103 protein-coding genes, 2 tRNA genes, 2 pseudogenes and 1 riboswitch (2 of these 108 running past the window's edge) are annotated in these 112,514 nt (G+C 66.5%); of the genes and pseudogenes, 47 read left to right on the plus strand and 60 right to left on the minus strand.

Features of this window, described 5'->3' with window-relative positions; translation table 11 throughout:
• The 4 genes from pnp to AC1GI4_RS09635 form a co-directional block, all read right to left on the minus strand.
• Positions 1-1,002, minus strand: partial view of a polyribonucleotide nucleotidyltransferase gene (gene pnp / locus AC1GI4_RS09620; protein WP_294268247.1) — the 5' end (the start) only. Its footprint begins 1,338 nt before the window's first position; only the first 1,002 of its 2,340 coding nucleotides appear in the window; it begins with the start codon at positions 1,000-1,002; its stop codon lies off the left edge, out of view.
• 245 nt (positions 1,003-1,247) lie between these two features.
• Complete coding sequence (gene rpsO / locus AC1GI4_RS09625) at positions 1,248-1,517, minus strand: 30S ribosomal protein S15 (RefSeq protein WP_007406197.1); 270 nt, start codon at positions 1,515-1,517, stop codon at positions 1,248-1,250.
• 12 nt (positions 1,518-1,529) lie between these two features.
• Positions 1,530-2,540, minus strand: coding sequence for a tRNA pseudouridine(55) synthase TruB (gene truB / locus AC1GI4_RS09630; RefSeq protein WP_479629358.1), 1,011 nt, complete (start codon positions 2,538-2,540; stop codon positions 1,530-1,532).
• Between the two features lie 10 nt (positions 2,541-2,550).
• Entirely contained in the window at positions 2,551-3,162 is a 612-nt protein-coding gene (locus AC1GI4_RS09635) for a thymidine kinase (RefSeq protein WP_479629359.1), read from the minus strand.
• Between the two features lie 87 nt (positions 3,163-3,249).
• Here AC1GI4_RS09635 and AC1GI4_RS09640 point away from each other — a divergent pair, with 87 nt between their 5' ends.
• The gene (locus tag AC1GI4_RS09640; RefSeq protein ID WP_294268253.1) at positions 3,250-3,798 is read left to right on the plus strand and encodes a YceI family protein; all 549 of its coding nucleotides are present in this window, start codon (positions 3,250-3,252) and stop codon (positions 3,796-3,798) included.
• A 581-nt stretch (positions 3,799-4,379) separates the two neighbouring features.
• Here AC1GI4_RS09640 and rbfA read toward each other — a convergent pair.
• The 6 genes from rbfA to rimP form a co-directional block, all read right to left on the minus strand.
• Positions 4,380-4,787 carry a 30S ribosome-binding factor RbfA gene (rbfA, locus tag AC1GI4_RS09645; protein WP_433909548.1) on the minus strand — a complete coding sequence of 136 codons (408 nt, stop codon included), beginning with the start codon at positions 4,785-4,787 and terminating at the stop codon, positions 4,380-4,382.
• Positions 4,788-4,903: 116 nt separating this feature from the next.
• Positions 4,904-7,774, minus strand: coding sequence for a translation initiation factor IF-2 (infB, locus tag AC1GI4_RS09650; RefSeq protein ID WP_479629360.1), 2,871 nt, complete (start codon positions 7,772-7,774; stop codon positions 4,904-4,906).
• Complete coding sequence (locus AC1GI4_RS09655) at positions 7,771-8,574, minus strand: DUF448 domain-containing protein (RefSeq protein ID WP_479629361.1); 804 nt, start codon at positions 8,572-8,574, stop codon at positions 7,771-7,773. Before AC1GI4_RS09655 ends, infB begins: the two co-directional genes overlap by 4 nt.
• Positions 8,555-8,791, minus strand: a complete 237-nt coding sequence (locus tag AC1GI4_RS09660) for a tautomerase family protein (RefSeq protein ID WP_433909545.1) — start codon at positions 8,789-8,791, stop codon at positions 8,555-8,557. The genes AC1GI4_RS09655 and AC1GI4_RS09660 overlap by 20 nt, the downstream gene beginning before the upstream one ends.
• Entirely contained in the window at positions 8,791-10,407 is a 1,617-nt protein-coding gene (gene nusA, locus AC1GI4_RS09665; RefSeq protein WP_479629362.1) for a transcription termination factor NusA, read from the minus strand. The genes AC1GI4_RS09660 and nusA overlap by 1 nt, the downstream gene beginning before the upstream one ends.
• A complete protein-coding gene (gene rimP, locus AC1GI4_RS09670; protein ID WP_479629363.1) occupies positions 10,407-10,985 on the minus strand; it encodes a ribosome maturation protein RimP in 579 nt (192 codons plus the stop codon). Before rimP ends, nusA begins: the two co-directional genes overlap by 1 nt.
• Positions 10,986-11,160: 175 nt before the next feature.
• Between rimP and AC1GI4_RS09675 the strand changes: the two genes are divergently transcribed.
• Both AC1GI4_RS09675 and AC1GI4_RS09680 read left to right on the plus strand, forming a co-directional pair.
• Positions 11,161-12,363, plus strand: coding sequence for a PQQ-dependent sugar dehydrogenase (locus AC1GI4_RS09675; RefSeq protein WP_479629364.1), 1,203 nt, complete (start codon positions 11,161-11,163; stop codon positions 12,361-12,363).
• Between the two features lie 162 nt (positions 12,364-12,525).
• The gene (locus AC1GI4_RS09680) at positions 12,526-13,770 is read left to right on the plus strand and encodes an ROK family transcriptional regulator (protein ID WP_433909541.1); all 1,245 of its coding nucleotides are present in this window, start codon (positions 12,526-12,528) and stop codon (positions 13,768-13,770) included.
• Positions 13,771-13,975: 205 nt separating this feature from the next.
• Here AC1GI4_RS09680 and AC1GI4_RS09685 read toward each other — a convergent pair whose 3' ends face one another.
• Together AC1GI4_RS09685 and AC1GI4_RS09690 are read right to left on the minus strand one after the other, a co-directional pair.
• The gene (locus tag AC1GI4_RS09685; RefSeq protein WP_433909540.1) at positions 13,976-15,397 is read right to left on the minus strand and encodes a sugar porter family MFS transporter; all 1,422 of its coding nucleotides are present in this window, start codon (positions 15,395-15,397) and stop codon (positions 13,976-13,978) included.
• A 354-nt stretch (positions 15,398-15,751) separates the two neighbouring features.
• Positions 15,752-16,819, minus strand: coding sequence for a LacI family DNA-binding transcriptional regulator (locus AC1GI4_RS09690; protein ID WP_294274745.1), 1,068 nt, complete (start codon positions 16,817-16,819; stop codon positions 15,752-15,754).
• Positions 16,820-16,920: 101 nt separating this feature from the next.
• Positions 16,921-17,032, plus strand: a riboswitch (SAM-I-IV-variant riboswitch).
• Positions 17,033-17,079: 47 nt separating this feature from the next.
• Between AC1GI4_RS09690 and AC1GI4_RS09695 the strand changes: the two genes are divergently transcribed.
• Positions 17,080-18,135 carry a threonine aldolase family protein gene (locus AC1GI4_RS09695; RefSeq protein WP_479629365.1) on the plus strand — a complete coding sequence of 352 codons (1,056 nt, stop codon included), beginning with the start codon at positions 17,080-17,082 and terminating at the stop codon, positions 18,133-18,135.
• Positions 18,136-18,265: 130 nt separating this feature from the next.
• Here the strand turns inward: AC1GI4_RS09695 and AC1GI4_RS09700 are convergent, their stop codons facing one another.
• The 3 genes from AC1GI4_RS09700 to AC1GI4_RS09710 all read right to left on the minus strand — a co-directional run bounded on the left by AC1GI4_RS09700 (position 18,266) and on the right by AC1GI4_RS09710 (position 20,417).
• Positions 18,266-18,607, minus strand: coding sequence for a hypothetical protein (locus AC1GI4_RS09700; protein WP_433909539.1), 342 nt, complete (start codon positions 18,605-18,607; stop codon positions 18,266-18,268).
• Between the two features lie 44 nt (positions 18,608-18,651).
• Positions 18,652-19,182 carry an OmpA family protein gene (locus AC1GI4_RS09705; protein WP_433909538.1) on the minus strand — a complete coding sequence of 177 codons (531 nt, stop codon included), beginning with the start codon at positions 19,180-19,182 and terminating at the stop codon, positions 18,652-18,654.
• A gap of 152 nt (positions 19,183-19,334) precedes the next feature.
• Positions 19,335-20,417, minus strand: coding sequence for an AI-2E family transporter (locus AC1GI4_RS09710; RefSeq protein WP_479629366.1), 1,083 nt, complete (start codon positions 20,415-20,417; stop codon positions 19,335-19,337).
• Between the two features lie 270 nt (positions 20,418-20,687).
• Here AC1GI4_RS09710 and AC1GI4_RS09715 point away from each other — a divergent pair, with 270 nt between their 5' ends.
• Positions 20,688-21,614 carry an IS110 family transposase gene (locus tag AC1GI4_RS09715; RefSeq protein ID WP_479628293.1) on the plus strand — a complete coding sequence of 309 codons (927 nt, stop codon included), beginning with the start codon at positions 20,688-20,690 and terminating at the stop codon, positions 21,612-21,614.
• Between the two features lie 323 nt (positions 21,615-21,937).
• Here AC1GI4_RS09715 and gltB read toward each other — a convergent pair whose 3' ends face one another.
• The 5 genes from gltB to AC1GI4_RS09740 form a co-directional block, all read right to left on the minus strand.
• Positions 21,938-26,452: a glutamate synthase large subunit gene (gene gltB / locus AC1GI4_RS09720; protein WP_479629367.1), complete on the minus strand. Its 4,515-nt coding sequence runs from the start codon at positions 26,450-26,452 to the stop codon at positions 21,938-21,940.
• Complete coding sequence (locus AC1GI4_RS09725) at positions 26,452-27,039, minus strand: DUF2059 domain-containing protein (RefSeq protein WP_479629368.1); 588 nt, start codon at positions 27,037-27,039, stop codon at positions 26,452-26,454. The genes gltB and AC1GI4_RS09725 overlap by 1 nt, the downstream gene beginning before the upstream one ends.
• Positions 27,036-28,487, minus strand: coding sequence for an NAD(P)-dependent oxidoreductase (locus AC1GI4_RS09730; protein ID WP_479629369.1), 1,452 nt, complete (start codon positions 28,485-28,487; stop codon positions 27,036-27,038). Before AC1GI4_RS09730 ends, AC1GI4_RS09725 begins: the two co-directional genes overlap by 4 nt.
• Before the next feature lie 153 nt (positions 28,488-28,640).
• On the minus strand, positions 28,641-29,450 hold the full coding sequence (locus AC1GI4_RS09735; protein ID WP_433909533.1) for an undecaprenyl-diphosphate phosphatase: 810 nt from the start codon (positions 29,448-29,450) through the stop codon (positions 28,641-28,643).
• A gap of 176 nt (positions 29,451-29,626) precedes the next feature.
• The gene (locus AC1GI4_RS09740; protein WP_294274768.1) at positions 29,627-30,559 is read right to left on the minus strand and encodes a complex I NDUFA9 subunit family protein; all 933 of its coding nucleotides are present in this window, start codon (positions 30,557-30,559) and stop codon (positions 29,627-29,629) included.
• Between the two features lie 104 nt (positions 30,560-30,663).
• On the opposite strand from AC1GI4_RS09740, the gene AC1GI4_RS09745 reads away from it, so the two are divergent.
• A tRNA-Leu gene (locus tag AC1GI4_RS09745) sits at positions 30,664-30,750 on the plus strand.
• Positions 30,751-31,269: 519 nt separating this feature from the next.
• On the opposite strand, the pseudogene AC1GI4_RS09750 reads toward AC1GI4_RS09745, so the two are convergent.
• From AC1GI4_RS09750 to tnpA, 4 genes and pseudogenes are all read right to left on the minus strand, one after another.
• Positions 31,270-32,328 (minus strand): annotated as a pseudogene (locus AC1GI4_RS09750) (recombinase family protein); the annotation flags it as partial.
• A 221-nt stretch (positions 32,329-32,549) separates the two neighbouring features.
• A complete protein-coding gene (gene tnpC / locus AC1GI4_RS09755) occupies positions 32,550-34,103 on the minus strand; it encodes an IS66 family transposase (RefSeq protein ID WP_479629370.1) in 1,554 nt (517 codons plus the stop codon).
• A 61-nt stretch (positions 34,104-34,164) separates the two neighbouring features.
• Entirely contained in the window at positions 34,165-34,512 is a 348-nt protein-coding gene (gene tnpB / locus AC1GI4_RS09760; protein ID WP_479628850.1) for an IS66 family insertion sequence element accessory protein TnpB, read from the minus strand.
• Positions 34,509-34,883, minus strand: a complete 375-nt coding sequence (gene tnpA / locus AC1GI4_RS09765; RefSeq protein WP_479629371.1) for an IS66-like element accessory protein TnpA — start codon at positions 34,881-34,883, stop codon at positions 34,509-34,511. The genes tnpB and tnpA overlap by 4 nt, the downstream gene beginning before the upstream one ends.
• A gap of 121 nt (positions 34,884-35,004) precedes the next feature.
• Between tnpA and AC1GI4_RS09770 the strand changes: the two are divergent.
• The 7 genes and pseudogenes from AC1GI4_RS09770 to AC1GI4_RS09800 form a co-directional block, all read left to right on the plus strand.
• Positions 35,005-35,538 (plus strand): annotated as a pseudogene (locus AC1GI4_RS09770) (integrase core domain-containing protein); the annotation flags it as partial.
• 102 nt (positions 35,539-35,640) lie between these two features.
• A complete protein-coding gene (locus AC1GI4_RS09775) occupies positions 35,641-36,273 on the plus strand; it encodes a tyrosine-type recombinase/integrase (protein ID WP_058734658.1) in 633 nt (210 codons plus the stop codon).
• A 436-nt stretch (positions 36,274-36,709) separates the two neighbouring features.
• Positions 36,710-37,561 (plus strand): CDP-alcohol phosphatidyltransferase family protein, encoded by an 852-nt coding sequence (locus AC1GI4_RS09780; protein ID WP_058734657.1) that lies wholly within the window; start codon positions 36,710-36,712, stop codon positions 37,559-37,561.
• Positions 37,561-38,658, plus strand: coding sequence for an inositol-3-phosphate synthase (locus AC1GI4_RS09785; RefSeq protein WP_058734656.1), 1,098 nt, complete (start codon positions 37,561-37,563; stop codon positions 38,656-38,658). The genes AC1GI4_RS09780 and AC1GI4_RS09785 overlap by 1 nt, the downstream gene beginning before the upstream one ends.
• On the plus strand, positions 38,655-39,377 hold the full coding sequence (locus tag AC1GI4_RS09790) for a phosphocholine cytidylyltransferase family protein (RefSeq protein WP_479629372.1): 723 nt from the start codon (positions 38,655-38,657) through the stop codon (positions 39,375-39,377). The genes AC1GI4_RS09785 and AC1GI4_RS09790 overlap by 4 nt, the downstream gene beginning before the upstream one ends.
• A 526-nt stretch (positions 39,378-39,903) precedes the next feature.
• Positions 39,904-40,731, plus strand: coding sequence for an IS5 family transposase (locus AC1GI4_RS09795; protein ID WP_479628501.1), 828 nt, complete (start codon positions 39,904-39,906; stop codon positions 40,729-40,731).
• 447 nt (positions 40,732-41,178) lie between these two features.
• Positions 41,179-43,002, plus strand: coding sequence for a M14 family metallopeptidase (locus AC1GI4_RS09800; RefSeq protein ID WP_479629373.1), 1,824 nt, complete (start codon positions 41,179-41,181; stop codon positions 43,000-43,002).
• A gap of 139 nt (positions 43,003-43,141) precedes the next feature.
• Here AC1GI4_RS09800 and AC1GI4_RS09805 read toward each other — a convergent pair whose 3' ends face one another.
• From AC1GI4_RS09805 to AC1GI4_RS09820, 4 genes are all read right to left on the minus strand, one after another.
• Positions 43,142-46,186 (minus strand): TonB-dependent receptor domain-containing protein, encoded by a 3,045-nt coding sequence (locus AC1GI4_RS09805; RefSeq protein WP_479629374.1) that lies wholly within the window; start codon positions 46,184-46,186, stop codon positions 43,142-43,144.
• A 434-nt stretch (positions 46,187-46,620) separates the two neighbouring features.
• Positions 46,621-49,572: a glycoside hydrolase family 31 protein gene (locus AC1GI4_RS09810; protein WP_479629375.1), complete on the minus strand. Its 2,952-nt coding sequence runs from the start codon at positions 49,570-49,572 to the stop codon at positions 46,621-46,623.
• 240 nt (positions 49,573-49,812) lie between these two features.
• A complete protein-coding gene (locus AC1GI4_RS09815) occupies positions 49,813-49,989 on the minus strand; it encodes a hypothetical protein (RefSeq protein WP_479629376.1) in 177 nt (58 codons plus the stop codon).
• Between the two features lie 100 nt (positions 49,990-50,089).
• A tRNA-Gln gene (locus tag AC1GI4_RS09820) sits at positions 50,090-50,163 on the minus strand.
• Between the two features lie 170 nt (positions 50,164-50,333).
• Between AC1GI4_RS09820 and AC1GI4_RS09825 the strand changes: the two genes are divergently transcribed.
• From AC1GI4_RS09825 to AC1GI4_RS09835, 3 genes are all read left to right on the plus strand, one after another.
• A complete protein-coding gene (locus AC1GI4_RS09825) occupies positions 50,334-51,377 on the plus strand; it encodes a Ppx/GppA phosphatase family protein (protein ID WP_433909501.1) in 1,044 nt (347 codons plus the stop codon).
• Positions 51,374-52,069: an RlmE family RNA methyltransferase gene (locus AC1GI4_RS09830; protein ID WP_479629377.1), complete on the plus strand. Its 696-nt coding sequence runs from the start codon at positions 51,374-51,376 to the stop codon at positions 52,067-52,069. The genes AC1GI4_RS09825 and AC1GI4_RS09830 overlap by 4 nt, the downstream gene beginning before the upstream one ends.
• Before the next feature lie 504 nt (positions 52,070-52,573).
• Positions 52,574-52,771 carry a hypothetical protein gene (locus AC1GI4_RS09835; protein WP_153002916.1) on the plus strand — a complete coding sequence of 66 codons (198 nt, stop codon included), beginning with the start codon at positions 52,574-52,576 and terminating at the stop codon, positions 52,769-52,771.
• Between the two features lie 212 nt (positions 52,772-52,983).
• On the opposite strand, the gene AC1GI4_RS09840 is transcribed toward AC1GI4_RS09835, so the two are convergent.
• Positions 52,984-53,346 carry a response regulator gene (locus AC1GI4_RS09840; RefSeq protein ID WP_433909500.1) on the minus strand — a complete coding sequence of 121 codons (363 nt, stop codon included), beginning with the start codon at positions 53,344-53,346 and terminating at the stop codon, positions 52,984-52,986.
• Between the two features lie 64 nt (positions 53,347-53,410).
• On the opposite strand from AC1GI4_RS09840, the gene AC1GI4_RS09845 reads away from it, so the two are divergent.
• The 4 genes from AC1GI4_RS09845 (at position 53,411) to AC1GI4_RS09860 (ending at position 56,119) form a co-directional block, all read left to right on the plus strand.
• Positions 53,411-53,653: a DUF3572 family protein gene (locus AC1GI4_RS09845; protein ID WP_433909499.1), complete on the plus strand. Its 243-nt coding sequence runs from the start codon at positions 53,411-53,413 to the stop codon at positions 53,651-53,653.
• Entirely contained in the window at positions 53,650-54,276 is a 627-nt protein-coding gene (locus AC1GI4_RS09850; RefSeq protein ID WP_479629378.1) for an HAD family hydrolase, read from the plus strand. Before AC1GI4_RS09845 ends, AC1GI4_RS09850 begins: the two co-directional genes overlap by 4 nt.
• Before the next feature lie 33 nt (positions 54,277-54,309).
• A complete protein-coding gene (locus tag AC1GI4_RS09855; protein ID WP_479629379.1) occupies positions 54,310-54,774 on the plus strand; it encodes a RidA family protein in 465 nt (154 codons plus the stop codon).
• Positions 54,775-54,988: 214 nt separating this feature from the next.
• Positions 54,989-56,119: a GNAT family N-acetyltransferase gene (locus tag AC1GI4_RS09860; protein WP_479629380.1), complete on the plus strand. Its 1,131-nt coding sequence runs from the start codon at positions 54,989-54,991 to the stop codon at positions 56,117-56,119.
• A gap of 74 nt (positions 56,120-56,193) precedes the next feature.
• On the opposite strand, the gene AC1GI4_RS09865 is transcribed toward AC1GI4_RS09860, so the two are convergent.
• Together AC1GI4_RS09865 and AC1GI4_RS09870 are read right to left on the minus strand one after the other, a co-directional pair.
• Positions 56,194-57,858: a hypothetical protein gene (locus tag AC1GI4_RS09865; protein ID WP_479629381.1), complete on the minus strand. Its 1,665-nt coding sequence runs from the start codon at positions 57,856-57,858 to the stop codon at positions 56,194-56,196.
• Positions 57,859-58,140: 282 nt separating this feature from the next.
• The gene (locus AC1GI4_RS09870; RefSeq protein WP_058734783.1) at positions 58,141-59,361 is read right to left on the minus strand and encodes an argininosuccinate synthase; all 1,221 of its coding nucleotides are present in this window, start codon (positions 59,359-59,361) and stop codon (positions 58,141-58,143) included.
• A gap of 161 nt (positions 59,362-59,522) precedes the next feature.
• Between AC1GI4_RS09870 and AC1GI4_RS09875 the strand changes: the two genes are divergently transcribed.
• Positions 59,523-59,915 carry an EF-hand domain-containing protein gene (locus tag AC1GI4_RS09875; protein ID WP_479629382.1) on the plus strand — a complete coding sequence of 131 codons (393 nt, stop codon included), beginning with the start codon at positions 59,523-59,525 and terminating at the stop codon, positions 59,913-59,915.
• A gap of 458 nt (positions 59,916-60,373) precedes the next feature.
• Here the strand turns inward: AC1GI4_RS09875 and AC1GI4_RS09880 are convergent, their stop codons facing one another.
• The 4 genes from AC1GI4_RS09880 to AC1GI4_RS09895 form a co-directional block, all read right to left on the minus strand.
• The gene (locus AC1GI4_RS09880; protein ID WP_479629383.1) at positions 60,374-61,741 is read right to left on the minus strand and encodes an ammonium transporter; all 1,368 of its coding nucleotides are present in this window, start codon (positions 61,739-61,741) and stop codon (positions 60,374-60,376) included.
• Positions 61,742-61,757: 16 nt separating this feature from the next.
• Entirely contained in the window at positions 61,758-62,096 is a 339-nt protein-coding gene (locus AC1GI4_RS09885; RefSeq protein ID WP_294269641.1) for a P-II family nitrogen regulator, read from the minus strand.
• 301 nt (positions 62,097-62,397) lie between these two features.
• Positions 62,398-63,828 (minus strand): metalloprotease TldD, encoded by a 1,431-nt coding sequence (tldD, locus tag AC1GI4_RS09890; RefSeq protein ID WP_479629384.1) that lies wholly within the window; start codon positions 63,826-63,828, stop codon positions 62,398-62,400.
• Between the two features lie 183 nt (positions 63,829-64,011).
• Positions 64,012-64,245 (minus strand): zinc-finger domain-containing protein, encoded by a 234-nt coding sequence (locus AC1GI4_RS09895; protein WP_294269648.1) that lies wholly within the window; start codon positions 64,243-64,245, stop codon positions 64,012-64,014.
• 88 nt (positions 64,246-64,333) lie between these two features.
• Here AC1GI4_RS09895 and AC1GI4_RS09900 point away from each other — a divergent pair, with 88 nt between their 5' ends.
• Positions 64,334-65,260 carry an ABC transporter ATP-binding protein gene (locus tag AC1GI4_RS09900; protein WP_433909492.1) on the plus strand — a complete coding sequence of 309 codons (927 nt, stop codon included), beginning with the start codon at positions 64,334-64,336 and terminating at the stop codon, positions 65,258-65,260.
• A gap of 134 nt (positions 65,261-65,394) precedes the next feature.
• Here AC1GI4_RS09900 and msrA read toward each other — a convergent pair whose 3' ends face one another.
• The 4 genes from msrA to pabB all read right to left on the minus strand — a co-directional run bounded on the left by msrA (position 65,395) and on the right by pabB (position 69,677).
• Positions 65,395-66,036 carry a peptide-methionine (S)-S-oxide reductase MsrA gene (gene msrA / locus AC1GI4_RS09905; RefSeq protein WP_479630386.1) on the minus strand — a complete coding sequence of 214 codons (642 nt, stop codon included), beginning with the start codon at positions 66,034-66,036 and terminating at the stop codon, positions 65,395-65,397.
• Between the two features lie 244 nt (positions 66,037-66,280).
• Complete coding sequence (locus AC1GI4_RS09910; protein WP_167345433.1) at positions 66,281-66,418, minus strand: hypothetical protein; 138 nt, start codon at positions 66,416-66,418, stop codon at positions 66,281-66,283.
• A 244-nt stretch (positions 66,419-66,662) separates the two neighbouring features.
• On the minus strand, positions 66,663-67,862 hold the full coding sequence (locus tag AC1GI4_RS09915; RefSeq protein WP_433909491.1) for a pyridoxal phosphate-dependent aminotransferase: 1,200 nt from the start codon (positions 67,860-67,862) through the stop codon (positions 66,663-66,665).
• Between the two features lie 54 nt (positions 67,863-67,916).
• A complete protein-coding gene (gene pabB / locus AC1GI4_RS09920; protein WP_479629385.1) occupies positions 67,917-69,677 on the minus strand; it encodes an aminodeoxychorismate synthase component I in 1,761 nt (586 codons plus the stop codon).
• A gap of 82 nt (positions 69,678-69,759) precedes the next feature.
• Here pabB and AC1GI4_RS09925 point away from each other — a divergent pair, with 82 nt between their 5' ends.
• Positions 69,760-70,434: an MBL fold metallo-hydrolase gene (locus AC1GI4_RS09925; protein WP_479629386.1), complete on the plus strand. Its 675-nt coding sequence runs from the start codon at positions 69,760-69,762 to the stop codon at positions 70,432-70,434.
• Positions 70,435-70,538: 104 nt separating this feature from the next.
• On the opposite strand, the gene AC1GI4_RS09930 is transcribed toward AC1GI4_RS09925, so the two are convergent.
• Together AC1GI4_RS09930 and AC1GI4_RS09935 are read right to left on the minus strand one after the other, a co-directional pair.
• Positions 70,539-72,167: a M28 family metallopeptidase gene (locus tag AC1GI4_RS09930; RefSeq protein WP_479629387.1), complete on the minus strand. Its 1,629-nt coding sequence runs from the start codon at positions 72,165-72,167 to the stop codon at positions 70,539-70,541.
• Positions 72,167-72,601: an MAPEG family protein gene (locus AC1GI4_RS09935; RefSeq protein WP_294272343.1), complete on the minus strand. Its 435-nt coding sequence runs from the start codon at positions 72,599-72,601 to the stop codon at positions 72,167-72,169. Before AC1GI4_RS09935 ends, AC1GI4_RS09930 begins: the two co-directional genes overlap by 1 nt.
• Before the next feature lie 204 nt (positions 72,602-72,805).
• Between AC1GI4_RS09935 and rpmF the strand changes: the two genes are divergently transcribed.
• The 5 genes from rpmF to AC1GI4_RS09960 all read left to right on the plus strand — a co-directional run bounded on the left by rpmF (position 72,806) and on the right by AC1GI4_RS09960 (position 75,773).
• Positions 72,806-72,985: a 50S ribosomal protein L32 gene (gene rpmF / locus AC1GI4_RS09940; RefSeq protein ID WP_042488281.1), complete on the plus strand. Its 180-nt coding sequence runs from the start codon at positions 72,806-72,808 to the stop codon at positions 72,983-72,985.
• Positions 72,986-73,025: 40 nt separating this feature from the next.
• Positions 73,026-74,054, plus strand: a complete 1,029-nt coding sequence (plsX, locus tag AC1GI4_RS09945; protein ID WP_042488279.1) for a phosphate acyltransferase PlsX — start codon at positions 73,026-73,028, stop codon at positions 74,052-74,054.
• On the plus strand, positions 74,051-75,019 hold the full coding sequence (locus tag AC1GI4_RS09950; protein WP_479629388.1) for a beta-ketoacyl-ACP synthase III: 969 nt from the start codon (positions 74,051-74,053) through the stop codon (positions 75,017-75,019). The genes plsX and AC1GI4_RS09950 overlap by 4 nt, the downstream gene beginning before the upstream one ends.
• 105 nt (positions 75,020-75,124) lie before the next feature.
• Positions 75,125-75,424 carry an integration host factor subunit alpha gene (locus AC1GI4_RS09955; RefSeq protein WP_433909485.1) on the plus strand — a complete coding sequence of 100 codons (300 nt, stop codon included), beginning with the start codon at positions 75,125-75,127 and terminating at the stop codon, positions 75,422-75,424.
• Positions 75,408-75,773, plus strand: a complete 366-nt coding sequence (locus AC1GI4_RS09960; protein WP_479629389.1) for a MerR family transcriptional regulator — start codon at positions 75,408-75,410, stop codon at positions 75,771-75,773. The genes AC1GI4_RS09955 and AC1GI4_RS09960 overlap by 17 nt, the downstream gene beginning before the upstream one ends.
• 119 nt (positions 75,774-75,892) lie before the next feature.
• On the opposite strand, the gene AC1GI4_RS09965 is transcribed toward AC1GI4_RS09960, so the two are convergent.
• From AC1GI4_RS09965 to pheS, 5 genes are all read right to left on the minus strand, one after another.
• The gene (locus AC1GI4_RS09965; protein WP_479629390.1) at positions 75,893-76,426 is read right to left on the minus strand and encodes a hypothetical protein; all 534 of its coding nucleotides are present in this window, start codon (positions 76,424-76,426) and stop codon (positions 75,893-75,895) included.
• A 38-nt stretch (positions 76,427-76,464) separates the two neighbouring features.
• Complete coding sequence (locus AC1GI4_RS09970) at positions 76,465-77,991, minus strand: peptide chain release factor 3 (RefSeq protein WP_479629391.1); 1,527 nt, start codon at positions 77,989-77,991, stop codon at positions 76,465-76,467.
• A gap of 215 nt (positions 77,992-78,206) precedes the next feature.
• Positions 78,207-79,088: an aldose 1-epimerase family protein gene (locus AC1GI4_RS09975; RefSeq protein ID WP_479629392.1), complete on the minus strand. Its 882-nt coding sequence runs from the start codon at positions 79,086-79,088 to the stop codon at positions 78,207-78,209.
• The gene (gene pheT, locus AC1GI4_RS09980) at positions 79,081-81,444 is read right to left on the minus strand and encodes a phenylalanine--tRNA ligase subunit beta (protein WP_479629393.1); all 2,364 of its coding nucleotides are present in this window, start codon (positions 81,442-81,444) and stop codon (positions 79,081-79,083) included. The genes AC1GI4_RS09975 and pheT overlap by 8 nt, the downstream gene beginning before the upstream one ends.
• A complete protein-coding gene (gene pheS / locus AC1GI4_RS09985; RefSeq protein ID WP_479630387.1) occupies positions 81,441-82,517 on the minus strand; it encodes a phenylalanine--tRNA ligase subunit alpha in 1,077 nt (358 codons plus the stop codon). The genes pheT and pheS overlap by 4 nt, the downstream gene beginning before the upstream one ends.
• A gap of 256 nt (positions 82,518-82,773) precedes the next feature.
• Between pheS and AC1GI4_RS09990 the strand changes: the two genes are divergently transcribed.
• On the plus strand, positions 82,774-83,916 hold the full coding sequence (locus AC1GI4_RS09990) for a GGDEF domain-containing protein (RefSeq protein ID WP_479629394.1): 1,143 nt from the start codon (positions 82,774-82,776) through the stop codon (positions 83,914-83,916).
• A gap of 76 nt (positions 83,917-83,992) precedes the next feature.
• On the opposite strand, the gene AC1GI4_RS09995 is transcribed toward AC1GI4_RS09990, so the two are convergent.
• Positions 83,993-85,204: an LL-diaminopimelate aminotransferase gene (locus AC1GI4_RS09995; RefSeq protein ID WP_058716564.1), complete on the minus strand. Its 1,212-nt coding sequence runs from the start codon at positions 85,202-85,204 to the stop codon at positions 83,993-83,995.
• A gap of 120 nt (positions 85,205-85,324) precedes the next feature.
• Here AC1GI4_RS09995 and AC1GI4_RS10000 point away from each other — a divergent pair, with 120 nt between their 5' ends.
• The 9 genes from AC1GI4_RS10000 to AC1GI4_RS10040 all read left to right on the plus strand — a co-directional run bounded on the left by AC1GI4_RS10000 (position 85,325) and on the right by AC1GI4_RS10040 (position 92,701).
• Positions 85,325-87,040 carry a PHA/PHB synthase family protein gene (locus tag AC1GI4_RS10000; RefSeq protein WP_479629395.1) on the plus strand — a complete coding sequence of 572 codons (1,716 nt, stop codon included), beginning with the start codon at positions 85,325-85,327 and terminating at the stop codon, positions 87,038-87,040.
• A gap of 85 nt (positions 87,041-87,125) precedes the next feature.
• Positions 87,126-87,983, plus strand: a complete 858-nt coding sequence (locus AC1GI4_RS10005; protein ID WP_479629396.1) for a phasin family protein — start codon at positions 87,126-87,128, stop codon at positions 87,981-87,983.
• Between the two features lie 274 nt (positions 87,984-88,257).
• Positions 88,258-88,605: a hypothetical protein gene (locus AC1GI4_RS10010; RefSeq protein ID WP_294269850.1), complete on the plus strand. Its 348-nt coding sequence runs from the start codon at positions 88,258-88,260 to the stop codon at positions 88,603-88,605.
• Positions 88,606-88,619: 14 nt separating this feature from the next.
• On the plus strand, positions 88,620-89,561 hold the full coding sequence (gene ribD / locus AC1GI4_RS10015) for a bifunctional diaminohydroxyphosphoribosylaminopyrimidine deaminase/5-amino-6-(5-phosphoribosylamino)uracil reductase RibD (protein WP_479630388.1): 942 nt from the start codon (positions 88,620-88,622) through the stop codon (positions 89,559-89,561).
• 1 nt (position 89,562) lies between these two features.
• Positions 89,563-90,177: a riboflavin synthase gene (locus AC1GI4_RS10020; protein WP_479629397.1), complete on the plus strand. Its 615-nt coding sequence runs from the start codon at positions 89,563-89,565 to the stop codon at positions 90,175-90,177.
• Positions 90,167-91,318 carry a 3,4-dihydroxy-2-butanone-4-phosphate synthase gene (ribB, locus tag AC1GI4_RS10025; protein WP_479629398.1) on the plus strand — a complete coding sequence of 384 codons (1,152 nt, stop codon included), beginning with the start codon at positions 90,167-90,169 and terminating at the stop codon, positions 91,316-91,318. The genes AC1GI4_RS10020 and ribB overlap by 11 nt, the downstream gene beginning before the upstream one ends.
• Entirely contained in the window at positions 91,318-91,737 is a 420-nt protein-coding gene (ribH, locus tag AC1GI4_RS10030; protein WP_479629399.1) for a 6,7-dimethyl-8-ribityllumazine synthase, read from the plus strand. The genes ribB and ribH overlap by 1 nt, the downstream gene beginning before the upstream one ends.
• Entirely contained in the window at positions 91,734-92,282 is a 549-nt protein-coding gene (locus tag AC1GI4_RS10035; protein ID WP_479629400.1) for a GNAT family N-acetyltransferase, read from the plus strand. The genes ribH and AC1GI4_RS10035 overlap by 4 nt, the downstream gene beginning before the upstream one ends.
• A gap of 5 nt (positions 92,283-92,287) precedes the next feature.
• Positions 92,288-92,701 (plus strand): hypothetical protein, encoded by a 414-nt coding sequence (locus AC1GI4_RS10040; protein ID WP_479629401.1) that lies wholly within the window; start codon positions 92,288-92,290, stop codon positions 92,699-92,701.
• A gap of 217 nt (positions 92,702-92,918) precedes the next feature.
• Here AC1GI4_RS10040 and AC1GI4_RS10045 read toward each other — a convergent pair whose 3' ends face one another.
• Both AC1GI4_RS10045 and AC1GI4_RS10050 read right to left on the minus strand, forming a co-directional pair.
• Complete coding sequence (locus AC1GI4_RS10045) at positions 92,919-93,398, minus strand: GNAT family N-acetyltransferase (protein ID WP_294269866.1); 480 nt, start codon at positions 93,396-93,398, stop codon at positions 92,919-92,921.
• The gene (locus AC1GI4_RS10050) at positions 93,395-94,291 is read right to left on the minus strand and encodes a DMT family transporter (protein ID WP_479629402.1); all 897 of its coding nucleotides are present in this window, start codon (positions 94,289-94,291) and stop codon (positions 93,395-93,397) included. Before AC1GI4_RS10050 ends, AC1GI4_RS10045 begins: the two co-directional genes overlap by 4 nt.
• Before the next feature lie 226 nt (positions 94,292-94,517).
• Here AC1GI4_RS10050 and AC1GI4_RS10055 point away from each other — a divergent pair, with 226 nt between their 5' ends.
• Positions 94,518-95,288 carry a transporter gene (locus AC1GI4_RS10055; protein ID WP_479629403.1) on the plus strand — a complete coding sequence of 257 codons (771 nt, stop codon included), beginning with the start codon at positions 94,518-94,520 and terminating at the stop codon, positions 95,286-95,288.
• Positions 95,289-95,429: 141 nt separating this feature from the next.
• Here AC1GI4_RS10055 and AC1GI4_RS10060 read toward each other — a convergent pair whose 3' ends face one another.
• A complete protein-coding gene (locus AC1GI4_RS10060; protein ID WP_479629404.1) occupies positions 95,430-95,843 on the minus strand; it encodes an NUDIX hydrolase in 414 nt (137 codons plus the stop codon).
• Complete coding sequence (gene ispG, locus AC1GI4_RS10065; RefSeq protein WP_058732960.1) at positions 95,840-96,967, minus strand: flavodoxin-dependent (E)-4-hydroxy-3-methylbut-2-enyl-diphosphate synthase; 1,128 nt, start codon at positions 96,965-96,967, stop codon at positions 95,840-95,842. The genes AC1GI4_RS10060 and ispG overlap by 4 nt, the downstream gene beginning before the upstream one ends.
• 61 nt (positions 96,968-97,028) lie before the next feature.
• Here ispG and AC1GI4_RS10070 point away from each other — a divergent pair, with 61 nt between their 5' ends.
• From AC1GI4_RS10070 to AC1GI4_RS10080, 3 genes are read left to right on the plus strand one after another with little or no spacing between them, the layout of a single operon-like run.
• The gene (locus tag AC1GI4_RS10070) at positions 97,029-98,222 is read left to right on the plus strand and encodes an acyltransferase family protein (protein ID WP_294269876.1); all 1,194 of its coding nucleotides are present in this window, start codon (positions 97,029-97,031) and stop codon (positions 98,220-98,222) included.
• 43 nt (positions 98,223-98,265) lie between these two features.
• Positions 98,266-99,192, plus strand: a complete 927-nt coding sequence (locus AC1GI4_RS10075; protein WP_479629405.1) for an isoaspartyl peptidase/L-asparaginase family protein — start codon at positions 98,266-98,268, stop codon at positions 99,190-99,192.
• A gap of 10 nt (positions 99,193-99,202) precedes the next feature.
• On the plus strand, positions 99,203-100,063 hold the full coding sequence (locus AC1GI4_RS10080; protein ID WP_479629406.1) for a S1/P1 nuclease: 861 nt from the start codon (positions 99,203-99,205) through the stop codon (positions 100,061-100,063).
• Between the two features lie 381 nt (positions 100,064-100,444).
• On the opposite strand, the gene pal is transcribed toward AC1GI4_RS10080, so the two are convergent.
• From pal to AC1GI4_RS10110, 6 genes are all read right to left on the minus strand, one after another.
• Complete coding sequence (pal, locus tag AC1GI4_RS10085; RefSeq protein ID WP_479629407.1) at positions 100,445-100,969, minus strand: peptidoglycan-associated lipoprotein Pal; 525 nt, start codon at positions 100,967-100,969, stop codon at positions 100,445-100,447.
• Between the two features lie 58 nt (positions 100,970-101,027).
• The gene (tolB, locus tag AC1GI4_RS10090) at positions 101,028-102,440 is read right to left on the minus strand and encodes a Tol-Pal system beta propeller repeat protein TolB (RefSeq protein ID WP_479629408.1); all 1,413 of its coding nucleotides are present in this window, start codon (positions 102,438-102,440) and stop codon (positions 101,028-101,030) included.
• A 217-nt stretch (positions 102,441-102,657) separates the two neighbouring features.
• Positions 102,658-103,671 carry a cell envelope biogenesis protein TolA gene (locus AC1GI4_RS10095; RefSeq protein WP_479629409.1) on the minus strand — a complete coding sequence of 338 codons (1,014 nt, stop codon included), beginning with the start codon at positions 103,669-103,671 and terminating at the stop codon, positions 102,658-102,660.
• A complete protein-coding gene (tolR, locus tag AC1GI4_RS10100; RefSeq protein WP_294269894.1) occupies positions 103,671-104,141 on the minus strand; it encodes a protein TolR in 471 nt (156 codons plus the stop codon). Before tolR ends, AC1GI4_RS10095 begins: the two co-directional genes overlap by 1 nt.
• An 11-nt stretch (positions 104,142-104,152) precedes the next feature.
• A complete protein-coding gene (tolQ, locus tag AC1GI4_RS10105; protein ID WP_479629410.1) occupies positions 104,153-104,845 on the minus strand; it encodes a protein TolQ in 693 nt (230 codons plus the stop codon).
• The gene (locus AC1GI4_RS10110; RefSeq protein WP_433909460.1) at positions 104,842-105,312 is read right to left on the minus strand and encodes a YbgC/FadM family acyl-CoA thioesterase; all 471 of its coding nucleotides are present in this window, start codon (positions 105,310-105,312) and stop codon (positions 104,842-104,844) included. Before AC1GI4_RS10110 ends, tolQ begins: the two co-directional genes overlap by 4 nt.
• Before the next feature lie 98 nt (positions 105,313-105,410).
• Between AC1GI4_RS10110 and AC1GI4_RS10115 the strand changes: the two genes are divergently transcribed.
• Genes AC1GI4_RS10115 through AC1GI4_RS10125 form a run of 3 tightly spaced genes read left to right on the plus strand, consistent with a single transcriptional unit; the run spans position 105,411 to position 106,468 of the window.
• Positions 105,411-105,815 carry a hypothetical protein gene (locus tag AC1GI4_RS10115; RefSeq protein WP_433909459.1) on the plus strand — a complete coding sequence of 135 codons (405 nt, stop codon included), beginning with the start codon at positions 105,411-105,413 and terminating at the stop codon, positions 105,813-105,815.
• Between the two features lie 27 nt (positions 105,816-105,842).
• Positions 105,843-106,265 (plus strand): hypothetical protein, encoded by a 423-nt coding sequence (locus tag AC1GI4_RS10120; RefSeq protein ID WP_433909458.1) that lies wholly within the window; start codon positions 105,843-105,845, stop codon positions 106,263-106,265.
• Complete coding sequence (locus AC1GI4_RS10125; RefSeq protein ID WP_479629411.1) at positions 106,262-106,468, plus strand: helix-turn-helix transcriptional regulator; 207 nt, start codon at positions 106,262-106,264, stop codon at positions 106,466-106,468. The genes AC1GI4_RS10120 and AC1GI4_RS10125 overlap by 4 nt, the downstream gene beginning before the upstream one ends.
• 6 nt (positions 106,469-106,474) lie before the next feature.
• Here the strand turns inward: AC1GI4_RS10125 and AC1GI4_RS10130 are convergent, their stop codons facing one another.
• The 3 genes from AC1GI4_RS10130 to AC1GI4_RS10140 form a co-directional block, all read right to left on the minus strand.
• Entirely contained in the window at positions 106,475-107,272 is a 798-nt protein-coding gene (locus AC1GI4_RS10130; RefSeq protein WP_479629412.1) for a hypothetical protein, read from the minus strand.
• Between the two features lie 429 nt (positions 107,273-107,701).
• A complete protein-coding gene (locus AC1GI4_RS10135) occupies positions 107,702-108,688 on the minus strand; it encodes an NAD(P)H-dependent flavin oxidoreductase (protein WP_479630389.1) in 987 nt (328 codons plus the stop codon).
• A 347-nt stretch (positions 108,689-109,035) separates the two neighbouring features.
• Positions 109,036-110,286, minus strand: coding sequence for an aspartate kinase (locus tag AC1GI4_RS10140; protein ID WP_479629413.1), 1,251 nt, complete (start codon positions 110,284-110,286; stop codon positions 109,036-109,038).
• A gap of 54 nt (positions 110,287-110,340) precedes the next feature.
• Here AC1GI4_RS10140 and ubiG point away from each other — a divergent pair, with 54 nt between their 5' ends.
• Together ubiG and AC1GI4_RS10150 are read left to right on the plus strand one after the other, a co-directional pair.
• Positions 110,341-111,078, plus strand: coding sequence for a bifunctional 2-polyprenyl-6-hydroxyphenol methylase/3-demethylubiquinol 3-O-methyltransferase UbiG (ubiG, locus tag AC1GI4_RS10145; protein WP_479629414.1), 738 nt, complete (start codon positions 110,341-110,343; stop codon positions 111,076-111,078).
• 162 nt (positions 111,079-111,240) lie between these two features.
• Positions 111,241-112,514, plus strand: partial view of an ArnT family glycosyltransferase gene (locus AC1GI4_RS10150; protein WP_479629415.1) — the 5' portion only. 166 nt of this gene lie beyond the right edge of the window; only the first 1,274 of its 1,440 coding nucleotides appear in the window; it begins with the start codon at positions 111,241-111,243; its stop codon lies beyond the right edge, outside the window.

The raw sequence follows: 112,514 nt of genomic DNA on the forward strand, positions 1-112,514 counted from the left end.
CGGCAGGAAGTGAACCTCCGCCTCGATCGGGCGGATCTGGGTGGTCGAGCGACCGTCGATGCGGCGGCCGTCCTTCAGGATCGCGGTGCGGACGATCTCGGCTTCCAGCTTCTTGACCAGCTTGGCGGCGACCAGCTGCTCCTGCGGCGTGCGGTCGGCCATGGCGGCCTTCGCCTTGGCGCGCGCCTCGCCCAGCGCGGTCTGGCGCTGCTGCTTGTCGGTCAGCTTGTAGGCGGCCGTGATGTCCTTGCCGACCAGCTTCTTCAGCTCGGCCTTGACCGCCTTCTGGTCGTCGCCGACCTTCAGCTCCCACGGATCCTTCGCGGCCTGCTCGGCCAGGTCGATGATCGCGTCGATGATCTGCTGCGACGCCTTGTGCGCGTACATGACCGCGCCCAGCATCACTTCCTCGGACAGCTCCTTGGCTTCCGACTCGACCATCATCACCGCGTCGTGGGTGGCGGCGACAACCAGGTCCAGGTCACCGGCCAGCGCCTCGGCGTCGGTCGGGTTCAGCTGATACTCGCCATCGACATAGCCGACGCGCGCTGCGCCGATCGGGCCCATGAACGGCACGCCCGAGATGGTGAGCGCGGCCGATGCGGCGACCAGCGCCAGGATGTCGGGCTCGTTCTCGCCGTCGTACGAGAGCACCTGGCAGATGCAGTTGATCTCGTTGTAGAAACCTTCGGGGAACAGCGGGCGGATCGGACGGTCGATCAGGCGGCTGATGAGCGTCTCACGCTCGGTCGCACCGCGCTCGCGCTTGAAGAAACCGCCGGGGATACGGCCCGCCGACGAGAACTTCTCCTGATAGTGAACGGTGAGCGGGAAGAAGTCCTGCCCTTCCTTCACATTCTTCGCGGCCGTCACGGCGCACAGCACCACCGTCTCGCCCAGCGTCGCGATCACCGCGCCGTCGGCCTGACGGGCCACCTTGCCGGTTTCGAGGGTCAGCGTCTTGCCGCCCCACTCGATGGCCACTTTCTTGGTATTGAACATGGAATATCCTTCACTCCGACGGGCCTATCCCGCCGGGGCCTATGGGTTGAGCCAAGATTGGCTCTGGAGGTCGGCCGAATTGCCGCGCCTCCGATCCTGCCCGACATGATCGCCGGGTTTGATGACATTTCAGGCCTTGGGGATGCGCCATCGCGCCATCCGGTCGGCCGGGGGCTCTATACACCAGCCGATAAAAAAAGGGCACCCCGTGAGGGATGCCCTTTTTCGTGGCTCTCGCCCGTGGCTTACTTGCGCAGGCCGAGCTTGGCGATCAGCGCCAGATAGCGGTCGCCATCCTTGTGACGCAGATAGTCGAGCAGCGAGCGGCGCTTGTTGACCAGCATCAGCAGGCCGCGACGCGAATGATTGTCCTTCGCGTGGGTCTTGAAGTGCTCGGTCAGGTTCTGAATACGCTGGGTCAGAATCGCGACCTGGACTTCGGGCGAACCCGTGTCACCCTCGGCGCGGGCATGATCCTTGATGATTTCCTGGCGGCGTTCAGCGGTGATCGACATCGTGATCCTTTCTTAATCGAGGTTGAAACCGCGAACGACCCGGACCTGCTGGTCCAGCGCCTCTACCAGCGCCACCGGGATATCCCCCAGCATCGCGAAATATTGGCCATCATCCACGGCAATCCCGGCCAGCACACGCCCCTGACGGAGCGCCCCTGCCTGGTCGGGGTCGAGAGCAAGAGCCGGGATGTCGTCCAGCCCCGCCCTCAGCGGCAGGAGTATCTGTTCAAGGGTCGCCGCCTGCCCCATTTCGTTCAATTTGTCCAGCGATATCGCCGGGGCCAGGGTGAACGGCCCCGCCTTGATGCGGCGGAGCATGGTGACGTGCCCGACGGTGCCGAGCGCCAGCGCGATGTCGCGGGCGAGCGAGCGGATATACGTGCCCTTGGAGACATGCGCGGTGAGGGTGATTTCTTCCAATCCTCCCTGAGCTTGCTCGGGGAGGGGGACCGCGCCCGCAGGGCGTGGTGGAGGGGCGGCGGCGCCAGCCGCCGTCTGCGACGGCGCCCCTCCACCATCCTTCGGATGGTCCCCCTCCCCAAGCGAGCTTGGGGAGGATTGGAGGCTGTGGATCGTCACGGCTCTGCTCGCCAGCACCACCTCTTCCCCGGCGCGCGCGCGGTCATAGGCGCGCTCGCCGTCGATCTTCAGCGCGGAATAGGCGGGCGGCACCTGCTCGATCGGCCCCGTGAAGCGCGGCAGCACCGCCTCCAGCGCGGCACGGGTCGGGCGGACGTCGCTCGCCGCAATGACCTCGCCCTCGGCATCCAGCGTCGAGGTCTGCTCGCCGAACCGGATGGTGAAGTCATACACCTTGTCACTGTCGAGCATCCGCCCGGCGAGCTTGGTCGCCTCGCCCACCGCGATCGGCAGGACGCCGGTCGCCAGCGGATCGAGCGTGCCGCCGTGCCCGACCTTGATGCCCTTGCCATAGCCGCCCTGGCGCAAGCACCGCTTGACCGCGCTCACCCCTTGCGTCGAGCCCAGCCCCAGCGGCTTGTCGAGAATGATCCATCCATGCATCGGCAAGGCGTTAGTCGGGCTTTGCCATCCCCTCAAGCACCGTCCCGCCCGCGAGCGCTTCGCCGAAATGGCGGCGGCACAGCGCGACATAGCGGTCATTGCCGCCGATCTCGGTCTGCGCGCCCTCAGCGATCGCCTTGCCTTGACCATCGACGCGCAGGTTCATCGTCGCCTTGGCCCCGCAGACGCAGACCGATTTGATCTCGCTGAGCGCATCGGCCAGCGCCAGCAATCGCGCCGATCCGGGAAACAGCTGGCCCTTGAAGTCGGTGCGCAGGCCGTAAGCCAGCACCGGAATGCGATGCCGGTCGGCCAGCCGCGCCAGCTGGTCGACCTGTTCGGGCGTCAGGAACTGCGCCTCGTCGACCAGGATACATGCCAGCGGCGTGCGGCCATGCTGGTCGAGCGCACAGGCCTCCAAATCGGTCGTGGCGTGAAACGGCGTCGCGGGCTGCGACAGGCCGATGCGCGAGGCGATGGTGCCATAGGCGAAGCGGTCGTCGATCGCGGCGGTGAACAGCATCGTGTTCATCCCCCGCTCGCGATAGTTGAAATCGGCCTGCAGCAGCATGGTCGATTTCCCCGCATTCATGCTGGCATAATAGAAATAGAGCTTGGCCATGGCGGCCCCTTATCGGAAGGGGGCGACCTTTTCGAGCATGAGGTGAATGGGTTGAGAATCGCACGTCTTGCGGCCTTCGTAGTCGCGATGCTGGGGAGCATGGCCTCGGCCAGTAGCACCGGCGCGATCGGCTATAGCATCGACCCCGCCCATGCGCGTGTCGAAGCCAAGGTCGGCTTTTTCGGGCTGGGCAGCAAGACCGCGCGTTTCCCGCGCACCGAAGGCCATGTCGCGCTGTCCGACCGCGATGCCAAGGCGGTGACGCTGGACGTACGGATCGATACGCAGACACTGGAGGCGGGCGATGCGCTCACCCGGTCGCGGTTGCGGGGCGCGGACTTTTTCGATGTCGAGCATTATCCCCATGTGACCTTCCACGCGACCGGCATGACCCGCACCGGGCCGCATAGCGCGACCGTGGCGGGGACGATCTCCGCGCGGGGCATCACGCGTCCGGCGATGCTCGCCGTCGACTTCTCGCAGCCCTTTGCAGCCATGACGGGCCGCGAGCCGGTGCATATCGCCGCGACGACGCGAATCGACCGGCGGGACTTCGGGATGACGGCCTATCCGCTGATCGTCGGGCGGCAGGTGACGATCGCGATCGACGCGGATCTGGTGCCGGTTGGAGGCTAAGGCCCCCTACCCCCGTTCCGTTCGGCGTGAGCGAAGTCGAAGGCCATGGGCATCCCTTCGTTTCAGGTTCGCGCAGAGGCGCAGAGGAGGTCAGCCCCACCCCGGCGAAGGCCGGGGTCCAGTCGCGGTGGACACACGATGGCGCGAGGCATTCGCCCCCCGCCTTGGCGCAGCGCGCCATCGAGGCGAAAAGATACTGGACCCCGGCCTTCGCCGGGGTGGGCTGCCCTATTGGGTGACTGCCCTTCTTCTCTGCGCCCTCCGCGCCTCTGCGCGAACTAGACCGTGACGACGTTGCGTTGAACCAAGGAGAGCCCCTCCCCTTCAGGGGAGGGGTTGGGGTGGGGCCTTACCACGGGCTGGACGCTTGCGGAGGCGCCCCACCCCCGGCCCCTCCCCTGAAGGGGAGGGGTGAGTTCATCTCATGTCATCTTGCTCTAAAAATCTTCGCGACTTCGCGTGAACCCTATTTTACGACGGTAACGGCGTGGCCTTCGACTTCGGCGTTATACGCCGAAGTTCATCCTGAGCGGCTGGCTTGCCAGCCTGCCGAAGGGCTCAGGCTGAACGGAGGGTGGGCGTCAGCCCTCGGAAGACTCCCCCTCCTCCAGATCCTGCGACACCTTGGGCGAACGCAGCAGCGAGTCGATATGGCTGCCCTCATCAAAGCTCTCGTCCGCCAGGAACTTCAGCTTGGCGGCGTATTTCATCTTTACCCGGTGCGCGACCTCGCGCTGCAAATACGCGGTGTTGGTGCGCAGCGCCTTGATGACCACCTCCTCGTCACGCCCGAGCAGCGGCTTCACGAAAACCGTCGCGTGGCGCAGGTCGGGGGACATGCGCACTTCGGTTACGCTGACCATGTGCTTGGCCAGCGTCTCGTCATGCACGTCGCCGCGCGCCAGGATTTCGGAGAGGATGTGACGCACCTGCTCGCCGACGCGCAGCAGGCGGACGGAGGGTTCGGCGGGGTTCTTGGCTTGGACCATGTCAGTTCTTCTTCAAACGGAAATCGCGGCCGCCGGGCAGGCAGCCGCGATCGATTCCGGCGCGATCATGTCCGGCAGAGGCGGGCGGCAGGAGCGATCCCACCACCCTGCCCGCATCAGAGCGAACGCTCGCGCAGTTCGACCTCGAAGGTTTCGAGATAGTCGCCCGCCTTGATGTCGGTGAAGTTCTGCGTGAACGTCACACCACATTCCAGGCCAGCGCGAACCTCGGCGACATCGTCCTTGAACCGGCGGAGCGAGTTGATCTCGCCCTGGTAGATGATGACGTCGTTGCGCGTGATGCGCGCCTTGAGCGCCTTGCGGATGACACCCTCGGTGACCAGCAGACCGGCGGCCTTGCCGATCTTGCCCGCCGAGAAGACCTCGCGGATTTCGGCGCGGCCGACGACCGTTTCGAACGCCTCGGGACCCAGCTCACCGGCCATGCCCGCCCGGATCTCGTCGATCAGGTCGTAGATGACGTCGTAATATTTCAACGCCACCTTGTTCCGCTCGGCGATCTCACGCGCCTTGGCGTTCGCACGGACGTTGAAGCCGATGATCGGCGCGCCCGAAGCGGCCGCCAGCGTCACGTCCGACTCGGTGATGCCACCGACGCCCGAGTGCAGGATGCGCGCCTTGATGAGATCGGACTGGATCTTGGTGATCGACGCCACGATCGCCTCGACGGTGCCTTGCGTATCCGCCTTCACGACCAGCGGATATTCCTTGGCCTGGTTCGCCTTCAGCGCCGAGAACATCGACTCCAGGCTGGCCGGGGCCGAGGTCGTGCGCTTCTGAAGCACCACGCTCTGACGGTATTCGGCGACCTCGCGGGCACGCGCCTCATTCTCGACGACCTGCAACAGGTCGCCCGCCTGGGGCACGCCCGACAGGCCGAGGACCTCGACCGGCATCGCCGGACCCGCTTCCTTCACCTGACGGCCCTTGTCGTCGACCAGCGCACGGACCTTGCCGCTTTCCGCGCCGACCACGAACACGTCGCCGACCTTCAGCGTGCCGCGCGTGACCAGCACGGTCGCGACCGGACCACGGCCCTTGTCCAGCTTGGCCTCGACCACGCTGCCCTCGGCAGGGCGGTCGGGGTTGGCCGACAGTTCGAGCAGTTCGGCCTGAAGCTGGATCTTCTCGATCAGCGTATCCAGACCGATCTTCTTGAGCGCCGACACTTCGACGTCCTGGGTCTCGCCACCCATGTCCTCGACCTGCACGTCATGCTCGAGCAGGCGTTCGCGGACTCGCTGGGCATTGGCGTCGTGCTTGTCGATCTTGTTGATCGCCACGATCATCGGCTTGCCCGCCGCCTTGGTGTGGTTGATCGCCTCGATCGTCTGCGGCATCAGCCCGTCATCGGCCGCGACCACCAGCACCACGATATCCGTGACGTCGGCACCGCGCGCGCGCATCTGGGTAAAGGCCTCGTGGCCCGGCGTGTCGAGGAAGGTGATCTTCGACTTGTCCTTCAGCGTGACCTGATAGGCGCCGATATGCTGGGTGATGCCACCGGCCTCGCCACGCACCACATCGGTGCCGCGCAGCGCGTCGAGCAGCGAGGTCTTGCCGTGGTCGACATGGCCCATGATCGTCACGACCGGCGGGCGCGGCTGAAGGCTTTCGGCCGCATCCTCGGTGGTGTCGAGCGCCAGGTCGATGTCGCTGTCGGAGACGCGGACGATGTTGTGGCCGAATTCGGTCACCAGCAGCTCGGCCGTATCCTGGTCGATCGTCTGCGTCATCGTGACGGGCATGCCCATCTTGAACAGCGCCTTGACCAGATCCGCGCCCTTTTCGGCCATACGATTGGCCAGTTCCTGGACGGTGATCGCTTCCGGCACCTGCACGTCGCGGACCTGCTTGACCTGCGGCTCGCGCGGGCCGCCAAAGCCACGCTTTTCCTTCTCGCGGGCACGCTTCAGTGCGGCGAGCGAGCGGGCGCGGGCGCCGTCCTCGTTCAGGGCGCGCGTCACGGTTAGCTTGCCGCCGCGACGCTCGTCACCCTTGCGGTCACGCTGCTGCGGACGGCCCGGAGGCGCGTTGCGCGGCGTCGGCTGGCCCGAGGGCATCGAACGCGGTGCGCCACCTGACGGAGCGGAGGCGGCGTTGTTGCTGGGCGCGCTGGCGGCCGGCGCAGCGGCTGCGGCGGGCGCAGGCGCGGGCTTGGGCGCAGGCTTCGGAATCTCCGGACGCTGCACCGGCGAGAAGCGGCGCGGCGCGGGCATCGAGGGATCGCGACCCAGGACCGGCGGCGTCGGCACCACCGGCGCGGGGGCCGGAGCGGGCGCGGGCGCAGGCTTCGCCGCGACCGGCGCCGGTGCGGGCGTCGGCGCAGGAGCCGGAGTTGCGGCCGGAGCCGCAACCTTGGGCTCTTCCACCTTCGGCTCGGGCGCCGGGATCACGGGACGCTCGACCGGGCGGAACATGCGCGGTTGCACCGAAATGGTCGGCGCGGCGGGCACTTCCGCCTGGGCAGGCGTTTCGGCGACAGGCTCGGGAGCCGGTTCCGGGGCCGGAGTCGGCTCGGGAGTCGGTGCGGCGGCGGCCGCTGCGGCTTCCGCCTCGGCGCGGGCGCGTTCCTCGGCCCGGGCACGCTCGTCCTCGGCGCGCTGCTGACGCTCGGCGTCCTCGCGGCGACGAATCTCTTCCTGCATGGCGAGGCGCTGTTCCTCGGCCTCGCGCAGCAGACGGGCCTGACGCTCCTGCGCCGTCTCGTTCGACGGCACGGGGCGCGGCGGGGCGACCGGCGCCGCAGGGGCGGCCGGAGCCGGAGCCGGAGTCGGCGCGGGGGCGGCCGCCTCGGGCGCTCCACCCTGCGGGCCCAGGACGCGACGGCGCTTCGTCTCGACGATCACGGTGTTCGAGCGGCCGTGGCTGAAGCTCTGCTTCACCTTGCCGGTCTCGACCGTGCGCTTCAGCCCCAAAGGCTGGCGCATCCCGAGTTTCGGCTTGTCGTTGTCGGTCTCGCTCACTCAAAATCCTCGTGTACGGTCACGGCCGTTCGGTCACCAGTAATGTCGGACGCCGATGCGCCTTGCGAGGCCGTTTCGCAAGGCGTTGCCACAGGGTCGGGTCCGATAAAATGCAGCCAGCGGTCGAGCGCTTCGCTCACCCGCTTTGCCGCGTTACGATCTGTCAGGCCGATGTGTACCACATTTTCGCGGCCCAACGCCATTGACAATATGGGGCGTGTGGCGGGCAGTGCCAACCCCTTGAGATCGGTTCCTTCACGATCCGATCCCACGCGCCACGCCTGCGCCAGCTTGCGACAGCCGTCTTCGCCCGCATCGGACGCATGATAGAGCGCATGCAGCTGTCCCGAGCGGGCCGCCGTCGCGATCTTGTCCGATCCGGTCAGCAGCATGCCCGAGCGCGATTCGAGGCCCAGCCGGTCGAGCGCGTTACGCTCCAGCGCGGATGCGATCAGATCGGGCAGATCGTCGGGAATGCTAAACTCGCCCGTCTTGAACGCGCGGGCGAGCGCTCCCTTCAACCGACCCTTCTGAATCGCGGTTTCCAGTTCGCCGCGCGTCACGCCGATCCAGCCGCCCCGGCCCGGCGCTTTCGCGCGGACATCGGGCAGCACCCGGCCGTCGGGCGCGAGCGCCAGCCGGATCAGGTGCGGGCGCGCGTCATGCTCGCCCGACAGGATGCAGCGGCGAACCGGCCCGTCGATCGACTCGCGGGCGGCCTTTGCGGCGTTGCGAGGACTCCGGCCTTTCGCGGCCGGAGCATTGTTTACGCCACCGCGCTCATTGTCCCGGTTCCGCATGCGCGTCTCCCGGGGGGCTTGAGGCAGGCGCGTCACGGTCGGCGATCAATTGACCGCCCGCGCCGTAGTTTTCGGTGGAGACCTCCTCGATCACGATCTGGACGGCGGCCGGGTTCTTGCCCAGCCGCTCCACCAGCGAACGAGTCACGTCGGCGACGATCTCGGCCTTTTGCTGCTTGGAGGCGGTGCCCGCCAGACGGATCGAGACGAACGGCATCAGGCTTCGTCGCCCTCCGCCTGGGCGTCTTCCGCCACGGGTTCGTCCTCGTCGGTGAACCAGTGCGCACGCGCGGCCATGATGATCTCGTTGCCCTGCTCGTCGCTCAGGCCATACTCGGCCAGGATGCCGCCCTTGGGGGCCGCACGCGGGGTGTCGTCGCCACGGCGACGCGGCTCGGCGCGCTTCTTCTCGACCAGTTCGTCGGTCGCGAGGTCCGCGAGATCGTCCAGCGTCTTGATGCCCGCCTTGCCCAGCGTGACCAGCATCGCCTCGGTCAGGTACGGCATCTCGGCCAGCGCGTCCTCGACGCCCAGGCCACGACGCTCGTCGCGGGCAGCCTGCTCGCGGCGGTCCAGCGCTTCCTGCGCACGGCTCTGCAGCTCCTGCGCCAGGTCTTCGTCGAAGCCCTCGATCGCGGCCAGCTCGTCGAGCTCGACATAGGCGACCTCTTCCAGCGCACCGAAGCCCTCGGCGACCAGCAGCTGGGCCAGCGTCTCGTCCACGTCCAGCTCGTTCTGGAACATCTCGGAGTTGGCCACGAATTCCTTCTGCCGCTTCTCGGAGGCGTCGGCCTCGGTCAGGATGTCGATCGCCTTGGCGGTCAACTGGCTGGCGAGGCGCACATTCTGGCCGCGACGGCCGATGGCGAGGGACAGCTGATCGTCGGGGACGACGACCTCGATCCGGTCCTCTTCCTCGTCGATCACGACGCGGCTGACATTGGCGGGCTGGAGCGCGTTCACCACAAAAGTCGCGGTGTCGGGCGACCAGGGGATAATGTCGATCTTCTCGCCCTGCATCTCCTGCACGACGGCCTGCACGCGGCTGCCCTTCATGCCGACGCAAGCGCCGACCGGGTCGATGCTCGAGTCGTGCGAGATCACGCCGATCTTGGCGCGGCTGCCCGGATCGCGCGCGGCGGCCTTGATCTCGATGATGCCGTCATAGATTTCGGGCACTTCCTGCGCGAACAGCTTCTTCATGAAGTCGGGATGCGCGCGGGACAGGAAGATCTGCGGCCCGCGATTCTCGCGACGCACGTTCAGGATCAGCGAGCGGATGCGGTCGTTCACGCGGACGACTTCGCGCGGAATCTGCTGGTCGCGACGGATCACGCCCTCGGCGCGGCCCAGATCGACGACGATGTGGCCGAACTCGACGCGCTTGACGACGCCGGTGATGATCTCGCCCTGGCGGTCCTTGAACTCGTCATACTGACGGTCGCGCTCGGCGTCGCGGACCTTCTGGAAGATGACCTGCTTGGCCGCCTGCGCGGCGATGCGGCCAAATTCGATCGGGGGCAGCGGGTCGACGATGAAGTCACCGATCGCGGCACCCTTTTGCAGCTTCTCGGCGCCCTTCAGGTCGATCTGCTTGTAATAATCGTCGACCTGCTCGACCACCTCGACGACGCGCCAAAGACGCAGGTCGCCCGAGTTCGGATCGAGCTTCGCGCGGATGTCGTTCTCGGCACCATAGCGGGCGCGGGCGGCGCGCTGGATCGCATCCTCCATCGCCTCGATGACGATGCCCTTGTCGATCATCTTTTCCGAGGCGACCGCATTCGCGATCGCGATCAGTTCCGCCTTGTTGGCGGAAATGGCGGTAGCCATCAGTGCCGTCCTTCCGTGGTGGCGCCGTCCTGTTCGGGCGCGTCCTGATAATAAACCTCTTCCGCGCCTTCGGGAGACAGCGGCACCGTCGCGGCGATCAGCCGGTCGGTCATCACGAGCTTGGCGTCTTCGATTCCCGAGAAGGGCAGTTCGTGGCGAACCTCTTCCCCGTCGACGATGACGACATTGTCGCCCTCGACCCCGGCCAGGTCGCCCTTGAACTGCTTGCGGCCGTTCAGCTTCTCGGCGAGCGTGATCCGCGCCTCATGCCCCGCCCAGTCGGCGAAGTCCTTCAGCCGGGTCAGCGGGCGGTCGATACCGGGCGAGGACACCTCCAGCCGGTACGCATGGTCGATCGGGTCGCGGCCTTCCGCTTCCAGCGCGTCCATCACGTCCGAGATACGGCGCGACAGGTCGGCGCAGTCGTCGATGTTGAGCTGGCGCGTATCGGGACGCTCGGCCATCACCTGCAGCGTGGGGTCCGACGTGCCACCATACATCTTCACGCGCACGAGCTCGAAGCCGAGCGCCTTGGCCTCGGGTTCGATGAGTTGCGTCAGAAGGGCGATGTCCGCCATGAAAGCTCCAGATGTGCCGGATCGGTGCCGCGGAACCCGTCCCGCAGCCTCTTTCACCCGACGATGTAAGAGAATGCCGCAGTATATACACAGGAACCGCCAACGAAACAAGCATCCATGCCAAGGCGTTGTCGGCCCACAGGGCCGGTCAGGGGCCCCATCGGGAGAGTATATCATGAAACTGCCGTTGCTTGCCGCCTTGCCGGTGGCGCTGATCGCCTGCTCGGGCAATGGCCCCGGCCCCGATGAGACGGGCAACACGCCCCCGGTGACGGTGACGCCGGGCGGAACACCCGCTCCCTCGCCCTCCGCCACGGCCAGCCCGCCCGCGACGGTGGTGGACGGACAGCCCTTTGGCCGCACCGTCATCGCCGATTTCGATGCGCCCTGGGCGATGACCTTCCTGCCCGACCGGCGGATGCTCGTGACCGAGAAGGACGGCCGGATGCTGCTGGTTTCCGCCGATGGTCAGCAGCGGCAGACGATCGCGCGGATCGCGGTCGATTCGGCGGGCCAGGGCGGGTTGATGGACGTGGTCCTCGCCCCCGATTTCGCCCAGTCGGGCCGCGTCTATTTCAGCTATTCGGCCGCAGCGGACGGCGGCAAGCATGTCGTGCTGGCGCGCGGCCGGTTGCAGGAATCGAACGGCACCGCGCAGCTGACCGGGATCGAGACGCTGTGGGCCGCCAGTCCCGCCGTCACCGGCGACGGCCATTATTCGGGCCGCATCGCCTTTTCGCCGGACGGCCAATATCTGTTCTTCACGGCGGGCGACCGCCAGAAGTTCACGCCCGCTCAGGACCCCAAGGCGACACTCGGCAAGGTGCTGCGCCTGACCCCGGATGGCAAACCGGCGGCCGGTAATCCGCTGGCATCGCAAGGCTTCGATCCGGCGGTCTGGTCCTATGGCCATCGCAACCTGCTCGGCATCGCCTTCGATGGTGCTGGCAATTTGTGGCAGCAGGAAATGGGACCCAAGGGTGGCGACGAGCTGAACCTGATCCTGCCGGGGCGCAATTATGGCTGGCCCAACGCCTCCAACGGGTCGCATTATGACGGGCGCGACATTCCCGATCACCGTGCGGGCGACGGCTATGAAGCGCCCAAGGTCTGGTGGAATCCGGTGATCTCGCCGGGCGGGCTGATGATCTATTTGGGCTCGCTCTTCCCGCAATGGCGCGGCGACGCCTTTGTCGGCGGGCTGTCGAGCAAGGCACTCATCCGTGTCGACCTGAGCGGCACGAGCGCCACCAAGGGCGACCAGTGGGACATGGGCGCGCGTATCCGCGAGGTCGAACAGGGGCCGGACGGCGCCATCTATGTCCTGGAGGATGGCGGCGATTCGCAAGGCAGGCTCATCAAGCTCACACCGGCCTGATTCCCCTTTCCACCCCGGCATAAGCCCGCGAAAGCAGGGCCAATGTGCCGGGGCGGCATGGTCAGGTCCGACAATAGGCCTTGACCGGACCCGACCCGCGGGCCGATCCTGCGGCAAAGACGGGCGATCCGGTTTCGCTCCACCATGGGAGACGATACCAGAATGACGCGATCGACGCAGCCCATCCCGCCGGAGCGGGGGCCTGCCATCGAGGCGCATTCGCGCGATTCGCGTCTGTCGCGCGGACTGTCGGGCACGAACTTGGAGCGGGCGGGCGATTACAACCTGCGCACCGTGCTCCAGGTCATCCGCCTGCACCGCGAGACGACGCGGATCGCCATCGCCAACCAGACCGGGCTGACCCCGCCGACCATCGCCAACATCACCGGGCGGCTGATCGAGATGGGGCTGATCCGCACCGCCGGGCGGCTGCATCGCGGGCGCGGGCAGCCCGCGCTGAAGATCGAGCTGTGTCCCGATGGCGCGTTCGGCATCGGCCTGACCATCGACCGCGACCATCTGGCCATCGCGATCCTCGACCTGTGCGGCACGGTGCGTGCGCGGGCGACGCGCGAGATCGCCTTTGCGACGCCCAACGACGTGCTGGGCTTTATCCGCGACACGCTGGAACCGGCCCTCGCCGAAGGTCAGGTGGACCGCACGCGCGTGCTGGGCGTCGGGGTGGCGATGCCGGACGGCGTCGACCGTTCGCTGCCCAACCAGACACGCGGCTATGATGCCTGGAACGGCGTCGACACGGCGGCTTTGCTCGCGCCCCTGTTGCCCTGGCCGATGTACCGCGACAACGACGCCGCCGCCGCCGCCCTGGGCGAGGCGCAGCACGACCATGATTTCGACTGCCCCAGTTTCTTCTATCTGCTCATCACGGCGGGGCTGGGCGGCGGGCTGGTCATCGACCGGACCTATCATCGCGGTGCGCATCGCCGATCGGGCGAGATCGGGCTGATGCCTGACCCCACGGCGGGGCGGCCCGGTGCGATCGTGCAGGACACGGTATCGCTGGCGGGGCTGGAGGTGCGGCTGAAGACGGCAGGCTATACGCTCGATTCGCCCGAGACGCTGGGCGACGGCGACGACCCGATGCTGTGCGCGGTCATCGACCAGTGGATCGAGGATTCGATCGCCGCACTGCTCCAGCCCATCATCGCGGTAACGACGCTGTTCGATCCCCATGCCATCCTGATCGGCGGACGTCTGCCCGGCTGGCTGCTCGAGCGGCTGTCGGTGGGGCTTACCGAGGCGCTGGCGGGGGTCGAGCTGCCTGCCCGCCCCGCCATCCGTCCCGCCCGCCGCGCGCAGGACGCCCCCGCGATCGGCGCGGCGATGCTGCCCTTCATGGACCGGCTGTTGCCGTCCGATTCGATCCTGATCCAGGCCGGGCGTTAAGGCCGCCCCCCCTGCCCACCCTCCGTTCAGCCTGAGCGAAGTCGAAGGCCAAGGGAATCCGCCCGCCCCATGGGTGTTTGGAGAGGTTCCCGCGTTGCCTTCGACTTCGCTCAGGCTGAACGGAGGTGGGGAAAATGGGCGGGTAAAGAAAAGGCCCGCCTCCCATCGGGAAGCGGGCCTGTCAGGCTTGGGGACTATTCCTTTATCAGCCCGCCATGTCTTCCAGTTCGCGACCGCGCGTCTCGTTGACCATGGCGCGCACGAAGAAGAACGACACCGCCGCGAAGAAGGCGTAACCGAAATAGGTCACGCTCAACCCCGGCGACACGGCGAGCGCGGGGAAGCTGACCGAGATGGCGGCATTGGCGATCCACTGGGCAAAGCCCGAGACGGCCAGGCCCGATCCGCGAATCTGGTTCGGGAACATCTCGCCCAGCATGACCCACATGACCGGACCCCAGCTGGCGTTGAAGAAGATGACGTAGAGGTTCGCCGCGACCAGCGCGATCACGCCGTTGTTGCCGGGCAGCGACACCGCGCCGTTCGCACCCGTGACCGCGGTCGAGAAGGCATAGGCGACGATCGCCAGCGTCACCGCCATGCCCGCCGAGCCGATCAGCAGCAGCGGCTTGCGGCCGATCTTGTCGACGGTCGCGATGGTGAACAGGCAGGCCGCGATCGACAGCACGCCCGACAGGATGTTGGTCTGCAGCGCATAATCCTCCGAGAAGCCGACCGCTTCCCAGAGCGTCGCGCCGTAATAGAAGACGACGTTGATGCCGACGAGCTGCTGGAACACGGCCAGGCCGATACCCGCCCACAGGATCGGACGGATCTTGCCGGTCGTCTTGTCGATCAGGTCCGACAGCTTGGGCTTATGCTGGTCGCTAGCCAGCGAGCGGCGGATGTCGGCGACCTTGCGGGTCGCCTCGGCCTCGCCGAACAGCTTGGTCAGGACGGTGTGTGCGTCCGCATCACGGCCCTTGGCGACCAGGAAGCGCGGGCTTTCCGGGATGATCGACAGCGCCGCGAAATAGATCGCCGCCGGGATCGCCTGAAGCCAGAACATCCAGCGCCAGGCGGGGAAGCCCAGCCAGAATTCGGCGGTCGAGCCACCCGCGTAACGGGCGAGCGCGAAGTTCGCGACGAACGCACCGGTCAGGCCGGTGATGATCATCACCTGCTGCACGCTCGACAAACGGCCGCGGATCGAGGCCGGGGTCACTTCGGAGATATAGACGGGCGAGATGACGCTCGCCGCACCGACGCCCAGGCCGCCGATGATGCGGGCCAGGATGAAGATCGCCGAGCTGCCCGCCGCCCCCGCCAGCAGCGCGCTGACCAGGAAGAGGCCGGCGGCGAGCATCATGACGTTGCGACGGCCGATCGCGTCGGCCAGACGCCCGGCCCCGAACGCACCGATCGCCGAGCCGACCAGGATCGCGCCGACATTGACGCCGACGCCCAGGCGGCCGAGGTCGAACGCAGCCTCCAGCCCCTTTTGCGTACCGTTGATGACGCCCGAGTCATAGCCGAACATGAAACCGCCGATGGTCGCGACAACGACGATCGCGGCGATGAAACCATGATTGACGCGCGCGGCGTCCAATCCCCTTGTGTCGGTCACTTCCGGCCCTCTCCTGATCCGTGCGTGGCATCTTGGCCTATCCGCACGGCAATGTCCTGTCACCGGCACGATTCACGGCCAGCCATGATGGTAACGCTATCTTAAAACATCGCGCCGTCAAGCGGATGTGCACACGCTTCGTCCCGCTTCGCGCCCCAGAGCGCGCGCCGCTGGCCCTGGACCAGACCGCCTTCATTCCTCCCCTGCAAGGGGAGGGGGACCACCCAAAGGGTGGTGGAGGGGTGTCACGGGTCGTGCATTTGCCCGCCCTCTCCGACCGGAACACCCCTCCGTCAGGCCTTCGGCCTGCCACCTCCCCTTCCAGGGGAGGAATAGACGGAAGGTCCATTCGCCCTAGATTCCGCGCGGGCGACGGCGGGGCGCGGCATCCGACTGGCGCCGGATCAGGCTGTAGTCGAGCATCCGGTGCGCGGGCGGCTCGGCGTTTTTCTGGCGGATGACGATCGCCATCATCTCCACCGCCGCGCGGGCCATGTCGGCGATCGGCTGGTGAATGGTGGTCAGCTCGGGCCAGATCGTCGTCGACAGCGTGGTGTCGTCGAACCCGCAGACGGTCAGGTCGCTCGGCACGTCGAGGCCACGGCGATGCGCCACCGCCACGGTCGCCGCCGCCATGTCGTCGTTCGACGCCAGGATCGCGGTCGGCGGCTCGGCTAGATCGAGCAGCCGCTCGGCCGCGTCCAGACCCGAACGATAGGTGTAGAGACCCGGCGCGACCAGCTGCTCATCGAACGGCACGCCCATCGCGTCCAGCGCGGCCCGGAACCCCTCATAACGGCGGGCGCTGGCGGTCAGGTTGGGGTTGCCGCAGATGAAGCCGATCCGCCGGTGGCCCAGGGTCATGACATGGCGCGTCATTTCCTCGGCGGCGGCGCGGTCGTCGATCTGCACGGCCATCGCCGACTCGGGCATTTCCTCCGGCGCGCGGCCGGTCGCCACGACCACGGCGGGCACCCCCGCTTCGCGCAACAGCGACAGCACCGCCTCCGCCTCGCAGAGCGGCGGCGGCAGGATCACGCCGTCGATTCCCCCCGCGATCAGGTGGCGGGCCACCTCGACCTCATGGTCGCCGATCTCGCATTTCTCGACCACCATCTGCACGTCCAGCCGCGACGCCTGGTCCAGCGTGCCGAGCAGGAACTCGCTCAGGAACCCCTGGCTGGGGTTGCTGTAGAGCATGCCGATGCGGATCTGCGCCGCGCCCGCCAGGCTGCGCGCCGCCGGGTTGGGGGCATAGTTGAGCTGCGCGATCGCCGCCTCCACCTTCTCGCGCGTGGCGGGGCGGACATTGGCTTCGTTGTTGATGACGCGCGAGACGGTCATCAACGACACACCCGCGGCGCGCGCGACATCGCTGATCGTGGGAGCGCTGCTACCGCGGCGCGTGGTCTTGATGCTCATAACGTTTACGCTTCCACGTTTCGCAGCCGATACGCAATGCTTTGCGCAGCTTTTATGGACGCTGCCCGCTTGATTCGCCCCGTCGCTGTCGGTATGCGCCGCGCCAGCATCAAGAGTCGGGCCATCGCCCGGCACCAACCTGCCCCCCGGCAAGGTGGTGCCTCTCCGAACAAGGAGAGGGATGTGGCCGAACCGGCAACAACGGGACGATCCGCCACATTCCTTTTCCCCGGCTCGCGGCACGGACGGAAGGATTTGTGATGGACGCGATTACTCCCCAGCAATTCGCCAGCGACAATTACGCCGGAATCTGTCCCGAGGCGTGGGCGGCCATGGCGGAGGCCAATCGCGGCTATGTCCCGGCTTACGGCGAGGACCCGTTCACCGACCGGGCCGCCGACGCGTTCCGCACCCTGTTCCAGACCAAGTGCGAGGTCTTCTTCGCCTTCAACGGCACGGCGGCCAACTCACTGGCGCTGGCGGCGCTCTGCCAGAGCTATCACAGCGTCATCTGCTCAGCCTCCGCGCATGTCGAGACCGACGAATGCGGCGCGCCCGAATTCTTCTCCAACGGATCGAAGCTGCTCGTCGCCCAGACCGAGGACGGCAAGCTGACCCCCGACGCGGTGCGCGCGCTCGCCACCGGCCGGTCGGACATCCACTTCCCGAAACCCCGCGCGGTGACGATCACCCAGCCGACCGAGACGGGGCAGGTCTATACGCTGGCCGAAATCCATGCGCTGTCGGCGGTGTGCCGCGAGCTGGGCCTGCGGCTGCACATGGACGGGGCGCGCTTCGCCAATGCCTGTGCGGCGCTGGGCTGTTCGCCCGCCGACATGACGTGGCGGGCGGGGGTCGATGTCCTCTGCTTCGGCGGCACCAAGAACGGCATGGCGGTCGGTGAGGCGATCCTGTTCTTCGACCCCGTGCTGGCCGAGGATTTCGACTATCGCTGCAAACAGGCGGGGCAGCTTGCGTCCAAGATGCGCTACCTGGCAGCACCGTGGATCGGGATGCTCGACAGCGGCGCCTGGCTGACCAATGCCGCGCATGCCAATGCCTGTGCGCAAAGGCTGGCGGCGCGCGTTGCCGGGCTGCCGGGCATCGCGCCGATGTTCCCGGTCGAGGCGAACGCCGTCTTCCTCAGCGCCCCGCCCGCCGTGCTCGAAGCCTTGCGCGCGCGGGGATGGCGTTTCTACACCTTCATCGGCGGCGGCGCGCGGTTCATGTTCGCTTGGGACGCCGATCCCGCGCGCGTCGACCAGCTGGGCGACGACATCGCGGCGGTCGCGACGGAAGCATTGCAGGCGGCGTAACGCCTATTCCTCCCCTGCAAGGGGAGGTGGCAGGCCGTCAGGCCTGACGGAGGGGTGTCGCCCTATCGAGAGGGTGACACCCCTCCGACGCGCTACGCGCGCCACCTCCCCTTGCAGGGTAGGAATGAGATTACCCTTCCGCCGCCAGGCGATCGAGCCACGCCTGCGCCTGCTTCGGTTCCCCCACCGCCTCCGGCCCGACCGGGCCGCGCGAGGCGAGAAACTCCGCGTGCAACGCGAAGGGCGGCAGGCCGAGCTGCTCCCGGGCCACGTCGATGTCCTCGCCCATCTCGGTCAACTGGGCGACGACCGGCGCCGCTGCGGCATGTGCCACCCGGTCCTTGCGATGATCGAACAGCCCCCATTTGCCCGCCGCCGTGGTCCGCAGCGCGGCGATCAGCGCCTCGCGATACTCGCCTTCCATCTCTTCGCGATGCGCGTCGAGCCGCGCCAGTCGATCACCTTTGGCCATGACACGGCCTTACGATCCGGCCGCAGGGTCGGCAATCGCCGGGATCACATCGATCCGGCGGGATCGCGTTCGATCTCGACCCGGCGGTTGCGCGCGCGCCCGGCACTGTCGTCGCTGCCGTCGGGATTGGCATTGGGAGCGACGGGACGCGTCTCGCCCAGCGCGATCACGCGCATCCGGTCGCGGGCGAGCCCCTTGCGCACCAGATAGTCGCGCACCGCCTCGGCCCGTTTACGCGACATGATGCGGTTGGCCCCGTCATCGCCTTCGCTGTCCGAGTGGCCGCGCAAGGTCAGGCGGGCGTTCTTGATCGCCGGATCGGCCGCCAGCCGGTCGAGCGCCGCCTTCGCGGCCTCGTTCAGTCCGCCGCCGCCTTGCGGAAAGCCGATCGTGGTCAGGCTGGCGCCCGGATTGGCCGCGATCTCGCCGGGCAGACTGTCGGATTTGACCGGCGTCTTCGTGGGCGACGGCGCGGGCACCGGCAATTCGATCGAGGCGCCATTGGCTCCCGCCTGCCGCGCGACATCGTCGCCGCCGCCGCATCCCGCCAGCATATAGGCAAGCCCGGCCGTCATACTCCAGGCCCCCGATCGCAATCGCATCATGCTACCCCATCATCCGGCCCGAGCCCCCCGGCCGGTCCCGCCTTGGGCGCGGACCATAGGCAGCACCATGTTGCAGCGCAAACCGGCTTTGTGAGGGAGGTCGGCTCGATCTGGGCCAGTGCCTATGCCGCCGCCTCGCCCTCGGCGGGCAGGACGCCGCGTTCCTCGCCCAGGATGCGCCAGCCCGCCAGGAACAGCGCGGCGACGACCGGGCCGACGACGATGCCGCTCAGCCCCAGCATGTCGATGCCGCCCAGCGTCGTCAGCAGAACGATCCAGTCGGGCAGGCCGGTGTCGCGCCCGACCAGGATCGGCCGCAGGATATTGTCGGCCAGCCCGATGACCAACACGCCCGAGGCGATGACCACCGCCCCCTGCCAGACCGCGCCGGTCGCGAGCAGATAGATGGCGACCGGCCCCCAGATGATCGCCGGGCCGATGGCGGGCAGCAGCGCCGCGATCGCCATCAGCACGCCCCAAAGAAGGGCAGCGGGTACCCCGACGATCCAGAAGGTGACGGCGCCCAGCGCACCCTGCACCAGTCCGACGATGACCGACCCCTTGATGGTGGCGCGTACCACCGCGACAAAGGTATCGACCAGTCGTGCCGCGACGCCCCGCTCCAGCGGCAAGGCGCGCACAAAGGCTGGCCCCAGACGGTCGCCGTCGCGGATCAGGAAGAAGGCGACATAGAGGCCGACACCAAAGGCGAGCGCAAAGGCAAAGGCGTTGCGCCCGATCGACAGCGCCTGCGACGCGATCTGGCTGACGCTGCTGCTCAGCGTGCGTGAGATGCGGGCCTGCAACCCCTCGACGCTGTCGATACCCCAATTGTCCATCGCCTGGCGCAGGCGGGTGGGCAGTGCATCGCGAACCTGCTGGAAATATTGTGCGAAATCGATCTGGCCGCTGCGCACCTTCAGGTAAACGCCCGACGCCTGATCGACGACCATGCTGCCGATCAACAGGGTCGGCACCACCACCGCGAAGGTGATGATAAGCATGGTCAGCCCGGCCGCCAGGTTGCGCCGACCCCCGGTCTTGTCCAGCAGCCACTGGAACAGCGACCGGAACAGGATCGCCGCCAGCCCGGCCCAGAGCAGTGCCGCCAGGAAGCCCGACACCACCGCCAGCATCCCGATGGTGACGAGCGCGAGGAACAGGATGAATCCCCCGCGTTCGATCTTCTGGCGATCGATGGTCATGCCGCTATCCCCTTTCCGCATCGCGCCCCAACCGTCACGGTGACGCAACGGTTCCGTGATGTGGGGGAGCAGGATGACGGGGATGTCATGGTTGGGGAAGCCCCCCCCCTGTCTGATGCGACGGTGGTATGAAGATGTTGCGGAAGGGAGCCCGTCCCCCCCGAGGGTCTGGAGCCCGATAGGGAGCAAGGGTCCCTTCCGCGTTGGTCACAACCCTGAACAGTTGCTTGGGACTGCTGATCCCGCACGACATGGACAGGAGCCTATACCATGCCACAAGCCGTTATCGGCTGCGACCTTTCGCGTGCCGTCATCGACATCTGCGAGCTGCCATCGGGCCGGATCGGGCGGATCGCCAATACACCGGATGCCATCGCCGTCTGGCTCGACACGCTCGACCACGACATCCGCCTTGTCTTCGAGGCGACCAGTGGTTGCGACGGTGACCTGATCGCCGCGCTGGCGACACGCGGCCATCCCTTCTCGCGCGTCAATCCGCGTCAGGCCCGCGAGTTCGCCAGAGCCACCGGCACGCTGGCCAAGACTGACCGCGTCGATGCCCGCGTGCTCGCGCAGATGGGCGCAGCGCTGAACCTGCCCGCTACCATCCCGCTCAGCCCTGCCCGTTCACGCCTGGCCGATTTCCTGCGTCGCCGCAGACAGTTGGTCGACATGCGCAAAGCCGAAAAGCTGCATCGCCACAGCGCAGGCCAACCCGAAATCGCACAAGCCATCGAAGCCATGATCGACCTGCTCAGCCAGCAGATCGCCCAGCTCGACCGCCAGATCGCAGGCTTCATCGCCCAGGATCGGGCCCTGTCCGAACAGGCCCAGCTGCTGACGGCTGTTCCCGGCATCGGGCCCACCGTCCTGGCAACCCTGCTCGGTGAACTTCCCGAACTCGGCACGCTGTGCCGTCGAAAGATCGCCTCGCTCGCCGGCCTCGCTCCCCACGCCCGCGAAAGTGGCACATGGCGCGGCGCCAGGCGCATTTGGGGCGGGCGGCGCAAGGTCCGCGAAGCCCTCTACATCGCCGCCCTCAATGCCTCACGGCGCATCCCCGTCCTCACCGCTATGCGCGACAGGATGCGAGCCAAAGGCAAGGCGCCAAAGACCATCCTTATCGCCGTCGCACGCCAACTCCTCGTCATCCTCAACGCCATGATCCGAAAGCGACAGCCTATCGCTCTCTCATGAGCATCACAGTTGCCCCCCGCTCCGTTCAGCCTGAGCGAAGTCGAAGGCCAAGGGAATCCGGTACCCCCGCGCCCGTGGAGAGAAAGTTACTTGGCCTTCGACTTCGCTCAGGCTGAACGGGGGTAATCGCTATTCCTCCCCTGCAAGGGGAGGTGGCGGGCCGAAGGCCTGACGGAGGGGTGTCACCCTATCGAGAGCGGGACACCCCTCCACCATGCTGCGCATGTGTGCGGGCGAGATGGTGCCCCCGGCACCATCTTGACGTGCCGGGGGCACGTCAAAGCCCGCACACCCTCTCCTTACAGGGGAGGAAAATGACGACCTTACTCCGCCGCGACCGCCTCGACGCTGTCGTCCAGCGGATGCGACAGGCGGGTCAGCATTTCCTTCGGACACACCTGCCAGAAATGCCCGGCCACCCGGTCCCAATCCTCCAACAGGCCCTTCGACCATTTGCTGTCGGTGCGCGCGGCATGTTCCTCGATCAGGCCGCGCAGCACGCCCTCCCAATGCGCGGAGGCGAGGCGCTGCCATACGATATTTTCGGGGTTGGCACGGCGCGCGAAACGCTCTTCGGGGTCGTAGATGAAGGCCATGCCGCCGGTCATGCCTGCGCCGAAGTTCGCGCCGACCTCGCCTAGCACCACCGCGGTGCCGCCGGTCATATATTCGCAGCCATTCGCGCCGCAGCCCTCGACCACCACGGTCGCGCCCGAATTGCGCACCGCGAAGCGCTCGCCCGCCTGGCCCGCCGCGAACAGCTTGCCGGAGGTCGCACCGTAGAGGACGGTGTTGCCGATGATCGTGTTCTTCTGGCTGGCCAGCGGCGAGCTGACCGCAGGCCGCACGATGATCGTGCCGCCCGACAGGCCCTTGCCGACATAGTCGTTGGCGTCGCCAAAGACCTCCAGCGTCACGCCCTTGCACAGGAACGCGCCCAGCGACTGGCCCGCCGACCCGCGCAACCGCACGGTGACATGCCCGTCGGCCAGCTTGCTCATCCCGAACTTGCGGGTGATCTCGCTCGACAGGCGGGTGCCGACCGCGCGGTGGGTGTTGCGCACCGAATAGGTCAGCTGCATTTTCTCGCCGCGCGAGAAGACGGCGCTCGCGTCCTTGATGATCTGCGCATCCAGGCTGTCGGGCACTTCGTTGCGGAAGGTCGACAGGCTGAACCGCCGCTCGGCGTCGGTCGCATCGACCTTGGCCAGCACCGGATTGAGGTCGAGATCGTCGAGATGCTCGGCCCCGCGGCTGACCTGGCGCAGCAGCTCGGTCCGCCCGATCACCTCGTCCAACGACCGCACGCCGAGGCGCGCCAGGATGTCGCGGACTTCCTCGGCGATGAAGGTCATCAGGTTGATGACCTTTTCCGGGGTGCCGGTGAACTTGGCGCGAAGCCGCTCGTCCTGCACGCAGACGCCCACCGGGCAGGTGTTGCTATGGCACTGGCGCACCATGATGCACCCCATCGCCACCAGCGACAGGGTGCCGATGCCGAACTCTTCCGCACCCAGGATCGCCGCGATCACGATATCGCGCCCGGTCTTCAGGCCGCCATCGGCGCGCAGGCGGATACGCCCGCGCAGACCGTTCAGGGTCAGCGTCTGGTTGACCTCCGACAGGCCCATTTCCCACGGGGTCCCGGCATATTTGATCGAGGTCTGGGGCGAAGCGCCGGTGCCGCCGACATGGCCCGACACCAGGATGACGTCGGCATGCGCCTTGGCCACGCCCGCCGCGACCGTGCCGATGCCCGCCGAGGAGACGAGCTTCACGCAGACGCGCGCGCGCGGGTTGATCTGCTTGCAGTCATAGATGAGCTGCGCGAGATCCTCGATCGAGTAGATGTCGTGGTGCGGCGGCGGCGAGATCAGCGTCACGCCCGGCGTCGCATGGCGCAGTTTGGCGATGAACTCGGTCACCTTGAAGCCGGGCAGCTGCCCGCCCTCGCCGGGCTTGGCACCCTGCGCGACCTTGATCTCGATCTCGTCGCAGGCGTTCAGATATTCCGCTGTCACGCCGAAGCGGCCGCTCGCGATCTGCTTGATGGTCGAGTTGGCGTTGTCGCCATTATCGTAGGGCTGATAGCGCAGCTTGTCCTCACCGCCCTCGCCCGACACCGCCTTCGCGCCGATCCGGTTCATCGCGATCGCCAGCGTTTCGTGCGCTTCGGGCGACAGCGCGCCCAGCGACATGCCCGGCGTCACGAAGCGCTTGCGAATCTCGGTGATCGCCTCGACCTGATCGACCGGCACGCCCTCGTTCGGGAAGTTGAACTGGAGCAGGTCGCGCAAATACACCGGCGGCAGGTCGCCGACACCGCGCGCGAATTGCAGATAGGTCGAATAGCTGTCGGTCGCCACCGCCGTCTGCAACAGGTGCATCAACTGCGCCGAATAGGCATGGGTCTCGCCGCCGTCGCGCTGGCGGTAGAAGCCGCCGATCGGCAGCGTCGCGACATGCTGGTCCCAGGCCGCTTCGTGGCGGACCATTGCCGAGTAATGGAGCGAGTTATACCCCTCGCCCGAAATCTTGGCGGGCATGCCGGGGAACAGGTCGTTGACCAGCGCACGGCTGAGGCCGACCGCCTCGAAATTATAGCCGCCACGATAGCTGGAGATCACTGCGATCCCCATCTTCGCCATGATCTTGAGCAGGCCATCCTCGATCGCGGTGCGATGGTTGGTCAGGCACTGTTCGATCGACAGCTCGCCGAACAGCCCGCGCCCATGCCGGTCGACGATCGCGGCTTCGGCCAGATAGGCGTTCACCGTGGTCGCGCCGACGCCGATCAGCACCGCATAATAATGGGTGTCGAGGCATTCGGCCGACCGCACGTTGATCGACGCATAGGAACGCAGGCCCCGGCGGACGAGATGCGTGTGCACCGCCGCCGCCGCCAGCACGCCCGCGATCGCGACCCGGTCCTCGCCGACATGCTCGTCGGTCAGGAACAGCTCGGAGCGGCCTTCACGCACCGCCTGTTCGGCCTGGTTGCGAATGCGCTGGATCGCGGCGCGCAGACGGTCGGGGCCGCCATCGGCCTCGAAGGTGCAGTCGATTTCGGCCGCCGAACGGCCGAAGTGCGTCTTCAGCCGGTGCCAGTCGGCGCCGGTCAGGACCGGAGACGGCAAGACCAGCACCCGCTCGCGCCGATCCTCGGTGTCGAGGATGTTGGCGAGATTGCCGAACCGGGTCTTGAGCGACATCACATAGCGTTCGCGCAGGGAATCGATCGGCGGGTTCGTGACCTGCGAGAAATTTTGGCGGAAGAACTGGCTGATAAGACGCGGCTTGTCGGAGATGACCGCCAGCGGCGTGTCATCGCCCATCGAGCCGATGGCTTCCTTGCCGCCTTCGGCCATGGGCGACAGGATCAGCTCCATATCCTCCATGGTCTGGCCCGCCGCGACCTGACGGCGCAGCATCTCAGCCCGCGGCATCCGCACCAGCGCTTCGCCCTCGGACGGCTGGGGCAGCTGGTCCATGGTCAGGAACTCGCCGATCATCGCGGCATAGTCCTGCTCGCCCGAGATCTGGTCCTTGATCGCGCGGTCGTCGTACAGCTTGCCCTCGGCCAGATCGACGGCGATCATCTGCCCCGGCCCCAGGCGGCCCTTGGCGGTGATGGTGGCTTCGGGCACCACGACCATGCCGCTTTCCGACCCCACGATCAGCAGGCCGTCGGCGGTCAGCGTATAGCGAAGCGGGCGCAGCGCGTTGCGGTCCATGCCCGCCACCGCCCAGCGGCCATCGGTCATGGCGAGGGCGGCGGGGCCGTCCCACGGCTCCATGACGGAGGCGAGATACTGGTACATCTCGGCATGCGCCTTGGGCGTGTCGAGGTCCTTCTGCCACGCCTCGGGCACCAGCATCAGCTTGGCGGTCGGCGCGTCGCGGCCGGAGCGGCAGATCGCCTCGAACACAGCATCCAGCGCGGCGGTATCGGACGCGCCCGCCGGGATCACCGGCTTGATATCCTCCGAATTGTCGCCGAACGCGATCGAGGCCATGCGGATCTCGTGGCTGAGCATCCAGTTCTTGTTGCCACGGATCGTGTTGATCTCGCCGTTATGCGCCAGGCAGCGGAAAGGCTGCGCCAGCCACCATTGCGGGAAGGTGTTGGTCGAATAACGCTGGTGGAAAATCGCCACGCGGCTCTCGAACCGATGATCCTGCAGGTCGGGATAGAAGACCGACAGGCTCTCGGCGAGGAACAGCCCCTTGTAGATGATCGAGCGGCAGGACAGCGAACAGATATAGAAGCCGCTGATCTGCGCCGCGATCACGCGCTTTTCGATGCGACGGCGGATCAGATACAGGTTCTTCTCGAACTCGGCGGCATCGACCTCGTCGGGCATCGGCCCGGCGATCATGATCTGCTCGATCTCGGGGCGCGTCGCCTGCGCCTTCATGCCGATGACCGAGACGTCGACCGGCACCTGGCGCCAGCCATAGATGGTGTAGCCCGCCTCGATGATGACGCTCTCGACGATAGTGCGGCAGGTTTCCTGCGCGCCCAGATCGGTGCGCGGCATGAAGATCATGCCCACCGCCAGGCGGTTGGGCAGCACCTTGTGCCCCGACGCCGCGATCGCATCGTCGAAGAAGCGGTGCGGCAGGTCGACATGCAGACCCGCCCCGTCGCCGGTCTTGCCGTCCGCATCCACCGCGCCGCGATGCCACACGGCCTTCAGCGCATCGATCGCCGACTGGACGACCCGGCGCGAGGGCTGGCCATCGGTGGCCGCGACCATGCCGACGCCGCACGCATCGCCCTCGAACTCGGGGCGGTACATGCCATGCTCGGCGAGATATTGGCGCTGGTCGGTCATCACTTCTTGTCCTGCTGGGTCGCTTCGATGTCCTTGGCCATCGTCGCGATATCGTCCTGCATGCTGCTCATCGCCTGGCTCATCAGCTTGCGCTGCCACGCGGCGATGTCGGGGTCGGCCATGATCGAAATCGAAGCCTGGGTGTAGGCCTGCCCGGTCGGCGTGGCGAAGAAGCGCTTCAACTCCTCCAGCTGGCCGATATCGAAGCGGCGGGCATAGGCGCGTGACATGGCATCGACCATGCCCGGCAGATTTTCACGCAGCCGCTCCTGGCTCCGGGCCTGTTGCTTGGCCAGAAACTGATCGAAGATCGCCTTGGCCTTCGGATTCTGCTGAATCGTGCGCTGGAAGCTGGGCGACTGTTCCAGCCCCTGCCGGATATTGGCCTGGAGCGGCGTCAGCATCGACTGAATCATGGCCTCGCGGGTGGCGGGCGGCATGATCTGGTCTATCACCTGCCGCGCCAGCGCCAGACGCGCGGCATCCGGTTCGGCCACCACGGCGGTAGGCGCGGCCGCCTGGGCCAGTGCGGCCCCCGGAGCCAGCATCGCGGCAAGCGCGGTCAGGGAAAGGAGCCTGCGCATCATGCCGCCACCTTCGCGCGCTCGGCGGTCTTGGCCCGCGCCTTCAGCCACTGGTGCATCGCCTTAGCGACGTCGCGACCGTCGCGGATCGCCCAGACCACCAGGCTCGCGCCGCGCACGATGTCACCAGCCGCGAACACGCCGTCCAGGCTGGTCATCAGCGTGCGGCTATCGACCAGCACCGTGCCCCAGCGGCTGACGCCCAGTTCCGCCGTGCCGAACAGGCTGGGCAGGTCTTCCGCGTCGAAGCCCAGCGCCTTGATGACCATGTCCGCCTCCAGCAGATGGTCGGCGCCCGGCTCGGCCTCCGGCGCGCGGCGGCCCGAAGCGTCCGGCGCGCCCAGGCGCATCTTGGCGGCGCGGACGCCTGTCACCGTCTCGCCGCCCTCGAAACCGAGCGGCGCGGACAGCCAGACGAACTCGGCCCCCTCCTCCTCGGCATTGGCCACTTCGCGCTGCGAGCCCGGCATGTTCGCGCGGTCGCGGCGATAGAGGCACTTCACCGACTTGGCGCCCTGGCGGATCGCGGTGCGGACGCAGTCCATCGCGGTGTCGCCGCCACCGATCACGACGACATTCTTGCCCGCCGCGTTCAGCGAGCCATTCTCGAACGCCTCGACCGTGTCGCCGAAGCTCTTGCGGTTAGACGCGGTCAGATAGTCGAGCGCGGCGATCACGCCGTTCGCGCCCGCACCGTCCACCTCGACATTGCGCGCCTTATAGACGCCGGTCGCGATCAGCACCGCGTCATGGCGGCGGCGCAGCTCCTCCAGCGTCGCGTCCTCGCCGACCGCAAAGCCTTCGTGGAAAACGATGCCGCCTGCCTTCAGCCGCTCGACCCGGCGCATGACGACGGGCTTTTCCAGCTTGAAGCCGGGAATGCCATAGGTCAGCAGCCCGCCCGCCCGGTCGTGCCGGTCATAGACATGGACCTCATACCCCGACACGCGTAGATATTCGGCGGCGGTCAGGCCCGCAGGCCCCGCGCCGATCACCGCGACCGACTGGCCGCGCTCGGGCCCCGGCACCAGCGGCTCGACCCAGCCTTCTTCCCAGGCGGTGTCGGTGATGAACTTTTCGACCGAGCCGATCGTGACCGCGCCGTGCCCCGAAAACTCGATGACGCAATTCCCCTCGCACAGCCGGTCCTGCGGGCAGATGCGGCCGCAAATCTCAGGCATGGTCGAGGTGGCGTTGGACAGCTCATAGGCTTCGCGCAGGCGACCTTCCGCGGTCAGGCGCAGCCAGTCGGGGATATGGTTGTGCAGCGGGCAATGCACCGAGCAATAGGGCACACCGCATTGCGAGCAGCGACCGGCCTGGTCCTCCGCCGCCGGGGGCGCATAACGCTCGGCGATCTCGCGGAAATCCTCCGCGCGGGTCTCCGCGGCTCGCTTGGCCGGATAGGCCTGATCGCGGCCTACAAACTTCAGCATAGAATCGTTCGCCATACGCGCCTCCGAAGATGCGGATATTGCGCGAACGCCCCCATGTCACTGCGGAATCGTCATATTGGACAGCCTTACTGTCCAACTTAATTGCGATATTGGCGAGTGCGGCCGCCTATTGCGACCGACCCGCAAATAAATAGGTCCGATATGGCATCAATGCAGCGTCAACAGCGCCAACGCGATGCTGCCCGCGACGATTCGATACCAGGCGAACGGCCCGAAACCATGGCGGCCGACGATGCCGACGAACCAGCGCACGACCAGCAAGGCGACGATGAAGGCGACGACGAAGCCGATCGCGATCTCGATCGGGCCGACGCTATTGCCCGCGCGCATGGCATCCAGATGCCCCGCCGTCTCGACCACGCTCGCCCCCAGCATGGTGGGGATGGCGAGGAAGAAGCTGAACTCCGCCGCGGTGCGCCGCTCGACGCCCAGGGTCAGCGCGCCCAGGATCGTCGCGCCCGAACGGCTGACGCCCGGGATCATCGCCAGACACTGGAGGAAGCCGACGCCCAGCGCCGTCCTGGCCGGGACCGCCGCGATGCCCCGCGTCGTGCCGGGCTTCACCACCCGCTCGATGACCAGGATCGCGATGCCGCCGACGATCAGCGCGACGGCGACGACCTTGGGCTGGAGCAGCAGCGCCTCGATATGCTTCTTCGCCAGCACGCCGATGACGGCGGCGGGGATGAAGGCGATCAGCAGGTTGCGCACGAAGCGGATCGAACCGGGATCGCGCTTGGCAAGGCCAACCATGACAGTCCAGAAGGTCCGCCAATAGAGGACGACGACCGCCAGGATCGCGCCGAGCTGGATGACGATGTTGAACATCTGCCAGCGCGCATCGTCATAGCCGAGCAGCGCGCCCGCCAGAATCAGGTGGCCGGTGGAGGACACCGGCAGGAATTCGGTCACACCCTCGACGATCCCGAGGATGATGGCGGCTATCAGGTCGTTCACGCGAGTCCCCAAATGCGAAACAGCCCCGCCGCCATAGGGCGACGAGGCTGTCAGCGAAATGATAAAGACTGTTATGTTGGGACGGTTCAGGGGTTGTCTGAAAACGTGCCGCCGCCACGTTTTGCGGTGCCGGCCCGCTTCAGAACGCGCTTTTCCGCGAGTTTCCAGACAGACTCTCAGGCCGCCAGCGTCTCCGCCCGGCGTCCGAAACGGCCCGACTTGCGGAAGCGGATCAGATAGTCGGGCGCGACGGCGGCCAGCGGCGCGGCCTCGACACCCAGCGCCGCCAGACCCGGCGAACCGGCGGCCACGACATTGTCCTGCTGCAGCATCAGCCACTGGTCCCAGGTGATCGGCGAACCCGGCAGGCGGGCGAGCAGCGCAGCTGCGAAGTCCGGCACTTCGACGAAGTTCGGCTTGCGACCCAGCGCCTGCGCGATCCAGCGAAGCAACTCGCCCATCGACAGCACGTCCGGCCCGCCCAGCTCATAGGTCGTGCCCCCATGCGTTTCGGGATCGCTGAGCGCATTGGCGACCGCTTCGCCGACATCGCCCGCAAAGACCGGCTGGAACTTCACGCCCGACCGCAGGACCGGAACGATCGGCGCGGCCATCATGCCCGCAAAGCGGTTCACGAACTGGTCCTCCCGCCCGAACACGATCGAGGGACGCAGGATGGTGGCGTTCGGGAAGGCGTCGCGCACCGCCGCTTCACCCTGCCCCTTGGACCGGGCATAGGCCGCCGCGCCATTCGCATCCGCGCCGATCGCCGAGACATGGACGAGCGCGTCCGCACCGGCCTTGCGCGCGGCCTCCGCCACGGCGCGCGCGCCGTCGACATGGATGGCCTGCATCTTGCCGCCCATCACGCCGACCAGGTTGACGACCGCATCGGCCCCCTCGACCGCGCGCGCCACCGTGTCCGGCCGGGCGATGTCGGCCGCCACGAACTGGGTCTGGCCCAGTCCGCCCTGCGTGCGCAGGAAATAGGCCTGGCGCGGATCGCGCTGCGCCACCCGGACGCGCGCGCCCGCCTGCATCAGTTCGCGTGCGACATAGCGGCCCAGAAAGCCCCCGCCGCCGATCAGCGTCACCAGCTTGTTCGTCATGACCGTCCCTATTCGCCAGATTTTTTGTGCACCGCCCCTTTGCCCCGCAAAAAAGCCGTTGACAAGGATTCGAACCCTACCCTAAAGGCGCAGGCCTACCCCGTGCCCAGATGGCGGAATTGGTAGACGCACCAGCTTCAGGTGCTGGCGATCGCAAGGTCGTGGAGGTTCGAGTCCTCTTCTGGGCACCACTCCCGGTCAAAGATGGGCACCGCGCCCTCTTTGACGGGAAGTCCAACCGAGGCGCCATTTTCCAGGCTCGACACAGGGCCCGAGATCACAACCTCGTGGTCCGACACGCTGACGTTCGTGACGAACATCTTGAGGTAGGACGAACGAAGCGAACTGTCGTCGCTTCGCATTTTCTTACGAAGTATGTCGCCGAAGCGGTCGATCGTTTGCTCGTCGATCCTGCGCTTGCCCTTCGCCAGTTGCGCTTCCAGCACATCGATTCGGCTTGATACCGCCGCCAGTGCCGCCCGGTTTGTCGCCATGCGCTCGACAAATGCGGGATCTCTCGCGCTCATCGTCCCTTCTTCGATCAGGATCAGCAGATTGCTGATCGCGGTGTTCAACCGCGTCCGCTCAGAGCGGCTTCGGGTTAGATCCGCCTCACGTTCCGCCTGCCGATTTTGAGAGACATCGAGAACGCCCGCAAGCAATGTGCGCAACCGATCTCGCGCCAGCAACCTTGCCTCGATCGCATTCAGAACCAGGCTATCCAGCTTCTCGCGCCGGATACTCGGACAGGCACAGGTGCCGCCACGGTTCACTCGGTCATTGCAGACGTAGTAGGTATAGCGACCACCTTTTCCGGTGCGGATAGTCATGCCGCTTGAACAGCCGGGCATACCGCAGCGGGCGACTCCGGTGAGTAGCGTGGTGCCGGCGGCGACATGCGGTGCCATTCGCCTAGGATTGCGCGTTGCCCGCATGGCGGCCACGCGATCGAACTGATCCCGAGCGATGATCGGGGGACAGGTGACCGCGATAGCATCTTCCACGTCCGGGGTGATCCCATCGTCGTCGGCAGTACGATCGTGATAGACGCCGGTATAGACCTCGCGAGCCAGAATGCCGGCAACATTGCTGTTGGCGAACCTCGCACCTCGGAGGGTCCGCCCCGCTTCGTTTAACTGCTTTACGATCCAGCGCCCGACATCGGCCCAGTCGAAGATCTGGCGTACGATCGCCGCTTCGGCTTCGACGATCGCCAGCTTTCGCCGTTCCTTCTCGCCGTCCTGCCGAGCGACATAGGTTTGGTAGCCAAACGGCACCGGGCCGCCATTGTAGAAGCCTTGCCGCGCATTCTCCCTGCGGCTCTTCCGCGTGAGGATCGCCGAATCGCGCGCCTGCTCCTCGTCCATCATCGCCGTTATCGTCCGGGCGATCCGCTGACCGCGGCCCCGGCCGAAATCCTGCGTGATCGACCGGACCTCGACACCTGCGTCCTCCAGCCTTCCCACTACATCGAAGAACAACCGCATGTTTCTGGCCATACGGCTGAATATGAACATCAAGACCAAATCTACAGGATGATCGGGCGCGGTGGCCTTTTGCACCAGCCGTTGAAATTCAGGGCGCTTGTCGGTCTGGCCGCTACGGCCAGCGTCGGCAAACTCCTCGACGATCATGATGTCATGCTTGGCCGCGTAGGCCTGAATAGCGCTGCGCTGGGCGTCGATACTCTGAGGCGTACCGCCCTCCTTGTCGACTGACAGGCGCATATACGCGAAAGCCCTGGTCCGGCTGCGGGCGGCTTTTGCCATTTTTCCTGTCCCTATTTGTGTTCGAACAGTGAATCGAACTCACTGGCGAGTGCGTCGAGCACGAGCATGCATTCCCGCCGGGTGACGGCGGGTTGGCCAAGCGATGGCGGCACGTCGAGGCAGCGTCGAAGCTGCGCTTCGACGTTTTCTACCTCCTGTTGTTCGTGATCGCTTTCGCCTGACATCCGCTAGCGATGTAAGCGTGACGTGGAGGCCGCGGATTATGCAGCTTGTGCGGTCGGCTGATGTGCGGGGGGCATCCAGTTCCAGGGCATGAGTTCATCCCATCGGCTGGCAGGCCAGTCTGCCGCGACTTTGGCGATGACGTCGGCGATATAGGTCTGCGGATCGACGCCGTTGGCCTTGCAGGTCTGGATGACGGTGTAGATGGCCGCGGCCCGCTCGCCGCCTGCGCGCGAACCGGCGAACAGCCAGTTGCGGCGTCCGACCGCGACACCGCGCAGCGCACGCTCCGCGATATTGTTGTCGATCTCCAAGCGGCCATCGTCGAGGAAGCGCGACAGCGCTGGCCAGCGCTTCGTGCCATAGGCGATGGCCCTTGCCATGTCGGACTTCGGTGACAGGCGGCGCAAGCTGGCGTCGAGCACCTCGCGCAAGGCGTCGACCAGCGGTCGACTTTTCTCCTGTCGGGCTCGATATCGCACGTCGGGTGGTTGGCCACGGACCTCGGCCTCGACAGCGTAAAGCGTGCCGATCCGCTCGAGGATGTCGGTGGTCAGCGGCGTGGATGACCGCTCATGCAGGTCGAAGACCTTGCGCCGGAAATGCGCCCAGCACGCGACCTCGGTGGCGCCGCTGCGATACAGCCCGTCATAGCCGGCATAGGCATCGGCCTGGAGGAAGCCGCGGAAGCTGGCGAGATGCGCCAGCGGGTGCGCGGCGGTTCGGTCTGGCGTGAAGCGATACCAGGTCGCACGCGGTGCCGTGCTGCCGGACGCCTGGTCGTCGGCCGCATACACCCACAGCCGTCCGGTCGCGGTCTTGCCCCGGCCGGGGTCGAGCACCGGCACGGGCGTGTCGTCGGCATGGATCTTGTCGGCCTTAAGGACTTCGTCCCGAATGCGGCTGACGATGGGGTCGAGAAGTGCTGCGGCCTGTCCGGTCCAGCCCGCCAATGTCGAGCGGTCGATGTCGAGCCCTTGCGCCGCCATCATCTCGGCTTGGCGGTATAGCGGCAAATGGTGGTCGAACTTGGAGACGACGATATGGGCCAGTGTCGCGAAGGTCGCCTTGCCTCGCGCGATGGCGCTTACCGGCGCGGGTGCCTGGACGATCTTCTCGCAGGACCGGCAGCTGTATTTGGGGCGGACGTTGCGCACGCCCCGCCAGCGCACCGGCACTATGTCGAGCATCTCGTGCGCATCCGAGCCGAGCGGACGTAACGCACCACCGCAGTCCGGACAGGTGCAGGCACCCGACGCCGGCTCATGGACGACCTCCTCGCGCGGCAGATGTCCGGGTAGACTGCGGACGGGCACGGGACGCGCCACCACGCCAGGGTCAACCATCTCAGGCCCAGGCGCATCTCGCTCGGTCTCGGGTTCTTCCAGCGCCAGTTCGAGTTGCTCGATCTCGCGGCCTAGCTTTTCGGAGGAGGCGCCGAACTGCATCCGCCGCAGCCGGGCGATCTGTCCGCGCAGCGTATCAATGAGCAGGTCGCGGGCCGCGAGCGCAGCATTGGCCCGGGCGAGCGATGCCTCCAGCGCGGCAATCCGCGCGGTCGCATCAGCAGGGGAAACGGGTGCTTCCGACACCCTGTTTACATAGCAGATTGCAGGTCGGCGAGCGAGCAAAAGCGGCGTAAAACCGCCGTTCTCACCCCGCCAGCGTCGGCGTAAACGTCCGCTCGGGCCGACGCCAGTCGATGCCCTCCAGCAGCATCGACAATTGCGCGGGCGTCAGCGTCACCGTGCCGGTCGCGGTCACTGGCCAGACGAAACGGCCACGGTCGAGCCGCTTGGAAAACAGGCAAAGCCCCTGGCCGTCGAACCACAGCAGCTTGACCAGATGCCCGCGCTTGCCCCGGAACGCGAACAAGGCACCTGAATGCGGGTTCTGCGCCAGCACCTCCTGCACCAGCACCGCCAGGCCATCGAACCCCTTGCGCATGTCGGTCACCCCGCATGCCAGAAACACCCGCGTCGGTAGCGGCGTCGGGCTCATCGCAGCACCGACAGCACCCGTGTCAGCGCGCCTGCATCCACCGCGGCATCCACGCTCACCCGCACGCCGCCCGGCAGCTCGATATGGATGAACCCCGGTGGACATGGTGCCGGCTGCGGTGTCGACGCGACCGGGGCGACAACCTGTACCTCGGCAAATACCGGCAACGAAGCCACGACGCCCGCCAGCTTGCCTTCACGCAATTGCTTGCGCCACGTGTAGACCAGGCTGCTCGACACCTCGCGACGGGCGATGACGTCGCAAACCCGCACCCCCGGCCGGAACGCCTCCGCCAGGATCTCCAGCTTCTCCGCGTCCGACCATCGCCGTCGACCCGACACACGGCCGACCACCTCCATCCGACCAGTCATACGAGTGCTCGTATGACCAGTCGTAGAACCGATAACTTCCCGCACCGCCCGCGCCCTCGTCAAAGGCGACAAGCATCCCGGCTACCGGCGTTACCGCAAGGTGGCCTGCTGACCACGCTTACTGCACGACCAGCTCGTTACCGGTCGACGGTTCCGCGTGCTCAACATCGTCGACGACGTCACGCGCGAATGCCTCCGGGCGGTAGTGGACACGTCAATCTCGGGCCGGCGGGTCGTGCGCGAACTGGCCGATCTGATCGCCGAGCGCGGCAGGCCGAAGATGATCGTCAGCGACAATGGGACTGAACTGACGTCGAACGCGGTGCTCGTCTGGTCCGGCGATACCGGCATCGAGTGGCATTACATCGCGCCGGGCAAGCCGACGCAGAATGGCTTTGTCGAGAGTTTCAACGGTCGCATGCGCGACGAGCTGCTCAACGAGACGCTGTTCTTCACCATCGGTCAGGCCCGCTCGATCCTGGCGCGCTGGGTCGACGACTACAACACCGAGCGGCCGCACTCGTCGCTCGGCTACGATACCCCGGCTGCGTTCGCTGCCGGGCTCGAACAGCAACGGGCGGGGTTAACCCCGCCCGTTGCTTCACTTGCGCTCATGCGCGAAAACCACGGTCAGTCTCTGGTTGCCGCTGGATGAAAGGCGGGGGTCACGTCACGGCCAATCAACCACGTTTCCGAACGATCGGTTTACTGCGTCTGCGTAAGCTCGACTGGCAATTTGGCCCGATGGAGATGATCGATGGGTCATTCGTCGATGGACCCTGCCTTTCACGAACTCCGGCCCTGGAACGAGGGCCGGCTGATCGGTGCAAAGCGCGCTCTGAAGCAGCAACAGGTCTGGGCTATTCGCTTCTGGCTCGACCAGCATAGACGACTGCGTGATCGAGCGCTGTTCGACTTCGCCATCGATAGCAAGCTGCGCGGCTGCGACGTGGTCAAGGTGCGGATCGGAGATATAGTTTCTGGCGGGCGCGTCCGTCACCGCGCCGTCGTGGTTCAGCAGAAGACCAGACGGCCAGTCCAGTTCGAACTGATGGACACGGCACGCAAGACAATGCGGGCATGGCTGGAGCGTCGTGGAGGGACACTGAACGACTTCGTATTTCCGAGCCGAAACGACTATATGGCCCACATGAGCACCCGGCAATATGCCCGCCTCGTGCACGAGTGGGTGGTCGGCATCGGCCTTCCGGCTCAGGATTATGGTACACACTCGCTTAGGCGCACGAAAGCGTCGATCATTTACAAGGCGACCGGCAACCTTCGCGCCGTTCAGATTCTGCTCGGCCATGCCAAGATCGACAGCACAGTGCGCTACTTGGGCGTTGACGTTGAGGATGCTTTGGAGCTGGCGGAACGCACTGAGGTCTGAGCGACCCAATGTCGGCCATTCAACGGCGGGCGGCCCCCTCTCGAAAGCGGACGCTCGTTAATTGCAGCCTGGCCGCTGCTTACTCAGCTAGCGCCACCTAACCGATCTGCATCCGTCAGACCTTCGATGACGATCGCGGTCCCCTGCAGAGGCCAGGGGGGAGACGTTGTGCGTGGTCCTGTGAAAGAGATTCGACGCGGGATGATTGGCGAGCCGGAGCTCCAGCCGTGGTATTGACAAGTCGTCGAACCACGACCGATCAATCCCGGCAAACTGCCTTAAGAACGGCATGACGGCGCCATCCATCAAGCCGCCGTGGTACCGCAGAGCTGACCGCCAACTCTAGCCTGCCTCAGCGACCAGCCTGATCGACGCGTGACAGGCTCGTTGCAAATCACTTGCAAGTCAGACAGCTAGGCTCATACATTACGGTTTAATGACATTTACCATCCCCGATACCTCACGGGACCGACGGATAGAAGATCCGACAAATCTCTGGATTATTCATCCAGCGGCACGCTTTCTCGTGCCCTGGTTCATCGCGCGCGGGATCTCGGCCAATGCCGTTTCCCTGGCCGGGCTGGCTTTAGGCACATCGGCCGCGCTGGCCTACAGCCGGTGGGAGATGTGGCCTTTTGCCGTTGTCGGCCTGCTCCTGTCCGTCTGCTGGCTTGTCGCCGACGGGATGGACGGGATGATTGCGCGGGCCACGGGCACAGCCAGTCCGCTGGGACGCGCGCTGGACGGGTTGTGCGACCATGGCGTTTTCGTCCTCATCTATGTTTCGCTGGCCGTCTCCATCGGCACGTTGGAAGCCTGGGCCTTGGCGGTCGCCGCAGGCATCGCACATATGGTCCAATCCAATATGTACGAGAGCGAGCGAGCCCGCTTTCACCGGCGCCGGAATGCGGTGGCGACGATCGCCAGCCCTGCACCCAGCCGCAATCCGCTTGTCCAGCTTTATGATCATTGCTGGGGATTATTGGACCGGGTTGCCGCGCGGTTCGACCACGCGCTGGCGCGGCACCAATCGCCCGCTGAGCTTGCGGCAAGATATGCCACCCTGGCCGTCAGGCCGATGCGGCTGATGAGCCTGCTGTCCGCCAATGTCCGGGTCTATGCCATTTTCCTTGCCTGCCTTTTCAGCAATCCACGCCTCTTTTGGTGGTTTGAGCTCATCCCGCTGAACATCATCCTCATCGTTGGACTTTTCCAGCATCGCACCGTCGAAAATCGTTTCACAGTGCCGGAAAATCATTTTCCATATAGAGAAGGAATCAAGAAGTAATGCCGGCCATCAACATTGCCATCGTAGGGGTGGGCAACTGTGCCAGCTCTCTCGTGCAGGGGCTTTCCTATTATCGCGAGGGCGCAAATGATACGGTCGGGCTCATGCATTGGGACTTGGGCGGGTATAAGCCGACCGATATCCATGTCGTAGCTGCTTGGGATATTGACCAGCGAAAAGTCGGCAAGGACGTAGCGGAAGCAATTTTCGCCAAGCCCAACTGCACCACCGTCTTTTGCGAAACCGTGCCTCTCACGGGGACCAAGGTGCAGATGGGGCATGTTCTTGACGGCGTCGCCGAACATATGTCGGAATATGACGACCATCGGACATTCCTGCTCGCGGGTGAGAAGGAGGCCTCCAAGGCGGAGGTGGTAGCCGCCCTGCGCGAGACCAAGACCGATGTGCTGATGAACTATCTGCCGGTGGGTTCGCAGGCCGCCAGTGAGTTCTACGCCGAATGCGCGCTCGAGGCGGGTGTGGCGTTCGTGAACAACATTCCCGTATTCATCGCCAGTGACCCCATATGGGCGGATCGCTTCACCAAGGCTGGTGTCCCGATCATCGGCGACGACATTAAGGCGCAGCTCGGCGCCACCATCGTTCACCGCGTGCTCACCGATCTATTCGCCAAGCGGGGCGTCAAGCTGGAGCGGACCTACCAGCTTAATACCGGCGGCAACACCGACTTCCTCAACATGTCCAATCATCGCCGCCTTGCCTCGAAGAAAATCTCAAAGACCGAGGCGGTGCAGTCGGTTGCTGCGGAGCGGCTGCACGACGACAATGTTCATATCGGCCCGTCCGACTATGTACCTTGGCAAAATGACAACAAGATCTGCTTCCTGCGGATGGAAGGGACGATGTTCGGCGGTGTACCGATGAACCTGGAGTTGCGCCTGTCCGTCGAGGACAGCCCGAACAGTGCGGGCGTCGCCATCGATATGATCCGGTGCGCCAAGCTGGCAAAGGATCGCGGCCTGGCCGGGCCGATCGACGCGGCGTCGGCGTATTTCTGCAAGCATCCGCGTATTCAGATGACCGATGACCTTGCGGCGCAGGCGGTCGACGAGTTCATTGCCGTAGCGGCCGAATGATCGAAACCGGTATCGTTCTCGCGGCAGGCGAAGGCTCACGCCTTCGCGCTGTCGCCCCGCTCAAGCCGCTCTGCTGCGTGGCCGGGCGGACGCTGCTTGCCCATGCCGTGTCCGGCATGGCGCAGGCGGGGCTGGCGCGAACAGTCGTGGTCGTCGGCTATGAGGCGGAGACGATCGAAGCCTATGTCGCGGCCGAAGACTGGCCGATCACAGTCGAAACCGTCCGGGTAGAAGATCATCGCTATCCCAACGGCTCTTCGTTGCTCGCAGCGGAACCATTGCTGTACGGTGAGGAGGCGATCCTCGCGATGTGCGACCATCTCGTCGAACCGGAATTTTATCGGCGAATGGCTCATGCCGATACGGGTGGCGGCGCATCGCTCGGGATCGACCGTCGGATCGGTCACGATTGGATCGATCTTGACGATGTGACGTGTGCTCAGACGGATGGCGACCGCTTAATCAGCATAGGCAAGGGCCTCGCGGTATATGATTGCTTCGATACGGGTGTCTTCGCTGTTGGCAAGGGCCTGTTTGACGCACTCCGGGGATTGGAAAAGCCCTCTCTGACCGAAGGAATGCGGCGCCTGACATCCGACCGTACTGCTGGCATCCGCGATTGCAGCGATCTTGGATGGATCGATGTTGACGATGAGCGGGCATGGCACATTGCAGAAACGTGGCTTACCACAAGTCGTCGCAGCACAGGCGACGCTTAAAATAATTACGAATAGCAGTCCCGCCAAGACGCCCTCCACATTATGTCTATAACGAAATAATATTGAAGTATGAGCGCAGGACATTCGGATAGTCTGCCCCAATCATCGAAGCTGGGATTGTCTATCTATTCGCAAAGTTTGGGGTTCTTACAATGCAGGGGTCAGGGGGCGTTCAGTTTGGCAGCTTCCATCATATTCAGACGTTCGGCCCGGCATATGTGAGCGACATCATCTGGTTGTAAGCTGCCGTGACTGAAATACCGAAACCATGACCCAATTGCGGCCGTTCAGGCTGCCCCACCTGCTCCCCAAACTCCGCCATTCATTCAGGTTCTGAACCAGGTTTGCAGGCTCAGCCACTCCAGGTACAAAAACCGAAAAATCTGGGGCAAAGACGCCGTTCCGATGCTTCCGCTTAATAATTAGTTAGGGGCATAACGCAACGCTTAGAGCCCGACCGATAATTAGGTTGAGCGATTTCGGTCAGTTGTGATTCACCGGGGTTTGCGAAGACCTTGGAGGCCACATGGGCTGGACCGAAACCGCTCGTCGCGAGCATGACAGAAGAAGGCTGCGTTACACAAGCGACTGTACCGACGAGGAATGGGCGATCATCGCGCCGCTGCTGGCTCGAACGACGAAGGTGGGCCGCCCACGCCTGCACCGGGCACGGGATCTGTGGAACGCGATCCAGTACCTTGCCGCGACGGGATGCCAGTGGGCGCAACTGCCCCGCGACTTTCCGCCCTTCACGACTGTACAGTACCATTTCTACCGAATGCGCGACAGCGGCCTACTCGATGCGATCAACGCGGTGCTGGTAGCCGGAGTGCGGGTCGCGGAGGGGCGCGAGGCCGAACCGACCGCAGGCATCATCGACAGCCAGTCGGTGAAAACCACTGAAGCGGGTGGGCCGCGCGGCTATGACGCCGGCAAGAAGGTCAAGGGGCGCAAGCGCCACATCGCGACCGACACGACCGGCAACCTGCTCGACGGACTGGTTCTGGCCGCCGATATCCAGGACCGTGACGGCGCACCGAACCTCATCGAGCGCTGTCGCGACGCCTATCCCGCGCTTGACCGTTTCTTCGCCGATGGCGGCTATGCCGGGCAGAAACTGGCCGATGCCATCGCGCATATCGACCGCCTCGTCATCGAGATCGTCCGGCGTTCCGACGCCCACCGCTTCGTCGTCCTGCCCCGGCGCTGGGTCGTCGAACGCACCATCGCCTGGCTCAACCGATGCCGCCGTCTCGCCAAAGACTGGGAGGCATCCGTCGCCTCCGCAGAAGCATGGCTTGTCATCGCCTCCATCAGGCGGATGACACGCCGTATCGCTAAACTCGAATTATGAGTCGGGCTCTTAGGCAAAACGTGCCGGAGAGCCGTCCGTTGCGACAGCGCCGTCTGCTACGGTAAGCCGCCACGGTAATTTCCCAAGGGCGTGGCCCGACGCGGGCGCAAATTCTACCAACGCCACACCATTGCGGTTGACGCTCGACCGCTCCTGACCGGCTCGAAATCTGTCGGTCGCTGCAAACGGGCAGCCTCACCATTGCCGTACGCGACGCGCGTCGTCCCCGAACCTGCGTGGGCCCAGACCCTGGTCGTCATCCTTTTGCCCCGACCGGACGTAGCGCAATTCTTCCTGCGGCCAAGCCGAGGCAGCGCCTTTCGACTGCTCCCGCCCGGACCTTCAGGCTGACATTTCTTCGGACATAGGAGGAATGTTATATTGTCTCTATTCCACCAATGGCGCAGCAGGCGTCCTGAAGAATCGCCATCATGATGGATATTGATCGTGCACCAAGCCGCCCTTCCCGTTTCCGTCTCGCTCGTCAGGGCCATAACGGCGCTGACCGTGGCAGCCGCTGCGCCCGCCGTCGCCGCGGACGGCGCGCCGCGATCGCTTGCGAGCGAGATCCTGCCCCCCACGATACCGTGGACGGGGGCGAGCGAGCGCCTGATCGTCGGATCGAACGATCCGTGGATCACCCCCGCCGAAGCATCGGGATTCCGCACCACGCCGCGCTATGCCGAGGTTCGCGCCTGGCTGGACCGGCTCGACGCCGCATCGCCGCTTATCACGGTGAAGGGTTTCGGCCGCACGACCGAGGGCCGCGAGATGATCTACGTCCGTGCCAGCAAGGGCGGTACGGGCAAGCCCGTGGTGCTGATCCAGGGCGGGATCCATTCGGGCGAGATCGACGGCAAGGATGCCGGGCTGATGCTGCTGCGCGACATTGCGCTGCACGGCAAGGACGACCTGCTGGACAAGGTCGATCTGGTGTTCGTGCCGATCTACAACATCGATGGCCACGAGCAGATGAGCCCGTACAACTACCCGCATATTCGCGGCCCCGTCGAAAAGGGGCGGGATTCGAATGCGCGTAACATCGATCTGAACCGCGACTATGCCAAGCTCGACGCGCCCGAATCCCGGGCGATGATCGGGCTGATCCGGTCGCTCGACCCCATCCTCTATATCGACTGCCATGTCAGCGAAGGCTTCGACATGCAGTATGACGTGACCTACACCTATGCCGGTTGGGGCACCTATGCACGGCACCGCGCGACCGCCGGGTGGCTGCAAAACCGCTTCGGCCCGGCGGTGTCGCAGGCGCTGACGGCGGCGGGGCATGTCCCGACCATCTATCCCAGCCCGATCGACGTGCGACAGCCCGACAAGGGCATCCGCTACAGCCCCGAGGGGCCACGCTATTCGACCGGATACGGCGATTTCATCGGCATGCCGACCGTCCTGGTCGAGAACCACATGCTGAAGCCGTATCGGCGCCGTGTCCTCGGCACCTATGTCCTGCTCGAGGCGGCACTGAAGATCGCAGGCACCGACGCCGCCCGCATCGCCGCCGCCAAGACGCAGGATCGCGCCAGCCGCCCCGCCGAGTTGCTGACCCGCTGGAAGCCTTCGCCGACACCGATCGGCTGGATCGAGGGCTTCAAGGGCATAGCGTTCGACACCTATCTGTCGCCTGCCTCGGGCCGACAGGAGCAGCGGTGGCTGGGCAAACCGATCACCTTCCGCATGCCGATCATCGGCCAGATCCCGACCGAGACGGTTCGCCTGCCCAAGGCCTGGTGGGTGCCGCGCGAGCAGACCGAGGTGATCGACCGCCTGCGCCTGCACGGAATTGCGTTCGAGACGATCACGGCTCCGCGCACCCTCGGCGTCGACCAGGTCCGGTTGGTCGATCCCAAGGTGACGGAGCCGAAGGAAGGCCGGTATCCGATCACCGCCGCCTTTACGCACCACCGTGCCGAGCAGGTGATGCCTGCGGGCAGCGTAAGGGTGCCCGCCGACCAGCCGCTCGGCCTGTTGGCGGCGGCCCTGCTGGAGCCGGAAAGCCAGGATTCGTTCCTGGCCTGGGGGTTCTTCCCGGAAATGCTCGCGTCCGCGCCGGACACCGATTCCTTCGTCGTCGCCCGGCTCGGTGAGCATGTGCTGGCAACCGATCCGACGGTGAAGGCCGCGTTCGACGCCAAGTTGCGCGACGAACCGTCCTTCGCGGCCGATCCCGATGCCCGGCTGGCCTGGCTCTACGCGCAGGCAGGACCGGGCCATCCCTTCGTGCTGCGCTACCCGATCACGCGCGAGCTGGACTGACGTTCAGCCGACGGCGTGGTCGATCGCCCCTTGTCGAAGGGGCGGTCGCGAAAGGCATGGCGATGGATGACCGCCCGAGCAGGGACGATCATCCATGGCGCTGTCGCTCAATGCAGGAACGACGGCTCGGCCATCGGCCTTAGAACTTGACCTCCGCGCTGATCCGGTAGGCGCGCCCGAACACGGCATCCCAATTCTTGTTCGCGCTGAACTGCGGCACGGGACCGGCATAGGTCACGCCCAGGTTGAACGGATTGTTGACGATCGCCCGCAGCCGGAAATGATCGTTGACCATGACACCGAACGAGGTGTTCGCCATCCAATAGGACGAGACATTGTAATATTGGTAGTTGCTTGCCGGATTGTTCGGATTGACCTTGGTCGGGCCATTATAGATGACCGTCCAGGACCAGTCGAAACGGTTGGCCTGCCAGTCGATCATCGAGGTGACGGCGTCCTTCGGCTCGCCGATGCTGCCCAGCGAATATTGCACGCTGCCCGTGCCCACCACCGACTGGTTCTTGAACTCGTGCAGATAGTTGGAGCTGAGGTTCAGCACACCGGCCCCCTCGGGAAGGCCCAGATTTTCCAGCTTCAGGCTGTACCGGGCCGACACCTGCGCCGCGCGATAATTTTGCGAGGCGATGTTCAGGAAGGTGTCGGAGAAGTTCGTGATCTGATGGCTGTTCGGATCACGGGTGATCGAGGAGCAGAAGGGCGAATTCGGATAGCTGGGCGAGTCGTAGCAGGCCTGCATGATGCTCTGGACGCCGGGCTGTACGATCTCGTTCTTGATATCGATATGGATATAGTCGGCATTGATGACGAAGCCCGGCAGGAACGGCGCTTCATACTGGCCGCCCACCGTCCAGCTGTTGGCGATTTCATTGTTCAGCTTGGGGTTGCCGCCGCCGAGCCCCTGCACCGTGGCATTGACGATCGAGGAGGTGAAGCCCGCAGGCACGCCCGCCGCCGTGCAGTTCTTCGCGCGGGTTGCCGGGTTGCTGCCGCCGTTGATGAACTGGGAATCACACGGATCATTGCCATATTCAAACGTCGTTGCGACCGGCGCAAAGGCCTCGGTCACCGAGGGCGCACGGAACGAGCGGGTATAGTTGCCGCGCAGGGTCAGCCCCTTGAGCGGCGACCAGTTGCCGCCGCCGGTGTAGGACCAGAAGCCGCCGTTCAGCGAGTTGTCCGTATAGCGCGCGGCGCCGTGCAGGGTCAGTTCGCGCAGCAGCGGAATCTGCATGTCCGGCGACAGGAGGGGAACCGTGACCTCGGTAAAGGCCTCGTGCGTGTAATAGGACCCGCTGACCGGCGCGATCGCCGCATATTGGCTATAGGTGCCCGCAAAGAACGCGCCCGGATCGAAGGCCTGGCTCTCGCGACGGATTTCCCCGCCGATCACGGCGTTCAGATCGCCTGCGGGCAGATGGGCCAGCGAGCCCTTGATGTCGACGATCGCGTCGAACTGCTTGTTGACCTGACGCGAGATGGCGGGGGCGTTGATATAGTTCAGCGCCGCCTGGCTGACATTGCCGGTGCCAAAGATATTGAGCGGCGCGCAAGTGCTGCTGAGCGTCGCGATCGCGGCATTCTTGTAACCCGGCGCGCAGGTGATCTGGCCATTGGCGCCGACGACGGCGTTGAGCGCATTCTCGATATTCTGCCAGACAAGCCCGACCTGGTTGGACGTGCTGTTCACCTGGCCATAGGTGACGGTGCCTTCCCAGGTGAAATTGTGCGTGCCGATCTTGAAGTCGCCGTCGAGACCGGCGACGCCGCGTGCCAGCGACGAGCGGGTCGAGAAGGCGCCCGCATAGAGATCGGTATTCGCCCGGGCGAGGTAGAATTGGTTGGTGGGCTGGCCCGCCGCCGCCAGCGAGGCTTGGATCGTCGCCTGATCCGCCGCGCTCAGATAGGGATTGGTCGAGGACACGGCATAATTGGCATAGGGCAGACCGGCACCACCGGGGCCCGAGAACAGCGCCGTATTGTACAGCGTCTGATTGGCCGTGTTGGTCGCGATGTTGCGGCTGGCCCAGGCCTCGGCATGGAAGCGGATATGGTCGCTGAAGTCATAATGGCCCAGCATCACGCCCTGGATGCGCTTGCTGTCGGTCAGCAAATTGGCATAGTCGCCGACACGGAAACCGTCCCCGCCCGCCTCGTCGGTGAAGCTGCCAACGACCGTGCCGTGGCGGAAGGGCACGAGCTGGCCCGCGCTGTTGAAGAACAGCGCCTGGCCCGCCGCATTGGTGATCGTCTGGAAAGGCGAGCCGAAGAGCGGATCCTTCGCACCACCGCCGGACAGGCCGTTGAACGGGATATTGTCGATGGCGGTCGGGATGCCGGTCGTGCTGACCACCGAGAAGCGGTCGCCGCCGAAATAGGCGATGTTCTGCGGCCCGGTCGCGCTGGTCGACTTGCCCAGGAAGGGGGCATCCGAGCCGGTGACGAACCGGGCTGCCCGGGTCATCCCGTCCTGATGGTCGTAATAGGCGTTGAACGTGATATTGCCGCGTCCGTCGCCGAAATTCTTGCCGACCAGCAGCGAGACGTTGCTGTCCGCCCCGTCGCCCTTTTCGGAGATGCCGTTGCTGCCGGTGACGTCGAGGCCTTCGAAATTCTTCTTGAGGATGATGTTGACGGTGCCCGCGATCGCGTCCGAACCATAGATCGGCGCACCGCCGACCGACACGACATCGATGCGATCGACCAGCGCGGGGGCGATCTGGCCGAGATCGACCGGCGTGCCGACCGAGGCGCCGAACACGCTGGAGGCGGCGGCGGACACGAAGCGCGAGCCGTTCACCAGGGTCAGGGTGCGCTGCGCGCCCAGATTGTACAGGTTGCTGAACGACTGCCCCGCACCATAGCTGCCCTGGGCACCGATCGTGCTGTTCGCGGGCACGCCGAACTGGGGCTGGTTGGTCAGCGCCTGGCCGATCTGGGTGAAGCCCTGGTTGGTGATGCTGTCGCCGGTGATCGCGACCACGGGCTGGTCCGCGACCTTGCCGCCGGTGCGGGTGCCGGTGACGACGATATCCCCCTGCGGCGCGGCCTGGGGTCGGGCGGTTTCGGCTTGCGGCGTGGCCGTCGCCGCGTCGTCCGAGGTGGCGGTGGCGGCGGGGCTTTGCTGGGCATGCGCCGCCGGAGCCATGGCAAACGCCATGGCCATCACCGAGCTAGCCCCGAGGATTTTACGAGTACCGACGAACATCTGGTGGCCTTTCAGCGATGAACAGACGTTCAGGATCGATACTCGCCCCTGCGAACTCCAATTACTATCACTTCACGTTGCATATCGGACGGTTCGTGTTGCAACATTGTGACACATCCGCCTCTTCGTGTTTCGATGCAGAGGACGTGCGACGGATGGCCGACGCTTATAGGACTGATAATAGCAATTATTTATCAGTGGGATAGCAAAAGCAGGAGCGCCCTTTGGGCCATTGCGAACTCACCCATCACGCCCTTGGTCGCGCCGATCCCTCGCCTTGCATTCGCTCCTTCAGGCACCACCGGACGACATCACTGGGCCATCGATGACAGCCATGTCAGCGAAACACGATCATGGTTGCGGCAGGCCGAGGCGCCCGCCCCAGCCTCTCCTCAAAAGGCGAGGCGGAGCGGCTTGCCGGTATAGCGCACCGTTCGGCTGGCGGGCAGATCGGCGATGCCGCCGGACGTGCCGGGTTTCACCACGACGATGTCGAGCTGTCGCACCGGCACCATGCCGGGGAAGCGCCCCTGCCGCGCGCCGATGGTCAGGGTGCGGCGAGCGTCGTCCCATGTCAGGTCATAGGTCGCGCGCGCGCCCTTTTCATAGGCATAGGTCTCGTTGTCGTCCTCATAGACCGTGAACCGTCCGTTCGCGCCGGGATAGACGCGGATTTCGTACGGCGCGTCGGGCTTTTCGGTCGCATATTGCTGTCGCGGCCCCAGCGGCAGGATCGCGCCCGCCCGGACATAGAGCGGCATGATGTCGAGCGGTACGTCGCGCGACGCCTCGGTGCCGCCCGCCAGACGCTGGTTCGTCCAGAAATCATACCAGTCGCTGCCCGCAGGGAGATAGGTCTGCACCGCCAGCTTCGGCGCCTCGCCCGCCTTGGCGGTGACGCGGCGCAGTTCCTCGGGGGTCCGCCAGGCGAAGCGAAGGTCGCGGTCGCCATCGCCCTGATAATATTCGATACGGATCGGCACACGCTGTCCCTTGCGCAGCGTCACCTTCGCACCGTGATAACGCGACGCCCCGGTCTCCCAGTCCTCGATCACCTTCTTGCCGTCGACGAACAGGCGAACACCGTCATCGCCCTGCAGGCCCAGCTCATATTCGCCGTCCTCGGGTGCGACCAGCACCCCCTCCCAGCGCGCGGAGAAGTCGTTCAGGCTCTTCAGCCCCGGCGGCATCGGCTGGAGCGGCGGCTGCGGCCAGCGTTTGTCGATCACCGTATCGAGGACGCGTCCTGCGGGCGTCTCGTAATTGCGCCCCTCGAAATACTGGCCCGCCAGCCCCGGCGTGCCGTCGGTGGTGAACAGCGCGGATGCGGGCACGGTGGCGGCCGGTTCCGGCTCGACATGGTACATGGCGCGCGTGACCGGATGGACCAGCAGCGAGCCACCGAACATGAAACTGTCGTTCACGCCGTGGACGCGCGCATCGTCGGGGAAGTCCATCGCCAGCGGCCGCATCATGGTATAGCCGTCCGATGTCACCTGCCATCCCAGCCCATAGATATAGGGCAACAGCCGGTAGCGCAGGGTCACCGCCTCCAGCAGCGAGCCGTACATCTGCGGGTCCAGCGCCTTGAAGATATAGGGCTCGCGCTCGATGTTGGTGCCGTGGACGCGCATCAGCGGGTTGAAGACCGCATATTGGAACCAGCGTGCGAACAGCTCGCGATACGCCGGGTTCTTCTCGCCGCCATTATAGCCGCTGACGAAGAAGCCGCCGGTATCCTGCGTCCAATAGGGGTTGCCGGTGACGGTGACGTTCACCCCGCCCGCGACCTGGTGGCGCAGCGTTTCCCAGCTGGCCTGCGTATCCCCCGACCAGGAGGTCGCCGCCGTCCGCTGCGCGCCCGCCCAGGCCGACCGGGTCAGGGTCAGCGCGCGCTTGTCGCTGGTCGTCCGCTGCCCCTGATAGGTGCCCAGCGTCGTCATCAGCGTATAGGCGTTCAGATAGCGCGAGAAATCGCCGAGCGCGTTGCGCCCCAGCGACTTGATATCGTCGACCGCCGCCTGGGCGTCGTGCATCGCGCTGCTGACTTCGACTTCGGTCCCGTCCATCCACAGCGCGTCGACGCCCTTGTCGAGCAGCCCGGATTTGACGTGCTTGAAATAGATTTGCCGCCCCAGCGGGCTGAACGCGTCATAGATACGCGCCTGTTTCGAAATCCAGTGCAGTGGCGGGAAGCGCAGGCCGTGCTGGTCCAGCTCCTTGCCCAGGGCGGTGTCGTTGCCGACCGACGGCCAGATCGACACCATCAGCTTCATGTGCAGGTCGTGGATCTTGGCGATCGTGCCGACCGGATCGGGAAAGCGGGTCTTGTCCCACGTCATCCCGCTCCAGCTGCCGTCATTGCCGCCCCAATATTGCCAGTCCTGGACGATGTAATCGAGCGGGAAGCGTTCGCGACGAAACGTTTCGGCCACTTCGAGCAGCCGGTCCTGGGTGGTGTAGCGCTCCTTGCTCATGAACAGGCCGAAGGCCTGTTTGGGATACATGGGCGCGTCGCCAGTCAGCTTGCGATAGGCCTGGACCACGCCGTCCATCGTGTCGGCGCCCATGAAGTAATAATCGACCCCACCCGGCGCATCCTCCGCCCAGAGCCGCGCGCCGTTCGCATCGTCGGCGAAGCGCATGTGCGAATAAGTGTCCCACATCACGCCGTAGCGCCGGTTCGACACCATGACCGGGATGATGATGCCGATATTGGTCTGCACCAGGTCGAGATTCGCGCCGCGCCGGTTGATCGTCGCATCGTCGGTAAAGCCGAAACCATAGATCGCCTCGTCGGGCGTCAGGCGAAAGCGGTTCTCGACCTCATAGCTGGGGTCCTTGGCGCTGGTGATCGGCTTGACGCTCTGCGGCGCGGCGCTGTCCTCGCTGGTGTAAGGGCGACCGGCACCGTCGAAGAAGCTGACCGCCCCGGTCGCCTTGTCCACCGAGACGCGGAGCGCCGTACTCGCCATCTCCAGCGCCTGCGCGCCGTCGATCACGCGGAACGCGACATCGGCCGGGGGTGCAACGACGACGATGCTTTTGGCCGTCCAGTAGTTGCGGCCGCGATTGGTGTTCACCCGCACGGTCGAGGGACCGTAGAACAGGATCGTCTTGGACACGCCCGCCACCCGGACCTGCACGCCGTTGCGCAACCGGGTATAGGCAAAGCCCTGCGCCGGGATGGGCGCAACGGCCTGCGGGTGGCCATAGGCATCCAGCGCGGTCGGCATGGTCTGCGACTGCGCCGTCACGGCCTGAGCGCCCGCCGATCCACCGACCGTCAGTCCCGCCAGCGCTGCACCGATTATCAGTGCCGTCCGATATGCCCCGTGCCGCACCAGTCTTCTCCCCCGTTTTTCCGTTCGTTGCCGGTGTCGGACACCCTGCGCGACACCGGACCAAACGTCAATTGTCAGAGTTTATCCCGATCGCGGTCCATCGCCTTTGCCGCTGGTCTGGCACGGAAATTCGACATTCGGCTCATGGGCCCAAGCCTGGAAGAGCCTCAGAAGGGCGGCCGTCATCCTTCTACCGCTGACGGCCCATGGCGCTATATGTATGGCTAAAGCGCACCGACGTCAGCGCGAAGGACGGGCCTTCATCAACGCGACGATCGAAAGCGAACAGGCCGCAACAGCGATCACCAACCCGCCCAACGCCGCCCACAAGCCGACCGTCAGGCCGCCCAGCCAACCACCGATCACCAGACCGGTCAGCGGCAGGATGAACAGCAACAGGCATCCGATCACGACCATGGCATTATCAACCGCGCCGCGCCTGCCCCGGTTCCGGACGGAACCGACGACGAAGGCCCCGGCCCAGCGGACCCAAAAAACCGGCGATGTCAGGAAAATCTGGATGCCCCGTGAGGATTCGAACCTCAATTAACGGAGTCAGAGTCCGTGGTCTTACCTTTAGACGACGGGGCATCGAACAGGGGCGTGCCTCTAGGCGGCCGAATCACTGGTGTCAACCGATTTCCGCACTGGGGGCGGCGGCGCGTCTTGTCGCGCACGCGCCGACTCGCTACCTTGGGCTTCAAGCACCGGCGAACGCTCATGTTCGTGACGGATAGAACAGAATAAAGCGAGATACGGCGATGGGGGATGTTCCCACCCGAAGGCCGTACCGGCAGGCCAAGCCCCCTGCCCGTTCGGCACCCCCCCGGCCCCAGCGTGGCCGGTGGTCGGATGCGCAGGCCTATGCCGCGCTCGACCTGGGCACCAACAATTGCCGCCTGCTGATCGCGCGGCCGCAGGGCGGCGGCTTTGCGGTCGTCGATGCCTTTTCGCGGATCGTCCGGTTGGGCGAGGGACTGGCGACGACCGGCCGCCTGTCCGACGCCGCGATCGACCGCACCATCGCCGCGTTGCGCGTCTGCGCCGACAAGCTGAAGCGTCGCAACGTCACTTTGTCGCGCGCGGTCGCCACCGAAGCGTGCCGCCGCGCCGCCAACGGCCCCGCCTTCATCGCGCGCGCGCTGGCCGAGACGGGCATCCATCTCGACATCATCTCCGCCGAGGAAGAGGCGCGCCTGGCCGTGCTCGGCTGTCACGCGCTGATCGAACCGGGCGAGGACCCCGCGCTGATCTTCGACATCGGCGGCGGCTCGACCGAGCTGGTGCTGGTCGACACGCGCGGGCCCAGCCCCCGCATCCTCGACTGGCATTCGGCGCCCTGGGGCGTCGTCTCGCTGACCGAGAGCGCGGGCGGCGGCGAGGGTGAGGCCGGGCGACTGGCCGCCTATGCCCGGATGCGCGGGATCGTCGCGGACAGCTTCGCCGATTTCGCCGCGCGCCTGCCGAAGAATCTTAAGCGGCCCCGGCTGCTGGGCACCAGCGGCACGGTGACGACGCTGGGCAGCGTCCATCTGGGGCTCAGCCATTACGACCGCAATGCCGTCGACGGGCTGATCGTGCCCACGGCCGCGATGCGCGAGATCAGCGCCGACCTGTCGCGCAAGAGCCTGGCCGCGCGTGGCAAGGTGGCGTGCATCGGCCCCGAACGCGCCGATCTGGTGGTGGCGGGCTGCGCCATCCTGGAGACGATATTGGACCTCTGGCCCGCCGAGCGGCTAGGGATCGCCGACCGTGGGATTCGCGAGGGAATCCTGCGCCGTTTGATGGGAATCGCCAGACCGTGAGCAGAGGCAATGCAGGGCTGCACCAGCGGGTGCGCACCGCGCGGAAGCGCACCGCCCAGTCGACCCGTTGGCTGGAGCGCCAGCTGAATGACCCCTATGTCCGCCGCGCCAAGGCGGAGGGGTATCGCAGCCGTGCGGCGTACAAGCTGATCGAGCTGGACGAGCGGTTCGGATTCCTGCGCGGCAAGAAGCGGATCATCGACCTCGGCATTGCGCCGGGCGGCTGGGCCCAGGTCGTGCGGCGCAAGGTGCCGAACGCCAGCGTGGTCGGTATCGACCTGTTGCCGGTCGATCCGATCGAGGGCGTCACCATCTTCGAGATGGACTTCATGGACGACGCCGCGCCAGGCAAGCTGATGGAGGCGTTGGGCGGCGCGCCCGATCTGGTCATGTCGGACATGGCGGCCAACACCGTCGGCCATCCGCAGACCGACGCGCTGCGCACCATGGGACTGGTCGAGACGGCCTTCGCCTTTGCCTGCGACGTGCTGTCGCCAGGCGGGGTGTTCGTGTCGAAGGTGTTCGCGGGCGGCGCCGATTCGCAGCTGGTCGCCGAGATGAAACGCCACTTCGCCACCGTGAAGCACGCCAAGCCGCCGTCGAGCCGCAAGGGCTCGGTGGAATGGTTCGTCGTCGCGCAGGGGTTCAAGGGGCGCAAGCCCGCGGCGGCGGAGGACGATTCGGAGGATTGAGCGGCGGGGTCCGCTATCGCCCAAAATCGAACGTTGCCCTTCCGACCGCAGCCCGCATGATAGCTCCATAGCGAGGGAGGCATATTGTCATGTCAGTGTGGAAATGGCTCATTCTGGTGATTGCCGCGCCAGCAATGGCCAACTCGCCACCGCTGCCCCTCGCGGAGGGACCATTTGAAAGCATTGTTAAAGCGGCGCGGGCGGCACGGAGCTGCGGAATTGTTGAGGTGCGCCTTGAAGTCCGTCCCGGGACCACGCGGATGTTCTATGCGGGAGATCCTCAACCCGGTAGAGGGAAAAGCGACCTGGCATGCCTTGCGAATTGGCAGCGGAAGAATGCAACGCGACTTAACTTAGCGGCAGAATGGTTTGCCTATGACTACGGCCCTCGACCGACCGTCGAATGATCGTCTTCCACCCATAGCCGTCGGGCCGCTCACGCCCATTTCCAGTCGTAGCGATCTACCAGTATAAAGGCGTTGTAGCGGGACAGGAGTCTTGAGTATGACAGTGTTAAACGCAATCGGCTTAGCCGTTATTGTCGCGCTGCTGCTGGCCGATTTCCTGTTCTATCGCTTGATGATCCGCGCACTTGTCAGGCTGATTGATCGCTTACCACCTTTTCGACTCGGCGGGCGCTATCGCTCTCAGTCGACGCCTGAAAAGTATGCCTCGTTTCGCAAACCATGGAACGGCAGCTAACCACCCAAAGTGGACATTTGGTTCATCCCACAACCCCGTTCAGCCTGAGCGAAGTCGAAGGCCACGGGACGACGCTCGCGGCATAGGTTCGGAGCGTGCACTTCGACTTCGCTCAGTGCGAACGGAGGTGGGGAGGCGCGGCGAACGGACGGTGGGGAGCGAGGCGAACGGACGGTGGGGAGCGAGGCGAACGGAAGGAAGGCTTACCCCCCTCACACCAACGCGTTCACCGCCTCCATGAACCGCATCAGGCTGATCGGCTTGGACACATAGGAATCCGCCCCCGCCGCGCGGATGCGGTCTTCGTCGTCGCGGCCCGCATAGGCGGTCACCGCCATCACCGGGATGCGGCGCAGTTCCTCGTCGGCCTTCAGTTCCAGGATCAACTCATAGCCGGTCACATGCGGCATCTGGATGTCCATGATGATCAGGTCGGGCTGCACCTCCCGCGCGCGCGCCACCGCTTCGCGCCCGTCGCGCACCGGCTCGGCGATGAAGCCGTGCACGCGCAACAGGTCGCAGAAGAGTTTCAGATTGAGTTCGTTGTCCTCGACAACGAGCACCTTTCTTGTCACGCGGTCTCCACCATTACGACGGACACGATAGGCAATGCCCCGACCGGATACAATCGAGCCCGAAATGGCTCTGGCATTACAGGCGCTCGTCTGGACGCTGCAAAGCCCGTCGCGCGCCGAGCGGCTGCTGGCGCTGACCGGGCTGTCGGTCGAGGAACTGCGCGGCGGGGCGGGCGAGCCCGGCGTGCTGGCCGCGATCCTGTCCTTCCTGGAGGGGCATGAGGCCGACCTGATCGAATGCGCCGATTCGCTGGGCGTCCGCCCCGAGGCGCTGGTCGCGGCGCGTCGCACGCTGGAGGCCGTATGAAGCCGCTGCTGATCTGCGACTGCGACGAGGTGCTCGTCCACATGGTCCGCCATTTCCGCGACTGGCTGGGCGAGGCGCATGACATGGACTTCGCGCTCGACCGTCATGATTTCTTCGGCGCGGTGACGAGGCGCGACGGCGGCCCCGCCCCGACGCAAGCGGAGGCCTGGGACCTGCTGCACGGATTCTTCCCTGGCCAGATGGACCGCCAGACGCTGGTGCCGCACGCCGCCGAGGCGCTGGCCGCGCTGGCGGACCAGGCCGATATCGTCATCCTGACCAACTTGATCGAGGAATGCCGCACGCCCCGCATCGAGCAGCTGGCACGCTTCGGCATTCATCACCGGGTCCAGTGCAATACGGGGCCCAAGGGTGCGCCGGTCGCCAAGCTGGTCGCCGAGCATGGCAACCCCGTTACCGTCTTCGTCGACGATCTGGCCCAGCATCATGCCTCGGTTGCCGAACAGGCGCCGCAGGTCCACCGGCTGCACATGGTGTCCGAACCCGAAATGGCCCCGCACGTCGCCCCCGCGCCCGAGGCGCATGCCCGGATCGACGACTGGCGACAGGCACAGGCCTGGATCGCCGCCCGCTTCGCCGAGGGGTTGCCCGCGACGGCTTGACCTGAACGGGGCGGGCGCGCCATGTCTCGCCCCATGACCACGCATATCGATCGCGCGCTCGAGCAGCTCGGCCTCACCCTGCCGGAGGCTGCCGCCCCCGTCGCCGCCTATGTCCCCGTCGTCGAGGCGGGCGGGCTTCTCCACATTTCGGGCCAGCTGCCCTTCATCGATGGCCAGCTCGTCACCGGGCGGCTGGGCGAGGGCGTCTCGCTGGAAGACGGGCAGAAGGCGGCGCAGGCGTGCGGCCTGATGCTGGTCGCGCAGATCAAGAAATATCTGGGCGGCGACCTGTCGCGCGTGAAGCGCATCGTGAAGCTGGGCGTGTTCGTCAATTCGGCTGGCGACTTCACCGACCAGCCCAAGGTTGCGAACGGTGCGTCGGAGCTGATGGTGTCGCTGTTCGGCGACGCAGGCCGTCATGCGCGGTCGGCGGTCGGCGTGCCGGTGCTGCCGCTAGGCGCGGCGGTCGAGGTGGATGCGATCGTCCAGTTGGGGTGATCGGGTGCGGGCCGTGAGTGCATAGCTCGTGGCCTGCCCTCCCCCATCCCCTCCCGCTTGCGGGAGGGGCGTGTTGTTTTGCGGACGTGGGACTCCAGCACTGGCCTCGAGCCGCTCCCCTCCCGCAAGCGGGAGGGGATGGGGGAGGGCCCTCGCCACAAGCGAACCGCCGCCCCCTTGTCCCACCCCACCCCACACCGCATATCCCCCAGCGATGACTACCGCCGTCGCGCGTATCCTGTCCGGCGCAACCGCCCTGTCCCCCGACCAGTGGGACGCCTGCGCAGGCACGGCCAATCCCTTCATATCCCACGCCTTCCTGACCGCGCTGGAAACGTCGCACAGCGTCGGCGGCCGCTCCGGCTGGACGCCCGCGCCGATCGTCATCGACGGCCCTGACGGACAGCCCGCCGCGATCGCGCCCGCCTATCTCAAGGCGCATAGCCAGGGTGAATATGTCTTCGACCATGGCTGGGCCGATGCCTGGGAGCGGGCGGGCGGGCGCTATTACCCCAAGCTCCAGATCGCCGCGCCCTTTTCGCCCGTCCCCGGTCCCCGGCTGCTGCTGCGCGACCCCGCGCTTGCGCCCGCGCTGATCGCCGCGATCGAGGCGGTGACCGACCAGAACGAGCTGTCCTCCGCGCATGTCACCTTCGTCGCCCCCGATCAGCTGCCCTATTTCGAGGCGGCGGGCTGGCTGATCCGCGAAGGCGTACAGTTTCACTGGCGCAATGACGGCTATCGCAGCTTCAACGACTTTCTGGACGCGCTCGCCAGCCGAAAGCGCAAGGCGATCCGCAAGGAGCGCGCCGCCGCCGTCGAGGGGCTGACTATCCGCCACCTGACCGGCAATCAGATCCGCCCCGAGCATTGGGACGCCTTCTGGATCTTCTATCAGGATACGGGCAGCCGCAAATGGGGCCAGCCCTATCTGACCCGCGCCGCCTTCGACCGGATCGGTGAGCGACTGGGCGACAAGGTGCTGCTGATCCTGGCGGAACGCGACGGGGTGCCGATCGCGGGCGCGCTCAACCTGATCGGCGAGGACACGCTCTATGGCCGCTATTGGGGTGCGGTCGAGGAGGTGCCCTTCCTCCATTTCGAACTCTGCTATTATCAGGCGATCGACGCCGCCATCGCGCGCGGGCTGTCGACGGTCGAGGCGGGGGCGCAGGGCGAGCACAAGCTGGCGCGCGGATACGCCCCCGTGCCGACCTGGTCGGCGCATTACATCCCCCACCCCGCCTTCCGCCGCGCCGTCGCCGAATTCGTGGAACGCGAACGTCAGGCGATCGAGGCGGAAAGCGAATATCTGGGCGAGTTGACCCCCTTCCGCCGGGGGTGAGACGTCGGGCAGGATGAAATTGCCTTCGATCAAGGCACGCCCCTCCCCTTCAGGGGAGGGGAGCGTTTCATGTTTTAACTGTCGTCCTTGTCGGGCGTCGCCTTGCGCCGCGCGGGTGCCCGCTTGTCCTCATCGGGCGAGGGACGGCTGAGCAGTTCGTATGCCGCCGGGTCGATGATCGGGCGGCGATCGTCGATCCGATAGAGCACGCTGTCGCCCTCGCGCCAGATCGGCGTCAGGCCGCGCGTCAACGCCTCGTCATAGCGCGGCGCATGGACCAGCCAGACATAGTCGAACGCATCGCGCGGCAGCAGCTTCAACGCGGTGTCGACCGGCCGCCACCATTGCCCGCGACAGCGCCGCTGGGTCACGATCTCCGACGGGTCGTGCGCGAACCGCTTGGCGGGGGCGTAGCGCACGGTCAGCAGCTGTCCGCCCGCCATCGACCATTGGTCATTGGCGTAGGCGAGCTTGCGCTCCAGTGCGAGGCCCGCGACATGCTCCAACCGGCTCGACGGCCAGACGTCGGCGCAATATTGGCGCCCCACAAAGGTCAGCAACCGCGCGCGCGGCGGGACATGGTCGAGCGCGCTCAGCACCCGGTCATAGTCGTTGCTGTACATCACATAGCTGACCGTGGTCGCGCCGATCCGCACGACGAAGAACAGCAGTCCCACGATCGCCAGCGTCGAAGCACCCCGCAGCGACAGCCCGCGCCGGGGACGCAGCGCGATCAGCGCGATGGCCAGCACATAGGGGGCCAGCCGCATATCGGCATAGGCCGAGCCGAAGACGACGCGCGGCAGCAGCAGATAGACGACGAACAGGAACGCCGCCGACAGCACCAGATTGCGCGAATATTCGACCCGCTCGTCGCGCACGCCCTTGAGCAGGACGAGGAACAGCACCGTGACCGAGGCGAGGTCGAACGCCATCCAGCGATCGCGCAGCACCATCGTCACCCAGTTGATCTTCCAGCGCCAGTTGAACCAGTCGCCGGTCTTGCCGGTCACGTCCGCGCCCGAACGCCACAGCACCATCAGGACCATGGGCAGCGCCAGCGGGATACAGCCCAGCCCGGCATGGAAGGCCGACTCGGCCCAGCCGCGCACCCCGTGCGCGCCCTTGGCGCGGCGGATGTCGTGCTGGCGGATCAGCTCGGCGGAGAAGGCCAGAACGCCCAGCACGCCCCAGCCGAAGGTATGTGCGACCCACAGGATGCAGGACAGCGGCACGAACAGGATCGCCCGCGCCTTGACCGCCCCCAGCCGCCCCATGCGCAGCCACAGCGCGAACAGGTTCAACGCCAGCGCCATCGCCAGCGCGAAGTTCACGAAACCGAATTGGAAGGGATAGCTATAGGCCAGCGGCAGCGCGAACAGCGCGGTCGCCGGAATCCGCCCCTGCACCTCGCGCGCGATCCACAGCAGGCCGGTGACGGTCAGGACCGGGATCGCGATGACGATCAGCTTGACCGCGAGTTCGAGCCCGAAGATCGGCGCCAGCGGCTCGATCAGCAGGTCGATGCCCAGATTGCCGATCATCTGCCATTCGAAGCGATACCACTGCGCCAGCCAGGGCTGATGCGCATATTCCAGCTGGACGCGGTAGCGCCCCATGTGCCCCGGCAGGTCGACCAGCGGCGGCACGGTGGGCCAGAGCAGCGGCACGGCGGCGAGCAGCGCCATCGCCGCAACGAACCACCGCGTCTGCCACCAGTTGAGCTTTCCCCCATTCATGCCGGTCGGCCTAGCGGATCGAAGGGGGCTTGGACAAGACGAACGCGCGTTGCCGTGCGGCGAGTTGTTGGGGGTTCGGCGACGGTGTTCGCCCGTCCCGCCCTCCGTTCAGCCTGAGCGAAGTCGAAGGCCACACTTTGCCTGAGCGACGGGGCGTGCGCTTCGACATCGCTCAGCGTGAACGGATGTGGGGAATGGGTCACCCGCTTCGTCCGGGATTCCAGCCACAAAAAAGGGGCGGACAGGTCCCCCCATCCGCCCCCCTTCCGTTCCGAACCCGGATCAGATCTGGTCGCGACGGCCCAGCAGGCGCAGGCGCAGCGCGTTGAGCTTGATGAAGCCCGCCGCGTCGCGCTGGTCATAGGCGCCCTGATCGTCCTCGAAGGTGACGACCTTTTCCGAATAGAGCGAATAGGGCGACTTGCGGCCCGTCACGATCGCCTGGCCCTTGTACAGTTTCAGGCGGACGGTGCCGGTCACCTTCTCCTGGCTGTAGTTGACGGCGGCCTGCAGCATCTCGCGCTCGGGCGAGAACCAGAAGCCGTTATAGACCAGCTCGGCATAGCGCGGCGCCAGTTCGTCCTTCAGATGCGCGGCACCCCGGTCGAGCGTGATCTGCTCGATACCGCGATGCGCCAGCGCATAGATGGTGCCGCCCGGCGTCTCGTACATGCCGCGGCTCTTCATGCCGACAAAGCGGTTCTCGACCAGGTCGAGGCGGCCGATGCCGTGCTTGCGGCCCAGCTCGTTGAGCTTGGTCAGCAGGGTCGCGGGCGAGCACGCCTCGCCGTTCAGCGCCACGCCGTCGCCGCGCTCGAAATCGATGGTGATCGTCTCGGGCTGGTCCGGCGCGTCTTCCGGATTGACGGTACGCGAATAGACGTAATCGGGGACCTCATCCCACGGATCCTCCAGCACCTTGCCCTCGGACGAGGTGTGCAGCAGGTTCGCGTCGGTCGAGAAGGGCGCCTCGCCGCGCTTGTCCTTCGACACCGGGATCTGGTGCGCCTCGGCGAACTCGATCAGCTTGGTGCGGCTGGTCAGGTCCCATTCGCGCCACGGTGCGATGACCTTGATGTCCGGGTTCAGCGCGTAATAGCCGAGCTCGAAGCGGACCTGGTCGTTGCCCTTGCCGGTCGCGCCGTGGCTGACCGCGTCGGCGTTGACCATCTTGGCGATCTCGATCTGGCGCTTGGCGATCAGCGGCCGCGCGATCGAGGTGCCGAGCAGGTACAGCCCCTCGTACAGCGCGTTGGCGCGCATCATCGGGAACACGTAATCCTTGACGAACTCCTCGCGCAGATCGTCGATGAAGATGTGTTCGGGCTTCACGCCCGCCATCTCGGCCTTCTTGCGCGCGGGCTCCAGCTCTTCGCCCTGGCCCAGATCGGCGGTGAAGGTCACGACCTCGCAGCCATAATGCTGCTGCAGCCACTTGAGGATGACGCTGGTGTCGAGGCCGCCCGAATAGGCGAGGACGACGCGCTTGATATCTTCGCTCACGGCAAAGTCCTTCAAGGATAGGGGATGGATTTGCCTCGCGCCCTATGCGCTGCGGCCCTCCTACGCAACCTCGGGTTCGGCTTGTTCCCCTACTCGTTCATTGCGCGGACAGCCAAAGACCGTCAGGAGCAGCCGTGATGTCCCGTTCTGGAGTCTCGTGCATGACCCGTTTCCCCGTCGCCGGTGCGATTGCCGGTCTGATCGCCGCCACGCTGTCCGTGCCCGCGCTGGCGCAGCAGGACACCCGCGCCTCGGCCGCCGCCAAATTCTCGCGCGAGTTCAAGGCGCGCGACACCAATCACGACGGCGTGCTGACCAAGGCCGAGGTGAAGGCCGCGATCATGAAGATGGGCAACGGCAAGAAGCAGATCGACCCTGTCCATGCCCAGCGCCTGACCGACCTGTGGTTCGACAAGGCCGATGCCAACAAGGACGGCAAGGTGACCGAAGCCGAGGCGCAGGCGCTGCTGTCGCGCACCTTCGACGAATATGAAGCGGCCCGCGCGGCGCAGGCGCAGGCGGCGGGTCCGGTCGCCGGGCCGAAGGGGCGGTAAGGGGCGCGCGCCCTCCCGATCACCAACCTTCCCCAACCTCTGCTCCGCCTATCCCCCACCTCCGTTCGCACTGAGTGAAGTCGAAGTGCACGCCCAGCGCGTTGCCGCCATGTGAGCCCCATGGCCTTCGACTTCGCTCGGGCTGAACGGAGGTGGGTGCTTCATCTCCCACTAGACCGTGATGACGTTGCGTTGAGCCAAGGCGAGCCCCTCCCCTTCAGGGGAGGGGTTGGGGTGGGGCCTCGCCACGGGCTGCACGCTTGCGGAGGCGCCCCACCCCCGGCCCCTCCCCTGAAGGGGAGGGGTGAGTTCATCTCATGTCATCATGCTCTAAACGGAGACTGGCCCTTCCCTCCCACCCACAAAAAAAAGGCCCGGTGCGTTGCCGCACCGGGCTTAGGTCGTCCGCAGGAGGAACGTCGTGGGGTGCGAGGGTTCTTGGCGCCCCCCGCTCCCGATCAGTTGTAGGCGCGCTCGCCGTGCTCGCCGAGGTCGAGGCCTTCCTGCTCGACTTCCTTCGAGACCCGCAGGCCGGTCAAGGCCTTGGCGACGAACATCGCGATGACGGTGCCGATGGTGGCCCAGACGATCGTGGTGGCGACCGCACCGAGCTGGACCAGCAGCTTCGAGCCGATGGCATAGTCCGCCGCACCCGGGCCACCCAGCGACGGGGCATAGACCACCGCGGTGCCGATCGCGCCGATCATACCGCCGATGCCATGAACCCCGAAGGCGTCGAGCGCATCGTCATAGCCGAGCTTGGGCTTCAGGACGGACACCGCATAGAAGCAGACCACGCTGGCGATGGCGCCCAGCACGATCGCACCGAACGGGCCCGAATTGCCCGCCGCCGGGGTGACCGCGACCAGCCCGGCAACGATGCCCGAGCAGAAGCCCAGCGCCGAACCCTTGTGGCCCGCAACCCGCTCGGCCAGCATCCAGACCAGGCCACCGGCGGCGGTCGCGACGAAGGTGTTGATCATCGCCAGACCCGCCGAGCCATTGGCCTCCAGCGCCGAACCGGCGTTGAAGCCGAACCAACCCACCCAGAGCAGGCCGGTGCCCACGCCCGTCAGCGTCAGCGAGTGCGGCGGCATCGGGGTCGTCGGATAGCCCATGCGCTTGCCCAGGATGAGTGCTGCGACCAGCGCCGAGACACCGGCGTTGATGTGCACCACGGTGCCGCCCGCGAAATCGAGCGCGCCCGCCTTGAAGAACAGGCCCGAGGACGCCCACACCATGTGCGCGATCGGGAAATAGACGATGGTCAGCCAAACCGCGGTGAAGGCCATGACCGCCGAGAACTTCATCCGCTCGACGACCGAGCCCAGCACCAACGCGGCGGTAATCGCGGCGAAGGTCATCTGGAAACAGATGAAGACATATTCGGGAATCTCGACGCCCGCGGTGAAGGTCGCCGCCTGGCTGGCGGGCGTGACGCCCTTCAGGAACGCCTTGCCCAGCCCGGAGATGAAGTTGGACGCGCCCCCCGACACGTCCGGCCCGAAGGCCAGGCTATAGCCGTACATCACCCAGATCAGCATCGCGAGGCACGCGGCCGCGCCGATCTGCGTCATGGTGGACAGCATGTTCTTCGCGCGGGTCAGACCGCCATAGAACAGCGCCAGGCCCGGCAGGATCATCATCATGACCAGCACGGTCGAGGTGAGCATCCAGGCGGTGTCGCCCTTGTTCACCGTCGCGGCGGGCGCGGCGGTGGCGGGCGACTGGAGCGCGGCGGCATCCTGCGCCCAGGCGGGCAGCGCGACGAACAGCGCCAGGCCCAGGCCCGCCGCACCGCTCGCCATCTTGGTGATGTGCTTCATCGAAATCCCCCCTTGCTCAGAGCGCCGATTCATCGGTCTCGCCGGTGCGGATCCGCACGGCCTGGCCGACATCGAGCATGAAGATCTTGCCGTCGCCGATCGCGCCGGTGTTGGCGGCGGACTGGATCGATTCGACGACGCGGTCGGCGATCTCGGACGCGCAGACGACCTCGATCTTGATCTTGGGCACCATGTTGGTGCTGTATTCGGCCCCACGATAGATTTCGGTCTGGCCCTTCTGCCGCCCGAACCCCTTCACCTCGGTGACCGTCATACCCGCCACGCCGAGCGTGGTGAGCGCTTCGCGCACCTCGTCCAGCTTGAACGGCTTGATGATAGCGATGATCAGCTTCACCTACGCCCCCTTTGCGATACTCGGGGAAAAGCATCGCAAGGGGTGTGCCAGTTTACGTTTTTGTGAATTTTACGGGGTTAGGATGGTGCGGCGCGGCATGAGTCACGCGGCACTCTGCATCAATTTTTGGGCATTCGGGCGGATATGCCCAATTTTCGGGCAAACCTCTTTCCTCCCCTGCAAGGGGAGGTGGCAGCACGCAGCGCTGACGGAGGGGGCGTGCCGCACCGGACGTCCTTTGCGGCCGCTCCCCTCCACCACCGCTTCGCGGCGGTCCCCCTCCCCGTGCCGGGGAGGATTTTTACGCCGCCAGCGCCGTCCCGCCGACGGTCAGCCCCTCGACCAGCAGCGTCGGCTGACCCACACCGGCAGGCACGCTCTGCCCGCCCTTGCCGCACACGCCGATGCCCTCGTCGAGCGCGAAGTCGTTGCCGATCCCCGTCACCTTGGTCAGCACGCTCGGCCCGTCGCCGATCAGCGTCGCGCCCTTGATCGGCGCGCCCAGCTTGCCGTTCTCGATCCGATAGGCCTCGGTGCAGGAGAAGACGAACTTGCCCGACACGATGTCGACCTGCCCGCCGCCGAACGACTTGGCGAAGATGCCGTTCTTAACCCGCGACAACAGTTCGGCGGGATCGTCCTGACCGCCCTTCATGAAGGTGTTGGTCATGCGCGGCATCGGCGCGTGGGCAAAGCTCTCGCGGCGGCCATTGCCGGTCGGCGCGACGCCCATCAGCCGCGCGTTCAAACGGTCCTGCATATAGCCCTTGAGGATACCATCCTCGATCAGCACGACCTCGCGCGTCGGCGTGCCTTCGTCGTCGATCGACAGCGAACCGCGCCGGTCGGCAAGGCTGCCGTCATCGACCACCGTGACGCCGGGCGCCGCGACCCGCTCGCCGATGCGGCCCGAAAAGGCCGAAGTGCCCTTGCGGTTGAAGTCCCCCTCAAGCCCGTGACCGATCGCCTCATGCAGCAGCACGCCCGGCCAGCCCGGCCCCAGCAGCACGGTCATCTCGCCCGCAGGGGCCGCCACCGAGTCGAGATTGACCAGCGCCTGTTGGAGCGCGACGTCGATGCCGCGCTCCCACGTCTCGCGCGCGACCAGCCGGTCGTAGAGGTAACGCCCACCGATGCCGAAGCTGCCCGTCTCGCGCCGCCCATTCTGCTCGACCACGATCGAGATGTTCAGTCGGACGAGCGGGCGGACATCGGTGGCGACGAAGCCGTCGGCGCGGACGATCTCGACCACGCTCCAGCTACCCGACAGGCCGACCGACACCTGCACCACGCGCGGATCGCGCGCGCGCGCGGCGGCGTCGATCGTCTGGCAAAGCAACACCTTCTCGGCAAAGGGGATCAGGTCGAGCGGATCGGTCGCGGTATAGAGATGCCGGTTGGTCCCCTGCGGCGGCGGGGCGGCGGCGCCCTTGGCCGGATCGATCAGCGCCATGGTCTGCGCGGCGCGCTGGATCGCGGCCTCGGACAATTCGTTGGCATGCGCAAAGGCCGTCATCTCGCCCGACACCGCGCGCAGGCCAAAGCCGGAGTGCGTGTCGTAGCTGGCTGTCTTCAGCCGCCCGTCGTCAAAGCCGAATGCCTCGGAGCGCTTATATTGCAGGTAGAGTTCGCCATCATCGGCGCGCGACAGGGCGCTGGCGGTCAGGCGCAGCGCGGCGTCGGGGTCCAGCGTGTCGCGGTAGAGGAACGAGCGGGGGTCGGTGGCGGTCATCTCGGGGATATAGGGCATCCCTCACCGCTTTAAAACTATGCGCCTCGCCACGTCTTCTCCCCTCCCGCAGGCGGGAGGGGTCGGGGGAGGGCATGGAGTCTCACCGAGACCATCGCCTGTGGCCTGCCCTCCCCCATCCCCTCCCGTTTACGGGAGGGGCGTGAGTCTCATTCGCGTGAAGGGTTAGCGCCCAGCACCATCGCCATGGTCGTGCAACGCCGCCTGATCCGCACCGTCCGCCGCGCCGCCGATCAGCACGAAGCGGCGATCGCAGTATCCGCAATCGACATAGCCGGTCTCGTCGATCTGCAACCACACGCGCGGATGGCCGAGGGCGGCGCCGCCGGGGATGTCGGTGGCACCGTCGCAAGCGACGCGGGTCTGGGTGACGCGGGTGGTTTCGGGCGGCGGCAACATAGTCCCGCGCGATAGCAAGGCGCGTAGCCCTGCGCAATTCCCGAAAACCGGCTTGGCCTGTCCCCTTCGCGGGCCTATCTCGGGGTCCATGACCGCCAGCACCGAAGCCGCCATCTCGATCCGGGGTATCGCCAAGACCTATCAGGGCGGCAAGCGCGCGCTCGACGGGGTCAGTTTCGACGTGCCGCGCGGGCAGATTTTCGGCCTGCTGGGGCCGAACGGCGCGGGCAAGTCGACGCTGATCAACATCTTGGCGGGCCTCGTCATGAAGACCGAAGGATCGGCGTCGATCTGGGGCTTCGACATCGACCAGCATCCGCGCAACGCCAAGGCGTCGATCGGCATCGTCAACCAGGAGATCCTGTTCGACCCCTTTTTCACGCCGCTGGAGACGCTGGAGATCCAGGGCGGCCTCTATGGCGTGCCCAAGGCGCAGCGGCGTTCGATGGAACTGCTGCGCGCGGTGCATCTGGAGGACAAGGCGAACGCCTATTCGCGCACCCTGTCGGGCGGCATGAAGCGCCGCCTGATGGTCGCCAAGGCGATGGTCCATTCGCCGCCCGTGCTGGTGCTCGACGAGCCGACCGCGGGCGTCGATATCGAGCTTCGCCAGCAGCTCTGGGCCTATGTCCGCCAGTTGAACGAACAGGGCGTCACGGTGGTACTGACGACGCACTATCTGGAGGAAGCCGAGGAGCTGTGCGACCGGATCGCGATCATCAACCATGGTCGCCTGGTCGCCAATGAGCCGACCCGCGAACTGGTCGGCAAGGCGCAGGAAAAGATCGTCGCGGTGACCGTCGACCGCGATGTCGCCTCGGTCCCCGACCATGCCAGCTTCGGCAAGATCGTGCTGAAGGGCGGCCGGACGCTGGAAATCACCTATGCCAAGGACAGGGTGAATGCCGGCCAGGTGCTCGCGGCGGTCCAGGCGGACGGATACGGCATCGTCGACGTCTCGACCAAGGAAGCCGATCTGGAGGACGTGTTCCTGTCGCTGACGCGGAGTGCATGATCCGATTTCCTCCCCTGCAAGAGCAGGTGGCAGGGCGAAGCCTGACGGAGGGGTGTCCCGCTCTCGATAGGGTGACACCCCTCCGACGCGCGGTGCGCGCCACCTCCCCTTGCAGGGGAGGAATATTCTTTAGCTCATCCGGCCCGCGCCAGATCGGGGAAGCCCGCCCGGAAGCCCGCGACCTTGGGCTTGTCCCAGCGCACGATATAGGGGTGCATCGGGTTGCGGTCGTAAAAGTCCTGATGCTCGGCCTCGGCCGGGAAGAAGCCGCCCTGCTCGATCCGGGTGGTGATCGGCTTGGGAAAGGCATGGGCGCGGGTCAGCTGGGCGATATAGTCGCGCGCCACCTTGGCCTGTTCGGGCGACTGGGCGAAGATCGCCGAGCGATAGCTGGGGCCGCGATCGGGCCCCTGGCCGCCAACCTGGGTCGGGTCGTGCGCGATCGCGAAATAGACACGCAGCAACGTGGCGTAGGACAGCTTCGTGGGATCATAGGTGATGCGGATCGCCTCGGCATGGCCGGTTCGCTCGGTGGAGACGGCGGCGTAATTCGCATCCTCGCGGCGACCGCCCGCATAACCCGCCGTCACCGAGCGCACGCCCTTCACCCGCTGAAACACCGCTTCCATGCCCCAGAAACAGCCGCCAGCGAGCACGGCCACCTGAGGGCGGGGCGTCGCGGGTACGTCGACCGTCGCCCTGGGCAACGGCACGGCGCGCTCGGCGCTGGCGGGAAGCGAGGACAAGGCGACCGCTCCGAATGCGGTCGCGGCCATGGCGATGCAGAGGGTGTTACGCATCGTTGGGATATGGGGTGTTTTTGGAGTTCGGCTAGGGGCGAATGCTGAAGCGTGGGCTTCGACTTCGACGCTGCGCGCCGAAGTTTATCCTGAGCGGCTGGCTTGCCAGCCAGCCGAAGGGCTCAGCCTGAACGGCTGCTTTTGAAAGCCTTTCCTCCCTCCGCTCCGTTCAGCCTGAGCGAAGTCGAAGGCCACGGGAATCCCCCCGCCGGGGAACCCTTTAGCGAACCGCCTCGACCGGAGCCGAACCGTAACGGCTGGGTGCTTCCGCCGGGTGAAGGACCACGAGACCCAGGGCGCCAAGCGCAAATCCGCCGGCGAACTGCCATACGAAGCTGGACTTGAGGAGGGCACGCATCGTTCACTTCACCTGTCTAAACGGGTCGCTCCCCGGTCGGGTCAGCGATCATCCGGGCGCCATCTGGTCGATCGACGCCGTTCCGACAATGGCGTTTATAGAAAAGCTGCATTAACGGCACGTGGACGTGTCGTTCATGCCACAGTTAAGCCATATTGCTGCGGCGCATATAAGCCCATGAAAAAGCCAGTCGATCCGGTATGTTGGCCGGATCGACTGGCTTTCGCGCCGCAGCAGCGGCCCATTATTTCAGGGCGGCGCAGGCCGTCTGGATGCGCGTGCACGCCTCGCGCAGCAGCGCGTCGGAGGTCGCATAGCTGATTCGCATCGCGGGCGAGAGGCCGAAGGCCGCACCCTGCACCGCCGCGACCTTGGCGTCGTCGAGCAGATAGCCGACAAAGGCCTCGTCGCTGTCGATCAGACGGCCAGACGGCGTGGTCTTGCCGATCAGCGGTGCGAATGACGGATAGACATAGAAGGCGCCCTCCGGCGTCGGGCAGGTCATGCCGTCGATCTCGTTCAGCATCGACACCACCATGTCGCGCCGCGCCTGGAAGGCCTGGTTCCGCTCCGCCAGGAAGCTCTGGTCGCCGGTCAGCGCGGCGGTCGCCGCCGCCTGCGCCACCGAACAGGGGTTGGACGTCGACTGCGACTGGAGCTTGGCGATCGCCTTGATGAGCCAGGGCGCGCCGCCCGCATAGCCGATGCGCCAGCCGGTCATCGCATAGGCCTTGGAGCAGCCGTTCACGGTCAGCGTGCGCTCGTACAGGTCCGGGCAGACCTGCGCGATGGTCGCGAAGCGGAAGCCGTCATAGACGATATGCTCGTACATATCGTCGGCGAAGACCCAGACATGCGGGTGGCGCAGGATCACCTCGCCCAGCGCCTTCAGCTCGTCGGCGGTGTAGCCCGCGCCCGTCGGGTTGGACGGCGAGTTGAGGATGACCCACTTGGTCTTCGGCGTGATCGCCGCGTCGAGCGCCTCGGGGGTCAGCTTGTAACCCTGTTCCGGCCCGGCCTTCACGATCACCGGCACGCCGCCCGCGAACTGGACGACATCGGGATAGCTGACCCAGTAAGGCGCCGGGATCACCACCTCGTCCCCTGCGTCGATCGTCGCGACCATCGCGTTGAACAGGGTGTGCTTGCCGCCGACATTCACGCTGATCTGATCGGCCTTGTAGGTCAGGCCGTTGTCGCGCGCGAACTTGGCCGCGATCGCCGCCTTCAGCTCGGGCGTGCCGTCGACATTGGTATATTTGGTCTTGCCGTCGCGGATCGCCTGGATCGCGGCCTCTTTCACGAAGTCCGGCGTGTCGAAATCGGGCTCACCCGCCCCCAGCCCGATCACGTCGACACCGGCGCGCTTCAGCTCCATCACGCGGCTGGTGATGGCGAGCGTGGGGGACGGGCTGATACGGCCGAGCGCGGCGGAGGGCTGCATGAAACGGAACCTTTGCGACAGGAGATTGCGGGCGCGCCTTAGCCCGCCACCCCCTCAATCCGCAACCATCTCCGCACGAAACAATCCGCGAAGCGCATTGCCAAGCAAGAATCCGTCCCGAAGGTCGGCGCGGGTGAGCTTTCCTTCGATCGCCCGCCCCGTCTCGATCAAATGGCCGCGCAGCACGCCGGGTAGCAGCCCCAGCGTCAGCGGCGGCGTCACCAGGACATCCCCGCGCGGCACGAACAGCGAGGTATAGCTGCCCTCGGTCAGCAGGCCGTCGGGGGTTTCGAACACCACCTCGCCGGTCTCCGCGGCATGGCGCGCGGCATCGTAAAAGCCGCGTGCGCTGGTTTTGTGCCGCAGCCGCAGGTCGAGCGGCGCGACGGGCAGCGGCACGACCCGCACCGGCATCACGCCGTCGAAGCGCGCGGGCGCGAGGCCGACCTCGACCACCAATGCGCCGCTGCGCGCGAGCAGCAGCCGGACGCGCCGCGCATCGCGCAGACGGAAGGTCGCCGCCTGCAACTCGTTACGCGCATCATGCCGGTTGAAGGTGAAGCCCAGCGCACCGGCACTCGCCTTCATCCGCGCCAGATGTGCTTCCAGATGCTGGATGCCCTCGATCGGGTCGAAGGCCATGGTCTCGATCAGGTCGAAATCGGGACGCCCCCCGGCTAGGAATGCCGCCTTGGCCAGACACTCGTCCCATTCGTCCGCCGCCACCGAGTCGGCGACCACGCCCGAGCCGATACCCAGCGTCGCGTGGGCAGCGCCTTCGGGCCAGACGAGCGTGCGGATCGCGACGTTGAACATTGCATCGCCATTCGCGTCGAGCCGCCCGATCGCGCCGGTATAAAGGCCGCGCGGCGAATCCTCGATCTCGGTGATCGCCTGCATCGCGCGGATCTTGGGCGCGCCGGTGATCGACCCGCAGGGGAAGATCGCCGCCAGCACGTCCAGCGCATCGCGCCCCTCGGCCAGGTCGGCGGTGACGGTCGACACCATCTGATGCACCGTCGGATAGGGTTCGACCGCGAACAACTCGGGGACCGCGACGCTGCCTGCCCGCGCGACCCGCGACAGGTCGTTGCGCATCAGGTCGACGATCATCAGATTTTCGGCGCGCTGCTTGGGATCGTCGTGCAGGGCTTTTGCCGCACGCGCATCGGCGGCGGGATCGTCCTCGCGCCGCGCGGTGCCCTTCATCGGCCGAGCGGTCAGTTTCCCCCCGTCCAGCGCAAAGAACAGCTCGGGCGACAGCGACAAGATCGTCGCGTCCCCGGTCGCGACCACCGCGCCCCAGCCCGCCCGCGACCGGGCGCGCAGGCCCGCATACAGCGCCAGCGGATCGCCCAGCACCGGCGCGGTCGCGCGAAAGGTCTGGTTGACCTGATACAGGTCGCCCGCCGCGATCAGTGCCTGGACCGCCGCGAACTGCTCGGCATGGCGGGTGGCGTCCAGCTCGGGCACCATATCGCCGACCCAGCCGCCCGCCGGATCGGGGAGCAGCGCGTCGGGATCGACCGTCTCATACCCCTCGAACAGGCCGAACCACAAAAGCGGGCCATCAGTTGCGTGGGCGATCGCGCGGGCGCGCACGCCCGGCTCGAACGCCGCACCCGCCTCATAGGCCAGATATCCGACCGCCTCGAGCCCGCGTCCCCTGGCGGCACGCAAGGCATCGAGCGCCGCCGGAACCTCGTCGATCCGCTGCGCGGTGACGATGCCGACCGGCCGTGTGTAGAGACGCGCTGCTGCTCCCCCGTCACGGGCATCGTCGAGCAGGACGAAAGGAGGGATGGGCCGTGACATGGAATGACGATCCATGCACGGCGCGTGGGGCCACATGCAAGTATCGATTGGCCCCGGCCGTCACAGCCCTTATCGCCGGGTCATGACGACTGCCTCTCAAAACCCTCCGCTGCGCGCCGCCATCGTGCCCGTCACCCCGCTGCAGCAGAATTGCTCGATCGTGTGGTGCATCGCGACGATGAAGGCCGCGGTGGTCGATCCGGGCGGCGACCTGCCGCGCATCCATGACGCCATCGCCAAGACCGGCGTGACGGTCGAGAAGATCCTGCTGACCCATGGCCATATCGATCATGCGGGCGGGGCCAAGGCGCTGGCCGATGCCTTGTCGGTGCCGGTCGAGGGGCCGCAGGAAGAGGATCGTTTCTGGCTGGCGCGGCTGGATGAAGACGGTCAGGCCTATGGTATTCCGGCGCAGGTGCTGGAGCCGACGCGCTGGCTGTCCGAAGGCGACACGGTGACGATCGGCGATCTGACCCTGGATGTCTACGAGACACCGGGTCATACGCGCGGCCATGTCATCTTCCACCATGCGCCCTCGAAATTCGCGCTGGTCGGCGACGTGCTGTTCCAGGGCTCGGTCGGGCGCTCCGACCTGCCGGGCGGGGATCACAACACGCTGATCCGCTCGATCGTCGAGAAGCTGTGGCCGCTGGGGAACGAGACCGCCTTCATTCCGGGGCACGGCCAGCCCAGCACCTTCGGGCATGAGCGGCAGAGCAATGCGTTCGTGGCGGATCGGGTTCTGGGTTTGGGGTGAGGTTGGGGGCGTTGGCTTCGACTTCGCCCAGCCTGAACGGAATTTGAGGGCAAGCTCCTTTCCCTCCCTCCGTTCAGCCTGAGCGCAGTCGAAGGCCAAGGGAATCACCTACGTTCCGCCGCACTCTCGCTACGAATCGCCTTGAACTCGGAACCCGCGCGCCATTCCGGCCAATCGCGGGACGACGCCAGGTCGCGCCCGATTCCGTACAGCAGCCCAACATCCGCCGCCGCCCCGCGCAGGTCCCACCTCGCGTCCCACGCGTCGCAGGTCTGGTGGTAACAGCGCATATAGTCGTCCAGCCACTTCTGCCCCGCCGGACGCCCGCCCGCGACCAGATCGGGCGCGCCGCTGATCGCCATCAGCAGCAGCGTCGGCACGCCGCGCCGCGCGACCGAGAAGTGATCGGCGCGATAGAAGAGCCCCCGCTCGGGCAGCGCTTCGGGCGTCACCGTGCGGCCCTGCGCGGCGGCGGCGGCCTTCAGCCGGTCTTCCAGATCGTTCTGCCCGTCACCGACCAGCATCACGTCCTTGGCCGGTCCCGCCGTCTGGAGGATGTCGAGCGTCAGGTTCGCGACCGTCTTGGCCAGCGGATAGACCGGCTTCACCGCATAGGTCTCCGACCCCAGCAGCCCGCGCTCCTCGCCGGTCCATAGCGCGAAGACCAGGCTGCGGTCGGTCTGCGGCGCCGCCTTGAACGCGCGCGCCAGTTCCAGCACGCCCGCGACGCCCAGCGCGTCGTCATTGGCGCCGGGACGGATCACCCGGCCCTGCGAATCGGGCGCGCCCTTGCCATAGGCGTCCCAATGCGCGCCGAACATCACGACCTCATCGGGGTGCGTTTTGCCCGGCAGCTTGGCCAGCACGTTGCGGCTCTCCGCGCGCACCGTCTTCACCGACAGGTCGGCGGAAAAGGCCTGTCCCTTCAATTCCACCGGCCGGAAATCGGCGCGACGCGCGGCCTTGCGCTGTTCGCCCAGGTCCAGCCCTCCGGCGGCGAACAGCTTGCTCGCCGCCTCACCCGACAGCCAGCCCTGGAGCAGCACCCGCGAGGTCGGATCGGCGCGGACGATATCGTAATTCTCGCCCGCCGGAGCCGTCACCGTCGCCCAGCCATAGCCAGCCCCCGGCGTGTCGTGGACGATCAGCGCGCCGATCGCGCCCTGCCGCGCGGCTTCCTCGAACTTATAGGTCCAGCGACCATAATAGGTCATGCGTCGGTCGCCGAACTTGCCCTTGGCATCGTCGCCCGCCACCGCCTCGAAATCGGGATCGTTGACCAGGAAGACGGCGATCTTGCCCTTCAGGTCGACGCCCTTGAAGTCGTCCCAGCCGCGCTCGGGCGCGTGGACGCCGTAACCGACGAACACCATCGGCGCGTCCTTGATCGCCACCCGGTCGACGGGCCGCACGGTCGAGACATAGACACCCTGCCCCTGCACCAGCGGCATCGCGCCCGCCTGCATCGTCCCCTGCCCGATCTGGGTGCGGATCAGCGGCACGGCTTGCGTCCATTGCCCGTTCGGGCCGCCGGGTTGCAGGCCCATCGCCTTGAACTGCGCGACCAGCCAGTCGACGGTCTTCGCTTCGCCCGGCGTGCCCGGGGCGCGGCCTTCGAAGGCATCGGAGGCCAGCGTCTTCACATCGGCGGACAGCCGCTGCGGCGAAATGGGGTCTGGCGCGGCGGCGGTCAGGGTCAGCGCCGCAAGACCGATCAGGGGCAGGCGAATCATCAGCGGTCGATCCTTACGACGGTGGTGGAAGGGCTTGGAACGGCCTGAGTCGCATAGACGATCCCGATTCCCCATCCCGCGAGCAACGCCAGGATGGCCCAGGTGCCGATCGCACCGCCCGCGCGACCGATATTCGGCGCGGGCCGCATCATGCCCCAGCCATGGCCGATCCGCGCGACGATGAAGGCGCCACCCAGCACCCACAGCCAGAAGGCCGATCCGCCGCCCAACTCGATCAACCCCATCAGGATCAGGACGAAGGGCGCATATTCGACGAAGTTCGCCTGGGCGCGCATTCCGGCCACGAGTCGCGAATCACCGCCGTCACCGATCATCACCTTGCCCCGGACCCGCCCGAGCACGATTCGCAAGGCGAGCCACAAATTGACGATGGCGGCCGCCGCCGCGATGCTGAGCGTAACCGGCAGGACCATAAATGCCGTCTTTCCTGTAAATTGCCTGATGCCGGGGAGTGCCATTTGGCGCCCATGCTTGCAACATCGGCAAAACTCGCTATAGGCGCGGGGCTTCGCGATGCGTCCGGCTGGGTGCTCACGCGGCCGGGTCGTCGATCCGGGCGCGCAATGGGTGCTGATCGTGGCGTATTCCACCCATTGTTCGATTGATAAGGTGCCGCAATGGCCGTCCCCAAGAGAAAGACTTCGCCCTCCAAGCGCGGCATGCGCCGTGGCCACGACTCGCTGACGGTCGCGGCATTCCAGGAATGCCCGAACTGCGGCGAGCTGAAGCGTCCGCACAACCTGTGCACCGCCTGCGGCCATTACAACGGCCGTGAGGTCGTGTCGGTCGAGGGCTGATCCCCTCTACCTTCACCTGAACGACCGTTAGAGGATACCCATGGCCGATAACGCCTGGATCGCCGTCGATGCGATGGGCGGCGACGACGGGCTGGCCGTGATGCTCGCCGGTGTTGCGCGCGCGCGACGCCGCTTTGAGGGCATGCGGTTCTTCCTGGTCGGGGACGAGGCGCAGATTGCGGAGGGGCTGAAGTCCCATCCCAATCTGTCCGCCGCGTCCGAAATCGTCCACGCGCCCGAGATCGTCGGTTCGAGCGAAAAGCCGAGCCAGGCGATCCGGCGTGCGCGCGTCACGTCGATGGGCATCGCCATCGACCTGGTGAAGCAGCGTCGCGCCGCCGCCATGGTGTCGTCCGGAAATACCGGCGCGCTGATGGCGATGGCCAAGCTGTCGCTTCGCACCCTGCCCGGCATCGACCGGCCTGCCCTCGCGGCCCCGCTGCCGACGCTGGGCGACAATGACGTCGTCATGCTCGACCTCGGCGCCAATACCGAGTGCGATGCGCGCAACCTCGTCCAGTTCGCCGTGATGGGCGCGGCCTATGCCCGCGTCCTGCTGGAACTCGACAATCCGCGCGTCGCGCTGCTCAACATCGGGTCCGAGGACCAGAAGGGCACCGACGAGATTCGCGACGCCGCCGCCGTGCTGCGTGGCCAGAATCACCTTCCGCTGAACTTCACCGGCTTTATCGAGGGCAACCAGCTGGCCCGTGGTGAGGTCGACGTGATCGTGTGCGACGGCTTTGCCGGGAACATCGCGCTCAAGACCGCCGAGGGCACGGCGCGTTTCGTCGGCGACCTGCTGAAGCGTGCCTTCCGCTCCTCGACCCGCTCGAAGATCGGCTTCCTGATCTCGCGCCCGGCCACCCAGCTGCTGCGCGACCATCTCGACCCCAACAACCACAATGGCGCGGTATTCCTGGGCCTGAACGGTGTGGTGGTGAAAAGCCATGGCAGCGCCAACGAACTGGGCGTCGCCACCGCGATCGGCAATGCGGCCAAGATGGTGCGCGCCGACCTGACCCGGCGTATCGCCGAGGATCTCCTGAATTTCGAGGACGCCGCATGATTCGTTCGATCGTCAAGGGTACGGGTTCGGCACTTCCAACCCGGCGGGTGTCGAACGAAGAACTGGCGAGGCAAGTCGACACCTCCGACGAGTGGATCGTCGAGCGAACCGGCATCCGCTTCCGCCATATTGCGGGCCCCGAGGAGACGACCGCGACGCTGGCCGCCGACGCCGCCAAGGCCGCGATCGCCGCCGCCGGGCTGTCGGCGCAGGACATCGACCTGATCGTGCTGGCGACCGCCACCCCGGACCAGACCTTCCCCGCCACCGCCACCAAGGTCCAGGCGATGCTGGGCATCAACGACTGCGTCGCGTTCGACGTGGCCGCCGTCTGCTCGGGCTTTCTCTATGCCGTGCAGGTTGCCGATGCGATGCTGCGCTCGGGCGTGCAGCGCCGTGCGCTGGTGATTGGTGCGGAGACCTTCAGCCGCATCCTCGATTGGGAGGATCGCACCACCTGCGTCCTGTTCGGCGACGGTGCGGGTGCGATGGTGCTCGAAGCGCGCGAAAGTGATGACGCGGGCGGGCGCGGCATCCTGGCCACCAAGCTGCACGCCGATGGCCGCCACAACGGCCTGCTCTATGTCGATGGCGGTGTCTCGACCACCGGCACGGTCGGCAAGCTGCGCATGAAGGGCCGCGAAGTCTTCCGTCACGCCGTCGTCAACCTGGCGCAGGTGATGGAGGAATCGCTGGGCCTGGCGGGGCTGAGCGCGGCCGATGTCGACTGGGTCGTGCCGCACCAGGCCAATGCCCGCATCCTCGATGCCACCGCGCGCAAGCTGAACCTTCCGGCCGAAAAGGTGGTCGTCACCGTCGATCGCCATGCCAATACCTCGGCGGCCTCGGTTCCCCTCGCGCTCGACACCGCCGTGCGGGACGGTCGCATCAAGCAGGACGACATCATCGTCCTGGAAGCGATGGGCGGCGGCTTTACCTGGGGCGCCGCGGTGATCCGATTCTGAGCAATCGTTTTACATTAACCGAGATAAATCCCTTTCGGTCCAATCGATCCGTATGATACGCGCTTATAACGACGCCGTTATCACGACACCATTGGGGGATGGATAATGACCAACGCTGGATCTTTGACCCGTGCTGACCTGGCCGAATCGCTGCATCATGAAGTGGGACTGTCCCGCGCCGATTCGGCCGAAGTGGTCGAGCAGATTCTCGTCGAGATGTGCGAGGCACTGTCGCGCGGCGAGAACGTCAAGATTTCCGGGTTCGGAACCTTCGTGCTGCGTGACAAGGGCGAGCGGATCGGCCGCAACCCCAAGACCGGGGTGGAGGTGCCGATCGCACCGCGCCGCGTGCTGACCTTCCGCGCCAGCCAGATGATGCGCGATCGCATTGTCGCGGCGGGATAGACCCGAACGGCCCCTGGACGGCGGCAAGGCCGATGGTGCGCTGCGCACCATCGGGGAAGTGTCGCGCGAGACCGGGGTGGCCCAGCATGTCCTGCGCTATTGGGAAGGGCGCTTCCCGCAGCTGAAACCCGTCCAGCGGGCCGGAAATCGCCGCTATTACCGGCCCGAGGACATGGCGCTGATCCGACGCATCGACCAACTGCTCAACCAGCAGGGCTATACGATGCGCGGCGTGCAGCAGCTTCTGGAAGCCGAGTCGCGGGGGAAGGACGATCCCGCCGCGATCCTGCGCGCCATTCGTGATTCGCTGGCCGAGGGGCTGGCCTGGGACGACCGGGCCGAGCGGTAGGGTTATAGGACGTGGCCTTCGACTTCGCTCAGGCTGAACGGAATTTAGGGCTATGGTCCACTCCAAACAGCCGTTCAGCCTGAGCGAAGTCGAAGGTCACACCCCAACGCCCGCCAAACTTACGCAGGCTGAACCACTTCACCTAACAGCAAATCCCGGCACGCCCGGTTATAAGCGTGCGCCTTCCACCAGAACCAGCCGCCATTGCCGACGCCCCAGGCCGCAACGCCCAGCGCCGCCCAGGGCAGTCCCCGCGCCGCACGGCCGCCGCGTGCCGCCACCCGGCCCGCCGCCAGACCGCCCTTGCCGATCTTGCGCGCCGTCTTGGCCAGCCGCCCGGCCGCCTTGGCCTGCGACAGCAGCCCCGCACCGCCGCGCAGATCGCTGAACAGCGCGGCGGGGCCGACAAAGCCCTTGAGCTTGCCGACGATCTCCTGCGCCTCGATCGCCATGCCGGGTTCCAGCTGGCGACGCTGCGCGCCGGTCAGGCCATAGGCATCGCCGATGGCGTCGATCGTCTCGGCCAGGCTCTCGGTGCCGATGGTCAGCGCCTTGGCCCCGGCCTTCAGCGCGCGGCGGCGGATCAGCTTTTCATTGGCCTCGAAGGTCGCTTCGATCGTCGCGCGGTCCATGGCAAATCCCTGTTCGTTCATGGCTCCATGAAGCCGCGAAACGGCTCCTCGGTTCCGTCTCAGCGCTCGCGCGTCGCGAGGAAACGGACCTTGGGATAGCGGTCGGCGACATAGCCGACTTCCCAGGCGCTCTTGGCGAGGAAGACGGGATTGTCGTCGCGGTCCTTGGCCATGGCCGAACGGTTCAGGTCCATGAAGGCCTTCAGGTCCGCGGGGTCCTCGGCGGTGATCCACCGTGCGGTGTCGAATGGCGCAGGCTCCAGCCCGGCCGCGACCTTATACTCCGCATCCAGCCGCGACAGCAGCACGTCGAGCTGGAGCTGCCCGACGACGCCGATGATCCAGTTCGACCCGATCTCTGGGTAGAAGACCTGGGTCACACCCTCCTCGGCCATGTCGTCCAGCGCCTTGCGCAGCTGCTTGGTCTTGGTCGGATCCTTCAGCGCGACGCGGCGCAAGATTTCGGGCGCGAAATTGGGCAGGCCGGTGAAGCGGACGTCCGCCCGCTCCGACAGCGTATCGCCAACCCGCAACGTCCCGTGGTTGGGGATGCCGATGATATCGCCCGGAAACGCCTCGTCCGCGACTTCGCGATTTTGGGCGAAGAACAGGATGGGCGAGTGGACCGCGATCGGCTTGCCATGGCCCGTCGGGGTCAGCTTCATGCCCCGCTTGAACGTGCCCGAGCACAGCCGCATGAATGCGATCCGGTCGCGGTGCTGCGGGTCCATGTTCGCCTGCACCTTGAACACGAAGCCGGTGACTTCCTTGTTCTCCGGCGCGACGGGCGCGGGCTCGGCAGGCTGCGGGCGCGGGGGCGGCGCGTGGCGGCTGAGCGCGTCGATCAGCTCGGCGACGCCGAAGTCCTTCAACGCCGAGCCGAAATAGACCGGCGTCAGGTCGCCGTTGCGATAGGCTTCGCCATCGAACTGGGCGTACCCGGCCTGCGCCAGCTCCACCTCTTCAGCGATGTCGGCGGGCAGAGTCGGCGCATCGTCCACCTTGCCCAGGAAGGCGCGGCTGTCGCCCTCGGGGCGGCTGACCTTGCCGGTGGTCAGGTCTAGGATGCCCTCGAACAACCCGCCCATGCCGACCGGCCAGCTCATCGGTGCCACGTCGAGCGCCAGGATGTCGGCAATTTCGTCGAGCAGTTCGAAGGGCGGGCGTCCCTCGCGATCGACCTTGTTGACGAAGGTGATGATCGGCACCGAGCGCAGGCGGCAGACCTCGAACAGCTTGCGCGTCTGCGCCTCGATACCGCGCGCCGCGTCGATGACCATCACGGCCGAGTCAACCGCGGTCAGCGTGCGATACGTGTCCTCCGAGAAATCCTCGTGGCCCGGCGTATCGAGCAGGTTGAAGGTCACGCCGTCCTTCTCGAACGTCATCACCGAGGAGGTGACCGAAATGCCGCGCTGCTGCTCGATCTTCATCCAGTCCGAGCGCGCGCGCCGGTTCTGGCCGCGCGCCTTGACCTCACCCGCCAAATGAATCGCGCCGCCGAAGTACAACAGCTTTTCGGTCAGCGTCGTCTTACCGGCGTCAGGGTGCGAGATGATCGCGAAGGTACGGCGGGGGGAAGTCATGGGCGGCTCTGGATAGCAAAGGGTTTAGTGGCATCGATATGCCCGCCCCGTCAGCCGAACGGCGAGGGGATTGCGGATCGCCATAGCGGCTCCGCTTCGCTCTGTCGCAGGAAATAAGGTGCCCGTCATTGCGAGCGGAGCGAAGCAATCCAGGACGTCCGGGCTTGCGGCCCTAGATTGCTTCGCTCCGCTCGCAATGACGTGGATGCGAAGGTTTACCCCGCCAGCGCCACCGACATCTGAATGACCTTCTCACCCCCGACAGGGACGACGAACACGCCGGGCTTGTCGAAGAAATCGCCGTCATACCCCTCCGGGTCGGCAATGCCGTGCCACGGCTCGACACAGACATAGGCCGCGCCGGGCTTGGTCCAGATGCCGAGCTTGTCGGTGTCGGGGAAGGCGATGCGCAGCTGCGGCGCGCCGTCCGCGCCGTAGGTGACATGGCGGCTCTCGACCGGGTCCCAGACCAGCGCGTCGTTGGTGAACAGATCGTCCGCCAGATGCAGCACGCGGCCGTCGAGCGGACTGTCGCGATGCGCCTCGGCGATCAGGCCGTCGGGGGCGATTTCGCGCAAACGGCTGGGCTCGTCCTTCTCGAAGATGATGCGATGATCGGCACGGGCCTTTCCGTACGGCAGCGGCCACGCGAAGGCGGGGTGGAAGCCGAAGCTGGCGGGCATCGGTACCTCGCCCCGATTGAGGATGCGGACCTCCACCGCCAACGTCGCTTCTTCCAGTCGGAACTCCACCTCCAGCCGGAAGGCGAAGGGATAGGAGGTCCGTGTCTCCTCGCTGTCGCCCAGCGAGAAGACCGCGCGGGTTGCCTCATGCGTCACCAGCTCGAAGGTCGAATGGCGGGCAAAGCCGTGCTTGGCCATCGGATAATGCTGGCCGTTCAGGCGAATGCCGTCACGCGTCACGCCGATCACCGGGAACAGCAAGGGCGCGCGTCCGGTCCAGAAAGCCGGGTCCGCATTGGTCATCAGCTCGCGGCCGTCCGCGTCCTTCAGCGAGGACAGCTCGGCCCCGAACGGATTGATCGCCGCCGACAAATGGTCGTCCGCGATACGGACCCAGTTTTCCCCATCAGCCACGAAGCTGCGCTCCCTGCTTGGCGGCCGCCGCGACGATCTTGTCGGCGATGGCCTTCAGTTCCTCGTCGGTGAAGCTCTTCTGCTGCGGTTGTAGCAGCACCTCGACCGCGACCGACTTATGCCCCTCGGGCACGCCCTGCCCTGCGAACACGTCGAAGACGCGTGCGGCGGTGATGGCGGCCTTGTCCGCCCCCCGCACCGCGCGGATCAGCATGTCGGCGGCGAGGCTGTCCGGCACCAGGAAGGCGAAGTCGCGCCGCACCGACTGCAAGGCCGGGGGCGTATAGGCGGGCCGCATGAAGCCGGTCGCGCGCTTGGGCGGGATGGCGTCGAGATAGATCTCGACCGCCGCCACCTGGCCGTCGAGGTCGAACGCCTTCAGCACCGAGGGGTGGACCATGCCGAACGCGGCCAGCACCGTCTTCGGCCCCAGCCGCAGTGTGCCCGACTGGCCGGGATGCCAGGCATCGCCCGCCTCGCCCATCACCTGCAGATTATCCACCGGCGCCCCTGCCTGCGTCAGCAGCGCGATCGCCTCGGCCTTGGCGTCGTATGGGTCGAAGCCCTGCGCCTTGCCCGCGCGCCAGTTGCGCGGCGCCTTGTCGCCCGCCAGCACCACGCCCAGCGTCGGCCGTTCGGCCTCCGCCAGATAGCGGCGACCGATCTCGAACAGGCGAACGCTGGTCGCGCCGCGCTTGATATTGCGCTCGGTCGCGGCGAGCAGGCCGGGGAGCAGCGAGGGCCGCATGACCTTCAGGTCTTCGCTGATCGGATTGGCGAGCGTGAACGCGCCGCCGCCGAAGGGCGCGGCCTGCGCCTCGCTGATGAAGCTCCACGTCACCGCTTCGTCCAGCCCTCGCGCGGCGGCGGCGCGGCGGGCGCGGCGCTCCAGCTTCTGCTGCGGCGTGGCGGTCGGACGCGCGACGCCGGGGGCGCGGGGCAGCGCCACCGGGGGAACATGGTCGATCCCATCGATACGGATCACTTCCTCGACCAGATCGGCGGGGCCGTCCACGTCGCGACGCCAACTGGGGGCGGTTACCTGCCAGTCGGCGGTGACGGTGAAGCCCAGCGACTCGAGGATCGCCTTCTGACGCTCGGCCGCGATGGCGAGGCCGCCCAGCGTTTCCGCCAGATGGGGGTCATAGGCGATGGTCTTGGCCGTCACCGGCGGCTCGCCTACCCGCGTCACACCGCTGGCGGTGCCGCCGCAATATTCCAGAACCAGATAGGTCGCGATGGCGAGGCCGTCGTCGAGGAAAGCCGGGTCCACGCCGCGCTCGAAGCGGGTCCGCGCGTCGCTGGTCAGCGCCAGCGTCTGGCCGGTGCGGGCGATCGCCTCGGGGGTGAAGTACGCACATTCGATGATGACGTCGGTGGTCGTCTCCGACACGCCCGAATGCGCGCCGCCCATGATGCCGCCGATATCGTGGACACCCGCATCGTCGGCAATGACGGTCATACCCTGCGACAGCGTATAGGTCTTGCCGTTCAGCGCCTCGACCGTCTCGCCGTCCTTGGCATGCCGCGCGACCAGACCGCCCGAGAGCTTGGCCTTGTCATAGACGTGCAGCGGACGGCCGAGATCGACCGTCATGTAATTGGTGATGTCGACCAGCGCCGAGATCGGCTTCTGCCCGATCGCGGTCAGCCGCTGGCGCATCCATTCGGGCGCTTCGCCATTGGTCAGGCCCGAGACGCCCTGCGCATAGAAGGCCGGGCAACCCTCGGCGTCCTCGATGCGCACATCGGGGCCGGGGCCCTCGCCCGGAACGGACGGAACGGTTGGCGCGATCAGCGTGCCGAGACCGGCGGCGGCGAGGTCGCGGGCGATGCCGTGCACGCCCATGCAATCCTGACGGTTGGGCGTGATTGACACGTCGATGACCGGATCGTTGAGGCCCGCATAGTCCGGGAAGGAGGTGCCGATCGCGGCATCCTTGGGCAGTTCGATGATGCCGTCATGGCCCTCGCCGATCTGCAACTCGCGCGCCGAGCACATCATGCCGTTCGACTCGACGCCGCGGATCGCCGCGACCTTCAGCGTCACGTCGAGGCCGGGAACATAGGCCCCCGGCGCGCCGAACACGCCGACCAGACCTGCCCGCGCATTGGGCGCGCCGCACACGACCTGCATCGGGCCGTCACCGGCATCGACCGACAGGACCTGCAGCTTGTCCGCCTGCGGATGCCGCTCGGCCGACAGGATGCGCGCGACACGGAACGAGGCCAGTGCCTCGCCCGGATTGTGCACGCCCTCGACCTCCAGGCCGATACGCGTCAGCCCCTCGACGATGGTGTCGAGATCGGCATCGGTGTCCAGATGGCTCTTCAGCCAGCCCAGGGTGAACTTCATGCGCCGACTCCTCCCGACAGCGTGGGTACGTCGAGGCTCGCGAACCCGTAATGCTTCAACCAGCGGATATCGCCGTCGAAGAATGCCCGAAGATCGTCCATGCCGTATTTCAGCATGGCGAGGCGGTCGATGCCGCAGCCAAAGGCGAAGCCCTGCCACTCATTGGGATCGAGCCCGCACGCCTCGATGACCTTGGGGTGGACCATGCCGCTGCCCAGCACTTCCATCCAGCCGCCACCCGAGCCGCCGATGACGCGCTTGCCCTTCTCGATCGTGTAGCCGACATCGACCTCGGCGCTCGGTTCGGTGAAGGGGAAATAGCTGGGGCGCAGGCGCAGGACGATATCGTCGCGCTCGAAGAACGCCTTGAGGAAGGTCTCCAGCGTCCACTTGAGATGGCCGAGCGTGATGCCCTTGTCGATCACCAGCCCTTCGACCTGATGGAACATCGGCGTGTGAGTCGCGTCCGAGTCGGAACGATAGGTGCGCCCCGGCGCGATGATGCGGATCGGCGGCTTCTGGTCCAGCATGGTGCGGATCTGCACCGGCGAGGTGTGGGTGCGCAGCACCCGGCGCACGGTGCGCTCGTCACCGCCCGGCTCGACCCCCGCCAGATAGAAGGTGTCGTGCATCGCACGCGCCGGATGCGTCTCGGGAATGTTGAGCGCGGTGAAATTGTGCCAGTCGGTCTCGACCTCCGGCCCGGTCGCGACCGCGAAGCCGAGGTCGGCGAAAATCTCGGCCAATTCGTCCATCACCTGGCTGACCGGGTGGACGGTGCCGAAGCCGCTGCCCTCGGCCGGCAGGGTCATGTCCAGCCGCTCGGAGGCGAGGCGCGCGTCGAGCGCCGCCTGCTCCAGCGCGGCCTTGCGAGCGCCCAGCGCTTCGGTCACTGCCTCGCGCAGGCCGTGGATCTTCGGCCCTTCGACCTGGCGTTCCTCAGGGCTCATCTTGCCCAGCGTCTTGAGCAGCTGGGTGATGCGGCCCTGCTTGCCCAGCGTGTCGACGCGGATCGTCTCCAGCGCGTCCAGCGCGGGCGCATCGGCGATGGCGGCGAGCAGCGGCTCACGCATTTGTTCGAGTTCGTTACTCACATGTCACTCCGTCGGCCGTTCTGGCGCCCCCGTAAAGGCGCGTGGCCCGTTGGCGGGATTGCCCCCGCCGTAGCGGCTGGGTGGCCATGGGATCAATCCTTCACGCAGGGTTCGCGACCATGACGGCCGCCATGACGACCAATGTCACGCCAACCTTTCCTCAACATGTCATAGGTTAAGATCGCGTCCAGGCCCTTGCGAAGGGCCGTGCCATGCCCGCTACGGAACACCCATCTTGATTCTCGACGTCTTTACCATCCAGGTGATCGCCGCGATCAGCCACTTCATCATCGGCGCGCTTCACCTGACGCCGGGCCTGACGCGCCAGGATCGCGGCGGATGGGTGCGCGACTGGGGGCTGGCGAAAATCCTGATCGGCCTGGCGAACGGACTGACGCTGCTCTTCGACGGCTCCAGCACGCTGGCGGTCGAACGCCTGCTCAACCTGGTCCTGGTGATCGGCCTTGCCCTGAGTATCCGCAGCGCCGCGACCATGAGCGGCCGGACGCCGCCGCGTATCCTGATGGTCCTGTTCGGTGGCACCGGAGCGGCGCTGATCGCGCTGTTCCTATTCGACCCCTATGACGTTCGCTGGACCGTGGCGACGATGGGGATGGCGCGCATCCTGTGCCTGTTGTCGCTCACCTGGCTGGTGACCGGCATCGCCCAGCGGGAAAGGCTGATGACCGCCTGGACCATGGGCGTCATCTTTGCCCTTTCGACGATCGCCTTCCTGCTGAACATGGTGCTGAACCTCATCGGCTTCACCGTCCCCGCCTGGGAGGTGCAGGCCCATGCGATGGCGCATTGGGCAGTCGGGACCGCGATCATCATGGTGACGCTGACCCATTTCTCGCTGCTGCTGATCGAGTCCGAACGCACCCAGCGCGAACTGCGCGAACAGGCCTGTCGCGACAGCCTGACCGGCGCGCTCAATCGGTTCGGGCTGGACCAGAGCCGGACCGCGCAGCACGGCCCGGTCGCCCTGCTGCTGATCGATATCGATCATTTCAAGTCGCTCAACGACACGCAGGGCCATGCGGCGGGAGACATGGTGTTGCGGCTGCTGGTCGATCTTGCCCAGGCCGAACTGGGCAAGCGAGGACAGGTGGTGCGGATCGGCGGCGACGAGTTTCTCTGTGTCCTGCCCGCCGCCACCCAGGCCGAGGCGGAGGCGCTGCACAAGGCCCTGTCCCAGCGGTTCGACCGCGCCGTGGTCGCCGCCGTCGATTCGCCCTATCCGCCGTCGCTGAGCATCGGCATCGCGACCGGATCGGCGGACAAGGGGCTCGACCGGCTGATCCGGCAGGCGGACGAAGCCATGTATGCCGCCAAGCGGGCCCGCCACGCCCAGCGGCCCCATGTGAAAGCCGCCTGACCCGATCGGACTGAGAGGCCCCACGGGCGACCCAGGCTATCGGGACGGCCGCTTGTCGCCCCGATAGCCGCGTGCATCAAAGCGCCTTGGTCGCCCCCGGCGTGTTGACGCCCATCGACTGGAGGTAGCGCTTGACGTTGCGCGCCGCCTGGCGGAGCCGCTGCTCGTTCTCGACCATGGCGATGCGCACGAAGCCCTCGCCATTCTCGCCGTAACCGACGCCCGGCGCGACCGCGACCTTGGCTTCGGTCAGCAGCTGCTTGGAAAACTCCAGGCTGCCCAGATGCGCCAGCGCCGGGGGCAAGGGTGCCCAGGCAAACATCGAGGCCTTGGGAGAGGGAATATCCCAGCCCGCCCGACCGAAGCTCTCGACCAGCACGTCGCGTCGCTTGTGATAGAGCTGGCGGTTCTTCTCGACGATGTCCTGCGGCCCGTTGAGCGCGGCGCAGGCCGCCGCCTGGATCGGGGTGAAGGCCCCGTAATCGAGATAGGACTTCACCCGCGTCATCGCGGCGATCAGCTTCTTGTTGCCCACCGCGAAGCCGATCCGCCAGCCCGCCATCGAATAGGTCTTGGACAGCGAGGTGAATTCGACCGCGACGTCCTTGCCGCCCTTCACCTGCAGAATCGAAGGGGTCGGGTTGCCGTCATAATAAAGTTCGGAATAGGCGAGGTCGCTCAACACCCACAGCTCATGCTTCTTCGCGAACGCCACGAGTCGTTCGTAGAAGGCCAGGTCCACCGTCTCGGCGGTCGGGTTCGACGGATAGTTCACGACCAGCACCGAGGGGCGCGGCACGGTGAAGTGCATCGCCCGCTCGAGGCTTTCGAAATAGGCTTCGTCGGGCGTCGTCGGCACCGCGCGGATCGTCGCGCCCGCGATGATGAAGCCGAAGGTGTGGATCGGATAGGAAGGATTCGGCGCCAGGACCACGTCGCCCGGCGCGGTGATCGCGGTCGCCAGCGAGGCCAGCCCTTCCTTCGATCCCATGGTCACGACGACCTCGGTCTCGGGGTCGAGATCGACGCCGAAGCGGCGGCCATAATAATTGGCCTGGGCGCGGCGCAGGCCGGGAATCCCCTTGGACTGGGAATATCCGTGCGCATCGGGCTTCTTGGCGACCTCGACCAGCTTGTCGAGGACGTGATCGGGCGGCGGCAGGTCGGGATTGCCCATGCCCAGGTCGATGATGTCCTCACCGCCCGCGCGCGCCGCGGCCCGCATCGCGTTGACTTCGGCGATGACATAGGGCGGCAGGCGCTTGATGCGATAGAACTCTTCGGACATGGGTCCCTCTGTGTAACGATTTGGGACCCGATGCTTAGCGGCTTTCGATGAACAACGCGACCCGACATGACGGCGCAATATCCTGACGCTAAGACCGGGTTTCACGAACGAGAGGATGTGATGACGGCCGCCCCCGCGACAGCCCCCACCCTTCCCACGCTGGAAGAGATGCAACACTGGACCTGGGTGATGGGCCGGGCGCAGCAGATGATGATGGAGGCCGCACTCTCATCGCCGCCCGAGGGCATGCCGGTGGTGCCGGGCTTCAACGACCCCGCCACCATGGGCCGGGTCCGCGACTTCTGGTCCGATTCGATGGCGCTGTGGCAGCGCTTCATCGACCCCGCCGCCGAGCCGAGCGTGGCCCCCAAGCCCGATCGCCGGTTCAAGGCCGAACAGTGGCAGTCGCCGCTCTTCGACTGGATCCGGCAAAGCTATCAGATGATCGCCGACCATCTGTTGCGCGGGGTCGACGCGCTGGAGGGCGTGGAGCCGAAGCAGAAGGAGCAGATCCGCTTCGCCGCACAAGGCTTCATCGACGCGATGAGCCCGACCAACTTCCCCGCGACCAATCCGGAGGTACTCGACAAGATCGTCGAGACGCGCGGTGAGAATCTGTTGAAGGGCCTTCAGAACATGCTCGCCGACCTGGGGCGCGGGCAGCTGACCCATAGCGATGCGCGCGCGTTCGAGGTCGGACGCAACCTGGCCGCGACGCCGGGCAAGGTGGTCAAGCGCACCGACCTGTACGAACTGATCCACTATACCCCGACCACCGAGCAGGTGGCGGCGGTGCCGATCGTGATCTTTCCGCCCTGGATCAACCGCTTCTACATCCTCGACCTCGCGCCCGAGAAGAGCCTCATCAAATGGCTGGTTGACCAGGGGTTCAGCGTCTTCATGGTGTCGTGGAAGTCCGCCGACGCCACGATGAAGGACGTGATCTGGGACGATTATGTCGCCGCCCAGGTCGATGCGATCGATACGGTGCGGGGTCTGCTGGGCGTCGAGTCGGTCCACACCGTCGGTTACTGCGTGGCGGGTACGACGCTGGCCGCGACGCTCGCCTGGCTCTCCGCGCAGGGCGAGGCGGACAAGGTCGCCAGCGCCACCTTCTTCACCGCGCAGGTCGATTTCTCCAAGGCGGGCGAGCTGCTTCACTTCGTCGATGACGAACAGCTCAAGATGATCGCCGCGCTCTCGCCCGAGGGCTATCTGGACGGGCGCTATCTGGCGATGACGTTCAACCTGCTGCGCGGGCGCGACCTGATCTGGAATTACGTCACCAACAACTATCTGCTGGGACGCGATTATGTGCCGTTCGACCTGCTCCACTGGAACGGCGACGTCACCAACCTGCCCGCCAAATGGCATCTCGCCTATCTGAGCGACCTGTACCGTGACAATCTGTTGATGACGCCGGGCGCGATGAGTGTCGGCGGCGTGCCGCTCGACCTGACCCAGGTATCGACGCCCGCCTATGTCCAGGCGGGGCGCGAGGATCATATCGCGCCGCCCGAAAGCGTGTGGAAGATCACCGAGGCGTTCACCGGCCCCTTGCGCTTCGTGCTGGCGGGCTCGGGCCATATCGCGGGCGTGGTGAATCCCCCGGCGGCGGGCAAATATCAATATTGGACCAATGACCAGCCCGCCGCGACGCTCACCGATTTCGTCGCGGGCGCGACCGAGACCAAGGGCAGCTGGTGGCCCGACTGGGCGGCCTGGTTGCGCCAGCGCGACTCCGCCACCGTCGCGGCGACAGGAGCAAGGATACCGGGCGAAGGCACGCTGCCCGCCCTCGACGAAGCGCCGGGACGCTACGTCCGACAGCGTTGATGTCGGTTTTGTTGCACCGCACAATAGACTTGATCTTGCCCCCGCGAATCGCTATTGTGCAGCGCAACAAATCGGGAGAGTGCTGTTGGACAAGAACAAGCCGACCGTCCCCGCCGCGAAGTCGGCGGCCAAGCCACGTCGGACGACCAAGCCGGTCGCCGCCAAGACGTTGCCCGGTCTCCCCTCCGATCCCAAGCCTGTGGTTAAGCCCCCCGTCGCCTCGGCGAGCCCCGGCCTGCCGCTGACCTCCCCGGCGATGGCGGTCGAGAAGCCCGCCGCCCCTGCAGTGGCCAAGCCCGCGCCCAAGGCCGAAGCGCCCAAGGCTCCGGCCAAGCCGGTAGCGGCGGCACCCGCGCCCGAGGCGAAGCCGATCGAAGCGGCCAAGCCCGACGCGCCGGTCGCTCCGGTGGTGGCCGAGACGGCCAAGCCCGAAATTTCTTCCCCGACCGCCGCGGTTTCGGCGGACTCAAAGCCCAAGGACATCATCATGGACGCCCAGAGCACCATCGAAAACGCCGCCAAGGATACCGCCGCCAAGACCCAGGCCTTTTTCGGCGACGCCCAAGCCCGCACCCAGGCGAGCATGGATAAGAGCGCCAAGCTGTTCGAAGACATGATCGCCTTCAACAAGGGCAATCTGGAAGCCATCGTCGAATCGTCGAAGATCGCTGCCAAGGGCGCCGAGACGCTGGGCCAGGGCGCGGCCGATTATGCCAAGCGCACCTTCGAGACCGCGACCCAGACGCTGCAGACGCTGTCGTCGGTCAAGTCGCCGACCGAGTTCATGAAGCTGCAGTCGGACTTCGCCCGCTCGGCCTTCGACTCGATGGTCGCCGAGACCTCGCGCTCGACCGAGCACATGATGAAGCTGGCCGGCGAGATCGCCCAGCCGCTGAGCAACCGCGTCGCGGTCGCCGCCGAGAAGATGAAGACCGTCGCGTAATTCGCGGACGTTTTCCTTCGCGGGAATGAAGGGGCGGTCGCGATGCGGCCGCCCTTTTTCGGGTTGTTCGACAAGGCATCGCTCGGGGCTTTCCCTCCCCCACCCCCTCCCGCCTGCGGGAGGGGAACGGCAAGATCGAACGGTTCCATTTGCTCATGAGCGTGGGCCTTGGCACGCCCCTCCCGCAAGCGGGAGGGGATAGGGGAGGGCTTGCGGTCTCACCGAGAACAACACCCCACTGGCATCCCACGCCCGCAACGCCTACATTCCCCCCATGTCGTTCTTCGGCCGCTTCTCCCCCGTCCGCGCGATCCGCGACCTGCGCTTCTTCCTGGCGCAGCGGCGGCCATACGAACTCGTCTTCCTGATGATCGCGGTCGGCATAACCGGCTTCTTCATCTACGCCTTTGCGCGCGACGATTATGTGCCGGTGCCGTACCAGCCCAACATCATCTATGTCGAACAATGGCCCGCCGACCGCACCGATGTGCAGATCAAGGCGCAGCAGAAGATCGACTATGTGAAGAAGAAGGAGCGGCTCGCCGAGGAAAAGGCCGCCCAGGACCAGCGTCGCGCCGAGTTCAAGAAGGTCGACGACGCGCTGACCAAGTGGGGCTTCTGACCGATCATCGCTGGATGGGGGCTGCGCTGGCGCTGGCGGATCGCGGCGTCGGGCGAACCGCGCCCAATCCCAATGTCGGCTGCGTGATCGTCCGCGACGGCCGGGTGGTCGGGCGCGGCTGGACGCAGGCCGGTGGCCGTCCCCATGCCGAGGCGATGGCGCTGGCCCAGGCGGGCGAGGCCGCGCAGGGCGCCACCGCCTATGTCACGCTGGAGCCGTGTGCGCATGTCTCGACGCGCGGACCCGCCTGCACCGACCTGCTGATTGGCGCGCGAGTCGCCCGCATCGTGGCAGCCATGGGCGACCCCGATCCGCGTACCAATGGCAAGGGCTTCGCCCGCGCCCGCGCCGCCGGGATTGCGGTGACGACCGGCGTGCGTGAGACAGAAGCGCGTGCGATGATCGCGGGTTTCCTGACCCGCCGCGCCCGAGGGCGCCCCTTCGTCACGCTCAAGCTCGCCACCTCGCTCGACGGGAAGATCGCCCGCCCCAATGGCGAGAGCCGCTGGATCACCGGGCCGGACGCGCGCGCGCATACCCATCTGGAGCGCAGCCGCCATGAGGCGATCCTGGTCGGGCGCGGCACGCTGGAGGCGGATTCGCCCCGGCTCGATGTCCGCCTGCCGGGGCTGGAGAGTCTTTCGCCCCGCCGCATCCTGCTGTCGCGCACGCCCGAGCCCGGTTGGGAGATGATCCCCTTCCCCGCCGCCATCGCCGATCTGGCGGGCGTCGACCGGCTGATGGTCGAAGGCGGTGCGAAGGCCGCCTCCGCCTTCCTGGCCGGTGATCTGGTCGACCGGCTGCTCCTCTACCGCGCGCCGATCCTGATCGGCGAGGGACGCGCGGCGCTGGGCGACATTGGCCTCATCCGTCTGGCCGAGGCGCATGGCCGCTGGCGACTGGCCGATTCACGGATGCTTGGCAGCGACCGGCTGGAGGTCTACGAGCGCGACTGATATGTTTACCGGGATCGTCACCGACATCGGCTCCGTCACCGCCGTGGAAACGCGCGGCGACACGCGAGTCGTCATCGCCACCGCCTATGATACGGGCACCATCGACCTGGGCGCGTCGATCGCCTGTTCGGGCGTCTGCCTGACCGTCGTCGAGAAGGGCCCCGGCTGGTTCGCGGTCGACGTATCGGCCGAGACGATCGGGCGCACCGCAGATCAGTGGCATCAGGGGCGCCCCCTCAACCTCGAACGCGCGATGAAGCTGGGCGACGAGCTGGGCGGCCATATCGTCACCGGCCATGTCGACGGCGTCGGCACGGTGGTATCGGTGGCCGAGGAAGGCGGATCGCACCGCGTCTTCGTGTCCGTGCCTGCCGACCTCGCCCCCTTCATGGCGACCAAGGGGTCGGTGACGGTCGACGGCGTCTCGCTGACCGTCAACAGCGTCGAGGACGGCGCGCCAGAAGACAGAGGCACCACCGTCTTCGGCCTGAACATCATCCCCCACACCGCCGCCGTCACCACGCTGGGCGGCATTACGGCGGGACAGCGCGTCAATATCGAGATCGACGTGCTCGCCCGGTACCTGCAGCGCATGGAGCATTATCGTGGCCGCTAATCCCGACGCTTTGGCCGGTCTGCGGCGCGGTTTCCTGTCCAGCCCCGAAGAGATCATCGACGAGGCGCGCAACGGCCGCATGTTCATCCTGGTCGATGACGAGGACCGGGAGAATGAGGGCGATCTGGTCATCCCCGCCCAGATGGCGACGCCCGAGAAGGTCAACTTCATGGCACGGCACGGGCGCGGCCTGATCTGCCTGGCCATGACGCGCGAGCGGGTCGACACGCTGGGCCTGCCGTTGATGAGCCCGAAGAACGGGACGCGGCACGAAACCGCCTTCACCATCTCGATCGAGGCGCGCGAGGGGGTGACGACCGGCATCTCCGCCGCCGACCGTGCGCGGACCATCGCGGTGGCGATCGACTCGAGCCATGGAGCGGACGCGCTGGTGACGCCGGGCCATGTCTTCCCGCTGGTCGCGCGCGATGGCGGTGTGCTGGTGCGCGCAGGCCATACCGAGGCGGCGGTCGATGTTGCGCGCCTCGCCGGGCTGAACCCCTCGGGCGTGATCTGCGAGATCATGAACGAGGACGGGACGATGGCGCGGATGGACGACCTGGTGTCGTTCGCGCAGCTCCATAACCTCAAGATCGGCACGATCCGCGACCTGATCGCCTATCGCCGCCGCTACGACCATCTGGTCGAGTTGCAGTCCGAAGCCACGTTCGAGAGCGAATGGGGCGGCACCTGGACCGCGCGCGCCTATCGCAACAAGGCGACGGGCACCGAGCAGGTCGCGCTGGTCAAGGGCAAGCTCGACACCGACCAGCCGGTGCTGGTGCGGATGCACGCGCTGTCGCCGTTCGCCGATGTGTTCGGCGAGGCGGGCGCGCGCGGCGCACTGCTCGCCAAGTCGATGCGGATGATCGCCGAGGAAGGCTCGGGCGTGATCGTCGTCATCAATCGCCCACGCACCGACGCCTTCACCACCGCCGTCCGCCTGAAGGCCGGTGAGGAAGTGCAGATCGATATGGAGGAACTGCGCGATTACGGCGTCGGCGCGATGATCCTGGCCGAACTGGGCGTGCAGGACATGGTGCTGCTCACCAACACCCATCACACGCTGATCGGGCTCGACGGCTATGGCCTGTCGATCGTCGGCGAACGTCGTATCGAAAATGCTGAGGGAGACGCCTGATGGCGCATGTGTTGATCGTCGAAGCCCGCTTCTACGAGCATCTGAACGACCTGCTGCTGGCGGGCGCGCGCGCCGCGATCGAGGAGGCGGGGCACAGCCATGAGACGATCACCGTCCCCGGCGCGCTGGAGATTCCGGGCGCGGTCGCGATGGCGGCCGACACCGGGCGCTTCGACGCGTTCGTCGCGATCGGCGTGGTAATCCGCGGCGAGACCTATCATTTTGAGATCGTCTCGAACGAGAGCGCGCGCGGCCTGATGGCGCTCACCATGGATGGCCTGCCCATCGGTAACGGCATCATCACCACCGAGAACGAGGCGCAGGCCCTGACCCGCGCCAGGCCGGACGAAAAGAACAAGGGCGGCGAGGCGGCCAAGGCGGCGCTCGCCATGCTGGCGCTGAAGGGCCGGTTCGGGTGACATCGCCCGTCCTCCAGACCGAGCGGTTGACCTTGCGGCTTCCCTCGGCGGAGGATTTCGAGGCCTGGGCGGCCTTCCATGCCGAGGAGGACACGATGCGCTTCCTCGGCGGCGTCCAGACGCGCGGGGCGGCATGGCGATCGCTGTGCACCATGGTCGGTGCGTGGAGAGTGCGCGGCTTTGCCATGTTCTCGGTGATCGAGCGCGACACCGGCCGCTGGGTCGGACGGATCGGCCCCTGGCAACCCGAGGGCTGGCCGGGGCGCGAGGTCGCCTGGGGCGTGGCGCGCGAATTTGCCGGGCGCGGCTATGCCTATGAAGCGGCCTGCGCGGCGATGGACTATGCGGTCGACGTGCTCGGCTGGGATCATGTGATCCACACCATCGATCCGGAGAATATGGGCTCGATGCGGCTGGCGCAGCGGCTGGGCGCGGTGAACGAGGGGCCAGTGAGCCTGCCCGCCCCTCTGGAAACATTCCGCGTCGACGCCTGGGGGCAAAGCGCCGACCAGTGGCGCGCCCGGCGGGAAGTACGCTTCGAATGACAGACATGCCGCCCACCCGCTTCCGCGTCGTCGAACGAGGGCGGCGGCTGGAGGTGATCGACACCCAGGCGGGCAAGGCACCTCCGTCCCGGCGGACGGCGACGCCACGCCCGTCGGACAAGAGCATCGCTCGATTCAAGCTGCCGGAGCGGCTCCGCTTCGATGGCGGCGGGGTCTGGACGACCGATGGTCTCTACGACGCCAAGGGACCCCGTACCCTGACGCTGGATGCGGGGGCGATGCAGAAACTGCGTTATGCCGGTGCCGGATTGGTCGCGGTGGTGATCGTTTGGGCGCTGCTGGGCTTCGCCATTCCGGTCATTTGGGGCGCGCCTCTGCTCCTCCTCAACCCCAAGGCCCGGGAGACGGCGCGGCAGCAGGTGACGGGCTTTATCGACGGGTTGGATAGCGGCGTTTAGACTGTGATGACATTGCCTTGAACCAAGGTAAGCCCCTCCCCTTCAGGGGAGGGGTGAGTTCATCTCATGTCATCTTGCTCTAGCCCCACCTTCGTTAGTGGGACCGGCCAAGCACGCGCGGCGACGCGGTCTCCATCTCCATCACCTCCAGCCTGCGACAGAGGAAGGAGGTACGGCCCCTATGTCCCCCGCGCGGCTGCGTGAGCCCAAGACACGCCTAGCGCCCCGCCAACTTCTCCAGCGCCTCGCCCGAAACCCGCTGCACGGTCCACTCGTCCATCGCCTGCGCGCCCATCGCGCGGTAGAACTCGATCGCGGGCGTGTTCCAGTCGAGCACCGACCATTCGAACCGCGCCCAGCCCCGATCGCGCGCGATGCCCGCCAGATGGATCAGCAGCGCCTTGCCCACCCCGGCCCCGCGCGCGGGCGGCGTGACGTACAGGTCTTCCAGATACAGCCCCTGCCGCCCGGTCCAGGTCGAGAAATTGGCGAAGAACAACGCGAAGCCGACCGCCTGCCCGTCCCGCTCGGCGATCACCGCTTCCGCCGCCGGGCGGGGGCCGAACAGCGCCTCGGCCAGCATCGGCTCGGTCGCGACGACCGCGTCGGGCTCGCGCTCGAACGCCGCCAGTTCGCGCACGAAGCTCAGGATCGTGGCGGTGTCGGCCGGTTCTGCGGCACGAAGGATGATGCTCATAACCCTGCCTCGCTCTGCGGGCCGGGCGCGACCGGCCGCCGCACCGCCACCACGCACCCCCCGATAATCAATGCCGCCCCCGCCAGCGTGAACAGCGAGACATGCTCGCCGAATACGGCATAGCCCAGGCACGCGGCCCAGACGAAGGCGGTATATTCGACCGGCGCCAGCATCTGCGCCTCGGCCCGCGCATAGGCCCAGGCGAGCAGCAGCGCCGACAGGCTGCCGAGCAGCGCGGCGATTACGATGGCGGGCCATTGATAGGCGGCGGGCCAGCCCGAGACGAACGGGGCGGCCGGCGTCATCAGCACGGCGATGACCAGCATGGTGAACAGCGCCACCTCGGCCGGGCCCGCCGCTTGGGCCTGCCGCCGCAGCAGCACCAGGCTGATCGCATAGAGGATCGAGGCGACCAGGATCGCGATCGATCCCAGCACCACGTCCGTCGAGGCCTGGGCCTGCACCTCGCCGCCCGCGATCACCAGCACCCCGACCCCCGCGATCAGCGAGCCCAGGATCGCCGCGCGCCGCACCGTCTCGCCCAGCATGAAGGCGGCGAGGAAGAGCGCGATCAGCGGCGACAAAAAGGTGAGCGCGATGCTCTGCGCCATCGGCACCCGCGCCAGTCCCCAGAAGAACAGCCATACCGACGCGCCGCCGGTCGCACCGCGCGCGATATGCAGGGCCAAGACCGCGCGTCCCGGCCAGCGGCCCCCCCGGGCGAGGAACAGCACCCCCGTGATCGCCACCCCAACCCAGGACCGCCACAGCACCGCGCTATAGGCGCCGCTGTCGATCGACAGCCGCTTCATCAGCGTGTCCATCACCGAATAGATCGCAATGCCGAGCGCGGCGGCGCCGAAGGCGATGACAGGGGACGTGCGCGCGCTCATGCCGAGGGCGATACCGGGGCGGCGGGTGAAAGGCGAGAGCGGTCGGTTACGCCCCTCACCCTTCCCACCCGCCTGCGGCGTGTGGGCCCCTTCCCTCTCCCGACGGGAGAGGGAGGGAGGCGCGAAGCGCCGGAAGGGTGAGGGTCGCCAAATCAACCGACGTAGGGATTAAACCACGCCCCGCATCCGTTGCCCCTTCGGAACAGGACACCAAGGGACAAAGGGTATGAAGACGCTGATCGCCGCAACGGGTCTGGCCATGCTGGTGGCGGTGCCCGCGAGTGCGCAGGTCACGGCATCGGTCGGCGCGGACTATGCTTCGGGCCGGTACGGCACCGGCCAGCAGGTCCGCAGCGCCAGCTCCACCTTCTCGCTGCGCGCCAAGCGCAAGCGGGTGACGGTCTTCGCCGCTTTGCCGGTGGTGCAGGTCGATGCGCCGGGCAATGTCATCGCACCGGGCGGGCCGCTGGGCCTGCCGATCTTCACCGACCCCACCCGCCCCGCCACGCGCGAGCGGCGCTCCGGGCTGGGCGATGCGGTGGTCGGCGCCTCGGTACAGGTAATCCCGCCGCGCCGCCATCATCTGGCCCTCGCCCTGACCGGCAGCGCCAAGCTGCCCACCGCCTCGGCCGCGCGGGGGCTGGGAACCGGCAAGGCGGATTATTCGGTCGTGGCCGAAGCGGCGGTGCCGGGCAAGGTCACGCCCTTCGCGGCGGTCGGCCACAGCTTCGTCGGCCAGCCCGACGGCTATCGCTTGCGCGACGTGACCAGCGCGCGGGGCGGTGTCGCGGTCGGCATCGGCAAGGCCAGCGAGGTCAGCGTCTCGTATAACTACGCCTCGCGGATCAGCGATCAGGTCGCCGACCGGCAGGAGATCGGCGCGGGGCTGGACACCGCTTTGTCTCAGCGCCTGTCGCTGGGACTGCAAGGCAGCGCCGGAGTCAGCAAGGGCGCGCCCGATGTCGGGGCAGGCGTTCGGCTGGGGTTGCGGTTGTAACCCATTCCTCCCCTTGCAGGGGAGGTGGCAGGGCGCAGCCCTGACGGAGGGGTGTCCCCGGTTGCGAGGTCATACCGCAATCACCAGCGGCGACACCCCTCCACCAGCTCCGCTGGTCCCCCTCCCCTTGCAGGGGAGGAATTAGGGATGTGTAAGCGTCTGGCGATACCAGGGCAGGATATGGTCGCGAAGCAACGGCGCCAGCGTCATCGTCTTGGCCGTGGCGACATCCACCCAGATCGCTTCCTCGATCTCCGCCGCCGGAACAGGCGCATGCGTGCTGCGCAGGTGGAAGACGGTGGCGTCGATCCGGTGCCCCGGTTCATTCGCCGCCGCCGCCGAGAATCGACCGATCGGCCGCAGCGCGTCCACGCCCACACGCAGGCCGATCTCCTCGTCCAGTTCGCGGAGCAGCGCGGCGGCGGGGTCCTCGCCGGGTTCGATCTTGCCGCCCGCCTGCATGAAACACGACGTGCCCGCCTTGCGCACCAACAGCAATCGCCCCGCCCCGTCTTCGATCAGGGCGGCGGCGATGCGGATGATGGAGGACGTCACTCCGCCGCGATCGCCGCCTTGGCGACATCCGCCGCTTCCAGCTCCGCCGCCTTGGCCTCGACCAGCTTGACGATATGCTCGACCATATCGGCATCCTCGACCGTGTGGTCGGTCAGGCCGGACAGATAGACCATGTGCTTGCCGTTGCCGCCGCCGGTCACGCCGATATCGGTCTCGCGCGCTTCGCCGGGGCCGTTGACGACACAGCCCAGCACCGACAGCGACATCGGCGTGCGGATATGCTGGAGTCGTTCCTCCAGCACCTGCACGGTGCGGATCACGTCGAAGCCCTGGCGCGCGCAGGACGGGCAGGACACGACGCGCACACCGCGATTGCGAATGCCCAGCGCCTTCAGGATCTCGAAGCCGACGCGCACCTCTTCCTCCGGCTCGGCCGAAAGCGAGACGCGGATCGTGTCACCGATCCCGAACCAGAGGAGCGAACCGATGCCGATCGAGGACTTGACCGTCCCGCCGATCAACCCGCCCGCCTCGGTGATGCCCAGATGCAGCGGGCAGTCGGTCGCCTCGGCCAGCCCCTGATAGGCGGCGACCGCCAGGAAGACGTCGGACGCCTTCACCGCGACCTTATATTCGTGGAAATCATGATCCTGGAGCAGCTTGATATGGTCGAGCGCCGATTCGACCAGCGCCTCGGGGCACGGCTCGCCATATTTTTCGAGCAGGTCCTTCTCCAGTGACCCGGCATTCACGCCGATACGGATGGCGCAGCCATTGGCCTTGGCGGCGCGAACGACCTCGGCGACGCGCTCGGACGAGCCGATATTGCCCGGATTGATGCGCAGGCACGCCGCGCCCGCATCGGCGGCTTCCAGCGCGCGCTTATAGTGGAAATGGATGTCCGCGACGATGGGAACGCGCGCCGCCTTGGTGATCTTGGCCAGTGCGGCGGTCGAGTCGGTGTCGGGGCAGGAAACGCGGATGATGTCGGCGCCCGCCTCTTCGCAGCGCCGGATCTGGTTGATTGTGGCGACCGGATCGCTGGTCGGCGTGTTGGTCATGGTCTGCACGGTGACGGGGGCGTCGCCCCCCACGGGCACATTGCCCACCATGATCTGACGGCTTTGGCGGCGGGCGATATCACGCCAGGGACGAATGGACATGGGCCCTATATACGCGCAAGCGCGTTGCGGTTCAAAGTCAGTGCTGTACCAGACCCCCAGAATGACCGCCGCCGCCCCCATCCCCCGCCATTACGGCCTAGACTGGCTGCGGATCGGCGCCTTCGCCATCCTGATCCTGTACCATATCGGCATGGTCTTCGTGCCCTGGGGCTTCCACGTCCAGCTGGCGAGCCTGCCCTGGGTCGCGATCCCGATGCTCGCGAGCAATCCGTGGCGGCTGATGCTGCTGTTCGTGGTGTCGGGCTACGCCACGCGCGCGCTGGCGGTGCGACATCCCACGATCTTCAGCTTCGCGCGGGGGCGCAGCATCCGGCTGCTCGTACCGCTCGCCTTCGGTGTGTGCGTGTTGGTGCCGCCGCAGATCTGGGCCGAGCTGGTCAGCAAATATGGCTATACCGGGCCCTATTGGGCGTTCTGGACCCGTGACTGGCTGAGCTTTCGCGCGATCGGCGGCGTGGTGCCGACGCCCGCCTGGAACCATCTTTGGTTCGTCGGCTATCTATGGGTCTATACCATGGCGATCGCGGTGATGCTGGCGGTGGGCCATCGCTTTGCCGGAGCGGCGCAAGCCTTGTTCGACCGGGTGCTGGGCGGCTGGGGCGGCGCGGTGTTGCCGGTCGTCGCGCTGCTGCTGATCGATATCCGCTTCTTCCCCGGCCAGTCGGAGACGCATGCGCTGCTCGGCGATTGGCTGGCCCATGCCATCTATTTCCCGGCCCTGCTGTTTGGATTCGGCATGGCGGGATCGGAGCGGGTGCTGGACAGCTTCCGCCGGGGCTGGTCGGTCGCCGCCGGGATCGCCATCGCCAGCTATGCGATCGCGGGCGGCTTGGAGTGGCGCTGGCCGGGGCTGGCGGGCGCGCCGCAGGGGCTGGGCATCCTGTTCGCGGGCGCGCGCGCGGTGCAGGGCTGGATGGCGGTCGTCGCACTGATCGGGGTCGCCGAGCGCTTCTGGAACCGCGACCATCCCTGGCGGCGGACGCTGACCGAGGCGGTCTTCCCCTTCTACCTGATCCACCAGACGATCATCATTCTGGTCGCCCTGGCCCTGCGTGGGCTGGGCTGGCCGTTGTGGGTGGATACGTTGATCCTGATCGCCGCGACGGTAGCGGGGTGCTGGGCCTTTTATCGGATCGGCAGAGAGGTGCGCTGGTTGCGCCCCTTGATCGGCCTCCGACCGCCTCGGACGGATCGGCCTTCGCCCTCGGGGGATGGCAGCAAGCCCGCGATCTGATAGGGGCGCGGGCGATTTCCCTGACAGTTTCGGAGTTTCGCCCATGTCCCCATCCTGGTCGCTGGTCATCCATGGCGGCGCGGGCCGGATCACCCGTGACGTGCTGACCCCCGAACAGGATGCGGGCGCGCGCGCCGGGCTGGACGCCGCGCTGAAGGCCGGGTCGGCGGTGCTGGCAGCGGGCGGCAGCGCGCTGGACGCGGTCGAGGCGGCGGTGCGCGTGCTGGAGGACGATCCGCACTTCAACGCCGGGCGTGGCGCCTGTTTCACGCGCGAGGGGACCAACGAACTCGACGCCGCGATCATGGACGGGCGCGACCGGCGTGCGGGCTCGGTCGCCGGGGTGACGCGCACCCGCAACCCGGTGTCGCTGGCGCGCAAGGTCATGGAGGCCAGCCCGCACGTCCTGCTCGCCGGATCGGGGGCGGATCGCTTCTCGGCCGAACAGGGGCTGGAGCAGGTCGACCCCAGCTGGTTCCACACCGACGAACGGCGGCGGCAGCTCGATGAACTGCTGTCCCGCAGTGCCGACGCCTTCGACAGCGACATGAAATACGGCACGGTCGGCGCAGTCGCCTGTGACAACCACGGCCATGTCGCCGCCGCCACCTCGACCGGGGGCGTGACCGGCAAGCGCTGGGGCCGGATCGGCGATTCGCCGTTGGTGGGTGCAGGCACCTATGCCGACGACCGGGCCTGTGCGGTGTCGTGCACCGGGTCGGGTGAGGTCTTTATCCGCGTCGGCGTCGGGCATGAGATCGCCGCGCGCCGCCGCTTCACCGGCGAGAGCATACAGGCCGCCGCCGACACGGTACTGGCCGAGGTGAAGGACCTGGGCGGCACCGGCGGGACCATCGTCGCAGGCCCCGACGGCAGCATCGCCTGGAGCATGACGACGGCGGGTATGTATCGCGGCCGTGCGACGGCGATGGGCGAACATCGGGTGGCGATCTACGCCGACGAGGGATAAAAGGCGGCCCATGAAGCACTTGCGTATCCTCATCGGGATGCTGGCGGGCCTTTTGCTCGCCTCCCCCGCCGCCGCCTATTGGGAATATGGCCACGAAACCGTCGCGGCCATCGCCTGGGCCAACATCACACCCCATGCCCGCACGGAAATCCGCCAGATTCTGAAGGCGCAAGCCACGCTCGATACGCCGACCTGCCCGGTGCGGACGATCGAGGAGGCCAGCGTCTGGCCCGATTGCGTCAAGCCGCTGAAGGACGAAAACGGCAAGTCGCGCTTCGGCTATGCCTATAGCTGGCACTATCAGAATATCGACATCTGCCAGCCCTTCCGCTTGCCCCCGGCCTGCGATTCGGGCGACTGCGTCTCGGCGCAGATCCCGCGCCAGCTGGCGATCCTGAAGGACAGGCGGGCCAGTTCGAAGGACCGGGTGATGGCGCTGGCCTTCCTGGTCCATTTCGTCGGCGATCTGCACCAGCCGCTTCATGCGGGCGACAAGAGCGACAAGGGCGGCAACGACACGCATGTCGATTACGGCACCTATGCGACGCCGCGCCTGAACCTGCATTCGATCTGGGACGGTCTGCTCGCCGAGCGGGCGATCTCGACGCCGCCCAAGCTGGTCCGCGCCTATCCCGCGGCCGAGCGGCGGCGCGAGTCGGCGGGTGATGTGGAGGCTTGGAGCCGTGAGAACTGGGCGATCGCCAAGCGCGCCTATGCCGCGGCGATGGGTGGCGATCCGTGCCAGCCGACGCCCGCGCACATGACGATGAACGAAGCCGCGATCCGCGAAATGGCGCCGGTCGAGCGCGAGCAGGTGAAGCGTGGCGGGCTGCGGCTGGCCAAGCTGCTGAACCAGGCGTTCCGGGGGTAATACCCCCGCCCGTTCGCACTGAGCGACATCGAAGGGCACGCCCGGCGCTTTGCCGCACGCGAATCCCGTGGCCTTCGACTTTGCTCAGGCTAGAGCAAGATGACATGAGATGAACTCGCCCCTCCCCTTCAGGGGAGGGGCCGGGGGTGGGGCGCTTCCGCAAGCGTGAGGCCTGTAGCGAGGCCCCACCCCAACCCCTCCCCTGAAGGGGAGGGGCTTGCCTCGATCCAATGCAATGTCATCACGATCTAAACGGTGGTGGAAGGGCGCAGACGGACCAGCCAGTCCTCTCCCATCGCCCTGACAGGCGAGGCCCCTCCACCACGCCCTCCGGGCGCGGTCCCCCTCCCCATCAAAGATGGGGAGGATTTGAACCGCCGATCAGTTCAACACCACCGTCACGTCGCGACGGTTCTGCGCCCAGGCGGCTTCGTCCGAGCCCAGCGCGATCGGGCGTTCCTTGCCATAGCTGATGACGTTCATCCGCTCCGGCGATACACCGCGCGCGGCCAGATAATTCTTGGCCGAGTTCGCACGGCGCTCGCCCAGCGCGAGGTTGTATTCGCGGGTGCCGCGCTCGTCGCAATTGCCTTCGATGGTGATGCGCACATTGGGATAGCGCATCAGCCAGGCCGCCTGGCTGTCCAGGATCGCGCGCGCTTCGGGATCGATGTCATACTGATCGGTGCCGAAATGAATGGTGTTCGACGTCACCGAGCGCTTGAAGTCGGCGTCCGAGCCAGGAACGATCGCGCCGTCCGGATTGGTGGTCGCGCCCGCATTGGGATCGACGCCGGTGCCCTGGCTGACCGGCGCGGGCGGCAGCACTTCGGGGCGCTTCTTGGCGCAGCCCGCCATGGCGATCGCCATGGTGGCGACGACGAGCGTGGTCTTGATCTTGGTCATCGGACTTTCAACTCCCTACAGATTGGTGGAACCCCCGAAACTGGCCCCCAAAGCGACTTTACTGGCGCAGCGGACCCCAGGCCGGGTCCGATCCGTCAAGCGGCGTCGGAATGCGGCGCTCATTCACGCCGGTCAGATCGACCATCCACACATCCGCCTTGCCCGACGCCCCTGGCGTCGTACGCTGGAAGGTGATGACGCGGCCATTGGGCGACCAGCTCGGCCCCTCGTCCTGCCAGCTGTTGGTCAACAGCTTCTCGCCGCCACCCGACGGGCTCATGATGCCGATGCGGAACGCCCCGCCCAGCTTCGTAAAGGCGATCAGGTCGCCGCGCGGGCTCCAGACCGGCGTCGCATAGCGCCCGCCACCGAAGCTGATCCGCTGCTGGTTCGAACCATCGGCATTCATGACGTAAATCTGCTGCCCGCCCGAGCGATCGCTTTCGAAGACGATCTTCGATCCATCGGGCGAATAGCTACCGCCCGTGTCGATGCCGGGCGCGTTGGTCAGCCGCTGCGGCGTGCCCCCCTGCGACGACACGCGGTAGATATCGGTGTTGCCACCTTGCGCCATAGAGAACAGGATCCAGCGGCCATCGGGTGAGAAGCGCGGCGCGAAGGTCGTCGCGGCATTCTGCACCACCAGGCGCTGGCGGCCGGTGCCGATGTCATAGACATAGATGGCGGGCCGCTTGTCGATATAGGACATATAGACGATCGACTGCTGGTTCGGCGCGAAGCGCGGGGTCAGCACGATCGACTGGCCGTTGGTCAGGAAACGGTGGTTCGCCCCGTCCTGGTCCATGATCGCCAGCCGCTTGATACGATGCGCCTTGGGCCCCGTTTCCGAGACATAGGTGATGCGGCTGTCGAAATAGGGGCCTTCGCCGGTCAGCTTGGTATAGATGGTGTCGGCGCACTTATGCGCCGCGCGCCGCCAGTCGCCCGGCGACACGACAAAGCCCTGCCGCGCCAGCTCGCTCTTGGCCAGCACGTCGTAGAGATAGCAGCCGACCGTGAGCGTCCCGTCGCCATTGGCGCGGACATAGCCCTGGACCAGCGCCTGCGCGCCGGTGCCGTTCCAATAGTCGAAGGCGGGCGCGGTCACTTCCGGAAACGACACGGTACGCAGCTGCGCGGGCGGGATCGGCGTGAATAGCCCCGAATTGCGCAGGTCGTTGGCGATGATTTCGGACAGCTTCTGCCCCACGACGTCGGTCGTGCCCGCGGGCGTCTGCACCACCGCGCTGGTCGGCATGGCGGGGATGGCGATGGGCATCGGCGCGGAGATGCCGCCCTCGACATCGACGACCAGGCCTTCCTGACCGTTGGCGGGCTGGACGGCGGGCTGCTGCCCGGCGGCGGGAGCGGGCGCCGTTGCTTGATCCTGGGGCGCGGGCACGTCCTGCGCCCCCACGGCGCTGGCGGCCAGCGCCAGCGTGAGCGGCAGGGTCAGCAGGGAACGGGGCATAAACATGATCCTCAACCCGGAAGTCTGAAACGAAGAGTGACGTCGCTCCAGCCGCCCGGCGCTCCATAAAGCGCCGAGGGCCTGTCGCGTAATGGACAGTTTCTTAAAACTGTCGTTACCTTGGTAACGATCCCTCGCGCCCCTGTCGCCGAAAACGCGGCCACCGCGTCGAAGGGGATCGACACCGGGCAGGGACGAAGCGACGGATCGGTCATCCTCAACCCGGCAGCTTGTAGCGCAGCGTGAAATTGCTCCAGCCGCCCGGCACGTCATAGAGTTCCGCCGGAAGCCCGCGCAGCGGCGAGCAGCCCTTGAACGTCGCGATCGCCAGATCGTCGACCCGGTCGACATAGCGCTCATTCTCGCCATCGACGCCGCTATGCCCGACGACGCGCGGCGCGGCGGCCAGGCTGCCGTCCTTGTTGAGATGCAGGTTGATCGCCACGCGGATGCGCTCGGCCCCCGGTCCCGGCGTCACCTGCCGGTTGGCGCAGGGCTGCACCTGCCGCAGGATCGCCGAGGCGATGTTCGCCAGCTGCTGCGCGCCGATCCTGGCGGCGGGCGCGGCCTGCGACTTGGACGGCGACGGATCGGCCGACAGCCCCTTCAGGAAGTCCGCGCCCAGATGCGAGCCGCGTGGGCGCGTGGTCTTCGCCGTCTCGCTCTTGCCGCTGCCGCGTGCTGGGGTGGCGGGCTTGGGGGCGGCCGCAGGCTTGGCTTCCGAACGGGTCGGGCGCGCAGGCGCAGGCTTGGCCTCATGGACCGGCTTGGCCGGAGCGGGTTTGGCGGGCGCGGGCTTTGGTTTCGGCTGGGGTTTCGGCTGGGGCTTGGGCTGCGGCCGGGGCTTTTCGACGGGCTTGGGCTGCGGCTTGGGTTCCGGGCGCGGCTCGGGCTTGGCCGGCTCGGGTTTTGGCTGCGGCTTGGGCTGGGGTTTCGGTTGCGGCGCCGGGGGCGGCGGCGCGGGCTGGGGTTCGGGTTCGGCCTCCACCGGCTCGGGCGGCGCGGCATCCTCGGGCGCTCCCTCTTCGGGGGCTACCGACTGGGCGGCCTGCTCGTTCGGGGTCGGCGAAGCAGCCTCCAGCGCGACATCCTTTACCAGAGAGATGTCGATCGGCGTAACCTTCAGCTTTTCCGGGTTCGGCGTCGACAGAAAGCCGACCGACAACAGGCCGAACAGGACGATATGTCCTGCGACCGCGATCGCCAGCCCGATCCGTTCCCCACGCTCCATCAGCGGGCGCCCGCTCCCTGGCCCGCTCCCTGCGCAGGGCCGCCCTCGACGGTGACCAGCGATACGCGGTTCAGCCCGGCGCGATTCAGCTCGCCCATCACCCGCATCACCCGGCCATAATCCAGCGCCCGGTCGGCGCGCAGATAGACCTGCGGCACCTGTCCGTCGGGCCCTTTGCGCGCCGCGATCGCGTCGAGCCTGGCGGGCAGGTCGGCCTCGGTGATTTCATCGTCGTTCAGGAACATGCGGCCCTGTTCGTCGATCGCGATCTGTTCGGGCTTCTGCTCCTGGTCCAGCGCCTTGGCGCGGCTGTCGGGCAGGTTGACCGGCACGCCCGAGGTCAGCAGCGGCGCGGTCACCATGAAGATGATGAGAAGCACCAGCATCACGTCGACCAGCGGCGTCACGTTGATGTCCGCCATCGGCGCGCGACGCCCCCGACCGGAGCGGGAGGGAAGGTTCATGGCCATCGCCGTTCCCCTTAGCGCGCCGAGTCGAGCTGGCGGCTGAGCGTGGTGTGGAAGCCGTCGGCGAAGCGGTTCAGCGACGCCTCGACCCGGTTCACGCCGTGGCTGAAACGGTTGTACGCGATCACCGCCGGGATGGCGGCGAACAGGCCGATCGCGGTGGCGAACAGCGCCTCTGAAATACCTGGTGCCACGACCGCCAGCGAGGTGTTCTGCGCCTGAGCGATGCCGGTGAAGCTGCGCATGATGCCCCAGACGGTGCCGAACAGCCCGACGAACGGCGCCACCGAACCGACCGTCGCCAGCACGTTCAGCCGGTCGGACAGCTTGTCGATCTCACCCGCCACGGCCGATCCCATCGCGGTGGCCAGGCGCTCGCGCGTGCCGTCGCGGTCGATATGCCCGCCCGCGGTCGAGCGCCGCCATTCCTGCACGCCTGCCGAAAAGACCCGCGCGGAGGGCAGTTCATTGTCCTGCTCCATCCGGTGGAAGGCGTCGATATCCTCCGCCTTCCAGAAATCGCGTTCGAACCGGGTCATGCCCTTCTTCGTGCGCGCCAGCTTGCGCGAAAAGGCGACGATGATCGCCCAGGTCCAGATGCTGGCGAGCAGCAGGCCGATCATCACGAACTTCACCACCCAGTCGGCGTGGATGAACAGCGCGACGGGCGACAAACTGGCGGCATCCATGTTGAAGATGGGATTCATGGGTGTTGGGTGTCCCCTTGCCAGACAAGGCGTTGGTAGATGGCGATCCAGTCGGCGGGCTGCCGACGCGGGCGACCGTTCGGGCCGACCCACGCGACGGTCACACGCGCGTCGGTCAGCTTGACCGTGCCGCACCTGACTGTCTGATGAATGACGACGCGAACCGCACTCACCTCGATCAACCGGGACTCGACGACCAGATCATCGTCGAGCCGGGCGGAGGCGGCATAGCGGATGGCGATGTCGGTGACGGCATAGGCGCCCTGCCCCGCCTCATGCGCGGCACGCTGGTCGATCCCGGCGATGCGCAGCATATCGGAGCGGGCACGCTCCATATAGCGGAGGTAGTTGGCGTGATAGACCACGCCCGACAGGTCGGTATCCTCGAAATAGACGCGCACCGCAAAGCGATGCTCCGTCCCCTCGAAGCGGCCGCCGATCGGCTGGTGGTCTCCCGTCACCGTCATGGTGACTGCCCGTTAACCTATCCGTCCGGGGGAAGGAAGGCACTTGCGCCCCTGTTACCTACAGGTTACATAATACCTATAGGTTACAGGAGGTCACGGTGAATCTCGCGGAGCAGGCCGAAGCCAGAAGTCGTGACCGGGCAATCGTCTCCTATCTTGCCGCTCTGATATTGCTGCTGGTGGCCATCGCCCGGATTAGCGTTTCCGACGGCTCGTGGTTCGTCATCGCTGGCGCGGCTGCCCTGAGCCTGACGAGCCTGCCCATTCGACTTTTCGAATGGAGAAAGCTCGCCCCCCTGCTCAACGACGAGACGACCCGTGACCATCGCCGGTCGAGCTTCGCCGCCGGATTTTGGGTGATGCTGGCCACCGCCGCCGTCATCGCCGGGCTGCCGGGTTTGCACATATTCGATGCCGTCGTCGCGACTCGGGTCGTCATCACCGCCGGGCTGATGGCTGCATTGATCGTCTTTGCCACGCTGGAACTACGCGCCAGCCGTTAACACACTGATCGGTACAGGAGGCACATCATGGGTCTTGTCGAGAAAGCCGAACGCAAGAGCCGGGCAAGAGCCATACTCAGCTATCTGCTTGCGGCGATGCTCCTTGTATCCGCCGTTCTGGCGATAGCGGGGCATAGCGAAGGCGCATCGCGGCTCGCACCCTGGTTCGTCATGATCGGCCTTACCGCGCTTAACCTGACCAGCCTCCCGTTCCGATGGCGCAGCTATGGTGAGGTTTCCAAGCTGATGAATGACGAAACGACACGCGATCATCGGCGGTCGAGCTTCGCGGCAGGGTTCTGGGCGATGTTCGCAGCGGCTGTAGTGGTGATGATCATCGCCTCCTTTAGCCCCATAGATGCCGTCGCCATCGGACGAATCACCATCACCGCCGGACTCACCGCCGCGCTGGTCGCCTTCGCCACGCTGGAGCTGCGCGCCAGCCGATGAACGAGACGCTTGGCAACGACCTGAAGGCCGCGCGCGAGGCGACCGGGCTGACCCAGGGCGCGCTCGCGGAGGCGATCGGGGTCAGCCGTAAGACGATCAACACGGTGGAGAACGGCGTCTTCCAGCCCTCGACCCTGCTCGCGCTCAAGCTGGCGCGGGCCCTGGGTCGACCCGTCGAATCGCTATTCTGGATCGTCGACTGACCCGCCTTAGCGAATCGCGGCGGGATCGACCTTCAGCGACGGCGGATTGATGACCGGCGGCGTGTAAGGCTTGGCGGCTGGCACCGGCTGGCTCGACAGGACCGGGCCGCTCGGCGCGCTCGCGGGGGCGACGGCGGGCGCCGCACTGCTCGCGATGGTCAGCGGGGCGACACCCTGCTGCACCGGCACCATCGTGCCGTTGCGCCATGCGTCATAGGCGCGGAAGAAGGCGATGAAGGGCGCGTTGAGCTTTTCCAGCCGCTCCGCCGCCTTCAGGTCGAACGCCGTCGTTGGCGCGGTGCTGATATCGGCGAGCACTTCGTCGGCGGCGGCACAGAAGGTCTTGCGAACCGGGGTGATCGAGAAGAAATTGTAGAGGCGGGTCATCGCATCGTCATAGCGGTCGCGCCAGTCGCCGCCCTGCGACTGATATTCCGCCGAATAGCGCTTTTCCGCCGCCGCCAGTTCGATCCGCTGCACGGTCAACATGGTGTTGTAGCGATTGACGATCTGCCCCTCATCCGGCCCGCGACACGCCAGCGCGGCGACGTTCAGCCCCGAGCGCAGGTGCCAGACGGTGGCCGCGCTGGTCAGCGAGCGATTCGGCGTGGCGTAATTGCCATCGGGCAGCAGCACGGGGATCCGCATCCCCGGCGTCGCCCCGGCGGGCATGGGGGCACGGACATATTGCGGCGGGGCCGGAACCATGACCGGCGGCGGCGCGACCTTGGCCGTCTCGCGCGCGGCGCATCCCGCCAGAGACAGGCCGATCGCAACACCCGACACCAAACGCAACTTCGCCATAACCCTGATCCTCGGAAAACCCGCCCCCGGCCGTTCGCCGATGTCATGCCGAATCAAGGTTAACGCGTCGTAACTCGTGCGATGAAACGAGGCTTATGTCAGAGGGTTGGAAATCGGGTCATTCCTCCCTTGCAGGGATTCCTCTGCGAACGTCGGCATGTCGCCTGGAAACATGTACCACCCCGGCGGAGGCCGGGGTCCAGTTTGGCTACCGTAAGAGCAGCTTACAGTCGCCCGGCAACTGGATCCCGGCCTTCGCCGGGATGGTGGAGAGAGAGTTTCGCAGAGGAATCCGGCAAGGGGAGGTGGCAGGCCAAACGCCTGACGGAGGGGTGTCACGCTTGGTTAGGGCAGCCCTGCCTCTCAATCGGTTACACCCCTCCACCATCCTTCGGATGGTCCCCCTCCCCTTGCAGGGAAGGAACAGATTTACGCCGCGCGGGCGACCAGCGCGGCGGCGGCTTCCGCCATCAACTGGGCCAGGATGTCGGCGATCGGCTCTTCCTTGGTCACCATGCCGACCGACTGGCCCGCCATCACCGAGCCATGCTCGACATCACCCTCGATCACCGCGCGGCGGAGCGCCCCCGCCCAGTAATGTTCGATCTGCAACTGCGCCTCGGCCATCGCGACCTTGCCCTCGTCCAGCGACTGGGCGACTTCGCGCTGCTTGGCGGTGAAGAGTTCGCCGCCCGCATTCTTCAGCGCGCGAACCGGGATGACCGGCAGGCGCGGGTCGATCTGCACGCTCGCCACCGCATCGCGGGCGGAGGCGCGGATGAACGCCTTCTTGAAATTGGGATGCGCGATCGATTCGGTCGCGCAGACGAAGCGCGTGCCGAGCTGGACGCCTGCCGCGCCCATGTCGAGATAGCCAGCGATCGCCTCGCCCCGACCGATGCCGCCCGCAACGAAGACGGGGACCTGCTCGGCGATCTCGGGCAGCATCTCCTGCGCCAGCACGCTGGTCGACACCGGGCCGATATGGCCGCCCGCTTCCATCCCCTCGATCACCAGCGCATCGACGCCCGAGCGGATGAGCTTCTTGGCCAGGCTGAGCGCAGGCGCGAAGCAGATGACCTTGGCGCCGGTCTCCTTGATCGCCTCCAGCGCGCCCTTGGGCGGCAGGCCACCGGCCAGCACGACATGGCCGACCTGGTGACGGCCGCACACCGCGATCAGGTCGAACAGCTGCGGGTGCATGGTGATGAGGTTCACGCCGAACGGGCGGCTGGTCATCGCCTTGGTCGCGGCGATTTCGGTATCGAGCAGTTCCGGGGTCATCGCCCCGCACGCGATCACGCCGAAGCCGCCCGCGTTGGACATGGCGGAGACGAGGTTGCGCTCCGACACCCAGGACATGGCACCCGCCATGATCGCCATGTCGGCACCAAGAAACTCCGCGCCGCGCGCCATGCGGGTGGCGAGACGCTGTTCGCCGGTGGTGGTGGTGAGGGTATCGGTCATCGCCGCTCCATGCCGTGGGCAGCGCCGGACGGCAAGATTTGGTTCACGCGAAGCCGCGATGGCGCGAAGAAGTTGGTTCGCGCGGAGACGCGAAGGCGCGGAGATGACCTGCGCGCGGCAGCGCCATCACTTCATCAATGATGGTTGATAAAGGAACGGCAGCGCGGCCGGATACTCCACCTCCGCGTCTCCGCGCCTCCGCGCGAACCAATCTTTTTGAATACGCTTCGCGTCATCGCGGCTTCGCGCGAACGAAAGCCCCCTCCCCGAGCCGAGCCCAGGGAGGGAAGGACCGCTTAAGCCGCCTCGGCGTCCAGCCCGTAAGCGGTGTGCAGCACGCGCACCGCCAGTTCGGTGTAATCCTCTTCGATCAGTACGCTGACCTTGATCTCCGAGGTGGTGATCGCAAGGATGTTGATCCCGCGCGCGCCCAGCGTCTGGAACATGGTCGAGGCCACGCCCGCATGGCTGCGCATGCCGACGCCGACGACCGAGATCTTGGCGACGCGGGTGTCATGGACCAGGCTGGCATAGCCGATCTCGCCCTTGCCCTTTTCCAGCACGTCCAGGCTGCGCGCCAGGTCCGCCGAGGGCACGGTGAAGGTCACGTCGGTCGATCCGGTCGAATGCGCGATGTTCTGGACGATCATGTCCACATTGATCCCCGCATCGGCGAGCGGCGCGAAGATCGAGCCCACCGCGCCGGGTCGGTCGGGTACGGCGGTCAGGGTGATCTTGGCTTCGTTCTTGTCATGCGCGATGCCGGTGATGAGCTGGCGTTCCATATCGTCGATTTCCTCTTCGCCCACGATCAACGTGCCGCGATGTCCGTCTTCGTCCCGTGCGTCGTCGAACGAGCTGAGCACCCGCACGCGCACCTGTTCCTTCATCGCCAGACCCACCGATCGGGTCTGGAGCACCTTGGCGCCGACGCTGGCGAGTTCCAGCATCTCCTCATAGGTGACCTTAGACAGCTTGCGCGCACGCGGCACGATGCGCGGGTCGGTGGTGTAGACGCCGTCGACATCGGTATAGATGTCGCACCGCTCCGCCTTCATCGCCGCCGCGACCGCCACCGCGCTGGTGTCCGATCCGCCGCGGCCCAGCGTCGTGACGCGGTTGCCCTCGGCCACGCCCTGGAAGCCGGGGATCACCGCGACCACGCCCGCCGCCAGACTTTCGTCGAGCGCGGTCGTGTCGATCTCGCCGATCCGCGCTTTTGCAAAGGCGGTGTCGGTGTGGATCGGCAGCTGCCAGCCCAGCCACGAGCGCGCGGGCACGCCCATCGCCTGGAGCGTAATCGCCAGCAGCCCGCTGGTGATCTGTTCGCCCGCCGATACGACGACGTCATATTCCTGGGGATCGTAGAGCGACGAGGCCTCGCGGCAGAAACCGACCAGCCGGTCGGTCTCGCCCGCCATCGCGGAGACGACGACCGCGACCTGATGCCCAGCCTCCACCTCGCGTTTGACCCGCGCCGCCACGTTGCGGATGCGCTCGATTCCGGCCATCGAGGTGCCGCCGAACTTCATCACGATACGGGCCATGCGGTTTTTGCCAATCTCCTTGGGGTAAAACGGCGGTCCTGATAGGTAGCCCCCATGACGAACGCAAGCCATTTGAACGATTCTACCATTATTGGGGCCGAAGCCGCACATTTCGGAAAGATGGCCGCCGATTGGTGGGACCCCAAGGGGTCGAGCGCGATGCTGCACCGACTCAACCCGCCCCGGCTGCGTTACATTCGCGAGCAGATCGACCTGCACTGGGACGCCGACGGACAGGGCTTCACGCCGCTGGCGGGCAAGCGCGCGCTCGACGTCGGCTGCGGCGCGGGGCTGCTGTGCGAGCCGCTCGCCCGTCTCGGCGCGGCGGTGACGGGGCTCGACGCGGCGCCGGAGAATGTCGCGGTCGCCGCTGCGCACGCCGCCCAGTCGGGGCTGGACATCCACTATCGCGCGGGCAGCGTCGAAGGGCTGGCAGGCGAGACGTTCGACCTCGTCACCTCGCTGGAGGTGATCGAGCATGTCGCCGATCCGGCCCGATTCGTGCGCGGGCTGGCCGATGCGCTCGTGCCGGGCGGGCTGATGATCCTGTCGACGCCCAACCGGACGCCCTTGTCGAAGCTGGCGCTGATTACGCTGGCCGAGGGGACCGGGCGAATCCCCAGGGGCACGCATGACTGGTCGAAATTCCTGACGCCCGACGAGCTGACCGCGCTGCTGACCGACGCCGGGCTGACGGTGCGCGACGTGCGGGGGCTGAGCTTCTCGCCGACCAAGGGGTTCATGGTCAGCGACTCGACCGCACTCGACTATTTCATCACCGCGACACGCTAGGATCATTCCTCCCCTGCAAGGGGAGGTGGCAGGCCGCAGGCCTGACGGAGGGGTGTCACGCTCTGTAGGAGCGGGATACCTCACAACCGGGGACACCCCTCCACCATGCTTCGCATGGTCCCCCTCCCCTTGCAGGGGAGGAATGATTCTGGACCTTTTCCAATGTCGAGCCCTTCCATAGATCGCCCCGCCACCCCAGGCCACCACCGCCTCCTGATCCTGCTTGCCGTCGCCATCGCCGCCCGCGCGCTGACCTTCGGGAATCCGGTGGTCCATGTGGATGAGGAGTTCTACTTCTTCACCGGCCATTCCATGTGGCAGGGCGCGTGGCCGTTCGTCGATGTGTGGGATCGCAAGCCGGTCGGGCTATTCCTGCTCTATGCGGTGCCCGCCGCCTTCGGCTTTCCGGCGGGCATCTGGGCCTATCAGGCGATGGCGTTGCTCAGCGTCGTCGGGACCGCGTGGCTGATCGCGCGCATGGCGGAGCGATTCGGCTGGGGCGCGGGCGCGACGGCGGCGGGGATCGCCTATATCCTGTGGCTGGACCTGCTGGGCGGGCAAGGCGGGCAGGCCCCGGTCTTCTACAATCTGCTGATGATGGCGGCGGCCTGGGCGATTCTCGAATCGGATCGGCGCGCCTCCCGCCCGCTGGGCCTTGCCGCGATGGCGCTGGTCGGCATCGTGCTCCAGATCAAATATTCGGCGGTGTTCGAAGGGATGGTGTTCGGCCTGTGGCTGCTCGCCGGCGAATGGCGGCGGAGCCGGTCGCCGGTCGCGCTGGTCCTGTACGGCGCGGCGCTGGTGGCGGTATCGCTCGCGCCGACCGCACTAGCGGCGGGGGTCTATGCCGCGATCGGCCAGTCGGACGCGTTCCTCTACGCCAATTTCATGTCGATCTTTCACCGCAATCCCGATCCGCTGGGCGAGCTGGCGGGCAATCTGGGGCAGATGGTCCTGATCCTCTCGCCGATCGTCACGCTGGCGGTGCTGGGGCTCAAGCGATCGGCGCGCGACCGCGAGCGGGTTTTCCTGGCCGTCTGGCTGGGCGCGGGCGTGATCGGCGTGCTGCTGTTCCGGCCCTGGTTCGATCATTACGGCCTGCCGATCCTGCTGCCCGCCTGCACCGCCGCGGCGGCGATGCTGGGGCATGAGGCGTGGCGGCGGCGCTACGCCCCTGCCCTGCTGCTGACCATCGCGCTGGCGGGGCAGATCGTGCTGTTGTCGCTGCGCCACGAACGCGGCGACGCGACCGAGTTCGCTGCCCTGTCCCAGGCGGTCGGCAAGGGGCCGGGGTGTCTGTACGTCTATTCGGGCAGCACCATGCTCTATGTCGCGACCCAGCGTTGCACCCTGTCGCGCTGGATCGTGCCCGCACATCTCAGCCGCGCGCGGGAGGCGGGCGCGACCGGCGTCGATCAGGATGCCGAGATCGCCCG

Source organism: Sphingomonas sp. 77B (assembly GCF_056497825.1).

Excerpts from the sequence above, each read along its gene's own strand:
- rpsO (WP_007406197.1), bottom strand. The coding sequence starts at position 1,517 with ATGTCGATCACCGCTGAACGCCGCCAGGAAATCATCAAGGATCATGCC.
- truB (WP_479629358.1), bottom strand. The coding sequence starts at position 2,540 with ATGCATGGATGGATCATTCTCGACAAGCCGCTGGGGCTGGGCTCGACG.
- AC1GI4_RS09635 (WP_479629359.1), bottom strand. The coding sequence starts at position 3,162 with ATGGCCAAGCTCTATTTCTATTATGCCAGCATGAATGCGGGGAAATCG.
- AC1GI4_RS09640 (WP_294268253.1), top strand. The coding sequence starts at position 3,250 with ATGCTGGGGAGCATGGCCTCGGCCAGTAGCACCGGCGCGATCGGCTAT.
- rbfA (WP_433909548.1), bottom strand. The coding sequence starts at position 4,787 with ATGGTCCAAGCCAAGAACCCCGCCGAACCCTCCGTCCGCCTGCTGCGC.
- AC1GI4_RS09655 (WP_479629361.1), bottom strand. The coding sequence starts at position 8,574 with ATGCGGAACCGGGACAATGAGCGCGGTGGCGTAAACAATGCTCCGGCC.
- AC1GI4_RS09660 (WP_433909545.1), bottom strand. The coding sequence starts at position 8,791 with ATGCCGTTCGTCTCGATCCGTCTGGCGGGCACCGCCTCCAAGCAGCAA.
- nusA (WP_479629362.1), bottom strand. The coding sequence starts at position 10,407 with ATGGCTACCGCCATTTCCGCCAACAAGGCGGAACTGATCGCGATCGCG.
- rimP (WP_479629363.1), bottom strand. The coding sequence starts at position 10,985 with ATGGCGGACATCGCCCTTCTGACGCAACTCATCGAACCCGAGGCCAAG.
- AC1GI4_RS09675 (WP_479629364.1), top strand. The coding sequence starts at position 11,161 with ATGAAACTGCCGTTGCTTGCCGCCTTGCCGGTGGCGCTGATCGCCTGC.
- AC1GI4_RS09680 (WP_433909541.1), top strand. The coding sequence starts at position 12,526 with ATGACGCGATCGACGCAGCCCATCCCGCCGGAGCGGGGGCCTGCCATC.
- AC1GI4_RS09690 (WP_294274745.1), bottom strand. The coding sequence starts at position 16,819 with ATGAGCATCAAGACCACGCGCCGCGGTAGCAGCGCTCCCACGATCAGC.
- AC1GI4_RS09695 (WP_479629365.1), top strand. The coding sequence starts at position 17,080 with ATGGACGCGATTACTCCCCAGCAATTCGCCAGCGACAATTACGCCGGA.
- AC1GI4_RS09700 (WP_433909539.1), bottom strand. The coding sequence starts at position 18,607 with ATGGCCAAAGGTGATCGACTGGCGCGGCTCGACGCGCATCGCGAAGAG.
- AC1GI4_RS09705 (WP_433909538.1), bottom strand. The coding sequence starts at position 19,182 with ATGACGGCCGGGCTTGCCTATATGCTGGCGGGATGCGGCGGCGGCGAC.
- AC1GI4_RS09710 (WP_479629366.1), bottom strand. The coding sequence starts at position 20,417 with ATGACCATCGATCGCCAGAAGATCGAACGCGGGGGATTCATCCTGTTC.
- AC1GI4_RS09715 (WP_479628293.1), top strand. The coding sequence starts at position 20,688 with ATGCCACAAGCCGTTATCGGCTGCGACCTTTCGCGTGCCGTCATCGAC.
- gltB (WP_479629367.1), bottom strand. The coding sequence starts at position 26,452 with ATGACCGACCAGCGCCAATATCTCGCCGAGCATGGCATGTACCGCCCC.
- AC1GI4_RS09725 (WP_479629368.1), bottom strand. The coding sequence starts at position 27,039 with ATGATGCGCAGGCTCCTTTCCCTGACCGCGCTTGCCGCGATGCTGGCT.
- AC1GI4_RS09730 (WP_479629369.1), bottom strand. The coding sequence starts at position 28,487 with ATGGCGAACGATTCTATGCTGAAGTTTGTAGGCCGCGATCAGGCCTAT.
- AC1GI4_RS09740 (WP_294274768.1), bottom strand. The coding sequence starts at position 30,559 with ATGACGAACAAGCTGGTGACGCTGATCGGCGGCGGGGGCTTTCTGGGC.
- tnpB (WP_479628850.1), bottom strand. The coding sequence starts at position 34,512 with ATGAGCCCGACGCCGCTACCGACGCGGGTGTTTCTGGCATGCGGGGTG.
- tnpA (WP_479629371.1), bottom strand. The coding sequence starts at position 34,883 with ATGACTGGTCGGATGGAGGTGGTCGGCCGTGTGTCGGGTCGACGGCGA.
- AC1GI4_RS09775 (WP_058734658.1), top strand. The coding sequence starts at position 35,641 with ATGGGTCATTCGTCGATGGACCCTGCCTTTCACGAACTCCGGCCCTGG.
- AC1GI4_RS09780 (WP_058734657.1), top strand. The coding sequence starts at position 36,710 with ATGACATTTACCATCCCCGATACCTCACGGGACCGACGGATAGAAGAT.
- AC1GI4_RS09785 (WP_058734656.1), top strand. The coding sequence starts at position 37,561 with ATGCCGGCCATCAACATTGCCATCGTAGGGGTGGGCAACTGTGCCAGC.
- AC1GI4_RS09790 (WP_479629372.1), top strand. The coding sequence starts at position 38,655 with ATGATCGAAACCGGTATCGTTCTCGCGGCAGGCGAAGGCTCACGCCTT.
- AC1GI4_RS09795 (WP_479628501.1), top strand. The coding sequence starts at position 39,904 with ATGGGCTGGACCGAAACCGCTCGTCGCGAGCATGACAGAAGAAGGCTG.
- AC1GI4_RS09805 (WP_479629374.1), bottom strand. The coding sequence starts at position 46,186 with ATGGCCATGGCGTTTGCCATGGCTCCGGCGGCGCATGCCCAGCAAAGC.
- AC1GI4_RS09815 (WP_479629376.1), bottom strand. The coding sequence starts at position 49,989 with ATGGTCGTGATCGGATGCCTGTTGCTGTTCATCCTGCCGCTGACCGGT.
- AC1GI4_RS09825 (WP_433909501.1), top strand. The coding sequence starts at position 50,334 with ATGGGGGATGTTCCCACCCGAAGGCCGTACCGGCAGGCCAAGCCCCCT.
- AC1GI4_RS09835 (WP_153002916.1), top strand. The coding sequence starts at position 52,574 with ATGACAGTGTTAAACGCAATCGGCTTAGCCGTTATTGTCGCGCTGCTG.
- AC1GI4_RS09845 (WP_433909499.1), top strand. The coding sequence starts at position 53,411 with ATGGCTCTGGCATTACAGGCGCTCGTCTGGACGCTGCAAAGCCCGTCG.
- AC1GI4_RS09850 (WP_479629378.1), top strand. The coding sequence starts at position 53,650 with ATGAAGCCGCTGCTGATCTGCGACTGCGACGAGGTGCTCGTCCACATG.
- AC1GI4_RS09855 (WP_479629379.1), top strand. The coding sequence starts at position 54,310 with ATGACCACGCATATCGATCGCGCGCTCGAGCAGCTCGGCCTCACCCTG.
- AC1GI4_RS09860 (WP_479629380.1), top strand. The coding sequence starts at position 54,989 with ATGACTACCGCCGTCGCGCGTATCCTGTCCGGCGCAACCGCCCTGTCC.
- AC1GI4_RS09865 (WP_479629381.1), bottom strand. The coding sequence starts at position 57,858 with ATGAATGGGGGAAAGCTCAACTGGTGGCAGACGCGGTGGTTCGTTGCG.
- AC1GI4_RS09875 (WP_479629382.1), top strand. The coding sequence starts at position 59,523 with ATGACCCGTTTCCCCGTCGCCGGTGCGATTGCCGGTCTGATCGCCGCC.
- AC1GI4_RS09880 (WP_479629383.1), bottom strand. The coding sequence starts at position 61,741 with ATGAAGCACATCACCAAGATGGCGAGCGGTGCGGCGGGCCTGGGCCTG.
- tldD (WP_479629384.1), bottom strand. The coding sequence starts at position 63,828 with ATGACCGCCACCGACCCCCGCTCGTTCCTCTACCGCGACACGCTGGAC.
- AC1GI4_RS09895 (WP_294269648.1), bottom strand. The coding sequence starts at position 64,245 with ATGTTGCCGCCGCCCGAAACCACCCGCGTCACCCAGACCCGCGTCGCT.
- AC1GI4_RS09900 (WP_433909492.1), top strand. The coding sequence starts at position 64,334 with ATGACCGCCAGCACCGAAGCCGCCATCTCGATCCGGGGTATCGCCAAG.
- msrA (WP_479630386.1), bottom strand. The coding sequence starts at position 66,036 with ATGGCCGCGACCGCATTCGGAGCGGTCGCCTTGTCCTCGCTTCCCGCC.
- AC1GI4_RS09910 (WP_167345433.1), bottom strand. The coding sequence starts at position 66,418 with ATGCGTGCCCTCCTCAAGTCCAGCTTCGTATGGCAGTTCGCCGGCGGA.
- AC1GI4_RS09915 (WP_433909491.1), bottom strand. The coding sequence starts at position 67,862 with ATGCAGCCCTCCGCCGCGCTCGGCCGTATCAGCCCGTCCCCCACGCTC.
- pabB (WP_479629385.1), bottom strand. The coding sequence starts at position 69,677 with ATGTCACGGCCCATCCCTCCTTTCGTCCTGCTCGACGATGCCCGTGAC.
- AC1GI4_RS09925 (WP_479629386.1), top strand. The coding sequence starts at position 69,760 with ATGACGACTGCCTCTCAAAACCCTCCGCTGCGCGCCGCCATCGTGCCC.
- AC1GI4_RS09930 (WP_479629387.1), bottom strand. The coding sequence starts at position 72,167 with ATGATTCGCCTGCCCCTGATCGGTCTTGCGGCGCTGACCCTGACCGCC.
- AC1GI4_RS09935 (WP_294272343.1), bottom strand. The coding sequence starts at position 72,601 with ATGGTCCTGCCGGTTACGCTCAGCATCGCGGCGGCGGCCGCCATCGTC.
- rpmF (WP_042488281.1), top strand. The coding sequence starts at position 72,806 with ATGGCCGTCCCCAAGAGAAAGACTTCGCCCTCCAAGCGCGGCATGCGC.
- plsX (WP_042488279.1), top strand. The coding sequence starts at position 73,026 with ATGGCCGATAACGCCTGGATCGCCGTCGATGCGATGGGCGGCGACGAC.
- AC1GI4_RS09950 (WP_479629388.1), top strand. The coding sequence starts at position 74,051 with ATGATTCGTTCGATCGTCAAGGGTACGGGTTCGGCACTTCCAACCCGG.
- AC1GI4_RS09955 (WP_433909485.1), top strand. The coding sequence starts at position 75,125 with ATGACCAACGCTGGATCTTTGACCCGTGCTGACCTGGCCGAATCGCTG.
- AC1GI4_RS09965 (WP_479629390.1), bottom strand. The coding sequence starts at position 76,426 with ATGAACGAACAGGGATTTGCCATGGACCGCGCGACGATCGAAGCGACC.
- AC1GI4_RS09970 (WP_479629391.1), bottom strand. The coding sequence starts at position 77,991 with ATGACTTCCCCCCGCCGTACCTTCGCGATCATCTCGCACCCTGACGCC.
- pheT (WP_479629393.1), bottom strand. The coding sequence starts at position 81,444 with ATGAAGTTCACCCTGGGCTGGCTGAAGAGCCATCTGGACACCGATGCC.
- pheS (WP_479630387.1), bottom strand. The coding sequence starts at position 82,517 with ATGCGTGAGCCGCTGCTCGCCGCCATCGCCGATGCGCCCGCGCTGGAC.
- AC1GI4_RS09995 (WP_058716564.1), bottom strand. The coding sequence starts at position 85,204 with ATGTCCGAAGAGTTCTATCGCATCAAGCGCCTGCCGCCCTATGTCATC.
- AC1GI4_RS10000 (WP_479629395.1), top strand. The coding sequence starts at position 85,325 with ATGACGGCCGCCCCCGCGACAGCCCCCACCCTTCCCACGCTGGAAGAG.
- AC1GI4_RS10010 (WP_294269850.1), top strand. The coding sequence starts at position 88,258 with ATGTCGTTCTTCGGCCGCTTCTCCCCCGTCCGCGCGATCCGCGACCTG.
- ribD (WP_479630388.1), top strand. The coding sequence starts at position 88,620 with ATGGGGGCTGCGCTGGCGCTGGCGGATCGCGGCGTCGGGCGAACCGCG.
- AC1GI4_RS10020 (WP_479629397.1), top strand. The coding sequence starts at position 89,563 with ATGTTTACCGGGATCGTCACCGACATCGGCTCCGTCACCGCCGTGGAA.
- ribH (WP_479629399.1), top strand. The coding sequence starts at position 91,318 with ATGGCGCATGTGTTGATCGTCGAAGCCCGCTTCTACGAGCATCTGAAC.
- AC1GI4_RS10040 (WP_479629401.1), top strand. The coding sequence starts at position 92,288 with ATGCCGCCCACCCGCTTCCGCGTCGTCGAACGAGGGCGGCGGCTGGAG.
- AC1GI4_RS10045 (WP_294269866.1), bottom strand. The coding sequence starts at position 93,398 with ATGAGCATCATCCTTCGTGCCGCAGAACCGGCCGACACCGCCACGATC.
- AC1GI4_RS10050 (WP_479629402.1), bottom strand. The coding sequence starts at position 94,291 with ATGAGCGCGCGCACGTCCCCTGTCATCGCCTTCGGCGCCGCCGCGCTC.
- AC1GI4_RS10055 (WP_479629403.1), top strand. The coding sequence starts at position 94,518 with ATGAAGACGCTGATCGCCGCAACGGGTCTGGCCATGCTGGTGGCGGTG.
- ispG (WP_058732960.1), bottom strand. The coding sequence starts at position 96,967 with ATGTCCATTCGTCCCTGGCGTGATATCGCCCGCCGCCAAAGCCGTCAG.
- AC1GI4_RS10070 (WP_294269876.1), top strand. The coding sequence starts at position 97,029 with ATGACCGCCGCCGCCCCCATCCCCCGCCATTACGGCCTAGACTGGCTG.
- AC1GI4_RS10075 (WP_479629405.1), top strand. The coding sequence starts at position 98,266 with ATGTCCCCATCCTGGTCGCTGGTCATCCATGGCGGCGCGGGCCGGATC.
- AC1GI4_RS10080 (WP_479629406.1), top strand. The coding sequence starts at position 99,203 with ATGAAGCACTTGCGTATCCTCATCGGGATGCTGGCGGGCCTTTTGCTC.
- pal (WP_479629407.1), bottom strand. The coding sequence starts at position 100,969 with ATGACCAAGATCAAGACCACGCTCGTCGTCGCCACCATGGCGATCGCC.
- tolB (WP_479629408.1), bottom strand. The coding sequence starts at position 102,440 with ATGCCCCGTTCCCTGCTGACCCTGCCGCTCACGCTGGCGCTGGCCGCC.
- AC1GI4_RS10095 (WP_479629409.1), bottom strand. The coding sequence starts at position 103,671 with ATGGAGCGTGGGGAACGGATCGGGCTGGCGATCGCGGTCGCAGGACAT.
- tolR (WP_294269894.1), bottom strand. The coding sequence starts at position 104,141 with ATGGCCATGAACCTTCCCTCCCGCTCCGGTCGGGGGCGTCGCGCGCCG.
- tolQ (WP_479629410.1), bottom strand. The coding sequence starts at position 104,845 with ATGAATCCCATCTTCAACATGGATGCCGCCAGTTTGTCGCCCGTCGCG.
- AC1GI4_RS10110 (WP_433909460.1), bottom strand. The coding sequence starts at position 105,312 with ATGACGGTGACGGGAGACCACCAGCCGATCGGCGGCCGCTTCGAGGGG.
- AC1GI4_RS10120 (WP_433909458.1), top strand. The coding sequence starts at position 105,843 with ATGGGTCTTGTCGAGAAAGCCGAACGCAAGAGCCGGGCAAGAGCCATA.
- AC1GI4_RS10125 (WP_479629411.1), top strand. The coding sequence starts at position 106,262 with ATGAACGAGACGCTTGGCAACGACCTGAAGGCCGCGCGCGAGGCGACC.
- AC1GI4_RS10130 (WP_479629412.1), bottom strand. The coding sequence starts at position 107,272 with ATGGCGAAGTTGCGTTTGGTGTCGGGTGTTGCGATCGGCCTGTCTCTG.
- AC1GI4_RS10135 (WP_479630389.1), bottom strand. The coding sequence starts at position 108,688 with ATGGCGCGCGGCGCGGAGTTTCTTGGTGCCGACATGGCGATCATGGCG.
- AC1GI4_RS10140 (WP_479629413.1), bottom strand. The coding sequence starts at position 110,286 with ATGGCCCGTATCGTGATGAAGTTCGGCGGCACCTCGATGGCCGGAATC.
- ubiG (WP_479629414.1), top strand. The coding sequence starts at position 110,341 with ATGACGAACGCAAGCCATTTGAACGATTCTACCATTATTGGGGCCGAA.